The organism is Hamadaea tsunoensis DSM 44101 (assembly GCF_000428945.1).
GTDB lineage: Bacteria > Actinomycetota > Actinomycetes > Mycobacteriales > Micromonosporaceae > Hamadaea > Hamadaea tsunoensis.
Map to the genome: position 1 here is coordinate 1 of NZ_AUAX01000027.1, position 113,123 is coordinate 113,123.

Consider the following 113,123-nt stretch of genomic DNA (forward strand, 5'->3'; position numbering starts at 1 on the left):
CAACCCCCACGACCGACAACCAGACTTCATCCCACCCAAACACCTCGACCCACTCCAACGACCACGCCGCAACAACCTCCACCGGCGAACATGAGACCCAAGACCAACCGTTCCTCCCGTATCGACTGCTCGTCACCGGCAGCCGGGTCGCCAGGTCGTATCCGGCCGGTGCCGGTGCCGGTGCCGGTGCGGTGCGCTACGAATCGCGTGTCCTGTGCGAGATTGCAGACGCCGCTGCCATGGTTCCACGCTGACGCGTGGCCGGAAGGCGCTCGATCACCAACGTCCTCGTCCAGGAGTAACCATTCGCCGCTCAACCCGTCCTGCAGAGTGGCAAGCATGCCAGCGGGGGGCGCCACAGCAGCCCGGGTGAGGCCCGGGAAGCAAGCACACCCGGGCCGGCAGAGCCTTCTCACCGACGCGACCCCACCAGCGTGACCTCACCGGTGCAGCCTCATCGGCCAGACCGTTACCCCGCAACGCATGCACCAAGGAGGAGCCCCTCCCCGAACTACGCGTCGCACCTGTGCGAACTCGCCCGGATCAGCGCCTGGATGCCACCACACCCCGGCCGCCGCCGCGCAGCCACCGCCGCCACGCAGTCGCCGTCGCAACGCAGCCACCGTCGCCACGCGGCCGCCGACAGCCGCCTGCATGTCCTTGCCCCGCCAGTTCTCCATAGGTACGCGGCTGCCAGCGGCGCTCGTCGACGCTGGCCTCATGCTGGCCGCACCGTGTCGTCGTGATCGCGGCGGCGGTCGGATTCGCCCGACGCCACACGCACGTCGGCTGCCTCAGGCTCACCGAGACCGGCCGGGCGCTCGGCCGCCTGGTCCTCGCCGACCGTCATCGCTGCCGTGATCGCCCGCCTGTCATCGCTGCCGTGATCGCCCGCCTGTCATCGCTGACGTGACCGCTGCCGTCCTGGCCTCACTGCTGGTGAGGGTGCTGCGGCACGACCTCAGTGACGGCACGGCCTCACTGACCACGACCTCACCGACGGCACGGCCCCTGGTGACGGCAGAGCCCTGGTGACGGCAGGCGGCGTCCGCCATCACCCCCTTGTCGCCGGCGGCCCGGTCCGCGTCGCTGGTTACGCTGCGGCCGCGTACCCGCTGCGGCTCCGCGAGGTCACCGACGTGCTCGGCGGGCGGGTCTGCTGGTCCGGGCGAATCCGCGGGCGCGTGCGCCGCCGAGCTCTCCCACCGGCCGGCCTTACGCCGTCACCGCCAGCTCGTCCGGCTCGATGCCGTGCTGGAACGCCTCGCCGGACGCGTACCGGCGCAGTTCGTCGAGGGCCGCCCGCACCATTCGGCCGAGTTCGTTGCCCAGCGATCCGGCCACATGCGGGGTCAGCAGCACGTTCGGCAGGTCCCACAGCGGCGACTCCGGTGCCGGCGGCTCCGGGTCGGTCACGTCGAGGATCGCGTACAGGCGGCCGGTCAGGAGCTGTTCGGTCAACGCGTCGGTGTCCACAAGAGATCCCCGCGCCGTGTTGATCAGCGTCGCGCCGTCGCGCATCAGCGCCAGCCGCCGCCGGTCGAACATGTGGTAGGTCGCCGGCAGTTGCGGCGCGTGGATGCTCACGATGTCGCTCGCCGCGATCAGATCGTCGAGCTCCACCAGCTCCGCGCCGAGCGCCCGCGCGTCGTCCGGCTCCACATAAGGATCATGCAGGAGTACGCGTACCTCGAAGTGCCGCAGGAGTTCCGCCACGCGCCGGCCGACCCGGGAGGCGCCGACGAGGCCGACCACCCGTTCGTAGTTGCCCATCGCCGGGAAGGCTGCGGACACGTCGACCGACCCCCGTGCACGGCGGAACTCCTGCGCCGTCTCCAGTACGCGCTTGCCCGCGAACAGGATGGCGGCCAGGGCGTACTCGGCGACGGGGACCGCGTTGGCCTCGGCGACCGAGGTGACGACGATCCCGCGGGCGAAGACGGCGTCGGTGACGTGGCCCTTGACGGTTCCGGCGGCGTGCACGACCGCGCGCAGGGCCGGCATGCGCGCCAGCGCGGCCTCGTCGATCGGCGGGCAGCCCCAGCCGGTGAGCAGCACCTCGACGGAGGCGAGCGCGTCGGCGAGCGCGGGGTCGGCGAAGTCCGTCACGATCCGGGCCGGATCCACCTCACCGGCGTCCGCCAGCTCGGCCAGCAGCCGCTCGGTGAAGAGGATCTGCCGCGTCCGCTCCGACATGGCGAGCAGGGTGGCCGGCTTGTGCACGGCGGACGGCGAGGCAGGGGTAGACGAAACAGCAGTAGACACGGGGTCAGGCCTTCTTGTGGGTCAGGTGCGGGACCGGGCCGAGCGCGGCGCGCAGCGCGAACCGGCTGTTGGCCCAGACCACGTAGAGCAGAGGAGTGGCCGCGAGGCCCAGGGCGATCGCCGGCCGGCTGGTGAACAGCAGTTCCAGCAGCACCAGCACGCCGAACGAGACGGCCGTGAGGTACCAGTGCCGCACCGCGAGGTAGACCGAGGCCCGGGCCGCGTCGCGTACGCGTACACCCGGCTTCTCGGCGAGCACGACCAGCGCGAGCAGGGCGGTGGCCGCGGTGAGGACCATGAGGACGGCCAGGACCGGGATCGCGGCCGCGCCGATCGGCTTGCCCCAGGCGAGCCTGATGTCGACGCCGAGCACGACGAGCGCGCCGGTGGTGAGGGCGCCCGCGGTGGCGGCCCGCTTCCAGGTGGCCGCCCAGGCCCGGACGAACGTACGCGCGACCGCGGTGGACCGGGTGCCGGAGTAGTCGGCCAGGACGGCGAAGGCGGCGCAGACCGCCGGCGCGCACAGCGGCGCGACGAGCGCGAGCAGCGGCCAGGAGCGCACCGGGTCGGTCAGGACGAGCCCGGCGACCAGCGGCGAGCAGCCGACGAGCAGCAGGAGGTTCGTCATCAGGGTGAGGTAGACCAGGTCGAAGAGGGTGCCGATGGTCTGGTGCTTCAGCCCGGGAATCCGCATGGCCTATCCCTTCAGTCCGGTCGTGGCGATGCCCTCGATGAAGTACCGCTGGCCGACCAGGAAGATGAGCGCGATCGGCAGCACCGACAGCACCGAACCCGTCATGATCAGCGCGTACTCGGCGTTGTACTCGTTGATGAACGAGCGCAGGCCGATCTGGATCGTCCACAGGCTCGGATCGCGCAGGTACAGCAGCGGCCCGAGGTAGTCGTTCCAGGTGTTGACGAAGGTCAGCAGGGTGAGGCTGGCCAGCGCCGGCATCGACAGCGGCAGCATGATCCGCCGCCAGATGCCGTACTCGCTCATCCCGTCCATCCGGGCCGCCTCGGAGAGGTCGTTCGGGATGGTCTCGTAGTACTGCTTCATCAGGAACACGCCGAAGGCGCTGAACGCCTGCAGGGCGATGATCGACCACAGCGTGTTCGACAGGTGCAGCTTCGACATGAGGATGAACTGCGGGATCATGTACGACTGCCACGGCACCGCGATCGTCCCGATGTACGCCAGGAACAGCAGATCGCGACCCGGGAAGCGCACCTTCGCGAACCCGTACGCGGCGAAGCTGCCGGTGAAGACCTGCAGGGCGCTGACCGCCACCGACAGGATCAGGGTGTTCTTCAGCCACGTCACCATGTGCGACTTGCGCCAGATGTCGAGGTAGTTCTCCCAGACGACGGTCTTGGGCACCCATTGGATGGGAGTCGTGTAGACCTCGTTGTTCGTCTTCAGCGACGAGACGACCATCCAGTAGAACGGCAGCAGCAGCGCGAGCGCGGCGACGACCAGCAGGGCGTACCCGATGATCCGGCCGGTCCGGCTCAACCGCCGGCGGCGGGTCGCGCGGTGGTTCAGCAGCAGCGCGGTCTCGGCCTGCGCGGGGCGTACGGCGGTGTCCATCACGCGTTCCTCCGCTTGTTGACCAGGAACTGCACGACCGTGACGAGGAAGCAGATCGCGAACAGCACGATCGAGATCGCCGAGGCGTACCCGAACTGGTTCTCCTGGAAGCCCTTCTGGTAGATGTACTGCGACAGCACCAGCGTGGACTGGCCGGGGCCGCCGTTGGTCAGCAGCAGGATCAGGTCGAAGACCTTGAAGCTGCCGATCGTGAGCATCACGGTCACGAAGAAGGTCGTCGGCCGCAGCGACGGGACCGTCACCGTCCAGAAGCGGTGCCAGGCGTTCGCGCCGTCCATCCGGGCCGCCTCGTACAGTTCGCCGGGGATCGTCTGCAGGCCGGCCAGGAAGATCAGCATGTAGTAGCCCATCTCCCGCCAGGTGCCCACGATGATCACGGCCGGCATCGACCCGTCGGCGGAGACCGTCCAGCCGGGGTTCCCCGAGAAGCCGAAGAAGTGCAGGATGTGGTTGATCGGGCCGTACTCCGGGCTGAACAGCATGTTCCAAACCTGCGCGGTCGCCACGATCGCGGCGATGTACGGGAAGAACGCGACCGTGCGGAAGAAGGCGACGCCGCGCAGCTTCCGGTTGAGCAGCAGGGCCAGGCCGAGCGACGCGACCATCGTCAGCGGGATGTGGAACACCGTGTAGTAGAGCGTGTTGCGCAGCGCCGTCCAGAAGCTCGCGTCGTGCATCAGGCGCTGGAAGTTCGCCGGCCCCGTCCACTCGGCCAGGCCGAACACGTTCCAGTTGGTGAAGGCCAGGTAGAACAAGGCGAGCACGGGGACCAGCGTCAGCACCGCGAAGCCGACGAAGTTCGGCAGGATGAACGACCAGCCGACCGCGGTGTCGCGCCACACCGTCCGGCGGCGCCGGGCGGGGGCCGGCAGCAGGGTTGCCATGGGGGATGCCTCCTGAGGATCGGGCCCGGCCGGCGGTACGCGGCACGCGGGGGACACGCGCCGCGTACCGCCGGCCGGGCTGAAGCGGGCGCTACGAGTTGAGGACCTCGTTCTTGGCGCGCTTCTGGGCGTCGCCGATGGCGCCGTCGACGTCCTTGCTGCCCGACAGCACCGCCGAGTGCAGGTCGTTGAGAACGTTCTGCAGGCCGGCCGTGTACTTCGAGACCGGGTTCTCCGGCTTCGTGTCGTGCTTGGCGAACGCGAACTTCGACAGGTCGTCGGTCGGCATGCCCTTCAGGCCGAAGAAGTCGTCGGCCACCGCCGCGCTGGCGGCCGGGGTGATGCCGATCGCGGCCAGCGACTTCGCGCCCTGCGTCCCCGCCGCGTACGCGAGGAACGCCTTGGCCGCCGCGACCTTCTCCTTCTTGATCTTGGGGTTGATGCCGAGGCCGGTCGGGTCGCCGAAGGTCACCGGGGTGGCCGACGTGCCCGTGGTGCTGGCGTCGAACTGCGGCGCCGGGGCCAGGCCCCAGTCGAACGCGTCCGCGTCGCCCTTGGCCTGCTGGGACAGCAGCGTGGCGATGTACCAGGTGCCCATGGGCATCATGGCCGCCTGCTGCTTGCCGAACTCCGCCTGGTAGGTCAGCTTGTTCGTGGTCGCCGTGCCGTAGCTCGGCTGGGCGCCGGCCGTCTGCAGGTCGAGCGCGCGCTGGTAGTACGGCTTGAGGTAGGAGAAGTCACCGCTCTGCAGGCTGGCGCCGGGCGTCTGGGCCAGCGCGAAGCCCTGCACCGTCGACTGCCACGTGTGCTGGTAGTCGCCGGTCGCCTTGGAGCCGGCCGTCTTCAGGGCCGCGGTGAGCGACTTCGAGACCTCGGCGTACTTGTCCCAGGTCCAGGAGCCGTCCGGGTACGCGACCTTCGCCTTGTCGAACAGCGCCTTGTTGTAGAACAGGACCCACGAGTCCTGCCGGTACGGGATCGCGTACGTCTTGCCGTCGACCTGGTAGCCGGACAGGCCGCCCGGCGAGCTGGTCAGCCCCTTGGCCACGTCGGAGACGTCGAGCAGCTGACCGCCGGCCTGGTACGTGTAGAACATCTTCAGGTTCTTCTGCACGTAGACGTCCGGCGCCGACCCGGCCGCCAGGTCGGCGGTCATCTGGGTGTCGTAGTTGCTGGCGTCGTACTCCTTGAGCTCCACCGTGATGTTCGGGTTCGCGGTGTGGAAGCCGTCCGCCAGCGTCTTGAACTCCGGCGTGGTCGACAGGCTCCAGCCCGCCAACGTGATGCTGACCGGGCCGGTCGGCATCGTCTCAGGGGTGTCGGAGCTGCTGCAACCGGTCAACGCGAGAGACGCGGCCAGGCCGAGTCCGAGCACGGCCGTTATTGCGCGCTTCATCCTCTCTATCTCCTTCGGGACGGGGCCAAAGTGGGGGTGGCCCTATGGAACTACCTGGGGGATCTCCTGGGAGCACGGAGAAGTCGGTGGGTGCTGGAAAGTCCGTCCGGCCAGCGGACGGTGACGTCCGCGCCGTCGCCGTCGCCGCCGCCGTCGTCGCCGTCACCGCCGGGCCGGATCGCGATGTCGGCCGCACCGGGCGCCGTCTCGCGGGAAGGTTCGCGGGACAGCTCGATGAACACCGCCGTCCAGACGCGTACGCGCGCCGGGAAGTCGATCCACGGGACGTGCACGGGACCGCCGAGCGGGCCGCCGTCCTCGTGGACCTCGACACCGGGGGTACCTTCGGCCGAAGCCATGTGCGACAACAGATCCGCGGCGCGGACCGTGACCGAGCCGGACGTCGTGGCGACCGTTGCCGGGCCGGCGACCGGCCAGCCGCCGAACCGCAGCCGCAGATCCTGTGCCGCGACGCTCTCGTCGAGGTCGTCGACGTACGCGACGCGGACCTCCCACGCGGCGCGTACCAGGGAATAGGTCGTGAGGGTTCCGGCCGGCCGGAACCGCCCAGCGCGACCGCTCCCATGGTCACGCTGGGCGGGGCCGGGATCGACCCAGTGCGCCGCGGCCGTGGAACCCGCCACGGCGACTGGAGGCAGGCCGGGCTGGACCCCGACGGTCAGGGTGCGCATGCCGGCGCGGTGCGTCGATCGTCCGAAGTGGTCGATCAGCGTCACCGACTGGTCGGTCGGCGTGCTCCAGCCGCGCTCGTCGAGCACGGGGCACGTCGCGGTCGAGTAGCCGAGGCGCGCGTACAGCGGGGAGTCGCCGACCTCGGCACCCTCGACGGCGTGGTCGGTGCCGTGGTTGACGACCCGCACGATGCCGTCGCCGCGCGCGCTCGCGACGACCCAGCCGGGGGCCTCGACGGCGCGCAGGATGTCGGTCCGCTCGGCGGGCAGCGGCCGCACCGGGTCCGTCCACACGGGATGCTCCGGCGGCAGCGCGATGCCGAGGAATCCGAGGCTGCCCCAGTAGGGCGAGCCCGGCCCGGAGTACGCCTGGGCGAGCCGGGGCCACGCGTCGTGCCAGCCGAGGCTGAGCAGGCCGCGCTCGTCGGGGGCGCCGTGGGCGGCGAAGTGGCCGACGATCGCGCCCGCGGCGTGCCGCAGGAGACCCGGCGCCACCGACGGTACGCCGGCGAAGGCGCCGACCCAGAAGGGCGCGGCCGCGGCGAACCGGTAGATGAGGCTGCGGCCCTGCAGGAGCGGGGAGCCGTCGGCGCCGACGAGCTCGACGGCGTCCTGGAGGTAGCGGTCGAGGGCGGCGCGGTCGCGTTCCGCGCGCGGCACCGCGAGATCGGCGGCGCCGGCCATCCGCGCCCACATCGTCGGATAAAGGTGCAGCGCCCACCCGACATAGTGGTCGTACGCGCGCTCGGCCCCGTCCGACAGCCACCCGCCCCGGCGCTGGAACGTGTCGTGGGTGGCCAGGTCGGCGGCCATCTCGTCGAGCGAGAACGGGCCGCCGACCGAGCGCAGGAAGGTCTGCACCACCAGCCGGAACCACACCCAGTTGATCCGCGGATACGTGTCGTCGCCGACCGCCGGGGCCAGGTACGCGATCACCCGCTGCTGGACGGCGGCGTCCAGCCGGTCCCAGATCCACGGTCGCGTCAGGTCGAGCATCCAGGCCAGCGAGGCGGCCTCGACCTTCGCCTGCGGGTGCTCGTCGAGGCGTACCCAGCGGTCGGGCGCGGTGGGGTCGGTGCCGGTGGCGATGCCGCGGGCGTACCAGTCGATCAGATCGTCCACGCCGACACCCTGGGCGCCGGCGATGCGGAAGCCCGCGAGGAGGAAGGTGCGGGCGAAGCCCTCCAGCCCGTCCACGTCGCGGCCGTAGCCGCCCTCCGGTCCGGGCAGGACGATCCGGGCGTGGCCGGGCGACGCGTACCGCCGGGCGGCGGCGAGCAGGTCGTCGGCCGCAGCGAGCCAGGCATCCCGGTCAGCGTCGAATCGGACCGTGGAAAAGCGGCCGGTCGGCTCTGCCACGTCGCTCCTCACCGTTCGCTGGATCGCCCTGTGTCCGGGCGGCGTCGTTCTGGTTTCGGAAGTAAAAACGATCACAATGGCTCATGTCAACGCCGTTATCCAACCGATACGATCACAAACGATCGTCGTACGCCAAACCTGATCACAGAATTGGACTCCGCTGAGCGTTCCAGCTGCACACTGCGTGATCACCTCACCACTGAGGCGATGTGAGCGGGGAAAACGGGGGCAGGGAATCGGCTCTTCCACGAGTCAGAAGTGATCTGATACGTTCACAAACGCTCACGAGGGTTGCCGGCGAAACGAGGAGACGCATGTCCGCCCATGACCGCTTTGCCGGACCGCTGGCTGCGCTGCGGGCGGCGGCGTTCGAAGCGGATCCCGAGGCCGCACCCCGTTTCCGGACCGCGCCGCGGCTGCCCGTGCCGCCGGCGAGCGACCGCGCCGCATGGGCCGCGATCGATCAGGCGACCCTGCGCGCCATCGAGGTACGCGCCCTCGCCGATCTCGGCGAACCGTGGCCGACCCCGGCTCCGCACGCGTACGCCCGGTATTTCCGCGACGGCGATCGCAACACGTACGAGCAGGCGCTGTTCGCCCGGCAGCGGCGGGTCAGCCGGGCCGCGATCATGGCCGCCGTCTCCCCCGGTCCGCAGTGGATGGACGAGGTGGTCGACGGCACCACCCTGCTCTGCGAGCTGAGCAGCTGGTGCTGGCCGGCCCACGACGACGCGCTGCGCGTACACGGGTCGGTCGTCCCGGTCGTCACCGATCCGTTCCTCGACCTCGGCGCCGGGGAGATCGCCGGCCAGCTGGCCTGGCTCGACCACCTGCTCGGCGCCGAACTCGACGCGTACGCGCCGGGGCTGCGGGCCCGGATCCGGCACGAGGTGGACCGGCGGGTACTGACCCCCTTCGAGGTACGCCGCGACTGGCACTGGCTCGGCCTCGACGGCGATGTCCACAACTGGAATCCGTGGATCCACGGCAACGTCCTCGTGGCCGCCCTGCAACTCGTCGACGACCCGGCGCGGCTGGCGTCCCTTGTGGACCTCGTCCTCGAAGGTCTCGACCGTTACGTGGCCTCCCTTCCCGAGGACGGTGCGATCGACGAGGGGTACGCGTACTGGTGGAACGGGGCCGGCCGGGCGCTCGAAGCCCTGGACCTGGTGCACCACGCGACCGGTGGCGCCTTCGACCACAGTGGAGTGACGGCGCTGCGCAACACGGTCGCCTTCCCGCACCGGATGCAGCTTGGCGGGGACTGGTACGTCAACCACGCCGACGGCACCGCCCGCGTCAGCGATCCCCTGCCGTGGCACGCGTTGCACGCGGCTGCCCGGCGGTTCGGCGACGACGGGGCGCTGGCGCACGCGGCCGCGCATCGCGTACCGGGCGGACCGGTCGCGACGGAGGATCAAGGGCTCGGCAGACTGCTGCGAGCCCTCACCGATCGTGCCTGGGTCGGCGCGCGGCCCTCGGCTTCGCCCCTTCCCCGCGACGTCTGGCTGCCGTCGACCCAGGTACTCGTCGCCCGGACCGAGGCCGGCACGAGCACCGGACTGACGCTGGCGGCCAAGGGCGGGCACAACGCCGAGCACCACAACCACAATGACGTCGGCGGGTTCGTGGTCGCGCTGGGCGGCGTACCGGTGCTGGTGGACGCGGGCCGCCCGACCTACACCCGGCAGACCTTCGGCCCCGACCGGTACGCGATCTGGACGATGCAGAGCTCGTGGCACAACGTGCCGGAGATCCGGTCGACCGCTCAGGAACCCGGCCACGCGTACGCCGCCCGCGCCGTCACGGCCACCATCGGCGACCTCGGTTCCGAGTTGACGCTCGACCTGGCCGGGGCGTATCCGCGTACGGACGTGCGGCGGTGGCTGCGGACGGCCCGCCTCGACCGGGCGACCGGTGAAGTTTCGGTCACCGACGAGTGGGAGCTCACGCCCGACGACGATGCTCCCCCGACACAGATCCGCCTGCTGGCCGCCGGGGACGTCCGGGCGTACGAGGACCGGATCGAGATCACCGGACTGGACGGCAGCGGTGTCGTGGTCTCGACCTGGCTGCCCGCCGCGACCCCGTGTGCCGCGACCGTACGCGTACTCGACGACCCTATGCTCAGCGACGTGTGGGGTGAGCGGCTCACGCGGCTCGACTTCGACGTGACGGCGCTCGGACCGACGGCTGCCTTCACGCTCCGCGTAGCTGTCCTCAGTGGATCCTCAAGCAGTGGAAGGGAAGTGCGATGACCGCCGCGGACCAGCGTGGGCCCCTGCAGGTCGCCCGCCGGGCGCAGATCCTGGAGGCGCTGCAGCGCGACGGCGCGCTGCGGGTCTCCGACCTGACCGTCGCGCTCGGCGCCGCTGCCGTGACGATCCGCCGGGACATCGCCCAGCTCGCCGCCGAGGGCCTGGTGCAGCGGGTGCACGGCGGGGTCGCGCTGATCGCCGACGAGCCGCCGGCGCCCGAGGAGAGCACCACCCGCGCCGCCGACGGGCCGGCCGGCCGGACGCTCGGCATGCTCGTGCCGTCGCTCGACTACTACTGGCCCGACGTCGCCCGCGGCGCCGAGGAGGCCGCCCGCGAGCTGGACATGCGGGTGATCCTGCGCGGTTCCTCGTACGACACCGAGGACGACCGCCCCCAGCTCGAACGGCTCATCGGCCGGATGGGCGTGGACGGCCTTGTCATCGCGCCGCGGATGGACGCGCCCACCGCCGATCGCACGCTCGAATGGCTCGCGACGACCGGCGTACCGACGGTGCTGCTGGAGCGCACGGCGGTCGCCGGGCCGCACCACGCCGTCATGGAGTCGGTCGTCACCGACCACGCCCTCGGCGCCGCGATGGCCGTCCGGCACCTCACCTCGCTCGGCCACACCAAGGTCGGCCTCGTCCTCTCCCAGCTCAGCCCGACCCGGCCGCACATCCGGCGGGGCTGGCTGGAGGCGGCCGCCGAACTCGGCCTCGACGTCGAGAACACAGTGGACACCCTCGTGCCCGACCCGCGCTCGCCCGACTGGGACGCCTCGCTGGACGCCGTCCTCGCCCGCTGCCGCGCCACGGACACGACCGCGCTGCTGGTCCACGCCGACGCGCAGGCGATCGCACTCGTCCAGCTCTGCGAGGAGCGCCACATCTCCGTACCCGGGCAGCTGTCCGTGATCGCGTACGACGACGAGGTCGCGGGGCTGTTCACGCCGCCGCTCACGGCCGTGCGGCCACCCCGCCGGTCGATCGGGCGAGCGGCGGTGCGGCTGCTGGCCGACCGGTTCGCCGACGCCGACCGGCCGGCCCACCGGGTGGTCATCAGCCCAGCGCTGCGGGTTCGTGAATCAACAGCGCCACCGGCATCCTTCTAAGACCCAAATCCAAGATCATTTTTTCCCGGGTTCGTCGATCTCACCTCCGCTCCTCGCGCGGGAGACCGTTCCGGCCCTGGGGGGCCTCCACTGCCAGGTGAGTGGGGCGACGCATCATTCGCCGTCGCCCCGTCACCGAGGGAAGGGCCCGTACGGGCGGTGTCCGGTCAGACGCGCTTCCAGCGCCATTGGCCGTTCGAGTACTGGGAGCACTGGTAGCGGTTGCCGGCGGCGCTGATCCCGTACCAGCCGTGTTCGGAGGCTGGACAGTAGGCCCCGGGAACGACCGTTCCGGAGTGGGTGTGCGTCGTCGGCGGCTTCGGCGTCGGGGACGCCTTGGGGGTGGGCTTCTTCGTCGACGGCTTGGGGGCGGGCTTCGACGGGGTGGTCACCTTGGCCAGACCCGTCGTCGGGCTGGGAACCGCCGCCGGACTGGGCGATGCGGAGTCCGATGCCGACGGGGACGCCGACGCCGTCTCGCTGGTGGCCGCGCTCGCGCTGAGCGCCTTGGGCGCGGTCCCGTCGGCCGCCGGCCCGCAACCCGCCACCAGGCCGGAGAAGGTCAGCGCGGCGGCGACGGCGGCGATGAGCAGGTTGATTCGTTTCTTCGCAACGGGCATCACCGCACCGTACGGAGGGCGCCGATGATAATCATCGAGCTCCCGGCCACAGTGGTGGGAACGTATAGAGACGCCGTTCGCCATTCCAGCGCTCGCAGGTGGCTCCCCAGGGCGGCCGCACCTCCGGAAGCAGGACACCGTCCGGGTACGTGTGTCGCAGATCCGTCAGCCGGGGCCGGGAGGGCTGCTCATCCGAAGTCGACGGCTTCTCACTGGAAGTCGGCGATGTGCTCCGTGATCCACCGGGTGAAGGAGAGGGGCGGGCGGCCGAGAACGCGTACCACGGTGTCGGTCGCGGGTGAGCCGCCGGTCGCCGCGTCGGCGAGGAACTCCACCACGGCCGCCGCCTGCGCCGCGGGCATGAACCGGGCGAACGAGGCCCGCCCTTCCTCCGGGCTCAGCTCCTCGATCCGTACCGGGCGGCCGAGGGCGGCCGCGATCATCGCCACCTGCTCGCGCTGGGTCAGCAGCTCACCGCCCGTCAGCAGGTCGCTCACCGCAGCACCGGCCCGGCCGAGCAACGCCTCGGTCGCGAAGGCGGCCACGTCACGCTCGTGGACGGGCGCGGTCCTCGCTTCCGGGTACGCCATCCGGACGGCCCCGTCGTCGCGGATTCCCCAGCTCCAGCCGAGCGCGTTGTTGGCCAGGGCGAGCGGGCGGATCGGCGTACAGCGGAGTGCGGAGGCGGCGAGGACGGCCTCGACCTCGCGGTGTTCCCGCGCGATCGCGTTGTTCTGCGTCCACGGCAGCAGGACGCTCCCGGACGACATCAGCACTACGTGCTCCACACCGGCCTTCTCGGCTGCCCGCACGAAGTCTTCCGCACCGTCCGCTAGCGCGTAGACGAACACCGCCCGTACGCCGTCCAGTGCCTCCGGCAACGTCTCCGGCCTGGTCAGGTCGGCCGCCACCACCTCGGTGCCGGGCGGCAGCTCGGCGGCGGTGGCGAGGCTGCGCACCGATGCGCGTACCGGGACGGCGGCGGCGAGCAGCTGGTCGAGGACGTGGCGGCCGATGCTGCCGCGGGCGCCGATCACAAGCGTTGTCATGCCGTCCAGCCTGGACAATGCCCCGCCGAACACCACGTCGGATAGCCTGGGACGGCGGTATTCGACACGAGTGGGGATGGCCATGGCGGATTCCGACTTCGACGAGCTGGACCGGAAGCTCCTGCACGCCCTGCAGATCGACGGCCGCGCCCCGTTCAACAAGATCGCGGAAGTGCTCGGCGTCTCCGACCAGACGATCGCGCGCCGGTACGCCCGCCTGCGCTCCACGCTGCGCGTCCGGGTCGCCGGCCGCACCGATCCCGCCCTGCTCGGCGAGGTCACCTGGTTCGTACGCATCCGGTGCGTACCGAGCGTGGCGGCGTCGATCGGGGCGGCACTGGCCCGCCGGCCCGACACCTCCTGGGTGAAGCTGGCCTCCGGCGGAACCGAGATCGTCTGCGTCGTACGCGCCGCCACCGGGCAGGACGGCGACAGCCTGCTGCTGGCGAAGCTGCCGAAGACGCCCAGCGTGACCGCGGTCAGCGCCAACTGCATTCTGCACGTCTTCTACGGCGGGACTTTCTCCGGCGGCAACGAAGGCGTCGTGCACGTCCTGTCCCCCGGGCAGATCGCCCAGCTCGCCCCGCCGCCGGTCACGCCGGGCGGCCCGGTCGTCCTCGACGACGTGGACCGGCGCCTGCTGGAGTCGCTGCGGGCGGACGGGCGCGTCGCGTACACGGAAATGGCGGACGACACGGGCCTGCCGCTGACGACGGTGCGGCGCCGGATCGCGGAGCTGCGGGGGTCCGGAGTGCTGTACTTCGATCTGGACCTGGACTACCGCGCGCTGAACCTGCCGATGCAGACGATGCTGTGGCTGTCCGCGGCGCCGGACCGGCTGACGGCCGTGGGCGAGGCGCTGGCCGGGCACCCGGAAGTGGCGTTCGCCGCGGCGGTGACCGGTACGCACAACGTCTACGCCAGCGTGCTCAGCCCCGACCCCGCGACCCTCTACACCTATCTCGCGACGCGGATCGGGGGACTGCCGGGCATCCAACGGGTGGAGACCGTGCCGGTCCTGCGGACGCTCAAGCACCTCTGACGCCGCCGAACGGGGGCCGCAATGCCGCCGACTGGACAGGTTCCCCGCGTCCGCCGCGCCCTATCCTGAGTGATCATCGGAGAGGAGCGGGGCATGAGCGACGCAGCCATGCGCGAGGCCATGGTACGCATGGCCACCGACGCCGAATTCGCCCGGCGCGTACGCGACGAGGGAGCCGACGTCGCCCGGGAACGGGGTCTCACCGAGACGGAGCTGGCGACCCTGCAATCGCTCGACCGGACCGAGGCCGCCGAGGGTCCGGAGCAGATGGTGCCGCGGCTGTCCAAGTCGGGGCTGTTCGGGGCGGGCGCGCTGACGTCGGCGCTGGGCCATCTGAGCGCGGCCCCGGCACATTCCTTCGTCTGCGACGGGCACTCGTTCGTCTGCAACGGGCATGCGCTGCTGTGTGACGGGCACGCCCACGCCCACGCCCACGCGCACGGCGCCGACGGGCACCACACGACCGCGGGGATCCAGTGTGACGGCCACTCCGCCGCCGGGATCCAGTGCAACGGGCATGACGTGGCCGGGGTCGTGAAGTGCAACGCGCACGCCGCGCCGCCCGTCCTCGGCCAGCCCGGCGTCCACAGCCTGCTCGAACCGCCCGCCGGTCCCACCCATGAGGTGACCGACGCCTGAGATGAACGACGCCGATGTACGCGGCTACGCGGCCGCCCGCCAGGCCCTGGCCGGCCCGGATCTCGGTCGGGCCGCGCTGCGGACCGGCGGGGGCGCGGACGAACATGTGCTCAACATGGAAGGCGAGGACCACGCCCGGCATCGGCGCGCGGTCGACGCGGCCCTGGACACGGCGGTCTCCGCACGGCTGCCCGGGATCGTCCGCCTGATCGGTCACGTCGTCGACGACCTGCCCGCCGGGGAGCCGGTCGACGCGGCCGAGCGGCTGGCGTACCCGGTGGCGATCGGGGTGGTCGACCTCGTCGTCGGGCTCGGCGGCGAGTACGCGTACTGGGCCGCCGTGGCGCGCGCGATCGACACCGACCAAGCCGGGCTGCACAGTGGGCTGCACAGTGTGCTCGACGACGCGCTGCACCGGCTGGCAGCGGGAACGCCACCGCCCGGCACCGTCGCCGCCGAACTGGCCCGGGCGCCGGCCGGCGAAAATCCGCTCAGCCGGTCGGAGGTCGCCGCCAATCTGCTGTTCGCCGCGTCGGCCGGGTTCACCAACCTCGCCAACGCGATCGGCGGTGCGGTGCGGGCGCTGGGGCGCGACCCGGACGCGTACGCGTGGCTCGCCGCCGATCCGGCCGCCCGGTTGGCCTGCGCCACCGACGAACTGCTCCGGTATGCGGAGCCGGCCGAGCGGTCGAGCACCCGGCGGGCCGCCCAGGACACGGTGGTCGGCGGAGACGTGATCGCGGCTGGGCGTACGGTCAGGATCTGGAAGGCGGCGGCCAACCGCGACCCCGCCCGGTACGCGTACCCGGAACGCCTCGACCTGGGCCGGACCCCGAACCCGCACCTGTCGTTCGGGTATGGGCGGCACTACTGCCCGGCGGCGCAGCTGAGCCGGCTGGTCCTCGACCGCGTGCTGCTGGGCCTGACCCGGCGTTTCGCCGCCATCGAACCAATCGGGCCAGAGGGAACAGCCGGGCCACAGGGAACAGCCGGGCCAGAGGAAACAGCCGGGCCAGAGGGAACAGCCGGGCCAGGGGAAACCTCCGAATCGGGCCGTGTTTGGGACAGCTACCACGGCTCGCCGCTGATGCTGCGATTCATCGCTAAAGCGACACAACAACTTTAAATGTTTCTGATGCGGACGGCTTGGGTAGAGACCGGGCATGCCGACACTCTCCAGTGCCCTCAGCACTCACCCTGCCCGGCGATCTGCGGATCATTCGGTCGTCACGGAGACCATCGCGCTGCTGGACGAATGTGCCCAGATCTGCACGACCTGCGCGGACGCCTGCCTGTACGAGGAGGAGACGGACCGCCTGGCCACCTGCATCCGGCTCGACCTGGACTGCGCCGACATCTGTGCCACCGCGGTACGCATGCTGTGCCGGGCGCCCGCGAAAGATCTGTCCTATGTGGCCGCCATGCTGGACCTCGTACGCCTCGCCTGCCGCCGCAGCGCGGAGGAGTGCGCACAGCACGCCGACAAGTACGAGCACTGCAAGGTCTGCGCGGAAGCGGCCATCGCCTGCGAACGCGCCTGCGGAGCCTTCATCGAGTCGATGCGCATCCCCGCCGCCGCCTGACCCCAAGGGTTGCCGCCTGACCCCAAGGGTTGTTGCCTGAAGGGTCAGAGCCTAGAGGGTCAGAGCCAGCCGTTGGTTTCGGCCAGGCGGGCCGCTTCCGCCGAGGTCCGCGCCCCGGTCTTGCCGATCGCGGCCGACAGGTGGTTGCGGACGGTCCCTTCGGAGAGATGCAGGCCGCGCGCGATGTCCCGGACCGTCGCACCCTGGGCGGCGGCCACCAGGACGTCCCGTTCCCGGGCGGTGAGCGGGCTGGCCCCGGCGGCGAGCGACTCGGCGGCCAGGCCCGGGTCGACCACGCGGAGTCCTGAGTGGACTCGCTGGATGGCGTCGATCAGGTACTCCGGGGTGGCGTCCTTGACCACGAATCCCACCGCCCCGGCCGCCATCGCCCGGGCCAGGTAACCGGGCCGGCCGAAGGTCGTCAGGATGACGATCCGGGTCTCGGGCCGGGCCCGGTGCAGCGCGGCCGCCGCGGCGAGGCCGTCGAGGCCCGGCATCTGGACGTCGATGAGCGCCACGTCGGGGCGTACCGAGAGGGCGGCGGGGACCACCGCGTCACCGGTGGCCACCGAGGCCACCACTTCCAGGTCCGGCTCCAGGTCGAGCAGGGCCGCCAGGGCTCCGCGTACGAGGGCCTGGTCGTCGGCGAGCAGGATGCGGATCACGGGACGCTGGCCGTCAGCACGAATCCGGCGGGCCGGGCGGGTCCGCTGTGGACGTCGCCGCCGACCGCCGCCAGCCGCTGCCGCAGCCCGGCCAGGCCGTGCCCGTCCACCGGCTGATCGGTCGCCGTCCGGCCGTCGTCGTGGATCTCGATACCGTCCGGGCGTACGCGGATCACGCAGCGCCGGGCCGAGCTGTGCCGGATGACGTTGGTGACGCCCTCGCGTACCACGAAGGCGAAGGGTTCCCGCAGGTGGGCGGGGACGTCTTCGGGGTCACCGTCGATCTCGACCGTGATCTCGCCGGCCTCCAGCGCGGCCCGCGCCCCCGCCAGCTCGGCCGCGAGCGAGGCCGCCCGGAATCCGGCGACGGTCGCCCGCAGCTCGGTGAGCACGTCGCGGCTCTGGTGTTCCAGGACCGCGAGCTCCCGCGCGGCCCGCTCGGTCTCGCCCCGCTCCAGCAGCCTGCGGGCCAGCGAGCTGCGCAGTGCGAGCGAGGTGAGGGACTGGCCGAGCACGTCGTGCAGGTCGCGGGCGACCCGGCTGCGCTCGTCGGTCACCGCGTGCGCGGCCAGCTCGTGGCGCGCCCGTTGCAGGGCCATGTTCGAGCGGACGAGCATGCCCATCAGCATCAGGTCGAACACCACCATCAGCAGCCCGATCCACTCGCCCCACTGGTCGTCGTGCGACAGGAGCACGGCCAGCGCGTAGCCGCCGAGGAGGGCGGCACCGAGGATCACGGTCCAGCGCACGGGCCACAGCAGGGCGGCGATCGCGTACGCGTAGCCGAGGGTGGGCAGCCAGTCGAATCCGGCGACCCCGACGAAGGCGACGCCGATCAGCAGCAGCGCGACGATGAACGCGCTCTGGCGCAGCTTCGGCGCCCGCCAGACCAGCGTGGGCGTGACCATGTACAGCGCCCCGTACACGATCAGGAGGGCGACCGCGAGCGGCCGCGGCCACACGGCGACGCCGACGGGGATCAGCATGAGCGTGAAGAACGCGCCCACCCCGATCCCCCACCGACGCCCGATCACGAAGCCACCCTAGGCCCGCGCGAGGTCGGCACGGTAGCGCCGGGTCGCGACCAGCGCGGCCGCGACCGCCCACGCGCCCAGCACCGCGACGCCGGTCGCCGCGTCCCCACCGCCCACAGCGGACAGTCCGACCGCGCGCAGCCAGTAGCTCGGCGTCGCCTGCATCACGTGCAGCATCCAGGCCGGCACGATCTCCGGCGGGAACCACATCCCGCCCGCGAGGCCCAGCACCATCATCAGCGCGGCCCCCATCGTCTGCGCGCTGTCCGGGGTCGCGTACTGGCCGATGGCCACGCCCAGCAGCGCGAACGGCAGCACCGCCAGCCACACGCCCACCGTCACGGTCAGCCACTGACGAGCATCCAGGTGTACGCCGCCGACGACGGCCCCCAGCCCGCTGACGAGCCCGATCGCGGGGATGCCGACCAGCATCGCGAGCACCGCCTTGGTGATCAGGTACGTCCAGCCCGACATCGGGGTCAGCCGGAGCTGGCGCAGCCAGCCGTAACCGCGCTCGAGGGCGATGCCCATCCCCGTGTTCAGGGCGGCGCCCATCGCCCCGTAGCCGGACATGCTGACCATCAGCGCGGCGGCGGCGGGCGTACCGTCGGCGAAGCTCTGGTCGCCGAACAGGCCCAGGTAGATGAGGAACAGGACGGCGGGAAGGCCGATCGTGAAGACGAGGAAGCGGCTGTTGCGCAGCACGACCTTCGTCTCCAGCAGCAGGTAGCGGACGTTCACGGCCGGGGCTCCTCGTCTGCGGTCAGGGTCAGGAAGGCCTCTTCGAGGCCCGCCGCGGTCACCTCGACGTCGTGCGCCTGGCGGTAGCGGTCGAAGATTGCGCGCAGGGCCGCGTCGGAGTCGTGGCAGCGCAGGCTCGCCCGGTCCTCGCGTACGTCCACTGTGTCCACTCCGGGCAGCGCGGCCAGCTCGGCCGCGGTCACGCCGGGTACGGTCACGCCGACCGTACGGCCGCTCGCCGCCGCGCGGATCTCGGCGATGCCGCCGTCCGCGACGACCTTGCCGTGCCGCAGGAACACCACCCGGTCCGCGAACTCCTGCGCCTCGTCCAGGTAGTGGGTCGCGAAGATCACCGTACGCCCGCCGACCGTGTAGTCCCGCATGGACGCCCAGAACCGGCGGCGTACCTCGACGTCCATGCCGACGGTCGGCTCGTCCAGCAGCAGCAGGTCCGGCTCGCTGACCAGGGCGAGGGCGAAGCGTACGCGCTGCTTCTGGCCGCCCGACAGCTTCGAGCACTTCTGCCGGGCGAAGTCGGCCACGTCGGCCTTCGCCAGGATCTCGGCGAGCCGGCCGGACCGGTGGTGCAGGGCCGCGATCTCGCCGACCGTCTCCGCCACGGTCAGGTTGTCGCGCAGCGCACCGGACTGCAGCATCGCTCCGACCGCGCCGGCGACGACGGCCTCGCGCGGCGTACGCCCGAAGATCGTGACCTGGCCGGCGTCCGGCGTGATCAGGCCGAGCAGCAGGTCGACGGTGGTGGACTTGCCGGCGCCGTTCGGGCCGAGCAGGGCCACCACCTCACCGGGCGCGATGACCAGATCGACGCCGTCGACCGCGCGTACCGGGCCGTAGTGCTTGACCAGGCCGGCGATGTGCACGGCCGCGCCCCGCGCCACAGCCGGCGGGGCAAGGGTGTTCGTCATGCCCTGACGGTAGGAACCCCTGCGTCCCGCCGGATGCGCCGGTTGTCACGGCCTGACCGTGACAACCGTCATGGGTCAGACCATGGTGCCGGGCGGGGACTTCAGCAGCTCGGCGGCTTCGGCCGGGTAGCCGCCCCGGCCCGCGCGCCGGGCGGCGGCCGCGATCCGGACGAGGTCGATGTTCACCCCGGCGGCGCCGCTCGGGTCGTGCACCTTGAGTTTCAGGTCCAGGCTCACCGCCGTGCCGCCCCAGCCCTGGGCCTCGATGTTGAAGTACGCGACCTTGTTCGACTCCAGCTGGGGCAGGTAGCCCAGGGGTGCCATGTCGACCTTGTCCGACCCGACGGCGTTGAGTTTGGACTGCTTCTTGGTGTTGTCGTTCACGACGAGGTTGCGGAAGTCCTCGGTGCCGCCGAGGTTGACCTGATACGAGCTGACCAGCGTGAGCCCGCGCTCCTCCAGCAGCCGCAGCAGCGTGCGGTGCAGCACCGACGTGCCGAACTGGCTGGCCAGATCATCGCCCACCAGCGGTACGCCGGCCGCCGTGAACCGGTCCAGCAGCTCGGAATCCCGGGCGATCGGGTCGGAGGTGGTGTTGATGAAGGCGACGCGGGCGGCGAGGGCCGCTTCGGCGTACGCGCGGGCGGTCACGGTCCGGCCGCTGGGCGCGGAGTAGAGCAGCACGTCGGCGCCCTCGATCGCGGCGGCGATCCGGCCGACCCCGTCCGCGTCGACAAGTCCACGTCGGATGGACACCCCGGAGGGCGCGAGCTCCGGCAGCAGCCGCGGGAAGTTGTTGGGCGGCAGGAAGACCGCCTCGTGCAGGTCCTTGCCGACCTTCGCGTCCGAGAGCGCGAACGCGGTCACCACGTCGACGTCGCCGACCCCGATCCCGGCGATCTCCGGCCGGTGGATGCCGACCAGGCTGCCGGTCTCCCGGTAGTACGCGAGTCCCTGGACCAGCGCCGAAGTGTTGTTCCCGACCCCGACGACCGCCACCCGCACATTTTCGATCATGAAGGGGAGCGTACCCGGGCCGGCGGGCGGGCTGCTGCGCCAACGGCAGGGGCGCCAACGGTAGGGCCGCCGGGGTGCCGCCGGCGGCCCTGGTCCGATGGGCGTCTACTCCACTGCCTCCAGTGGGGCGCTGTCAGGTGTCACGTCGGCCGTGTGCCGGGGCCCCGTGAACCAGCGGTTCGCTCCCAGCACCCACCACAACCAGGCGCCACCGAGAACCACCGCCACCGCGACGATCGTGTAGTTGAAATTGACCGCCGTGATGGGGAAGGTCGTCGGCAGGACAAACAGTACGCAGATTCCGGCCACCCAGACCACAGCCGTCCAGCCGACGATCTTGCTCCAACGGCCGAGATTCCACGGCCCGGGGACGAAATCCGGATTGCGGAGCCGGAGGAACACCGGCGCCGCGTACGCCACGTACAGCCCGATGACCGAGATCGCGGTCGCCGCCAGGTACGCCGTGTTGTTCCACAGGGACGGCAGGACCAGCACGGTCGAGCAGGCGACGCACAGCCAGATCGAGTTGGTCGGCGTACCCGTGCGCGGGTTGACCTTCTTCCACAGCGACGAGCCCGGCAGCGCCCCGTCGCGGCTGAACGCGTACGCCATCCGGGAATTGGCGGTGACCGAGGCCATGCCGCAGAAGAACTGGGCGACCACGCAGATGAACAGCAGGAAGATGCCGGTCTTGCGGCCGGTGGCGTCGATGAAGATCTGCGCCGGCGGGAACTTCGTCGCGGAGTTGTACGCCCCGGCGTAGTCCTGGATGGCCCAGGTGACCGCGAAGAGCAGGGCGAAGCCCGCGATGAGCGAGACCACGACGGAGCTGACGATGCCGCGGGGCGCGGCGATCTGCGGGTTGTGCGTCTCCTCCGAGACGTGCGCGCTCGCGTCGTAGCCGGTGAACGTGTACTGCGCCATCAGCAGGCCGAGCATGAACGCGAGGACCGCCGCGCCGGTGCCCGACAGGCCGGTGGAGTTCGCGGTCTGCAGGAACACGTCCCGGATCGGGTAGTGCTTGTCCGGCAGCACGGCGAGCAGCACCACGATGACCCCGACGCCGGCCAGGTGCCACCAGGCGCTCACGTCGGACAGGATCTTGACCAGGTTCACGCCGAACGTGTTGAGCAGGCCGTGCAGGGCGATGATCACGAGGAACACCGCGAAGGTGCTGAACGTGGTCACCGGGAAGTCGAACGTGAGGTTCAGGAACGCGGTCGTGGTCAGCGCGGCCCCGAAGTCGATCGCGGCGGTCACCGCGACCTGCCCGAGGAAGTTGAACCAGCCGACGAACCAGGCCCAGGTGGCCTTGTTGCGCTTGGCCAGCGCGAACGCCCACCAGTACAGCGCCCCGGCGGTCGGGTAGACGGAGCAGACCTCCGCCATCGCCAGCGCCACCACTGTGACCAGGACCCCGACCAGCAGCCAGCCGATCGTGATCGCGGCCGGTCCCCCGTTGGCCATCGCGATCTGATACGAGGTGAGGCAGCCCGCCAGCACCGAGATGATGCTGAACGAGACCGCGAAGTTCGAGAAGCCGGAGAGCTTGCGGCGAAGCTCCTGGCGATAGCCCAGCCGTGCGAGGAGTTGCGCGTCCGCGTCGGCCCCGGCGGGGTTCGGCGGATCTACATCAGTGGCTGTCATGCCACTGCATGATTCGCCGATCTTTCCATACCTGTCAATAATCCGATCCGTCGCCGTTCCCGGCGATCCGTCGCCGCTCCCGGCGATCCGTCGCCGTTCCCGACGATCCGTCGCCGCTCCCGGGGACAGGGGCTCAGATGCGGCGCAGCGCGTACTTCGCGATCATCGGCCCGTAGGGCACCGACAGGTGGATCTCGAACGTCCCCGCGGCGCGGTGCGGCAGCTTGAAGATCGTCGTCCGCGGCCCCACCGCCCCATTCTGCGGCTGAGCGCACTCCACCTTCGGCGCCGTCACACCACCCGCGGGCACCATCGTCACCGTGATCGGCGGCGACGGGGCGATACAGCTCACCACCAGCTCATAGTCGCCGGCCGCGGGCAGCCGGCCGATGTCCTCGCGCTGGTTCACGTCAGCCACCACCTCCCCGCCCATGACCGCCGACCCGCCGTCCGCCGCCCACGCCGGGAAGGCGTTGCGCACGGCCATCATCCGCGGATCGGTCACCACCACGGCCGCGCCGGCGTGCCCCCGCGCCGCGTCGTCCCCCTTGATCTCCAATCGGAGTACGCCCGGCGTACCCAGCGGGACCTCGGAGGCCACCACGCCGGCACCGCAGCCGACCAGGAGATCGCCGCCGTCCCAGCTGACCTGGACGTTGCCCGGTCCCAGACAGACGGCCCGCAGCTCGTAGCGGCCCGCCGGATAGGGCTCCTGCTCGGTGCCGAGCGTGTAGGAGAACGCCTCGGTGCCCCCGTCGACCGGCCCGAACACCATGCCCTCGGTCTTGTCGCCGACGGTGTGGCCGAGCTGTTCGAGCGCGCGTACGCCGAGCGCCTGCAGATCCCCGGACGGCGCGGCGCTCGTGACCGGAGCGGGTGCGGGATCCGGTTGCGCCTCCGCCGAACACCCGGACAGCACCGAACACCCGGACAGCAACACCAGCAGCAAGGCAACCCCGTGACGACGCATGGGCACCTTGATACCAGCTCACCACAACCTGTACGGCCCCTCCCCCACCCCGACCACCCTGCGACGATCTTGCGCGAAATGTCCGGGCGTTTCCGGCATTCGTCGCGAAATTCGGGACATTCGCGCAAGATCGTCGCAACCTGGTGGGCGCGGGAGGGGGAAAGGCTAGCCGGCGGCGGCGTACTTCGAGGCGAAGGCATCGTCGCGCGGACCGGCCGACGGGGCGTAGTCCGGGTTGGCGGCGATGAGGGCGTTGACGAAGGCCGCGTGTACGCCTTCGATCTGCACCATGCCCTCCGGCGCGGCGACGGGATACTGGGGTAGCCGAGCGGGCCGGGTCACGCCGACGAGGCGACACATCAGCACATACGCACCGAGCAGCGCCACGATGGCGAACCCGAGCCAGTTGCGCTGGAGTCCCGTGATGAGTCCGGCGATGGCGAAGGGAAGAAGCGTCAGCCGGAAGAGGAACCGGCCCTGCAGACCGAACTGGAACCAGCTGAGGAAACGGAACTGCCCGGCGAACCGGAACGGAACCGGCAGCTTCACCGGCCGCGGGTAGAGGCCGAAGACGTAGGGGGCGCAGCACACCGTCAGCATGCGGGCGTCCGGCTGCCCGTCGATGATGTCGACGTCGGGCTTGACCAGCAATTTGTCGATCTTGCGGGGCCACCGTACGGTCAGCCAGCCGGCCCGGTTGTAGCCGTAGCCGATGCGCGGGTCGTCGTCGCCGTCCATGGCCATCCTCACTCGCAGCGGTCAGCGCGCAGACGGTACCAACTTCAAGATCGACGAGAAACCGGCCGTTCGCCGGACCCGCGTACGCGAAAGGGCCGGTGGGGTGTCCACCGGCCCTCGTCTCGAGATGATCGTCAGTTGAACTCGATCTTCTCCAGGTTCACGCGGTTGAACAGGTCGATGTCGACGTTCTTGACCTTGGTCGAGATGCCGTACACGTTCTGGCCGAACCGCAGCGGCAGCACCGGCATGTCCTTGGCCAGGAGATCCTCGGCCTGCTGCCAGATCTTGATCGCGTCGTCCGAGGTCTTCGCCTCGCGGCCCTGCTGGACCAGCTTGTCGAAGTCGGCGTTGCTGTAGCCGTAGTAGTTCGAGGAGCCGTTGGTCGTGTACAGCGGGCCGAGGTAGTCCTCCATCGACGGGTAGTCCATGATCCAGCCCATCCGGAACATGCCGACCGCTTCCTTCTTCTGCACCTTGGTCAGCAGGTCGGCGAACTTCGCCTCCGGCGCCCCGATGCACTCCACGCCCAGGTTGGTCTTGAGCTGGTTGCAGGTCGCGTCGACCCAGTCCTTGTGGCCGCCGTCGGCGTTGTAGCTGATCGTCAGCTTCGACGGGCCGCCGGCCTGCTGGTACAGGGTCTTGGCCGCGGCGGGGTCGAACTTGCAGTTGTCGCCGCAGGTGTTGTCCCGGTAGCCGGAGACCACCGGCGAGACGAACGAGTACGCGGCCTTCTGCGAGCCCTTGAAGACCTGCTGGACGATCTGCTCCCGGTCGATGGCCATCGAGATCGCGCGGCGTACGTCGACGTTGGCGAAGTTCTTGTCGTAGGTCGGGAACGCCAGGAACTGGAAGCTCGACGCGGGGCTCTTGAGCAGCCGGTCGCCGAGGTCGTTCGGCGCGGTCGTCAGGTTCTCCGTCGGGATCTGCTTCATGACGTCGTTGTTGTTGGCGAGCAGGTCGGCGTACTCGGCCGAGGGCTGCTGGTAGACCTTGAAGACCGCGCCGCCGACGTGCGGGGCCTGGCCCTTGTAGTCGGCGTACTTCTTGACCGCGATCTGCTGGTCGTGCTGCCAGACGCCGTCCATCTGGAACGGGCCGTCGCCGATCGGCGCTTCCTGGAAGTCCTTCTTCACGGCGCCGTCGGAGTCGAACGCCGCGGCCGGCAGCGGATAGAAGGCCGTGTAGCCGAGCATCGTCTTGAAGTCGGAGAACGGCGACGCCAGCGTGACCGTGAAGGTGGTGTCGTCGACCTTCTTGAGGCCCGACATCGTCTTCGCCGTAGGTTGCTGCTTGGTGTCGGTCGGCGCGACCGCGCTGTACCCCTCGATCTGCGAGAAGAAGTACGCGTTCTGCGAGCTGCCCTTGTACGCGGCGGCGTTCCACGCGTTGATGTAGCTGTCGGACGTGACCTTCTCACCGTTGTGGAAGGTCCAGCCGTCCTTGATCTTGATCGTCCACGTCTTGTTGTCGCTGGACGTGATCGACTCCGCCTGCACCTCGAACGGCTTGTTGTTCTCGTCGTAGTCGACGAGCGGAGCGAACAGGGCGGCCAGCACCTGCGAACCGCTCGTCTCGTTCGTATCCGCCGGGGTCAGGTACTGCGGTTCGGCGATACCGATCCGGACCGAATCATTCGACGAGCTGCTACCGCTCCCGCCACCGCCGCCGCACGCCGACAACACCAGCGCCGCGATGACGGGGAGCGCAGTCCACGCAGCGAGCCTGCGAACCTGCATCATGCCTCCTCTGTTCCGTAACACGGTAGAAGGAGAGGCGGCACTTCGGGCGAATATGGGCAAAATCGGCACGCCCGGCGCGTCAAAAAGCGCAGCGCGTTCGGAGAGCAGCGTGTTTGCGGAGCAGCGCGTTCAGGGAGCAGCGCGTTCAGGGAACTGTCAGCGGGCGTCCTTGCGGGCCTGCCGACGGACACCCTGGGCCGCGGACGACGCGCGTTCCTTGCGGGCAGCGGGCGTCGAGCCGGGCGCCTTGCGCGGCGCCTGCGACTTCATCCGGCCCGGGCCCGAGCTGCGCGTGGGGCGGGGCGGCGCCGTGTTGCGGGCCGCGGCCGCCAGCGCGATCCGTTCGCGCCGCAGTTCGGTGGCCGCCGCCCGGGCCGCCGCGGCGAGGCTGCGGCTCACCCGGGCCAGCGCGTCCTCGAACACCTCGGCCTTCATCAGGTTGCGGGTGTTCTTCGGCAGCGCCTTGCCCCGGCCGCCGTACTCGGACACCTTCGAGGCCGCCTCGCGGCGGTAGAGCTTGACGTACTTGTCCCGCGCCCGCCGGACCCGCAGGTGCAGGTCCGCGAGGCCGTCCTCGTCCAGCTCGGTGAGCTGGTCGGTCTCGGTCTCGCGGACCAGCAGCTGCTCGGTCTCGGTCAGGGAGTTCACCATGGCCCTCATGGCTCCACCGTAAGACGCCATGACCTGCCGATATGGAGGAACGTCAGATGTCATCCCATTTGAACAGGAAGGTCGCCGCGGTGGTGACGACAATGCAGAAGCCCAGCAGGATGCCGACTTCCGGCAGGACGGCCGCGGGTCCCTGACCGCGTACCATCACGTCCTGCATGCCGGAGACGAGGTGCTTGAGCGGCAGCACGTTCGACACGGCGCGGATCCAGCCGGGCGCGCTGTCCAGCGGGAAGAACGCCCCGGACAGGAACGCCATCGGCAGCACGATCAGGTTCGCGATCGCGCTCGCCGACTCCGGGGTCTTGGCGGCCGCCCCGGCGAGCAGGCCGATCGCGAGGAAGGCGAGCGTACCGGCGATCATGACGGGGATCCCGGCCCACCAGGAGCCCGACAGCTTCAGCCCGAAGTACGGCAGCAGCGCCACCCCGACGAAGATCACCGCCTGGACCAGGGCTATCACGATGCTCACCCCGACCCGGGCGCCGATCACCGACTGCAGCGGCACCGGCGACAGGCGCAGCCGCCGCAGGATCTTCTTCTGCCGCCAGGAGACCAGGGTCAGGGCCGCGCCGAAGGTCGCGCCGCTGGCGATGGCCCAGCCCAGGATGCCCGGCGTCATGTACTGGATCGGCTGCAGCGACTGGTCCTCGACCGGCTGCGCCGACATCGCCAGCGCCGGCGTGCTCACCCCGGCCGCGCGCAGGTTCGCCTGCTGCACCAGCGACTCGACGACGCTGGTCACCGTGCCCGAGCGGACCTGGTCGGCGGCCGAGAAGTGCACCACGACCTGGCCGTTCACCTGCTCGATCACCGCGGCCACGTCGCCCTTGCGGACCTTCGCCAGCGCCGCGTCGCGGTCGCCGGCCGGTTTGATGGTCAGTACCTGGTCGACGCCCGCGCGGGCGTCGGCCGGCAGTTGGTCGATCACGGGTACCGCGCCGACCTCCAGGACGTCGGTCTTCGACACCCCGGCCGACTTGAACAGGCCGCCGAAGAGCACCAGGAACATCAACGGGAACAGGATCGTGAAGAACAGTGCGGTCCGGTCGCGGAAGAAGCCCAGCGCCATCGCCCGCGAGAGGCTGACGAACCCCTTCATGCGCGGTACTCCCGTCCGGTCAGGCTGAGGAAGACGTCTTCGAGCGTGGCTCCGCGTACCGACAGGCCGCGCAGCGCGTCCCGCTCCGCGAGGGCCGCGAGCACCGGCGCCGGCGTACGCGTCGCGAACGTCAGCGAGACGCCGTCGTCGTCGACCTCGACGTCCCCGGCCAGCGTGGCGGCCTCGGCCAGCGGCAGCAGTCCGCTCTCGACGGAGATGCGGGTCGGCGAGTCGAGGCCGCGTACCAGGGCGGCGGGCGGGCCCTCCTGCAGGATCCGGCCGTGGTCCATGATGGCCACGCGGTCGCACAGCGACTCGGCCTCGTCGAGGTAGTGCGTCGTCAGCACGACCGTCCGCCCCTGCTCGTTGATGCCCCGCAACAGTTCCCAGAGGTTGCGCCGGGCCTGCGGGTCGAGGCCGGACGTCGGCTCGTCGAGGAAGACGAGATCGGGATTGTGGGCGAGCGCGCAGGCGATGGACAGCCGCTGCTGCTGGCCGCCGGACAGCTTCTCGTTGCGTACGCCGGCCATGTCCTCCAGCCCGACCAGCGCGAGCCACTCGTCGGCCTGCTTCGTCGGCACCCCGTAGAGGGAGGCGAACAGGCGCAGCTGCTCCCGGGCGGTCAGCCGCTCGAAGAAGGCGCTCGCCTGCAACTGCACGCCGATTCTCGGCAGCAGCTTCGGATTGCGGGGCCACGGCGATTCGCCGAACAGGCGTACCGTGCCGCTGTCGGGTTCGCGCAGGCCCTCCACCATCTCCAGAGTGGTCGTCTTGCCGGCACCGTTGGGGCCGAGGATGCCGAAGAATTCGCCGGGCTGGACGGAGAACGAGACGCCGTCCACGGCATGGATGTCGCCGTACCACTTGCGCAGTTCGCCGACCTCGATCGCGGGTTGCATGCGATGCACTGTAAACAGGAGATGCCAGTCCGCTCCGCGTACGCTCAAGCGATCTTGATCATGGCAATGCCCACGACGGCGAGCGCGGTGGCCGCCAGCGCGCGGACGGTGACCTTCTCGGCGAACAGCAGGCCGCCGAGGAACAGCGCGAAGAGCACGCTGGTCTCGCGCAGCGCGGAGACCAGCGCGAGCGGGCTGCGGGCCTGCGCCCACAACACGATCGCGTACGCGGCCACGGTGAGCAACCCGCCCACCACGCCGTGCCGCCACCAGCGCACGAGCCCGGCGCCGAAGCCGGGCCCGGCGGTGACGGCGCAGGCCACGACGATCAGCGGCCCCTGCAACAGGAACAGCCACAGCCCGTAGCTCAGCGGATTGCCGGACGCCCGCACCCCCAGACCATCCACAATGGAGTACGCGGCGATGGTGGCCCCGGCCCCCATGGCCAGCCCGAGACTGCGGCCTGACCCGCTCGGCGGCCGCCCGTGGGCGAACACGAGCCACACCAGCCCGGCCGAGACGACCAGGACCCCGGCAAGCTGGCCGACGCCGAGCCGGTCACCGAGCAGGACGGCCGCGAGGATCGTGATCAGCACCGGCGACGTGCCCCGCGCGACGGGGTAGACCCGCCCGAACGACCCGACCCGGTAGGCCCCCATCAGCAGCAGCATGTACGCGGTCTGCAGCACCGACGAGATCGCCAGATAGCCCCACGAGGCACGGTCCGGCGCCGCCACCATCAGTACGCCGACCCCGCCGGCCACGGTGAACGTCGCGCCGAGCAGGGTCGAGGCGACCCGGCGGTCGGGGATCGCCTTCGCCAGGGCGTTCCAGGAGGCGTGCAGGACGGCGGAGCCGAGCACGGCGAGGACGACGAACAGGGGCATGAGCAGGATGTTCCCAGGTCCGCCGGGTATTGGTCCAGCCGTCGCGGCCTATACGATGCATAGGTCATGCCTATCAACCCGATCCACCTGCGCGCCTTCCACGCCGTGGCTGCCGAAGGCAGCTTCGTCCGCGCCGCCGCCCGCCTCGGCGTCAGTCAGCCGACCCTCTCCGAACAGGTCCGCACCCTCGAACAGACGCATCAGGTGCTGCTGTTCGACCGGCGGGGACGGCGTACCGAGCTGACGGCCGTCGGCGAACGGCTGCACGAGATCACCCGGCGGATGTCCGACCTCGCCGCCGAAGCCGAACGCTGCCTGCAGGACGCCGCCGGACTCCACGTCGGCCAGCTGCACATCGCCGCCGACTCCCCCGGGTACGCGATGCCGCTGCTGGCCGCCCTCGCCGAGGCGTACCCGGGCATCCGCACCTCCCTGTCGACCGGCAACGCCGCGAAGGTGCTCGCCGACCTGTACGCGTACCGGGCCGATGTCGCGTACGTCTGCGACGTCGAACCCGATCCGCGGCTGGTGTCGTGGCCGCTGTTCCACACGAGCGTCGTCGCGGTGGTCGGCGCCGGGCACGCCTGGTCCGGGCGTACCACGATCGACGCGGCCGACCTGGTGCGGTGCCGCCTGGTGACGCGCGAACCGGGATCCATCACCCGCAAGGTCTTCCGCCGGGAACTCCAGCGCGCCGGCCTCACGGCCACCGACGTCCTCGAAGTCGACAGCCGGGAGGCGGTCATGGCGGCGGCCCGGGTGGGCGTCGGGGTGGGCCTGGTCGCGGAGGACGAACTGCCGGAGGACAGCAGCCTGACGCGGCTGCGGATCGAACCGTTCGACCTCACGATCACGGAGTACCTGGCGTGCCTGGTGGAGCGGCGGGAGTTCACGGTGATCCGAACAGCCTGCGACCTCGCCCTGCGGATCGCTTAGGGCACTCGAAAGCGTCGAAGGAAGCGGTCTATGACGAGACCGTGCTCGACACCACCGTCGGGTCCTTGGCGCCGAGGAAGAAGATCCCCGGGAAGTTCTGGAACCCGAGGCTCTTGTTCTTCCTCAGCACCGAATGGTCGATCCGCATCGTCCCGGTCCGGTCGTTGCTGACGAAGAACACCGCGCCGCCGCCCTCGTTCGCCTTGTTGTTCTCGATGCGCGTACCGGCGAGGGTCAGGGTGAACAGGTTGCCGTCGAGGTAGATCGCCCCGCCGCTGCCGCCGCCGGGCGTGTTGGCCTTGGCCGGGTTGGCGCCCCGGCCGATCGCCGAGTTGTTGGTGAACAGGCTGTTGATCACCGACCAGGAGACGCCGATGCTGCTCAGCGCCCCGCCGTTGGAGCAGATGCCGCCGTCGAAGGTGCTGCCGACGACGTAGACGGGCAGGTTGTGGTACTGGCTGAGGGCGCGTACGGCCGCGCCGCCGAGGTCGGGGCCGGTCGAGTCGCACTTGTTGCGGACGAACCGGGAGTTCACGATCTTCAGGCGGCCGCCGCGGTCGAAGATCGCGCCACCGCCGCCGCCCTCGGTCGTGTCGCCGGTCGAGTTGCCGTCGGCGAACGTCATGTTCTGCACCACGAGCTGCGGCGTCTCCTGGTCCTGGCAGTGCGACGTGGTCCAGCCCTGCTTCTCGTCGCAGGTGTTCATGTACAGGATGCGCCGCTTGCCGCCGCCGCTCAGGGTCACCAGGCCGCCACCGTCGAGGACGATCTTGGGGCCGTGCGCGTTGCGTACCTTGGCGGTGGTCTTCATGGTGATCGTGACCGGCGCGGAGCCGCACTTGAACGTGGTGATCCCGCCCGCGGCCACCGCGGCGACGACAGCTTCCGACGTGCAGCTCGCCGGGGTGCCGTCGCCGATCACATGGTTGGGGTGCGCGGTGTCGACGGCCTTGGCGTCGGCGGGGACCGCCGCGCCGCCGCCCGGGTTGCCGTTGCGGGGCGGCGGGCTCACCTTCGGCGAGGGCGACACCGGCGGCGAGGCCGAGGGCGCCGTCGTCGCCTCACCCAGCTGGGGTGCGGCGCTCGCGCTCGACGTGGGCCCCACCAGGGTGGGTTGCTCGTTCGACCCGCAGGCGGCCAGCAGGAGCAGGCACGCCGCGAGCAGGCTCAAGGTCCGCGACACCCGGCCGATTATTCACGTGTACGCCGAATGTGGCGATCCCGATCATGTCCCAGTCCCTGAACGCGGTGGGCCGGCCGGGCCGGACATGATCGACGATGGCGGTCATGTGGAGCCGTACTTTCCTGATCCTGCACGGCGTCGAGAACCGGCGACCGGCCGATCACTGGGAGCATCATCTCGCCCGGAGCCTGCGCGAGCGGGGCGAGCAGGTGTTCTACCCGCAGCTGCCCGACCCGGACCGGCCCGTCCCCGAGGACTGGTTCGAGGTGATCGCCGCCGAGCTCGCGATGATGCGGGGCGAGCGGATCGTGGTCGCGCACAGCCTCGGCGCGGTCGCCTGGCTGCACGTCGCCGCCCGGTCCGCGACGCCGCCCGCCGACCGGGTCCTGCTCGTGAGCCCGCCCGGCCCGTCGGCGTTCGGCTGGGACGCGATCGCGCCCTTCACCCCGGCGGATCTCGACCTGGGGAGTCTGCGGCTGTCGGTGGCACAGCCGCGGCTGACCTGCTCGGATAACGACCATTACTGCCCGGAGGGGGCGGACCAGGCCTACGGGGTGCCGCTCGGCGCGGACGTCGACCTGCTGCCCGGCGCCGGCCACATCACGATCGGCGACGGCTACGGGGACTGGCCCAGCGTGCTCGGCTGGTGCCTGGATCCGGCGAACCGGCTGACCCGCTAACGCGTACGCCGTTGGCGGGCGGCTTCGTACAGCGTGATCGAACCGGCCGCGGCGGCGTTGAGCGAGCTGGCGGCGCCGCCGATCGGAATGCGTACCGTCGTGTCGGCGGCCTCCCGCCAGGCGGCCGACAGCCCGGCCGTCTCGTTGCCGACGAGCAGGATCGTCGGGCCGGTCAGGTCGCAGCCGTCGACGTCCACGTCGCCGTGCTCGTCGGTGCCGACGATGCGTACCTTCGCCGGCTGGGACCGGGCCCACTCGACGATCTCCCGATGCGTCGGTACGCGTACCACCGGGACGGCGAACAGCGAACCGGTACTGGCGCGCACGGACTTCGGGTCGTAGGGGTCGGCGGCGTGGCCGGTCACGAAGACGGCGTCGGCCCCGAACGCGTCGGCGGAGCGGACGAGCGTACCGATGTTGCCGGGTGTGGTCGGGCGGTCGAACACCACGGCCAGCAGCTGATCCTTCGGCGTCACGCGGTCGAGGCCGTCGGGCGGGATGCCGACGACGGCCACCAGCTCCGGGTCCTCCTTCTCCCCCAGCTCGGCGAGCAGGTCCTCGGCCAGCTCCGCCCGCAGCGCCGGTACGCGGTCCAGCACGTCCTGCGCCCAGCGCGACCGGTGACCGCGCTGCGCGTACAGCAGGGCGTGGATGTCCCAGCCGTGCTCGACGGCGAGCGTGATCGGGCGGACGCCCTGCACGAGGAACTCGCCGGCGCGCTGGCGCTTGGCCCGGTTGGTCAGCAGGGCCTGCCACTGCTGGAAGGCGGCGTTGCGACTGGTGATCTTGATCGTCTTGATGGAGTCAGCCTACCGGTCCCTCACCTCAGCTCTCCGGGCAACGGAACCCGATCGGGTCCAAGATCACGTACCAGTCGCCCTCGGTGGCCTCGGACGAGACCGAGATGGTGACCGGATCGCCCTCGTGCAGGTCGAGGTGGGCGTCCGACAGGCACGCGCTCTGCTCGCTGAGTGAGTACCCCCAGCTCTTCAGGACGGCGGCGTCGGCGTCACCGACCCGGATAGTCAGCCGGCCGGGGCTCTGCTGATAGCCGGTGACCGCCATGGACTTCTTCCACGGGAGGGTGATGGAACGCAGGTGAGCGGGGTCGATGCGCGGCCCGTCGAACGGCAACGACTCCGGCAGCGGCTCCAGCGCGGCCGGGCGCGTCGGGAACGGATACTCGTCCCACGGCACCTCCTGCAGGACGGCGACCGCCCACTGGCCGTGCACGCTGCTGCCGGCCGGCAGTGGTTCCCTGTCTCCGAGGTAGGCGATCCTGACGTGGAACGACATGGGCACGCCGGCCTTCGGCCGCAGTCTCGGATCGCGTTCGAATCCGCCCGCCAGGCCGCCGCTGCGGTACCACTGCGGATCGGTGATCGTCAGGCCGCTCTCGCACGACTCGCCGAAGCCGCCGGCGTGGCCGGTCTGCGGGAACGACAGGTAATGCATGATCGACTTTGGCCCGAGCGGGTCTACGGACGGTCCGTTCTGGACGCACTTGATCGCGATCCAGACCGGCTGGTCGCTGTCCGGCGTCCAGGTGAAGTCGCCTTCGGGATGCGAGAGGTCCTGAACGGGGAAGGCCCGCACGAGCCGCTTGCCACCGAAGTAGGCGGCCCCGGCCCGGGAGAGGGCGGTCGCCGAGGGCGTCGGGGTCGGCTGCACGGGGTGCGGTTGCGCCCGCCGGCCCAGGCCGACGCCGAACAGCACGCCGAGCAGGAGCGACAGCACCACCGCGACCGCCGCCACCGCCGTCGCCGTACGCGTACGCCGGGCCTGCTCGATGCGCGTACGCACACCGGCGACGCGTTCCGTGCCGGGGGTCGTCGTGACCAGGTCGGGCAGCGCGAACGCGGACAGGGTCGGGTCGACGCGCAGTTTCGCGAGGGCCTTGGACGCGTAACCCTTCACCGCGCCGGGCGAGATCTCCAGCACCTGCGCGATCTGCGCCTCGGACAGGTCCTCGAAGTAGCGCAGCACCAGTACCGCCTGCTGCTGGCGGGGCAGTCTGCGGACGGCCCGCCACACCTCGTCGCGGTCGTCGTAGCGGCGCTGCGGCGGGACGTCGCCGGGCCGGTCGGGCAGCGCGTCGCTCGGCTCCTCCGTGGACGAGCGCCGCCCCCACCACGAGTTGTACGCGTTGACCAGGGACTTGCGCACGTACGGTTCGGGATCGCCCTCGATGCGGTGCCAGACCCGCCAGCACCGGGCGTACGCGGTCTGCAGCAGGTCCTCGGCGAGCGCGTGGTCGCGGGTGTACATGTACGCGAGCCGCAGCAGTCGCCCGGACCGGTCTCGGACGAACGCCTCGAAGTCGTCGCGGCCGGCCATCCCGTCTCCCCCTCGGTTCCCTCTGGTAGCCGCATCAGCCGTGCGGTCACGAGAAGGTACCGGCCGACCGCCGCGAAAGGTTGTACGCGGTTTTCCGTCAGCGGGTGGCGGTGTAGACGGTTCCGTCGGGGGCCGTCATCCATACGGAGGCGACCTGCGGGATCTCCATCGACAGCGGGAAGCCGTAGCCGGGGAAGCTCGTACCCACCCTCATCGAGGGGATGCTGTGCTTCGTCCCGGCGGTGTCGATCACGTCGAACTGGTAGACGCCGTCGGCCATCGGCTCCTGCAGCGCCGCGTATGCCCAGTTGGGGTTGCCCTGCCAGAAGAAGACGGTGCCCACCTTGTCGCCGGCCGGGGACAGCAGGGGCGCGGTGGTCAGTTTCCGTGCCTGGGTGGCGGCGGGGATCGGGAGGTGGGTCTGGGCGAGGGTCGTCACCCCGACGCCGGCGCCCGCCGCGGCGATCGCGATGAGGCAGGCGGCGAGGGCGTAGCGCCAGCGGCGGCGCGGCACGGGGCGCGCCGGCACGGGCACGGCCACGGGTGCCGGGGCGAGGCGCGCGAGGACCGCCTCGGCGAAGCCCGGCGGCGGCGCGATCGCGGGCGCGAGTCCGAGCAGCCCGTCCGCGGTACGCGCGAGCGCGTCGGCCTCGGCGGTGCAGTCGTCGCAGCCGGCGAGGTGGTCGAGGACGGCCCGGCGCTCGGCGGCCGCCAGCGTGCCGGTGGCGAACTCGGCCAGCAGCTCGCGGATCTCGGCGCAGCTCAGCTCACTCATCGCCGACCTCCAACCGGTCGCGCAGGCGGGCGAGGCCGAGCCGGATGCGGGTCTTCACGGTGCCGAGGGGCAGGTGGTCGCGCTCGGCGATCTCCCGGGCGGTCAGCCCGTAGAAGTTGTTCAGCGTGACCGCGCGGGCCTGTTCGGGGGGTAGGTGGCGCAACGCGTCGCGCAACCGGTCGGCCTCGGCGACGTCGGGTTCGGCGCTGGGCGATTCGAGCAGCCCGGCCAGGCGTTCGGGATCGATCGGCTGGTCCGTACGCGCCCGCAACGCGTCGATGGCGGCGTTGCGCGTGATGGCGAGCAGCCAGGAGATCACCGAACCGCGCCGGCCGTCGTAGGCGCCGCCGTAGCGCCAGCAGCGCACGAACGCGTCCTGCGCGACCTCCTCGGCCAGCCCGCCCGAGCCGACGATGGTCACCGCCAGGCCGAAGACCCGGCCCTGGTGGCGTCGGACGAAGACGGCGGCCGCGGCGGCATCACCCGCCGCCATGGCGGCCAATAGGTCTTCGTCACTCGCCGGCACCCCAGAATTGTGCGGGTCCGGCCCCGCCCGCGCCACCCCGGGGTGGACGATGCCCACGACCTGCCCGTCGACCGGCCCGTCCCCCGCGGCCGGGCGCGGCGCCCCCGCCATGCCGGGCGCCGCGCGGCCGCCGGACAGCAACCCCGCCGGTCGGCGGAGCCGGTTCGGCACCGCCCCCGGTGCCCACTGCCGGTACAGCTTCCTCACCCCCGGTACGTGTCCCCGACGCCCCGGATCCGGACATGCCGCGCCACCTGGCCACAGAGGCGGACACGCCCGAGCATTCCGATGATCATGTAACCTGCCGGATGCGTCATAGGTATATACCGCCGCCGGGGCCCGCCGGGATCTGCTGGCGCGCACCCGCGTGAAAGACGATGATCGCAAGTGACTGCTACGCACGGTCGACGCGACGATTCCCGGCGACCGACAACCGGAAAGCTTCCATCAGACAGGGAGATCCGCACATGACGACGGAGCCGGCCGCGCAGGCGCCGAAGGCTTCTCCGGGCGGGGCACCGGTGTTGAAGCACAGCCCGTGGCTGGTGCTCTTCACGCTGTGCCTGGGCTTTTTCATGATCTTGCTGGACACCACGATCGTGAACATCGCGATCCCGGACATGATCGACAAGCTCGACGCCTCGCTCGACCAGATCCTCTGGATCATCAATGCGTACATCCTGGTGTACGCCGTACTGCTGATCACCGCGGGCCGCCTCGGCGACCTCTACGGCCCGAGACGGCTGTTCATCATCGGCCTCGCGGTCTTCACGCTCGCCTCGGCCGCCTGCGGTCTGGCCCAGAACCCGAGCCAGCTCATCGTCTTCCGGATCATCCAGGGTGTCGGTGGCGCGCTGCTCACACCGCAGACCCTCTCGGTGATCACGGTGATCTTCCCGCCGGAGAAGCGGGGGGCCGCCTTCGGCCTCTGGGGCGCGGTCGCGGGCGTCGCGACCGTGGCCGGCCCGACCCTCGGCGGCTGGCTCGTCACCAACTGGGACTGGCGCTGGATCTTCTACGTCAACGTCCCGATCGGCATCCTCGCCCTGGTGCTGGCCGTGATCGTGATGCCGGAGCTGAAGCTCAACCGGCAGCACAAGCTGGACATCGTCGGTACGCTGCTCGCCACCGTCGGCCTGTTCCTGCTCTGCTACGGCCTGATCGAGGGCCAGTCGCACGACTGGGGCAAGGCCTGGGGCCCGATCACGATTCCGATGATCATCGGCGCCGGCGTGGTCGTCCTCGGCCTCTTCTTCTGGCAGCAGTACGCCAACCGCAACGGCGAGCCGCTCATCCCGTTCAGCATCTTCAGCGACCGCAACTTCTCGCTGATGAACTGGGTCGTCTCGGCGATCTCGTTCGGCATGCTGGGCCTGTTCCTGCCGCTGGTGATCTACCTGCAGTCGGTGCTGGGCCTGACCGCGCTGCAGGCCGGCCTCACCACCGCGCCGATGTCGCTGGTCTCCATGGTCGTCGCGCCCATCGCCGGCCGGATGGCCGACAAGCTGGGCGGCAAGTACATCCTGTTCTTCGGCCTCTGCCTGTGGGTGGTCGGCCTGAGCCTCGTGGTGTACTCCGCGCAGGTCGACTCCAACCGGGGCGACCTGATCCCGGGCCTGCTCGTCGCGGGTCTCGGCCTCGGCTGCACGTTCGCGCCGCTGCAGACGATCGCGATGCGCAACATCCAGCCGCAGGTCGCCGGGGCCGCCTCGGGTCTGATCAACACGACCCGGCAGCTGGGCGCGGTCATCGGCTCGGCCGCGGTCGGCGCGCTGCTGCAGTCGCAGCTCGCCACGCAGCTGACCGACAAGGCCACGGCCAACGCCGCCGGCCTGCCGCCCGAGGCGCAGAGCCGGTTCGTCGAGGGCTTCGCCAACGCCGCGTCCTCCGGCCTCGAGGTCGGCGCCGGCCAGAGCGGCGCCCAGCTACCGCCCGGTACGCCGCAGAACATCATCGACCTCGCACTCAAGACGTTTCACGAGGCGTTCACCGCGGCCATGCGCAACACGATGATCCTGCCGCTGACGGTCCTGGCGATCGCCGCGCTCAGCGTCCTGTTCGTCAAGCGGCGCAAGAAGAACGGTACGCAACCGGCCGGTGAGGCGGCCGCCTCGGACACCGCCACCGCCCACGCCTGATCCGTCGGGCTTGATCCCGTTTGGATCAGGGATTCGCACGTAATCTTGGACCAAGATTCGGGTGATTTCCCTGATCCAGGCGGGATCTTGGCGTCTCGGAGCGGTAGCTGTGGCCCAGTTCCCGGCCCAGCCCGAAGTAGTGCCGGAAGTTGTAGATCAGCGGATGCCAGCGGGCCGGGTCGACGTGCTGCGTACCGGGGATGACGAGGGACGGGTCGGCGTGCACGGTCAACACCCGGGCCTGCACGATGAAGAAGCCGTCGGCGGCCGCCCGGTCGATCCGCTCCGTACGCGCCTCCAGCTGCAACGGGCATTCGGCCACCCGCGGCGGGCGTACGCTCACCGACGCGATCGGCGCGAGTCCCGCCGCGCCGAACTTGTCGCGTACGTGGCGGTGGCTGGACTGCTTGCCGGCCGGAACCGGATCCGCGCCGGTCAGCGGGGCGAGGCGTTCCACCGCCGCCCACTGGCCGGCCCCGGGCAGGTTGACCACGAGGTCCGGCCTCTCCGCCAGGTTACGGGCCGTGTGGCCGTCCTCGCCGAGGCCGAGGACCAGCGTCCAGCCGAGCGCCCAGGCCGACGAGATCGGCGCCAGGTTCGCCGAACCGTCGGAGTTCTCGGTCGACAGCAGCACGACGGGCGTACCGAAGTAGAGGATGCGCGGGGTGATCATCACGACCGCGACAATAGGTTCGCGACGGTTCGGTGGCCGCCGAACCGTGGCCGCGAGAGGATCGGCGGATGAGCTCGCCCGACCTCGCCGCCTTCGCGTCCCTGCTCGCCGACCGGACCCGCGCCAGTTTCTGCCTGGCGCTGCTCGACGGCCGGGCCTGGACGGTGTCGGAGCTGGCCCGGATGGCGGCGGTCACCCCGTCGACGGCAACGGAGCACGTGCACAAACTCGTCGGCGGCGGGCTGCTGGCCGAGGAGCGCCAAGGCAGACACCGCTACGTACGCCTGCGCGACGCCGACACCGCTCAGCTCATCGAGACGCTGGCGCAGGCGGCACCGGTGTCGGCCCGCCGGGTGACCGGGCTGGCCGACGACCGGCGCCGGCACGCGCTCGCGTACGCCCGGACCTGCTACGACCACCTCGCGGGGGCGCTCGGGGTGAGCATCACGCGGGCGATGACCCGGCACGGCTTCGTGACCTGGACCGACGGGCCGGCGTTGACGCCCACGGGCAGCGCCTGGCTGGCCGAGCTGGGGGTGAAGGTGCCCGCGCCGACCCGGCGGCCGCCGCTGCGGCCGTGCCTGGACTGGACCGAGCGGCAGCCGCACCTGGCGGGGGCGGTCGGCGCGGCGCTGTGCGACCACCTGCGGGCGGCAGGCTGGGTGGTGCCGATCGGCACGGGCCGTGCCCTCGCCGTCACGGACGCGGGACGGGCCGCCCTCACCACCTGGGACGCCCTCCCCTGACGCCCGGCCCCGCGATCGATCAGACCGCATTCGAACGCAGTGGGCGGGTCAGCGTACGAGCGGGGGCAGTCCCGCCAGCCCGAACAGGTCCGGGTCCAGGTACGCCGACACCCGCGTGACCCCGCGCCGGCCGACGGTCAGCACCTGCAGCGCATGCGCCCGGAACACGTCGCCGTCGCGCAGGTACGTGGCGAACGCGGGCTGGCCGTTGGCGTACGTGGGCTGGAGACGGTGCACGCCGCGGGCGAGGATGCGGCTGCCGAGGAAGCCGACGACCGCCCGGCGGCCCGCGTACCAGGTCGGCAGCGGCGGCATCTCCCAGACCGCGTCCCGGCTGAGCAGCCGCGTCAGCTCGGCGACGTCGGCGTTCTGGAACGCGGTCGCGTACCGGTCGAGCAGCGTGCGCTGGGCCGGGTCGGTCGGCTCGGCGAGTTCGTCCGGATCGGGGGCGACCTCGTCGAGCTGGGCCCGGGCGCGCTGCAACGCGCTGTTCACGGCGGCCGTCGTCGTTCCGAGCAGGTCGGCGACCTCGTTGGCCCGCCACGCGAGCACCTCGCGCAGGATCAGCACCGCCCGCTGGCGCGCCGGCAGGTGCTGCAGCGCCGCGACGAACGCCAGCCGCATCGACGCCCGCCCCTCGGCGACCACCGCCGCGTCCGCGAACGCGCCGTCGGGCGCCGGCCCCAGCCACGACACCTCCGCGGCGGCACCCGCGGGTGGTGCCGCCGGGTCGGCCGGTGCGGCCAACCCGGACGGCGTCACCCGGCGGCCGTTGCCCGCCAGTTCCTTGAGGCACAACCGGCTCGCGATCCGGTACAGCCACGTGCGAATCGATGACCGGCCCTCGAAGCCCGCGTACGCGCGCCAGGCCTGCAGGTACGTCTCCTGCACCACGTCCTCGGCATCGTGGATCGACCCGAGCATCCGGTAGCAGTACGCCAGCAGCTCCCCCCGGTACGCCTGTGCGCGTACCGTGAACTGCTCCGCGTCGGAGGGGCGGCCGCCGGGCAGGACGGCGCTGCTCATGACGCGGGCCAGATCATGACGAGCATGGCGGCGGCCATCACCGAGTGGGCGGCGTGGGTCAACCGGTCGACCGGCCGCAGCCCGGACCGCAGGCCGAGACCGACGAAGGTCAGGCCGGCGGCGGACAGCGCGACCAGCAGCAGCCAGCGCAACGGCTCCGAGTAGATCACGGCGATCTCCGCTCAGTGGTGATGGTGGCCGTGCGCCGCCGCGGCCGTCCCGTACGTGTCGTGGTACGGGAACTGGTTGACGTAGTTCCGCCGGCCGAGCGGGGTCAGGTCGAGATAGTGGTACGTGCTCAGCAGCACCTCGGCCCCCCGTCCATAGGTCGAGTACGCGTGGAACACCTCCCCCGCATCGTCCCGGACGAAGACGCTGAGCGCCTGGGCGTCCCCGGCGACGGCGTACCCGAGGTTCTCGGCCTCCATCGTGGCCTTGTCCTTGTAGTTGTATTCCACCGGCGCGACCGATTCATCGTTGGTGACGTGGAAGTCGTAGTTGAAGCTGCTGCCCGCCGACGAGTACCACGGCACCGTCCAGCCCATCCGCGTACGCCACGCGTCCAGCTTCGCCAGCGGGGCCCGGGAGATCAGCGCGAACGTGGTGTCGCTGTAGTGCAGGTGATCGAGGCGGCCCACGTTGTCGACCGCGTACGAGCAGCTGGGGCAGCCTTCCTCCCAGTCCGGGTGGAACATGAAGTGGTAGACCAGCAGCTGGCGGCGGCCCTCGAACAGGTCCGCCAGGGTGGCCTCGCCCGCGGGTCCGGTGAAGCGGTAGTCCCGGTCGACCGGGACCATGCCCAGCGCCTGCCGGCGGGCGGTCACCGCGTCCGCGGCCCGCATGACGGCCTTCTCCTCGGCGAGCAGGTCCAGCCGGGCGGCCAGCCACTCGTCGGGGGACACGATCTGCGGAAGTGTCATCGTCTTGCCTTCCTCTCGTGGACGGCTGCGTACCGTCCACGGATATAGAGGAGGAAAGGACCGGAAACTCATCGGCGGCCCGGCCGCCGGGGGCTTCAAAAGAACTCGTCGAGCAGCCGGTAGAACTCGATCTTGACCGGATCGGCCGCCACCCCGTACGCGGCCAGCAGTTCCGCGAGCGGCACGGTGACGTCCAGTCCCCGGTCGAACGGGCAGTCCGCGACCGGCACCGCGTGCAGCCGCCGGGCGAAGCCGCCCAGCGCCCGCGCGGCCCGCACGTCGGTGCGCAGGGCCGAGGCGGGCAGGCCGGGCAGGGCCGCGGTCACCAGCCGGCCCGGCCGGCACTCGAGCACCTCGGCGGCCGGGATACCGTTGCGGCGCAACCATTCCAGGCGTACGCCCTCGATCGTGAGATCCTCGTCGGCCGACTCCTTGGTGAAGGTGGTGGCGTCGCGGGTGACGGTGGCACCGGACTTGCCGCCGAGGACGATCTCACTCATCGGCCCAGCATCCCACCCGCCCTGTACACACCTGCCCAGGTACGCCACTGCCCAGGTACGCCACTGCCCAGGTACGCCGCCCTCAGGTACGCCGCCCTCAGGTACGCCGCAGCAGCAGGACGGTGACGCCCTGGAAGTGTTCCTGCCGTTCGAGCGTGTAGTGGTTGCGCAGCTGTTCGGCGAGCTGACCGCCGCCGAGCATCGTGTGCCACTGCTTCGCGGGCGCCTCGATCCCGCTGACCACCCACAGGCGGGTCACGTTCCGCAGCGCCGCGGCGGCCGTCGCGTCGTCGTAGTCGAGGGCGTAGTAGGAGCCGTGCTGCCGCGCCGACTGGCGCATCAGCACGTCCACGGGCCGGCGCTGCGGCAGGTAGAGGCCGGTCGCCAGCCGCGAGACGTTCTGCTGGGGACCGCGGTGCAGGATCCCGTCGCCCGGCGCCTGCCCGGCCGAGATGGCCGCGAACGCGCGGCGCAGGTCGGGATTGCCGGCCAGCGTGTCCACCCGGAACGCGGCGTGCGCGGACAGTCCGAGGACGAGGGCTCCGGCGACCAGGGCCGCGCCGCTCCAGCGGCCGCCGCAGGCCCGGGCGGCGAGCAGGCACCACGCGGGCGCCGTGAACAGCAGGTAGCGCGGATGCAGCATCGGGGAGGCGTACGACACCGCGAAAAGGACAGCCGGCGGGACGAGTGCCCACGCCGCCAGCAGCGCCGTCACGCGGTCCAGCGCCGGGCGGCGGATCACCGCGACCCCGGCCAGCAGCCCGCCGAGCGCGGCCGCTCCCAGGATCTCGCCGGGCAGCAGCGGCAGCCGGGTCCAGGTGGGCGTACCGAGCCAGGCGACCTGGCCGGTCTGCCCTGAGGCGACCAGTACCAGCGGGGCCAGCGGCAGCAGGCCGACGAGTACCGCACCGCCCCACCACCACCGCCGCCGATGCCCCACCATGTACGCGAAATGCCCGGCGAGCAGCATGATCGCCATCAGGTGCGCGCCGATGAGCAGCGGGATGGTGCACGCGTACACCAGCCAGCGCTGCCGGATCCCGTCGGCCGCCCAGAGCAGGGCGAGCGTCGACACGACGGCCGCCAGGACGGCCAGACCGTAGGGCCGGGCGTCCTGGGCGTACCGGCTCACGGCCGGCAGGACGGCGAACAGCAGACCCGCGATCAGGCCGGTACGCGTGTCCACCAGCCGCCGCCCGAGCACCACGATCAGGGCCGCGGTGAGCACGGTCGCCACCAGCGTCGGTACGCGCAGCGCCAGCGGCGACGCGCCGGCCAGCCGGGTCCAGGCGTGCATGAGGAAGTAGTAGGGCGCGAAGACCGCGTCCACGTCGCGCAGCACCGGCAGCAGGTCACGGACCGGCAGCGTGGCGGCGTACCAGGTGACGACCTCGTCCTGGTCGAGCTGGCGGCCCAGCCCGGGCAGGCCGGCCGCGACGGTCGCGAGGGCGGCGGTCGCGGGCGCCGCGGCCGGGTGCGACCAGAAGCGCAGGCGCAGGGTAACCGCAGGCCGAGCCGCGATTGTGGCGATCATGGCTCGGCAGGCTACGGCATACAAGATCACCTATAGCGACCAGGTAAACAAAGTCCATTTCCCCCGCTCGCCAAGATCCGGTTTGGATCAGGGATCGCCACGTAATCTTGGCCCAAGATTCGGGTGTTTTCCCTGATCCAAACCGGATCTTGGCGCGGCAGCGCCGAGGCGCGGCAGCGCCGAGGCGCGGAGCGCGGTGGTGAGGGGAAGCGGGGGTCAGCGGAAGAGGGCGGGGACGCTGCCGGGGCAGATGATGCCGAGACGCTGGGTCGAGCGGGTCAGCGCCACGTACAGATCGCTCAGCCCGCGCGGCGACTCCTCGACGATGCCCTCCGGATCGACCACGACCACTCCGTCGAACTCCAGTCCCTTCGCCTGGTGCACGGTCAGCAGCACGATCGGGTGCTCCAGCTCGACGTCGGCGCCGACCGCCGCGTTCGGCAGCGCGTGCACCGCCTCGGCCAGCCGGCCGGCCGGCAGGATCACCCCGACCCGGCCGCCGTCGGCCTCCGCCACTTCCGCCTCGACCGCCTTCACCAGGTACGCCGACAGCGACGCCTCGTCCACATCGGACAGCCAGGGGGCGGTGCCGGCGTCGCGTACCGAGCGGGGCGGGACCATCGCGGGGTCGATCGCGGTCAGTACGCGGGCCGCCACCTCCATGACCTCGGCCGGCGTGCGGTAGTTGACGGTCAGCTCGGCGAGCCTCCAGCGGTCGGCGACGTAGGGTTCCATCATCTCGGCCCAGGAGCCGGCCCCGGCCAGCTCCGACGTCTGGGCGAGGTCGCCGACGACCGTCATCGACCGGCTGGGGCAGCGGCGCATGAGCAGCCGCCACGCCATCGGCGACAGTTCCTGGGCCTCGTCGACGATGACGTGGCCGAACGCCCAGCGCCGGTCGGCCGCCGCCCGTTCGGCCGCGGTCAGCCGCTCGGTCTCCTCGTGCCGCTCGCCGAGCCGCAGCGCCCCGATGACGTCGGCCGCGACGAGGATCTCCGGATCGATCTCGTCCTCCAGGTCGATCGACCGGGAGCCGTGCAGGATCTCCAGGGCGCCCTCCGCGTACGCGTTGCGCTGCCGCCGGCGCACCTCGGCCAGCAGCACGGCGTCGCGGTCGTCCTCGCCGAGCAGTTCCGCCGCCTCGTCGAGCAGCGGTACGTCGGCCGGGGTGAAGCCCTCGCCGCGTTCGCGCAGCAGCAGCTCGACGTCCCCGCCGGCGGCGGCGAGACGGTCGGCCGACGCGTACAGGTCGGTGAGGAGCTTCTCGGGGGTGAGCGTCGGCCAGAGCCAGTCGAGCGCGGTCTGGAACCCGGGCTCGCCGCGCAGCTCGCGGCGGAACTCGGCGAGGTCGGCCTCGTCGAGCAGGTGCGGGTCGCCGGGCGCGTCGCCGCCGCCGAGCGGGTCGTCGGCGTAGGGGTCCAGGCCCACGTCCTCGCTGTAGGCCAGCGAGAGCGCGAAGACGAGCTCGTTCTCGAAGGTCGCGCGGGCGAGGTTGTGCGGCTTGCCGGTGGCCCGCGCGCGGGCGCGCGCGTCCTCGCAGGCCGCGCGCTCCAGGCGGATCGTGTCGTGGTGCAGCGAGTCCTGGTCGATGGGGATGTCCAGGTAGGTCTCGGGCGCGCGCTGCCGGTCGCGGATCGCCGCGGTCAGCACGTCCACCATCTCCAGGCGGCCCTTCAGCGCGGCCGCCGCGGGACTCTCGGTCCGCGTCGCCGTCACTCCCGGGAACAGTCCCCCGAGCGTCCTCAGCAGTACGCCGGTCTCCGCCAGCGAGGGCAGCACGTGTCCGATGTAGCGCAGGAAGGTCTCGTTGGGACCGAGCACGAGGACGCCCCTGGTGGCCAGCTCCCGCCGGTGCGTGTAGAGCAGGTACGCCGCCCGGTGCAGCGCGACGGCCGTCTTGCCGGTGCCCGGGCCGCCCTGCACGACGAGGACGCCGTTGACGTCGGCCCGGATGATGCGGTCCTGCTCGGCCTGGATGGTCTCGACGATGTCGCGCATCCGCCCGGTACGCTTCGCGCCCAGCGCCGCCAGCAGCACGGCTTCGCCGGTCAGCCCGTCGTGCTTCGAGGCGGCGGCCTTCTGCGCGAGGGCGTCGTCGAGGTCGAGCACCTCGTCGTCGAGGTCCACCACCCGCCGGTCGCGCGTACGCAGGTGCCGCCGGCGGCGTACGCCCTCCGGAGCGGCGGCGGTCGCCAGGTAGAACGGCCGGGCCGCCGGGGCCCGCCAGTCGATGAGCAGCGGTTCGAGATCGCGCTCCTCGTCGAAGATCCCGATGCGGCCGATGTAGCGGGTCTCGTCGCCGGTGAAGTCCAGGCGCCCGAAGCACAGCCCGTCCTCGACCGCGCCGTACTGCGCGACCTGGTCGGCGTACAGGGCCACCGCCCCGTCGCGCTCGGTACGCTCGCCCGGCGTCCCGCCCGTACGGCGCAGCGCCTCGGCGAGCCCGGTCGCCGAGCGTTCCCGGAGCCGGTCGAGCTGGCCGTAGAGGGTGGTGAGGTGGGCCTGCTCGTGCTCGATCTCGTTCGTCATCTCGCCTCGGTGTGTCGCTGGGCTGGAAGTCACTGGGCCGGACCTTGACAAACCCGCCTCCGATGTGTCACTGTGGCAAGCGCGGTTGACGCTTGCCGTCTACCAGCGTGCCCTCATTCGGTTGTACCGGAATACGATACCGGCGCCCGGCACTCCTCGGCAAACCCGTCTTCGCACCTTCGCCCTCGGCGCACCGGTACGCGTACCGCACGGCCCGGTGCGCGCGGCCCGCTTCCTCTATCGTGAACCCATGGCGAGTTCCCGCGTGCTGGAAGTGGCCGGACGCGAAGTGACGATCACCCACCCGGACAAACCGATCTTCCGCTCCGCCGGCTACACGAAGCTCGATCTCGTGAACTACTACCTCGCGGTCGCCGACGGCGCCCTGCGCGGCGTGTCCGGCCGGCCGATGATCCTCAAACGCTTCGTCAAGGGCATCGAGCAGGAGGCCTTCTTCCAGAAGCGCGCCCCCGGCAACCGCCCCGACTGGCTGGAGGTCGCCGAGCTGAAGTACGCGTCCGGCACCTCCGCCGAGGAGGTCGTCGTCCGCGACCCGGCCGGCCTCGCCTGGGTGATCAACCTCGGCTGCGTCGACCTGAACCCGCACCCGGTCCACGCCGAGGACCTCGACCGCCCCGACGAGCTGCGCATCGACCTCGATCCGGTGCCCGGCGTCAGCTGGTCGCAGATCGTCGAGGTCGCCGAGGTGGCCCGCGGCGTCCTGACGGACCACGGCCTGACGGCGTGGCCGAAGACGTCCGGCTCGCGGGGCTTCCACATCTACGCCCGCGTCCGTCCCGAATGGACGTACGCGCAGCTGCGCCTGGCCGCCGAGACGGTCGCCCGCGAATGCGAGAACCGGGCGCCGGAACTGGCCACCAGCAAATGGTGGAAGGAGGACCGCGAAGGCGTCTTCGTCGACTTCAACCAGAACGCGAAGGACCGCACGGTCGCGTCCGCGTACTCGGTCCGCGCCGTCCCGGACGCCCGCGTGTCGACCCCGCTGACCTGGGACGAGGTGCCCGGCTGCGATCCGGCCGAGTTCACCGTCGGCACCGTCCTGGACCGGTACGCCGACATCGGCGACCCCTGGGCCGGCATCGGCGATAGCGCCGGCTCGCTCGACGGGCTGCTCGCCCTGGCCAAGGAGCTCGGCCCGGCGGAGAAGCCGCCCAAGGGCACCGGCCGCCGCCAGCCGACCATGCCGCTGGTCGAGATCGCCCGGTCGAAGACGCGCGACGAGGCCATGGACGCCCTCGACACCTGGTACGCCCGCCACCCGGCCGTCAAGGCCCACCTCCAGCCGGCGGACGTGCTCGTGGACGGCATGCGCGGCCGCAGCTCGATCTGGTACCGCATCCGGGTCAACCTGCAGCACGTCCCCGAAGGGGAACGGCCGGAGCAGGAGGATCTCATCATCGACTACAACCCGTGGGCCGGCATGCAGCTCCCCTGACGGGCGGCAGCATCCGAGCCGTCCGCCGCCCCACTACAGTGCACGGGTGACCTCCTTGGCCGACCTGTTCGCGGACGATGCGTACCTGGCCGCGCGGCGGGTGCTGGAACTCGCGGGAGAGCCGCTGAAGGCCGGCGCGATCAAGGACCGGCTGGTCGAGGCGGGGATCGAGCGCATCGAGGTCGCCCGCCGCTGGGAGAACATCCAGAAACGACTCAAGACCGACCCCCGCGTCGTCGCCGAGGACGGCACCTACCGCCATCAGCCCGCCCCGCCCGAGGTCTCCCCCGCCGACGCGCTCGACCGCATCCTCAACGGCCGGCTGCCCGCCGAGAAGAAGGCCGCCCTGGCCGAGATCGTGCTCGCCGCGCTGCGCCAGGCTCGCCAGACCCAGGTCGACGGCGTACGCGCACTCGGCGAACTGGCGGCCGAAGTGGAGGAACTGCTGGCCAACGAGGTCGAGCCGGCGGCCCTGCTGCGACGCGTACGCGCCCGGGTCCGGCGCAGTGGCCTCGAAGCGGTCGAGAAGGCGGGCGAACAGACCCGGTTCGACCGGAAAATTCACAGTTCCATCGGCGGTTCCATCCGCGACGGCGCACGCGTCATCGTGGTACGCCCGGGGTATGTCTGGACGGACGACGGCGCCGAACTGATAATCGGCAAAGCCGTCGTCGAGGAGTAGCGTCGTCGGAGAGCAGAGGAGTCTCGGTGACGATCGATCACCAGACCGCGGTCGGCATCGACTTCGGCACGTCCAGCACCCTCGTCGCCGCGCCCGGCGGCATCGTCCCCATTGGACAGGTCTTCGCCTGGATGCCGTCGGTCGCCGGCTACGACGACGAGGGCGGCGCGGTCGCCGGTGAGCCCGCCCTCGACCTGCCGGTCGACCAGTCCGTCCGCTCGATCAAGCGGTGGATCACCGAGGACCGTTCCCACCTGCGCGTCGACCTGCCGGCCGGCGTCCAGGAGGTGCGCGCCGACGACCTCATCGAGGCCATCCTGCGCGAAGCCGTCTGCCGGGCCGGCGAGCACGGCCAGGGTCCCGCCACGCGGCAGACGCTGCGGCTCGGCGTACCGGCGATGTGGGACGGGCGGCAGCGGCGCCGGCTGGTGGCGGCGGCCGGACGGGCCGGACTGCCCGCCACCCTGGCCAGCCTGATCGACGAGCCGGTCGCGGCCGGCATGGCGTGGCTGGCCCGCAACTCCGGCGCGTACGGCCGGATCGTGGTCTTCGACATGGGCGGCGGCACGCTCGACGTGGCGGTCCTCGAAGCCGGCCCCGCCGGGGTCTCCGTGCTCGCGGCGCTGGGCGTGCCGGAGGCGGGCGACACCCTCGACGACGCGCTCGCGATCGAGCTGGAGTACGCGCTGGCCGCCCGCGGCGTCGACGTGGACGCCCTGCCCGCCCCGAAGCGGGCCCGCGCCCGGCTGCTGTACGCGGCGCGCGAGGCGAAGATCGGCCTGACCACCGAGGACGAGTACGACATCATCCTGCCCAAGCGGCTGTTCGGCGTCGGCTCGGTGACCTACCGCCGCGATCAGCTCAACGACGCGTTCGCGCCGCAGATGGACCGCGCGGAACTGTGCGTCGCCGCCGCGCTGCGGGCCGCCCGGCTGACCGAGGGCGTCGCCGCGACCGCCGCCGACGTCCTGCGTACGCCGGTCGCCGAACTGGTCGCCGGGGTCGACGTCGTGCTGCTGTCGGGCGGCATGACCCACATCCCCTACGTCGCCGAACGCCTGCGCACCCTGTTCGCCCCCGGTACGCGTATCGAACCGGCCGCGCCGCGCTCCGAGGAGGCCGTCGCGCTCGGACTCGCCCAGGCCGGCCGGTTCGGCCAGATCAACCGCTACCGGCCCGGCTTCGACATCCTCCTCGAATGGGACTACGACTTCCGCGTGGTCTACGAGGCGTACACGCCGCTGCTCGGGGCGTGGCGGGACGGGGATCTGCGGGTCGTGCGCACCGGCCGGGAACTGGAACTGCCCGAGGAAGGCAAGGCGCGGCTGCGGATCGTGTCGCACTCGGGGGAACCGGTCCGGGCGACGCTCGGCGGCGGCGAACTGCACGCGTACGAGGTGGGGCTGAACGGGGAGAGTTTCGAGTTCTCCATCTTCCCCGACGGCCGGTTGCGCCTCACCGACGCCACCGGCACCCGCGACGGACGCATCGACCCGCGCTGAACCCTCGCGACCGCCCCGACGATCTTGCCGTCAGCGGTCTCGGAGGGTGCTCAGCGACTCGCGGAGGCGGTGCAGGTAGGTGAGGGCGACCGCGGTCGCGGCCGCGTACTCGTCGGCGCGCCAGCCCGCGTCCCCTTCACGGACGTCGGTGGGAAGATCCCGGAGCACGGCCTCGATCGCGGCCGCCTGGTTCCGGGTCGACGCGTGGATCTCGTCCACTGTCCGCAGTGCCGTATCGAACCCGTGATCCGCCGAAGACCCGTCCACCGAAGATCCCATCCCGTCAGTAGAACCACAGACGTTGATCGACTCAATCGCGTACTTGTGTCGATCGCGGGCGCCGGGCAGTCAGCAGTGGCGTCGATGTGGGGGAAGCGACCGAGAACGTAGCTCCGGGGTATGACGTGAACGCGCCGGTATGACAGGTACCGTGCAGCCAATGTCCAGTGTCGCCCGTTTCCTCGCCGCCTTCCCGGCCGCCGTCTGGGGACCCGACCCCGGCGCACGGAAACCGGTCAAACCTCGCCCGCCGCTGGTGGTCGCCGCGCTCATCCTGCTGTTCATCGGGTTCGCCGCGGTCACCGGCCAGTATCTGATGGACTCGCGCGGGATGAACGCGGGCTCGGCGTGGCTGCTGAGCCTGTTCACGATCGGCCCGATCACGCTGGCGTGGCGCAGCCCGCTGTGGGCGTGGCGGTGGACGTTCGTGGGCCTGTTCGCCGGCACCGTGTACGTTCGCGCGGCCGAAGCGTGGCAGTGGAGCCCGAGCCAGATCCTGGTCATCCTGGTCGTGCTGTTCATGGTCGCCCTGCGTGAGCCCGGCCCGGTCATCGTGTGGGCCGGCGTGCTGACCGCCGGCGCCAGCTCGTTCTACACGGTCAACGGCGGCGCCGTGATCGTCCTGGTCGCCGCGCTGATGGTGCTGGGCGAGCAGATCCAGCGCCGCCGCCGGGCCCAGTCCGACCTGGCCGCCTCGCAGGAGCGCGGCGAGCAGGCCGAGGCCGACCGGGCGCTGCTGGAGGAGCGGGCGCGCATCGCCCGCGAGCTGCACGACGTGGTCGCGCATTCGATGTCGCTGCTGGCCGTGCGCGCCGAGACCGCGCCCTACCGGCTGCCCGAACTGCCCGCCTCGGCGCACGAGGAGTTCACCGCCATCGCGGCCACCGCCCGCGACACCCTCGTCGAACTGCGGCGGGTCCTCGGCGTCCTGCGTACGGAGACCGAACCGGAGCGGGCGCCGCAACCGTCGCTCGCCGACCTTCCCGAGCTGCTGGCATCCGCGCGCGCCGCCGGGATGTCCATCGACGCCGAGGTCGCGGACGGTCCCGTGCCGCCGGCCACCGCGCTCGCCGCGTACCGCATCGTGCAGGAGGCCGTCTCCAACGCCGCGCGGCACGCTCCCGGCGCCGCGGTGCGCGTACAGGTGAAGATCGAAGATCAACTTCAGATTAGAGTACGCAATACGGCGTCCTCGAGTCCCGCGAAGCCGGGTGGCGGGGGCCACGGCCACGGCCTGCTGGGCATGCGGGAACGGGCGAACGTGCTGGGTGGGACGCTGTCGGCGGCGCCGGCGGCGGACGGGGGGTTCGAGGTGGCGGCGAGCCTGCCGCTGGAGGGCGGACGATGATCCGGGTACTGATCGTGGACGACCAGGACATGGTCCGCGAGGGCTTCGCGGCGCTGCTGGGCGCGCAGCCCGACATCGAGGTCGTGGGCCAGGCCGCGGACGGCGTGGCCGGTGTGGCCGCGGCCCGCGAGCACCGGCCGGACCTGGTCCTCATGGACGTACGCATGCCTCGCATGGACGGCCTCGCCGCGACTCCCCTGGTCGTGGCGGCCGGTTGCCGGGTCCTCGTGCTGACCACCTTCGACCTGGACGAGTACGTGTACGAGGCGCTGCGCGCCGGGGCGAGCGGATTCCTGCTCAAGGACGCCCCGGCCGCCCAGCTCGTGCACGCCGTACGCGTCGTCGCGGCCGGCGAGGCGCTGCTGGCTCCGACGATCACCCGGCGGCTGATCGAGGACTTCGCCCGGCGCCGGCGGCCCGGGCAGGCGGCACCGCCGTCGCTGAACGGGCTGACCTCCCGCGAGACGGAGGTGCTGGCCCTCATCGCCCAGGGACTGTCCAATCAGGAGATCGCGGCCGACCTGGTCGTCGCCGAGCAGACGGTGAAGACGCACGTCGGGCGGATCCTGGCCAAGCTGGGGCTGCGCGACCGGGCCCAGGCCGTGGTGGCGGCGTACGAGAGCGGCCTGATCACGCCGGGCGGCTGACCGCGCTGCGGCCCTGTGGATGCGGTAGCGGGGCCGGCCGCCGGGCCTCTTCGGGGTGATCCGCCGGCGCCCCCTCGTACCACGGAGCTACGCCGAAGACGGGTCTGCGGTCGGACGCCGGACCGCCCCGGTGACCGACAGCCTTCCTCCCGAGTGGAGGGAGGACCACCATGGCGATCACGCGCCTGGCCGCAGTACTCATCGCCGGCGGTCTCGCCGGAACCGGGGCCGCTTTCGGCGTACCGCTGCTGGCTCCGGAAAGCGCCGACCTGCCGGCCCCCGACGTACGCGGCTGGACGGCGGATCCGGTGACGGCGACGCTGGACCCGCTGACGGCCACGCCCGACCGGGTGGCGGCGTTCCTGGCCGGACTGTCCCCTGTGGAGCGGGCCGCCCTGGCCGCCCGCCACCCCGAGGTGCTGGGCGGTCTCGACGGCGCCCCGATCGCCCTGCGGTACGCGGCCAACCGGCGGCTCGGCGCGCCCGCCGGCCGGACGTTCCTGGAGTACGACCCGCGCGGGGACGGCCGGGCGGTGGAGGTGGTCGGGGACCTGGCGACGGCCGACCGGATCGCCGTGATCGTGCCGGGCGTGAACACGACGCTCGCCGACTTCGACCGGGGCCTGGGCGGGGTGGCCCGGCGCGCCCCGGCGTACCAGGCCCGCGGACTGCTCGCGGCGCTGCGGGCGGCCGACCCGGGGGCCCGTGTGGCGGCCGTCGCGTGGCTGGGCTACGACCCGCCCGAGGGCCTCGACAAGGCCGCCGTACGCGAGGACCGCGCCGTCGCCGGGGCGAAGGCCCTGTCCCGCTTCGTCGCCGGACTCACCGCGGTACGCCCGCACGCCGCCGTCACGGTCGTCGGCCACAGCTACGGGACCGTCGTCATCGGACGGTCGTCGTTCGGTCCCGCCGTCACCGACGTGGTGGCGCTGGGCAGCCCGGGGATGGGCGTACCGGCGGCGGCGACGCTGCGCACCAGCGGCCGGGTGTGGGCCGCCCGGGCGGCCGGCGACTGGATCGGCCGGGTGCCGCACGTGCAGTTCCTCGGCCTCGGGCACGGCGAGGATCCGACGTCACCGGGGTTCGGCGCCCGGATCCTGCCGACCGACGGGGTGGACGGGCACGACGGCTACTTCTCGCCGGGGTCGGCGACCCTGGCCGCGCTGGCCCGCGTCATCCTGACCGGCTCGCCGTCCTGACCGGCTCATGGGGCGTGGGTCCCTGGGTCATCCGCGGGTCCAGCTGAGGGCGGCGAGGAACACGATCGCGGCGACGACGACGCACAGCACCGCGACGCGTACGCCCCGGCGCCGGCGGGGTCCGCGGATCCCGGGGTCCGCCGGGTTGTCCGGTGCCGACATCGGGATCACGCCCCCTGCGGCGGTACGGGATCCGCGGCGGGCGGAACGGCGGGCGGGGTGCGGCGCAGGAGCCGGCCGGCCGCGGCGGCGCCGCCCCAGCCGACGACGGCGAACAGCAGCAGCGTGTAGCCGAGCTGGACCATGTTGTTGCCGACCCGGTCGCTGATCGTGCCCTGCAGCGTGAAGCCGCCGTCCTCCTCCAGCGGCCCGCTGCTGCCGATCACGGTGACCGCGAGGGTCGCGTAGACGAACAGGCCGAGGCTGGCGGTGATCGCGGCGAGCCGGGCCACGCGCTTGCCGGCGATCAGGTCCCGGGTCCACACCGTGGCGGCGGCGCCGACGAGGAACGGCACCACGATCGTCTGCACCAGGTGATGCCAGCCCGACGTGTCCGGCAGGATCTGGTCGAAGAACGTGAACCCGGTCAGGGTCAGGAAGACCAGCGCGATGACCAGCCCGCCGACGAGGCCCGGCAGGGCGGTGCCGGGGCGGCGGACGAGCGCGCCGGCACCGAGCAGGCTGCCGGCCACGAAGACGGCCAGGATCGACACCCCGATCCAGGCACCGGCGCCGAGTCCGTACTGGACGATCAGGGCCGCGTACAGGCCGACGCCACCGGCGCCGAGCGCGACGAGGGTCCACAGGCCGGCTGCGGCCCGTCCCCACGGGGGCAGCACGAGGGCCGCGCCGACACAGCCGAGTGCGAAGCGCATCCGCCGCACCCGGCCCTCGATGTAGCCGAGTTCACCGAGCATCGCCTGGCCCCACTCGGCCCGCTCCGCCGACAGCAGACCGGTCGCCCAGCGCATCAGGCGCAGCGGCGCGTCGTGCGCGGGGCCGTCCAGGAAACGTCGCGGATCGCGGCGGTACCACGCGATCAGGACGCCGATCAGAGCCAGCATCGGTGCGAAGAACAAGCCACCCATCACGCCTCATTCCAACGGCTGTTCAACTTCAGGTGCGTACGCTCGACGCGGGCGGCGGTGAGCGCGGCGACGAATTCGCGGCCGGCTTCGCTCAGCCGGTAGAGGTGGCGGCGCGGCCGGCTGCCGACGCCCGGTTCCCAGGAGGTGTCCAGCAGGCCGCGGTCGGCCAGCCGGACCAGGATCGGGTAGAGCGACCCCGACTTCAGGCCGACCTCGGTGACCAGGTCGTACCCGTAGCGCCAGCGGGCCGGGTCGGCGGCCAGCGCCCGCAGGACGTTGACGGTCTGCGGCGAGGGAGGGCGGTTGCGCTGCACGAGGCTTAACTCTACTCATATAGCGGTAACGGTCAAGGTGCCGGTCCCGATCGGCGTTCCCGGCGGCCGGCCGGGAAACGCGGGCCGCACCTCGCGGGCATCCCGCCCGGCGGCGGCTATGCTCCCGCGGATGAGCTCGGCACACTCGCGACGACGCCTGCTCCTCGGCGCCGCCGGCCTCGCCGCCACCACGGCGTTCCTGGCCGGCGACCCGCAGCCGGCCGCCACCACCGCCCACGACGCCCGCCCCGGACCGAAGGCGCCGACCCCCGGCCCGTCCCGGCCGCCGACGCTGCCGCCGGCCGCCACGCTCAGCAAGCCGGTCTTCACCCTGGCCGGCTACCGCGAGATCGTGCCGGGCCCGGCGTACGCCGCCGACGCCGTCGCGCTGACGATCGACGACGGGCCGCACCCGGTCTGGACACCGAAGATCCTCAACCTGCTGGAGCGCTACCACGTCCAGGCGACCTTCTGCCTCATCGGCAACCAGGTCCTCGGCCACGAAGGCACCGCCCGGTCCGTCGCCCGCGCCGGCCACCACCTGGCCAACCACACCTACAGCCACCCGACCAGCCTGCCGAAACTCGCCGTCCCCGCGATCCGCAAGGAGATCGAGCGGGCCCAGGACAAGATCTACTCCGCGACCGCGTACGCGCCGCGGCTGTTCCGGTCGCCCGGCGGATCGTGGTCGGCGGCGATGATGAAGCAGGTCGCGCAGTCCGGCCTCATCCCCGTCGACTGGACCGACGACCCGAACGACTGGAAGCGCCCCGGCACCGCCTCGATCACCAAGAAGCTGCTGGCCGCCCGGCCCGGCGACATCCTCCTGTGCCACGACGGCGGCGGCGACCGGTCCCAGACGTACGCCGCCCTGCAGACCGTCATCCCCGCCCTGATCGCCCGCGGCTATACGTTCGTCAGCCTCTGACCGTCGGCACCCGTCGCCGGCGGCCGCTATTCTGCGGCGGTGGACCACCTACTCGTTCTCCTGCACGGCTACGGCGACGATCCCGACGGCCTGGCCTGGCTCGCCGACGAGCTGTCGGAGCCGGGGCGGCGCGTCCTGATCCCCCCGGCTCCGTTGCCGTCGCCGGTCGGCGGGCGCGCCTGGTGGTTCTTCGACCCCGCCGACCGCCCCGCCTGGGCGTGGCCGGGACCCGTGCCGCCGGACTACACAGGACACCGCCTCGTCGGCGCGGCCCGGGCCGAGGTACTCGCCCTCATTGCCGAGCACACGGCCGAGCACGCCGGCGGCCCGGTGACGGTCGCCGGCTTCTCCCAGGGCGCGATGCTCGCGCTCGACGTGGCCGTGACGCCCGGATCGGGTGTGACGAAGGTGGCGGCGCTGTCGGGCGTCATGATCGCCGACACCCTGCCCAACCTCGGCACCGGCACCCGGCCCGCGGCGCTCGTCGCGCACGGCGTCCACGACGACCAGCTCCCGTTCGCCGCCGGCGAGGGAACGCGGGACCTGTTGGCGGAGCACGGTTTCGACGTCGAGTGGCTGCCCTTCGCAGGCGGCCACGAGATCCCCGACGAGGTGATCGCCGCCTTGCGCCGGTTCCTCGCCGGCTGACGCGCGGCCTGACGCGCGGCGAAGACCGCGGCGCCGTGGCAGGCTGGTGGCGTCGTGTCTCGTGCTGAAGGGATGACCGTGAAACTCGGTTTGCACTATTGGAACTTCTCCACCCCGGACCAGCCCGACCTCATCGCCCCGACGATCGCGCGTACCGCCCGGCTCGCCGACGAGGCCGGCTTCGCCGCGTTCACCTTCATGGACCACTACTTCCAGATGCAGACCCCGACCTCGGCCGCCGAGGAACCGATGCTGGAGGGGTACACCGGGCTCGGTTTCGTGGCCGCGCTCACCGAGCGGATGACGCTGGGCCTCATGGTCACCGGCGTCATGTACCGCCACCCGGGCGTCCTGGCCAAGACCGTCACCACGCTCGACGTGCTCTCCGGCGGCCGGGCGCGGCTCGGGATCGGCGCCTCCTGGTACGAGAAGGAGCAGGTCGGACTGGGCGTACCGGTGGTGCCGGTGGCCGAGCGGTTCGAACGGCTGGAGGAGACGCTGCGGATCTGCCTGCAGATGTGGAGCGACGACAACGGCCCCTTCGACGGGCGCCACTACCGGCTCGCGGAGACGCTGTGCGTACCGGCGCCGCTGAGCCGGCCGCACCCGCCGATCCTCATCGGCGGCGGCGGCGAGCAGAAGACCCTGCGCCTCGTCGCGCAGTACGCCGACGCGTGCAACGTCTTCGGCGCCGGACCGGACGCGGTCGCGCACAAGTTCGACGTGCTGCGCCGGCACTGCGACGCCGTCGGCCGGGACTACGACACCATCGAGAAGACCGTCCTGGTGCTCCGCCCGGTGCTGGCCGAGACCGACGCGTGGATCGCAGACGTCGAGCAGTACGCCCGCCTCGGCGCCACCGAGGTGCAGGTCATGCCCGACGGCGACCCGTACGCGTTCACCGGGCAGGTCGCCGAGAAGGTGCTCCCGAGGATCGCCGACCTCTGACGCACCGGCCGAAGACGTCACCGGGCCGAGGACGTCGTGCGGACGGCCTCGGCCCGGGACTCAGGCCGCGGGTCAGTCGAAGAGCTCCTCGAAGAACGAGGATTTCTTCTTCTTGTGCGAATATTGATGCTGATCGTATTTCGGCTGCTCGTACTTCGATTGCTCGTATCTCGGCTGCTCGTAGCGCTGCTCGTGCTGGTCACGGCGCTGGTCGTACTTCGGCTGCTCGTGGCGCGGCTGCTCGTACTGCGGCGGGCCCGCCTGGCGGTAGTGGCTGTTCTCGGCGTCCACCAGGCGTTCCAGTTCGCCGCGGTCGAGGAAGATGCCGCGGCACTCGCCGCACTGGTCGACGACGACGCCGCTGCGCTCGTAGCTGCGCATCTGGCCCAGGCACTTGGGGCAGGTCATCTGCTGCTGCATCGGTCCTACGGTACGTAGGAGTTCTGTGAAGATCCTGAGCGCGTCAGATCGGCAGCGGCTCGCAGGCGTCCAGCCACTGCGCGGGGACGCCGGCGAGACCGGTCCGCGCGGCGATGATCCCGCCGACGATCGCGCACGTCGTGTCGAGGTCGCCGCCGGGGCCGACGGTCGTCCACAGCGCCTCGGTGAGGTCGTCGAGGTGGCGGGCCGCGCACCAGACGGCGTACGGGACGGTGTCGGGGGCGGAGATCATCGCGCCGCAGCCCACCTCGTCGGCGACCCGCCCCGGTTCGGCGGCCAGGCCCAGCTCGGCGACCCTGCGCAGCCGGTCGGCGACCTCGCCGTCCGGCGTGTGCGCCACCACCTCGGCCAGCAGCCGGTCCGCGGGCGTCGCCCGCGCCGAGCAGGCGGCGGCCACCGCGACGGCGACCGCACCGGCGACCGCCTCGGGGTGCGCGTGGGTGACCTTCGCGGACAGGGCGGCCTGCTCGACGACCAGGTCGAGGTCGTCGGCGAGCCCGGCGCCGAGCGGCGCGACCCGCATCGCCGCGCCGTTGCCCCAGGAGCCCTGGCCGTCGAACTGCCGGCGGGTCACCTCCGGCCACGGTTCGCCCGCGCCGATCGCCCGCAGGACGTCGTGCATGCCGGCGCCGTAGTTCCTGTGTGGATCCTCGGCGTAGGTCTCGGCGAACCGGCGGGCCAGGTCGTCGGGGCGTACGGCGCCGTGCCGGGTCACCATGTCGAACAGGGGCAGGGCCATCGCCGTGTCGTCGGTCCAGCGCCACGGGCCTTGCGGGACAAGGCGTTCCGCCGTCATCCAGGCCACCTGTCCCGCCGGGCGGAAGAACCACGTCTCGCCGAAGCAGTCGCCCAGCGCCAGCCCGTCGAGCGACCGCCGGGCCGCCACGCGATCGATCATGCTTCCATGATCCGGCAGCCCGGCCCGGCGGTCGACCGGAAAACTACGGACGCCAGTCGCTCTGCGCGCCGGGCATCAGCCAGGTCCGCGTCCCGCTCTTGTCCAGGGCGATCCACGGTACGCCGCCGTGCCGGGCCGTGAAGAGGAACGCTCCCCCGCCCAGGTGCACCGGGATCGTGTCCCCGGCCGTCCCGACGGCCCACATCGTGTCGTTCGTGAGGTTGTACGCGACGCTGTGCACGGGCGTGGTGTTCGAGCTGCCCTCGATGTCGTTCTGCTGCGTCCAGAACAGTTTGCGCGAATCGGCGCTCCACGACGGCGTGGTCGCGAAGCCGTCGACGTCGATGCCGCCGCCGCCGAACGCGACGATCGTCTGCTCGGTGTTCGCGGCGACGTCGAGCACGGTGAGGCAGTCGTCGTAGATGCCCCAGCAGTCGCCGCCCGGGAAGGCGATCTTCTTGCCGTCCGGGGACCAGGCGACCGTGTTCGCCGCCGACAGCGGATCGAAGCTCTCCGGACGACGAGCCGTCCAGCCCGCAGCCGCCTTCAACCGCACGGTCCGGGTGCTCTCGACGGCCAGCGACGAGGAGAGGCGTACGAACGTGAGGTTGCCCGTGTGCGTGTCGCCCGTCTTGTACGCCAGGTACGTCCCGTCCGGCGACCAGGAGGCCCCGCCCGCGTCGCCGCCGTGCGTGAGCTCGTCGGAGAACGGTTCGTCGGCGATGGTGGCGATGCGGATGTTCCCCTTGTGCGTGTACGCGATCACGTAGCCGTCGGGCGACAGCCGGGGCCAGGAGTTGCCCTTGTCCTGGGTGATCCGGGTGGTCTTCCCGGCCCGGGTGAGCCAGATGTCGCCGTCGCGGACGAAGGCGATGGAGCCGCCGGGCCCGGCCGCGTGGGCCGCCGCCGGAAACGCGAGCGCGGCGGCCGGTGTGGGCGCGACCGTGGCCGCGACCGTGGCCGCCGCGAGCAGGATGGAGCGTACGCGCATGGAATGTCCCCCCGAGAAAGATGCGCCTGACCTGCACATCTTGCCCGGGGGGACGGTCTGTCAGGCGCAGGCCGCGCCGTTGACGGTGTACGCGGTGGGCGTGCCGTTCGTGCCGGAGAAGGTGGCCTGGAAGCCGAAGCTCGCCGTGCCGTTCACCGCGATCGTGCCGTTCCAGCCGGCGTCCTTCGCGGTGACCTGCGTACCGGACTGGGTGACGGTGGCGTTCCAGCCGTTGGAGATCGCCTGGTTGCCGGTGAAGGCGAACTTGAGCGTCCACCCGGCGATCGGGGCGCTGCCCCGGTTGGTGATGGTGACGGTCGCCGTGAAGCCGTTGTTCCACTGGTTGTCCACGTGGTACGCGACCGAGCAGCCGGTCCCGGCCGTCGGGCTGCTCGACGGCGACGCGCTCGGGCTCCTGCTCGGGCTGGCCGACGGGCTGCTGGACGGGCTGGCCGACGGCGAGGCGCTACGGCTGGGGGAAGCGCTCGCCGACGCGCTGGCCGACGGCGGCGGGCTCGACACCACGCCGTTGAGCGCCAGCTGGTACGCCTGGTCGGGCACGAACGTGCCGGCCGCGGCCGCGCAGCCATCGGCCTCGCCGGGCGGCTTGGCCCACACGAAGGCGTCCACGGTCGACTCGCCGGTGTTCGTGGTCGGCGCCACGCCGACGCCGCGGCCGGCCGGGTCGCACCACTCGCTGCCGTTCGGGCCCTTGCCGTTGCGGCTGACGTCGACGACCTGGTGCAGGTTCGACCCGCCGATCGACGAGAGGACGTTGCGGCCGTACGCGACCTCGTCGGCCGTGTACCGGAAGTTGGACACGTTGGTGTAGAAGCCGTCACTACCGCGTACGCCGGCCGCGACCAGGCGGTTGGCCTGGTCTCCGGCGCTGTTCCAGGCGGAGTGGCCGCCGTCCAGGTAGACCTTCGCCGACGGGTTGTGGCTCTTGATGCTGCTGACCGCGTACGACAGCGACGCGTTGCGGGCGCTGAGATCGGTGCTGGACAGGCAGGTCGTCAGCGACACCGAGTCCGGCTCGAGCAGCACCACCGCGGTACGCGTACCGAGGCCGGTGGCGAAGCTGTCGATCCAGGACTTGTACTGGTTCTGGTCGGGGGCGCCGCCGGCGCTGGCCCCGCCGCAGTCGCGGTTGGGGATCTCGTAGACGATCGCGAGCGGGATCTGCCCGGCGTTGTTGGCGCCGGAGACGTAGCCGGACACCTCGGACTGGATCGTGGACGGGTTCCAGCTGGCGAACCAGCGGCCCTGGGGCTGGCTGGCGATCCGGTCGCGGATCAGCTGCGCCCGCGAGTCGTTGGGGTTGGCGGCCAGCCACTGCAGGACCTTCGAACTCGGGTCCTTGTAGAAGGTTCCGGTGAGACTGCCGGCGTACGCGGAGTCGCCGGAGGCGAGAAGGGTGGTCGCCGAGGCGGCGAGAATGGCGGTCCCGGCGGCGGCGAACGCGGCGATGCGCGTACGCCGGGAGGGCCGGAAGCGGTGGGCGGGCATGTGTTTCTCCTTGTGCGGACCTAGTCCTCGCGGACCGTGCGGTACGCGGCCGCCGTGGAGCCGGACTCGGCCGCGTGGGAGCGCTCCCGCAACTGTAGGAGAAACATCACCGGGGCGAAAGAGCGAACACCGTCAACGTCCCGAAATCCGCGGGACATCTTCCCGCCCGGTACGCCGCCGGGCGGGAGCGCCCCGCTTCACGACGACGGCGTCGGGTCCACGTTCGTCTTCGGCACGATCGTCAGCTCGATCTGGATCTCGGCCCCGGCCGACGAGTGATCGGCCTTGCGCAGCAGCAGGTGCAGCGTGTGCTTGCCGGCCGGCGCCTTGTTGATCACGGAGTTGTCCGAGTCCACCAGAAGGTAGTTCTTCGTCTGGTCGTCGAAGTACGCGTGCACGTGATGGCGGCCGGTGGCCGGATCGCCGAGCAGGACGCTGCTCGACAGGTGCAGCGTGAAGGGCACCGAGACGATCGAACCGGCGATGGGTTCGAGGACCGTCAGGGTCTCGTGGGAGTCGGACCCCTGCCCGCACGCCGCCTGAGTCGTCGCGGCCAGCAGGGCGATCACGGCCGCGGCGGAGTACCGCCGAAGGGGCTTGCCGAAATTCATACCGAAAGGTACGACGAACGGGGCCCGCGGAGATCTCCCCGTCCGGACAGTTTTCGACCCCGACCCGCGCCGCCCGTCGGCCTGCCAGTCACTGCGCGGCAGGTGCGCAGGTACCGGCGAACCCCGGACCGGGGATCGCGCGTACCTCGGTCGGATCCTCGACAACGCCGCACGTCTCGCAGACCGTCTGCGAGGTGAGCGAACCGCCGCAGGAGTGCCGGTACAGGATCGGCGGCTCGGCCCCGGCCCCCCACCGGTCGCCCCACTCGGTGAGCGCGACCAGCGCGTGCACCAGGTCCCGGCCCTTCTCGGTCAGCCGGTACTCGAACAGCTCCGGCTGCTCCGAGTACCGGTGCCGGAACATGATCCCGGCCTCGACGAAGCCGTCCAGCCGGGCCTTGAGGATGTTGGTCGCGATGCCCAGGCCGCGCTGGAAGTCGGTGAACCGGGTCGCACCCGTGAACAACGCGTCGCGCACGATCAGCAGACTCCAGCGCTCGCCGACCACCTCGAGGGTACGGGCGATCGAGCACACCTGGGCGTCATAGGTCTTGCCGAGCATGCGTACCAGTGTAGCGACGCGCTTGCATGACGCACCCGGCTCCGCGGACGATGCCTTCAAGATCACGTGCCGGGCGGCGGCACCCCGGCCGCCGGGGACCCATCAGCGCAACAGCCGGCGGAACAGCATCCCACCCAGGCCCACGACCACCAGCAGCAGCCCGACCGCGCCCGCGCCGAACAGCACCCGGTCGACCGGCCGGCTCACCGCCGTCCCCGGACCCGCCGCGGCCCCCTCGGCCGAGACCGACGGCGACGGCGACGGGCGGGCCGCCGGGACATAGGCGCGCAGCGCGCTGGCCTGACCGAACGGCTCGTCGCACGCCGTCACGAAACCCGCACCATCCAACGTGTACGCGATGCCCTCCCCCTGCGGCTCGTCCGGCAACGGCGTCACCCGCGGATCCGTACCCGACGTCAGCGCCCCGAGCACACCCCCGTCACCGACATCCCACTCCAGGGCATCGGCATAGGTACGCAGCACCACATGCCGGCCGTCGGGCGACACCGCACCCCCGGTCACCAGACGCCGGCCGATCCCGCCCAGGAAGTTCGACGTCTGCGACTCCGGCAGCCGCAGCGACCCGACCTTCGTCAGCGGCACACCCTCGGCCGTGTTCGCCCGCAACGGCTGCGCCGGCACATAGATCTCCGACACCGCCGACAGATCCTTCGTCACGATGATCGGCGTACCGTCGGAGTCCAGCAGCAGCGCCTCCGCGTCGTGCGGGCCGTCCGGGTAGGTCAGCCGATGGATCACCGGCGTCTTCCCGCCCGGGGCCAGCGTCCACAACGCGATCGTCGAACGGCGTACCTTCGCGTCGAAGTTGTCGCCGATGTCGGCCACCCACAACGTCCCGTCCCGGGCCAGCGCCACGTCCTCCGGATCCCGCGCCGCGGTGGGATACCTGACCGTACGCGTCAGCTTGCACTTCCTGTCGAAGTAGAAGATCCGGATCGCCGACGGGTCGAAGTTGGAATCGTCGATCGAGATGTAGCCCGTCGCGGTGACCACCAGCCCGGACAACTCGCCCGCCCGCTCGTCGTGCACCTCGCACAACACCTTCCCCGGCTCGGCCGCGGGCCTCGCCGCCGCCGGAGCGCCCGGCAGGAGGAGAGCGAACGCCGCCACGGGCCCCAGCACACGCAGGACGGGACGAAGACGATGGGAGGTCAGCCGCACCCGACCAGTGTCGCAGCCGGGCCGGGTGCGGCGGCACCGAAGGGTGACCGGCGCGTCAGCCCGGGACCGGATCGTCGGCCCGGCGTACCTGCGCGCGGGCCAGCGCCGAGATCGCCAGCGCCAGCACCAGCAGGCCGGTGCCGAGCAGGAACGGCAGCGACAGCGCCGGCTGGCCCAGCCACTCCCACAGCGGATGCCAGCTGTAATGCCACTCGCTCAGATGGTGCTCGACCATCTGCGGGAACGCCAGGACGATCGGCGCCCACCAGAAGAACAGCCCGAACCCCAGCAGCAGCTTCACGAACACCGACCGCGTACGCCGGCTCGCCCAGCCGAACAGCAGGAAGCCGCCGACCGCCCCGGCGAGAAAGCCCAGCACCCCGCCGACCGTCGCGAGCGCCGGAGCCGGGCGGTCCATCCCCAGCGAGATGTAGCTGGCACCGTAGTTGTACTCGTAGAACGTGATGTCCAGCTGCTGATCCCCGCGGCCCGCGTACACCTCGTGGCCGTAGTCCGGGCGCACGTACTCGCGGAACTCCCAACCGCCCCGGCGCAGGTTCTCCCGCAACGTGGCCAGGTCGCGCTCGGGATGGTCGGCCGGGCCGTTCGACCCCGCGCCCACCCCGCTCTGGCCGTACTCGCCGCCGTCGCCGAGCAGCAGATCACGCACCGAATACCAGCCGAGCGGCTGGCCGTAGATGACGAACTTCGCCGGCGGCTCGTCCGTGTCCACCTTCAGGTTCTGGGTCGGCAGCAGCTCGGCCGCGACCTGGGCCGCCTCCGACTCGTGCAAAGGGCGGATCGTCTGCCAGCCCACCCAGCTGCCGAACGCGGCCGCGAACAGTCCACACGCGACGGTGAACAGCGCCGCCCAGACCACGACCGTCCGGCTGGCCGGCCGCCCCAGCCGCGTACGCAGCCCGTGCCGGATCAGGTTCACGGCCAGCCGGGTCCGGCTCGTCCCCGCGTACTCCTGAAGGGTTTCGAGGATCTCGGGACCGCGGTCCCGGCGGTAGGCGCGCGGGTAGAAGAAGAGCAGGCGGCGCATTCAGACGCTCCTCGGCCGCAGGGTCCGCAGCCGGGCGTCGGCGGCGGTGCTGAGCTGGCGCAGGCGCGCGGACTCGGCGGCGAGCGCCGTGCGGCCGTGCTCGGCGAGCCGGTAGTAGCGGCGCAGCCGGCCCTCGACGACCTCCTCGCGGTCCCGCTCGACCAGGCCCTGCGCCGCGAGCCGGTCGAGCGCGGCGTACAGGGTGCCCGGCAGCAGCGCCACGCGGCCCTCGGAGAGCGCGGACACCTCCTGGACGATGCCGTAGCCGTGCCGGACCTCGTCGGCGAGCGCAGTCAGGATGAGGAACGTCGCCTCACGCATCTCACTCATCACGGCAACATATATTGCCGTGCGATGTATGACAAGATTCAGAGTCCGGTGCTGGGATCGGGCACCGTGACCTTCGCCGGAACGACCTGCCCGAAGATCGTCGCGATCACGTCGCTCACCGCGTGTACGCCGTCGTCGATCGTCTTGCCCGCCGGCAGGTCGTACATGGCCGCGATCGCGTACCGGGCGCCGGGACCGGCGAACCCGACCGTGTTGGCGACCCAGTGCTTCTGCCCGCCGTCCGGCTCGATCGACCAGCCGTTCTTGACCCCGGGCTGCTGCGACGGTCCGGCCGCCCAGGCACCCCACTGCTGGATGGCGCCGACGTGCCGCATCCGGTCGAGGAGGAACTCCCGGTCCTGCGGGTTCACCTTCTCCAGCACGTACGCCATCAGCCGCATCAGGTCCTCGGCGGTGCACTTCATATGCCCCCAGAACCTGGGGAACCCGTCGACGAAGGTGAGCCCGGTCATCCCGTACGCCTGCCGGAACCGGGGAACGAGCTTGTCCTTGCCGCACTTGTTCCACAGCCGGGTGGCCGCGTTGTCGTCCGACACGTCCAGGACCGCGGCGACATCCTGATGATCGGCGCCCGACAGAGTGATCTTGTGCGTACGCGCCTGTTCGAGCAGGCTCGTCACGATCGCCAGCTTGACCGTCGAGGCGGTCCAGGTCGGATGGGCGGTGTCGCCCTCCCGCCAGAACGTGTTCGACTGCCGGTCCCACACGATGATCCCCATCGTCCCCGGCCGCCCGGCCAGCACGCCGGCGGCCTCGGCGTACCGCAGGGCCCGGGGTGACGCCGACGGCTTCCCCGAGACGATCGTCAACGGCTGCTCGGTCTGGGCGGCGCAGGCGGTGGTCGCCAGCGGAAGGAGGACCCCGAGCTTGATCATGGTTCGGCGTAGCACCCGTGGAATCTACCGTGCGCCGCACACCCGCTAAGGCATCCTAGGAAGATAGGATCTCTGCTCTGGGGATCTTCTAAAGTCAAGATCTTTTGATCACGAGCTTTGTCCCGGGTTCGTCGATTCAGTGGGGCGAAGCATCCTTCACCGTCGTCTGGCATGCGCGCACCGGCCATGATCATGTAGCGCATATATGTCGCAGCGACCCGGCTTTCGACGTATATGCGCTACATGATCATGGATAAGCGGTCTACCTCGACATATATGCGCGACATGATCAGGGTCGGCTGACGGTCCGGCGGACGATCGGGTTCGTCGATCGCACCTCCGCTCCTCGCACGGGAGACCGGTTCCGGCTCGCGGCGATCTTGCGCGAATGCCCCGAGTCTAGCAACGAATGCCCGAAAAGCCCGGACATTCGCGCAAGATCGCCGCAGAGGGACCAGGCCGCCGATCGATCTTGAACAGAAACTGTCGCCCCAGCAACAGAAACTGCACCAGATCCACTCCACCCTCACCGTCACATCGGACAGTCGCGACAAAGCGCAGGGCAGCCACCCCACCCACTCGACACCCCGGCGCCGCCCCACTCGGACGGCCTCCATACCGGACAGTCGCGACAAAGCTGGGTCTGGTCCAGGCTCTCTGCGGGGGTCCGACGCGACGGATCGCCACGCCCGCATCAGGTACCGGTCAACGACCAGGCCGGCGTCGCTCGTCGCGCCCTCGATCCGGACAATCGCCGCACGAGCCCCACCCACACCTGCGACCGGAGCGCCCCATCACTCCATTCGGGACAGTACGCTCAGCGGCGTACGCGAGGCAGTTTGTCGAAGGCTCGGGCCAGCCGGGCCGCCTGGTCGAACGCCGCCGCCGGCCGCGCCGCGTCCCCGTCGAGATGCGTCAGTGTCTGCATCCCCAGGTAGTACGCGACCGCCGCGCGGGCCACCACCGGCACCTGGACCAGCCGCGCCAGCGGCTTGCCGCGCAGCAGCCCGCGCAGGATCTGCTCGGCGAGCGCCTCCCATTCCCTGGTCGCGTCGTTCAGCGCGGCGGCCAGCGGCGTACCGGGGCGGGCGGCGGAGATCAGTTCCTGGATCGTCTCGATGTGGCCGGACGCGAGGTCGTCGGCGTACAGGTCGCGGAGGCGGTGGACGAGATCGGCCGCCCGTTCGACCCCGACCAGCGACCGGTAGCGCTCCTCCCGCAGCCCGCTCGTGTACGCCGCCGTCGCCACCAGCACGTCGTCCAGGTCGGCGAAGTGGTAGTAGAGGACACCGGGCGCGAAGCCGCCGAGCGCCGCGATCGACCGGGCGGTCGTCTTCGCGTACCCGTGCCGGCACAGGGAGGCGATCGCGGCGTCGAGGATGCGTTCGCGCGTACTCACGGCACGGCCACCGGCCGCACGCCCGCGCGGGCCAGGACGGGGTCCAGGCGGCGGGCCAGCTCAGGCAGGTTGTGGCTGGGGACCTGCGGGTACAGATGGTGCTCCAGGTGGTAGGTCAGCTCGAGGAAGACCGCCGGAATGATCTTCCCCCGCAGCGTACGCGTCTGCCGCAGCGGCTCGTCGCCGTACCCGTGGTGCGGGAGGTAGACGGTGAGCAGCGGGTAGACCCAGCTGCCGGCGATGGCGAGGACCGCGTAGACCAGCAGCGGCCGGAAGTACAGCCCGCCGACGACCGCGGACACGGGCGCCGCGGCCTCGGCGAGCAGCCAGAGCCGGTCGCGCAACCGGGCCCGGGCGAACGACCAGGCCCACAGCCGGAAGAGGAACACCGGTCCATAGAGGACGGCGCCGAGCAGGCTGAGGTCCGCCGGATACCCCTCCGGATCGTCCACGCTCGGGAAGATCCGGTGGTGCTGCCGGTGCGTGATCCGGTACGCGTGCCCGCTCTCCAGGAGCACGAGTCCGAGCCAGAACAGCCAGCGGTCGGTCTGCCGCTCGGAGAGGCCGAGCGTTCGGTGCACGACGTCGTGCGTGACGGTGACGACGGCGACGAAGATCCCGAAGACGACCAGCGGGGTCAGCCACCACCAGCCGAGCCACGCCACCGCGGCGAAGCAGAGCACACCGGCGAACGGCCGGGCCAGGGCCAGCCGCCGCTGGCGGGGGGTGGTGACGAGGAGGTCGGTCCCGAGTTCCTGCAAGGACGGCAGAGCAGTCACGGCTTCTCCCTGGTCACGGCTTCTCCTTGAGGATGCCCTCGGCGACGATGCGGCTGCCCAGGACGCAGGCGACGGTGCCGAGGCCGGGCCAGGTCGAGTCGCCGACCAGCCAGATCCCGCGGCCGCCGAGATCGTGCGGGATCGCGAACTGGTTGGTGTTGCGCAGCGTCTGATGGGGACCGCCGACCGCTCCCCCGGGCCGGAAACCGAACCGTTCATAGGTACGCGGCGTACCGGTGGCCGATACGACGGCCCGCTCGCCGAGCCGGGGGTAGACCCGGCGGGCCTGCGTCACCAGATGCTCGGTGATCTCCTTCTTGCGCTGCCGGTACGCGTCCTCCGGCAGCCGCCACCCGGCCAGCGAGGTGTGCGTCGAGATCATCACCGCCCGGTGCCCCGATGGCGCGGAGATCTCGTCGCCGGGCGCGGAGACGGAGACGAACATGTTGTTCCCGTCCCCCATCGGCTTCTCGTAGCTCTCCAGCAGCTGATGATGGGTGAACGACGATCCCGCCACCTCGTCGGCGGGTACGCCGAGGAAGACGAGCACCGCACCGCCCATCTCACCGGCGTCGCGGCGCAGGTAGCGGTCGAGCCGCCGGCCGAGCCCGTCGTGCAGGCGGGCCGCGGTCGGGGCGGGCACGGCGAACACCACCCGGCGGGCACGGACCGGTCCACGTCCCGTCTCGACGGTGAACCCGCCCGCGGATCCGTCCACCCGGGACACCCGCGTTCCGGCCAGCACCACACCGCCGAGACTCCGGTAACGACCGGCGAGCGTACGCCAGAACCCGTGCATCCCACCGGTCGCCCGGGTCAGCCCGGCACCCCGGATCGTGACGCCCAGCGCAGCGTTGATCAGCGGCGCCCGGTCGACGGTGCTGTGCACGGTGTCCTCGACGAGCATGCCGAGCAGCGCGCGCAGGGCCCGGTCCTCGGCCAGGCCGCAGTCCCGCAGCGCTCCGCCCAGCGTACGGCCGAGGTGGCGGACCTGAGGGAGGTCGGCGCCGAGGATGCGGACGTCGCGCACCAGGTCGGCGGCGGAGCGGACGGGAAGGCGGACGCCGCGGCGGCTCGCGGCCCAGAAGGTCGTGGCGAGCTGGTCGAGGAGCGCCCAGAAGCGGCGGTGCGCGCGATCGTCGCCGAAGGCGCGCAACCGCTCGGCGTGCCAGGCGGCCTGGTCGCGGTGCAGGCTCACGCGACGGTCGGGCAGCCAGGCCTCGTAGCCGGGCAGCGCCTCGCCGGCGAGCGGCGGCACGCCGGTCGAGGCGAGCAGTTCCGCGCCCACCCCGCCCGGTTCGAAGTCGACGAGGGTGGTGGCACCGACGTCGAAGGAGAAACCCTTGTGCCGCCAGTAGCCGGCACACCCGCCGAGATGACCGTGGGCCTCGACGACCACGGTGGACAGCCCGGCGGCCTGCAGGCGCAGCGCGGTGGCCACGCCGGCCAGGCCGCCGCCGATCACGGCGACCTCAGCGCATGCGACTTCGGTGTTCTGAACGCTTGTTCTGAACATGTGTTCAGAATCCTGATGAGATCCATTGATGTCAAGGCCCCGGATGAACCGCTCCCCCTCGGCTGTCGAGCCGACCTCCGCCGGGTTCGTCCGATTCATCACCGTCCAGTCACGATCTACGCCGCGCCCGGCCCGGGTGGCACCCGGGCCACCGCGACTGTGTACACGCGACTCGGCGTATGGCCACCTCCATGCAAGACCACCGGTGTACGCCTGGCGAAAAGCGCTATCGAATCATCACGAATACCCGAACACTCGCCCTATGGCGTCGCCCGTGCCGACTCGGCGAGTGTTTCGTTGTCACTGCTCAACAACGCCGAGAGGCATCGCGAAACATGGAACTCACAGAACTCATAGCGGATGTACGCGAGAGCCTGACACGAGCCGCAAAGGCAGCTCCGACGACAGGAGTGCGCTTTGAGGTCGGCCCGGTCGAAATCGAATGCGAGGTTTCGATAGAAAGGTCGTCGGGCGTCGATGGCAAGGTTCGGATAGTCATCGTCGAGGCCGGAGCGAACGCTCGGGGATCGACCTCGAGCTCGCAGCGGGTGAAGCTGACTCTGAGGCCCGTGGGTGGGCACGGGAGCGACCGGATTCTCGTGCAGGGCGGCGCCGCGGGCGAGTCCGAGCAGTGACCTCCGTCGAGGTCGAGCGAACTCGCGTGGTCCAGGTCGTAGCACGCAGTTCACCGGAGCACAGGTACTTCGGCTCGGGATACCTGGTCACCGATTCCCTCGCGCTGACCGCGAGTCATGTCGTCGCAGGGGCCCGCTCCGTCACCGTACGGACGTTTCTTGGCGATGCGGTGGTCGACCAGCATGCCGAAGTCCTGGACTTCCTGCCGGAGATCGACGTCGCCCTCCTACACCTTGCCATTCCTGCTCGCGGCGTCGTCGGCGGCCGGATTCCGTTCGGGCGGCTCGGCGAGAGCGCCGACCCGGTCGCTTGCCGGATCGTCGGCTTCCCACGCTTCAAGCTCCGAACCGAGCAGGCCCTCGGCGACATCATGTACCGGGACTCGCACGATGCCCGGGGAAGGATCGCGGCTCTCAGCAATCTGCGCGAAGGGACGATCGAAGTCCTCGTCCCGCCACCGGCAGCTCGCACGGATGTCGACCACTCACCGTGGGAAGGTTTCTCCGGCGCGTCGGTACTGGTCGAAGGCCACGTCGTCGGTGTCGTACGCCAGCACGAGCCGAATGCGCCCCTCGCCTGCCTGACCGCGGTCCCCGTCACCCGCTGGTACGCGAGCCTCGGCGGAGCAGCCAGGTTCGACCAGTTGCGAACTCGTCTCGGCTTGCCGTGGCGGGCTGCCGACCTCCCCGACCTCCGGCAGGCGTATTCGGTGACGAGAGTGCTCCGGTCCCTGGACCACCGCGAGTACGAGGAAGTCATCAGTGCCCTGAGCCAGGCGGTAGGGCGGTCTGGGGCAGCACGCGAGCACTACCTTCTCGCCCTGGCATTGCTGCGCGGTGTCGCTCCGCGGCGGCACCGCTCGACGAGAGAGATCGTCGATCACCTGCGGCTGGCCTCGACGCTACCGGAGGCGCGCGCCCTCCATCTCCTCATCGACGAGGACGCGGGGATGGCGAGCGGCCGCGCGGACGGGCTGCCCCGGAGTCTGCTCCACGAAGTGGTCGCCGCCGTGCCACGGCCGGAGGCGGCCCGGATCTGCGCGCAGTTCTCGGCACCCAGCAGTTCCGTGTGGGCCGCATTGCACAGGCGTTCTGAAGGAGGAAACACATGACCATGTCCTTGGCGGACCGAGAGGCCGCCGTCAACCGGTTCTTCACACCAGTTCCCCTGAAACCCAGCTACACCAACGAAATCCTTCTACTGTCGCTGGGCGGCGCCGCCGTCATCGTCACAATCCTTCTGATGGGCATCGGCGCCACTCAGAGCGGCGGCGGGCTCGCAGGCGGCCTCTGCTGCTCCATCCCATTTCTGATCGGCGGAGCGGTCGCCGGCATCGCCGGTCTCGCCAAGTACTCCGCCAAGGCCGGCGAGTACAAGCGGCGGCTCAGCCTCGCTGTGCCGAAACCGCCGGCCGAGTGGATCATCAGTCTCGTCACCATGGAGGTAAACCGGATCAGCGCCAGAGCCATGGCCGAACTCCGACTCGTACCCGAGGATTTGGAACTGGAGACCGACTGGGACCGCGAGCAGCGCCAGTACGCGCTTGCCCACGGGCTGCCCGCACCCCAGGAAGGCAGCCGCCAGCCGATGATGCTGCTTGGCCCGGCTGCCCCGACGTCCATCGTGCTCGTCACCGGCGGTATGACGGAGCTGCTGTTCTCCCGGTGCCGGGTGACCGCCATCTGCCCGACCAGCTGGCAGTTCGGCATCTACGAATGCGAGCTCGACCTCGCCACCGGCCGGTTGAGCCGCGAGCGTGCCCGCAACTACCCCTACACGCAGGTCTCTGCGGTGACCACCCGCACCTACGCGATCGCCTGGCAGCCGGGTACGCCCGCTCCCGTCTCGAACGCGAACGTGGAGAACGTCGAGCTGGCGAACGCGGCATTCGAGTTCAAGGACCTCGAGGTGCTGGTCGCGGGCGGCGAGCGGGCGACGATCGCGCTCGGACTGGTCGACCAGCGGACCTCAAAGGAGTACAAGAACGTGACCATGCTCAGTGCGAACTCCGTCATCGACCAGGTCAAGGCGAACCTCCGCCGTCGCGACGGAGAATCCCGCCACCCGCAGTCCTAGGAGCCGGCCCGGGGCGCGCGGGGCAGTGCCTCGGGCCAAGAAACGTCCCACAGATGTGTCAGCCCAGGTCGCCGCGGTCCTGCGTCCTGCCGTCGTCCACCTTGGTGTCGTCACGGAGCTCCAGATAGGGCTCCTCGTCCGCGGGCGCTCCCGCCCGGATCGCGCGCTGCCGCTGCAGCTCCGCGTCGAACTCCGCGCCGAGCAGGATCGCGAGGTTGGTGAGCCACAGCCAGACCAGGAACACGATGATCCCGCCGAGCGCCCCGTATGTGCGGTTGTAGCTGCCGAAATGCCCGGCGTAGAAGCCGAAGCCGGCCGAGATCGCGATCCACAGCACGACCGCCAGCAGGCCGCCCGGGCTGATCCAGCGGAATCCGCCCTGCCGCGCGTTGGGCGAGGCCCAGTACAGGATCGCCAGCATGACCGCCACCAGCACCACCAGCAGCGGCCACTTGAGGACCTTCCAGACCGTCACCGCCTGCTCCGACAGGCCCACGAGCGCGCCGAGCCGTTCGGCGACGCCGCCGCTGAGCACCACCGTGAACAGGCTGATCACCAGCAGTACGCCGATCACGACGGTCACGCCCAGCCGCAGCGGCAGCCGTTTCCAGATCGGCCGCCCCTCGGGGACGTCGTAGATCGCGTTCGAGGCCTGCATGAACGCGTTGACGTACCCCGACGCCGACCAGAGCGCGAGGACGAGACCGATGACGACGGCCAGCCACGTCTTGCCGTGGTTGTCCTGCACGTTGCCGAGCGCCGCGTTGAGGATGTCCTGCACCGAACCGGGGATGATCGGCGCGAGCTGGTCCAGCGTCCGGCGTACGGCGGTGTCGTCGAGGAGGCCGACGACCGCCACGAGTACCAGGATTCCGGGGAACAGCGAGAGCATCCCGTAGTAGGTGAGCGCGGCGGCCCACACCGACAACTTGTCGGCCTGGAATTCCTTCCCCGTACGCACCAGGGCCGAGCGCCACTCGGTGCCCCGCAACTGCCAGGGACTCGCGGGCTTCGGGGTCTTTTCGGCCATGGCGTCCATGTTCCCGCAGGCCGAAAGCGTAAACCGGAGAATGCCGATCACGCCTAGGCTGAACGCATGCGACTCACCGTACTCGGCGGCTGCGGCGCGTGGCCGGAACCGGGCCAGGCGTGCAGTGGTTTCCTCGTCGAACAAGACGGCTTCCGGCTCCTGGTGGACGCCGGCTACGCCACGCTGCCCCGGCTGCTGACGCACATCGCCGCCGACGAGCTCGACGCCGTCTACATCACGCACGGCCACCCCGACCACTGCGCCGACCTCAACCCGCTGCTGCGGGCCCGGGCACTGCCCGACAAGCCCGCCCCACCCCTGCCCGTGTACGCGCTTCCCGGCGCGCTCGACGCCGTCCTGGCCCTCGACCGGCCGGGGATGCTCGACCCGGCGATCATGCTCACGCCGTTCGAGGCCGGGGACACCTTCGAGATCGGGCCGTTCACGGCGCGTACGGCGCTGCTGCCGCACTTCGTGCCGAACGCCGGCGTCCGCCTGACCGCCAACGACCGGGCGATCGTCTACACGGGCGACGCCGGACCCGGCCCCGCGACGGTCGAGCTGGCCCGGGACGCGGATCTGCTCGTCGCCGAGGCCACCCATGCCGAAGAGGTGCCCGAGAGCGCCCGGGGCATGCTCAGCAGCGCGCGGGACGCCGCCGACCAGGCGACCGCGGCGGGCGTACGCAGCCTGCTGCTGACCCACCTCTGGCCGGGCACGGACCCCTACACCGCCCGCGCCGCGGCCAGAGCCGGTTACGCGGGCGGCATCGGCGTCGCGACGCCCGGCCTCTCGTTCGACCTGCCCTGATCCTCAGCCGCCCTGACTACTCGCGGGCCTTCTTGGCGCGCTCCTCGCGACGCGTACGCACCGAGATGTCGATCGGGCTGCCCTCGAAGCCGAACTCCTCCCGGAGCTTGCGTTCGAGGAACCGGACGTACCCCGCGTCCAGCGGTCCGGTCGTGAAGACGACGAACCGCGGCGGGCAGACCCCGGCCTGGGTGGCGAACAGCACCCGAGGGGCCTTCCCGCCGCGTACCGGGTGGGGGGTGGCCTGGACGAGGGCCGTGAGCCACTGGTTGAGGCGGCCGGTCGGGATGCGCCGCTCCCAGCTCGCCAGCGCGGTACGCAGAACCGGCGCGAGCTTCTCGACGGCGCGCCCGGTCTTGGCCGAGATGTTGACCCGGGACGCCCACGGGATGCGCTTGAGCTCGCGCTCGATCTCCTTGTCGAGGTACCAGCGGCGGTCGGCGTCGACGAGGTCCCACTTGTTGAACGCGATGACCACCGCCCGGCCGGACTCGGCGACCAGGCTGAGCAGGCGCTGGTCCTGCTCGCTGATCACTTCGCTGGAGTCGAGCAGCACCACGGCCACCTCGGCGGCCTCGATCGCCGCCTGCGTACGCAGACTCGCGAAGTACTCGGTGCCGCTGGCCTGTCCGGCGCGCTTGCGCAGGCCGGCGGTGTCGACGAACTGCCAGATCTCGCCGCCGACGGAGACGAGCGAGTCGACCGGGTCGACGGTGGTCCCGGCGACGGAGTCCACAACGGACCGCTCCTCGCCGGACAGCTTGTTGAGCAGGCTGGACTTGCCGACGTTGGGGCGGCCGACGAGGGCGACGCGGCGCGGGCCGCGCGGGCGCTCCTCGACGATCGGCGGCGCGGTCGGCAGCTTGTCCAGGATCGCGTCGAGCAGGTCGCCCGCGCCCCGGCCGTGCAGGGCCGAGATCGGGAACGGCTCGCCGAGCCCGAGCGACCACAGCCGGGTCGCCTCCAGCTCGATCGTGCCGTTGTCGGCCTTGTTGGCGATCAGGATGACCGGCTTCTTGCTCGCCCGCAGCATCTTCACGGCGGCCGCGTCGACGTCGGTCGGGCCGACCATGGTGTCCACGACGAACAGCACGACGTCGGCCGTGTTGACGGCGATCTCGGCCTGCCGGGCGATCGCGGCCGCGCGGTCCTTCGCGTCGGGTTCCCAGCCGCCGGTGTCCACCACGGTGAACTGGCGGCCGTTCCACTGCGCGTCGTACGCGATCCGGTCGCGGGTCACGCCCGGCTTGTCCTCCACGACCGCCTGGCGGCGGCCGATGATGCGGTTGACCAGCGTCGACTTGCCCACGTTGGGGCGGCCGACGACGGCGACCACCGGCTGGGCCGGCAGCACTTCATCGTCGGTGAGATCCGTGCTGTAGTCGACGTCTTCCACCCACTCGGTCACCGGGCCGCCCTCTTCTCCAGCAGGAGCAGCAGCTCCCGCACGACCTCGTCGATGCCGAGGCCGGTGCTGTCGAGCACCACGGCGTCGTCCGCCTGGCGCAGCGGGTCGGTCGCCCGCGTCGAGTCGAGGTGGTCGCGGCGGGCCAGGTCGGCCTCGGTCGCGGCGTGGTCGGACTGCACCTCGGCGCTGCGGCGGGCGGCCCGCGCGGCGGCCGAGGCGGTCAGGTAGACCTTCAGGTCGGCGTCGGGCGCGACCACGGTGCCGATGTCGCGGCCCTCGACGACGATCCGGCCCGCCTCGATGATGATCTTCTGCTGGAGCTCGACGAGCAGCCGGCGCACGGCGGGCACGGCGGCGACGGCCGAGACGGCCTGGGTCACCTCGGTGCCGCGGATCGGCCCGTCGACGTTCACGCCGTCGACGCTGATGCCCGGGGCGGCCGGGTCGGTCGTGATGTCCAGCTGCGCGGCACTCACGATCTTGTAGATGCCGTCCGGGTCGGTCAGCTCGGCGTCGGCCGCGAGCACCGCCCAGGTCGCGGCTCGATACATCGCCCCGGTGTCGAGGTAACGCGCTTGCAACGCGGTCGCCAACCGCCGCGACACCGTCGACTTCCCCGAACCCGACGGTCCGTCGACCGCTACGACAACACGCTGTGCCACGTGAACCTCCCTGGACTCCACCGTCCCATTCTGCCCGGTCCGGGCGACGCGTACCGCTTCAGGCCCGCCGGACGTGCCCGACGTCTCCCCCGATCGCCGCCCGGCGCCCCGCCACCAGCGTGAACGCCCCGGCGGCCAGGCCGACCGCGCCGGCCACCGGCCAGACCGCGGCCGGCGCCACGGCGTACAGGGCGGTGCCGAGGGCCGGGCTCAGCATCGTCCCGCAGATCGAGGCCGCGCCGTACAGGCTCTGGTACCGCCCGGCGAGCCCCGGCGGTGCGGCATCGGCCACGTGCGCGGTCGCCGTCGGCTTGTAGAGCATCTCCCCCGCGGTCACCACGACCATCATGCCGACGGCCGCGGCCAGGCCGAACGGTGCACTCAGGACGAGATAGCCGAGGCCGACCAGCACGAAGCCGGCGCCGATCACGAGCAGCGCGGGCCGGTGCCGCAGCCGCACGGCGATGATCGCCTCGCCGGCCACGATGATCACGCAGTTCATCGAGATCAGCAGCCCGTAGGCGACGGTCGGCGCCCCCTGGTCCCGCAGCCACAGCGGCACCACCGAGTACTGCAGGCGGTACACGGTGTCGATCACCACGATCCCGGCCAGCAACCCCAGCACCGACGGACTCACCCTCAGCCTCGTCCGCGCGGCCCTGACCTGCTCCACCGCCGTCCGCGGCACCCGAGCCCTGATCACCGCCCACAGCACCGCGCTGGTCAAGGCGTCGACCACGAAGATCAGATTGAACGAGTACGCGGACAGCAGCGCTCCGATCGGCGGCCCCAGAATGGTTCCGGCGTTGCTGACCGCCCGCCACAGCGCGATCCCCGGCCGCCGGAGTTCCCCGGGCAGGCAGCTCGTGACCAGCGCCCCCATGATCGGCCGCGTCATCCCGCCGACCAGCCCGGCCACCGCCACCGCGGCCGCCAGCAGCACCGTCGGCACGAACGGGACCGCGACGCAGGCGAGCACCCACCCGCCGATCGTGATGAGCAGGCCCTTGCGCAGCCCGAGATGATCGCCGAGCCAGCCGCCGGTGAGATTGCCGGTGATGGTGCCGATCCCGTACAGCGCCACGACCAGGCCCGCCCGCGAGGTCGCCAGCCCACGGTCCTCGACCAGGTAGAGCGTCATGTACAGCCACGCGAGCCCGCCGACCGCGCTGACGAACTGCCCGACCAGCAGCACCCGCAACCAGACCGGCAGCCGCCGCAGGGTGCCCAGGACGTCGCGCATCGCCCACTCCCCAGGTTAGTTTCTTTTGGAAACTCACCTTAGGCAGTTTTCTCAGATCCCTCAAGTCAAGATCTTTTGTCCCAACCTCCATCGGCCTTTGTCGCGACTGTCCGTATGTGCGCGGGGGCGCATCGGCGACGGGGTGATCATTCGCGGCTGAGGTGTAGAAATCGCCGCTATTGCATGATCATTTACGGTTCCAGAGCGCGTTGACCGGCTCCGGCTACACCTGACGCGTCATCGATCATGCAGATCGGGCCGAATTCACACCTCAGCCGTAAACGATCGTCCCGTCGGCGACCCCGGTCCCACTGGACGGAAGATCGTTCCCGCATCACGGGCGCCGGCCGGAGGCCGGACGGCTCGGGCGTGATCCACAGCGGTACTGATGCCAAACAAGCCCCACGCCCATGATCCAAAACGGTCCAGCTGCAGGAAACCGGCCCCAGTGACATCTCGGCCGCGATGGATCAAGGGAGCGGCCCCGAAACTACATCCCCACCGCAAACGATCACCAGCAGCCCGACCCGGCGCCGCCATACCGGCCAGGCAGTCGACGATCTTGCGCGAATGTCCGGGCGTTTAGGGCACACCGGACGAAATTCGGGGCATTCGCGCAAGATCGTCGGGGGCGGGCCGTACCCCCGCGCACAAGTCGGACAGTCGCGACAAAGGCCAGGGGGGTGAAGGGCGAAACGGTGACCGGACCGCGGTGATGGATGCGTCGCCCCACTCAGGTGGCAGTGGAGGCGCCCCGCGCCGGAACGGTCTCCCGCGCGAGGAGCGGAGGTGAGATCGACGAACCCGGGACAAAGATCTTAAAAAGATCTTGCTCGTGATCTGGATTTGACCTTGTATGCAATCCTCTGAGGCTGACCCCCACCCCCTCACCCCGGGAAAGACTGATGGGCGCTTTTGTTTTCCTGATCGTTCTCATGATCATCGCGATCGGCGGCATCGTGCTGTCGTTCCGCCTCGCCCTGCCGTCGGTGAAGGGCAAGCCGGCCCCGAACCGTGCCGCCCGCCTCGCGCTGCGGGCGGGGTCGACCCTCGTCCTGCTGATCGCGGTGGCCTCGCTGTTCGCGACGTCGGCGCAGATCGTGCCGACCCGGACGGTGGCCGTCGAGACGAGCTTCGGCAAGCCGGTCGGTACGCTGCGCAACGGCTTCCATTTCGTGCCGCCGTGGGCGGGGGTCGAGCAGTTCGACGCCACGATCCAGACGTTGAAGCTCTCCGGCGAGCAGGGTGATCATCCCGGCGTGCTGGTACGCCTCGCGAACGCCGCGACGGCCCGCGTGGACGTCACCGTGCAGTGGCAGATCGACCCGAACGCCAACATCGTCGAGCTGTACAGCGATTACCGCAACTTCGACAACATCCAGGACAACGTGGTGAAGCGGCAGCTGGCGAGCGCCCTGAACGGGGTGTTCGAGCGGTACGACCCGCTCGTCTCGCTGACCAAGGTCGGCGGCGAGCAGACGCCGCTGTCCTCGCTGGCCGACGGGACGCGCCAGCAGCTGGCCGCGGCGATGCCGCCCGGCGTCGTCATCCGCAGCGTGACCATCCCGTCCGTACGCTTCGACGACAACATCCAGGCGAAGATCAACCAGTACCTGGCGGCGGTGGCCGAGACGCAGATCGCCGAGCAGCGGCAGAAGACGGCCGAGGCGCAGAAGAAGGCCAACGATCTGCTGGCCGCGGCGAACAACACGACCGGTGTGCTGTACCAGAACTGCCTCGACATGGTCGAACGGATGGTGAAGGACGGCCGCGAGCTGCCGGCCGGATTCAGCTGCGGTACGCCGCCCACCACAGTGGTGCCCGTGAAGTAGCTCAGGACGGCCCGAAGGGCGGCGTGCCGATCCGGCGCGTCGCCCCTTTTTCGTTGCCTTGGAACCCTTTCCGGAGCCGAACAGGCATTGACATATCCGCCTGTTTGCGTATCTTCGGAATCCGAGACAACGTTGTCACGCGCTGTCGAGCACACCCTCCCACGAAAAGGTGCGCCATGGCTACCTCACCCCTCCGGCGTCTGTCCACACTGGCGTCCGCCCTGGCGGCGGGCCTGTGGCTGACCGTCGCCGGGCTACCGTCCCCAGCTCAGGCGGCCGTCGCCGATCCGGCATCCGTCGTCAACCCGTTCCTCGGCACCAGCAACGGCGGCAACACGTTCCCCGGCGCGGACGTGCCGTTCGGCATGGTCCAGTGGAGCCCCGACACCAACTCGCGTCCGGACGGCGGCGGATACGCGTACGCGGATTCGACCATCACCGGCTTCTCCCTGACGCACATGAGCGGCCCCGGCTGCAACGGCGGCGCCAGCGACATCCCGATCATGCCGACGACCGGTGCCGTCAGCAGCACGGCGACCTCCTCGTTCAGCCACGCCAACGAGTCGGCGAACGCCGGCTACTACAAGGTCGCGCTCGGCAACGGGGTCACCACCGAACTGACCGCCACGCAGCGCAGCGGCATGGGCAGGTTCACGTTCCCGTCGACCACCCAGGCGAACCTGGTCTTCAAGCTGTCCAGCGGGGACAACACCGGTGCGACCTCGTTCACCGTGGTGAACAGCACGGAGGTCAGCGGGACCGTCGTGGGTGGACACTTCTGCGGCGCGTCGGCGACCTACACGCTCTACTTCGACGTCCTGTTCGACCGGGCGTTCGCCAGCAGCGGCACCTTCACCGGCGGCGGTTCGGTCACCTTCAACACCACCTCCAGCCCGGTCGTGCAGGCCAAGGTCGGCCTGTCGTACGTGTCGACGGCCAACGCCGCGGCGAACCGGACGGCGGAGAACCCGAACTGGAACTTCGCCTCGACCCAGTCGGCCGCCCACACCGCCTGGAACAACCAGCTCGGCAAGATCCAGATCAGCGGCGGTACGACCAACCAGCAGGTCGTCTTCTACACCTCGCTCTACCACGCGCTGCTGCACCCGAACGTGGAGAGCGACAGCAACGGCCAGTACCTCGGTTTCGACAACCAGGTCCACACCCTGGCCGCCGGGCAGCAGGCCCAGTACGCGAACTACTCCGGCTGGGACATCTACCGCGCTCAGGCGCAGCTGATGGCCCTGGTGGCACCGCAGCAGGCCAGCGACTCGGCGCAGTCGATGATCAACGACTACGCGCAGAGCGGCACGATTCCGAAGTGGACGCAGAACAACGGCGAGACCTACGTGATGGTGGGCGACCCCGGCTCGGCCATCATCGCCGACTACTACGCGTTCGGCGCCCGCGCGTTCGACACCGCCGCCGCGAAGGCCGCGATGATCCACTCCGGCACGGTCGCCAACAACACCCGGCCCGGCCTGGACTACCTGTCCAACAGCGGCTACCTGCCCTCGGACGGCGCGTACGGCTGCTGCAACTTCTACGGCTCGGTCTCGACGGCCCTGGAGTACAACACGGCCGACTTCGCCGTGTCCGCGTACGCGGGGGCACTCGGGGACACCACGACGCAGTCCCAGTTCCGCAACCGGGCCCAGGCCTGGCGCAACATGTTCAACAGCGGCAGCGGCTTCATGCAGCCGAAGCTCGCCGGCGGCGCCTGGAAGGGCGGCTTCAGCGCGACGAGCGGCACGGACTTCGTCGAGGGCACCTCGTGGCAGTACACCGGCATGGTGCCGTTCAACGTGGCCGGGCTGGCCGCCGCGAAGGGCGGCAACGCGGCGTACCAGACGTATCTGAACAACGTGCTGGCCGACTTCCACGGCTCCGGCGGCTCGCACGCGGACCTCGGCAACGAGCCGTCGGTCGAGCTGCCCTGGCAGTACGACTACGTCGGCCAGCCGTGGAAGACGCAGCAGGTCGTCCGCCAGGTCCAGGACCAGCTCTGGCCGAACAGCCCGGCCAACTGGGGGGTCGGCAACGACGACCTGGGCACCATGAGCGCCTGGTACGTCTTCTCGGCGCTGGGCTTCTTCCCGGAGACCCCCGGCACCGCCGACCTCGCGCTCGGCAGCCCGATGTTCACCTCGATCTCCATCGCCCTCGGCGGGGGCGGCACCATCTCCATCAGCGCGCCGCAGGCCGCCGACAACGCCCCCTACGTCCAGAGCGCGACGCTCAACGGGGCGGCGTGGAACAACGCGTACCTGCCGCCGTCGTTCGTCACCGGTGGCGGGACGCTGGCCTTCACGCTCGGCACGACGGCCAACACCGGCTGGGCGACGGGCGCCTCGGCGGCCCCGCCCTCGTACGACGGTGACGGCGGTGCCCAGCCCCCGTACGGCGGCGAGGGCCCGACCGGCGCGCTGAAGTCCGGGATCGCCGGCTACTGCCTGGACGTCGCCAACAGCAGCACCGCCGACGGCGCCAAGGTCCAGGTCTACAGCTGCAACGGCACCAACGCCCAGCGGGTCACCGTACCCGGCGACGGGAGTCTCCAGGTGCTCGGCAAGTGCCTCGACGTCGACCACAGCGGCACGGCCAACAACACGCTCGTGCAGCTGTGGACCTGCAACGGCTCCGGCGCCCAGAAGTTCACCTACAGCGCCACCACCAAGGCGCTGACCAACCCGCAGTCAGGCCGCTGCCTGGACGACCCGGGCGGCTCGACCAGCGGCGCCCAGCTGGTCATCTACGACTGCAACGGCGGCACGAACCAGCAGTGGACGATCCCGGCCCCCGGACCCATCGCCTCGGGCCTCGCCGGCAAGTGCGTCGACGACGACCACAGCGGCACCGCCAACGGCAACAAGATCCAGATCTGGACGTGCAACGGCACGGTCGCCCAGGCCTGGACCGTCACCGCCGGCGGCACGCTGCAGGTCTTCGGCAAGTGCATGGACGTCACCGGCAGCGGCACGGCCAACGGGACCAAGGTGCAGCTGTACCAGTGCAACGGCTCCGGCGCCCAGAAGTGGACCTACAACGCCACGACCAAGGCGCTGACCAACCCGCAGTCAGGCCGCTGCCTCGACGACCCGGGCAGCTCCACGACGGACGGCACGCAGCTGCAGATCTACGACTGCAACGGCACGACCGCCCAGCAGTGGACCATACCCAGCTAGCGCATCTTCCCTGGATACGCCCCATCTCGGGGTGTATCCAGGGCACTCGGGCACGCCTCTGACCCGGTGTACCGGTCGTCCGGCCGGTGCACCGGTCCGACCACGGAGGGGCCCATGACGAGCGCAGCGCAGTCCGACCACTACGACGGCAACAGCCAGGAGGACCAGGTCCGTGTCCGCCGCGACGTCTGGGGGCTCATGCCCGGCGCGGACTGGGACCCGACCGTCCTCGCGTACGCGAAGGCCGTGCAGGTCATGCAGGCACGGCCGGCGACCGACCCGCGGAGCTGGAGCTACCAGGGCGCGATCCACTCCGCCTTCGTGACCGGTCCCCTGATGAACCAGTGCCAGCACGGAACGTGGTTCTTCCTGGCGTGGCACCGGATGTACCTGTACTTCTTCGAGCGGATCGTCCGTGCGAACGTCGACGCCCACGGCGGACCGGCCGACTTCGCGCTGCCGTACTGGAACTACGACCAGCCGGCGCCGGCGAACACGCTGCCGCTCGCGTTCCGTACGCCGGCCCTGCCCGACGGTTCGGCGAACCCGCTCATGCTGGCGCCCGGCGGCCGGTCGGCCGGTATCGCCGGCGGTGCCCAGCTGCGCCCGCAGGACACGTCCAGCGCCGCGGCGATGCTCACGACGGCGTTCGTCGGCCGCGGACCGCTCTCGTTCGGCGGGGACGTGTCGCTTCCCGTCCGGTTCGCCCGCTCGGCCGGGCAGCTGGAGCAGCAGCCGCACAACATCATCCACACCGTCGTCGGCGGGCCGCGGCCACGCGGGGCGACGGACTGCCGCATCGGCCTGATGACCGACCCGCGGTGCGCCGCGCTCGACCCGATCTTCTGGCTGCACCACGCGAACATCGACCGGCTCTGGGTGACGTGGCTGGCCCAGGGCGGCGGGCGCAGCGACCCGACCGACGCGCGGTGGCTGAACCAGAGGTTCACCTTCGTTGACGAGCACGGCGCGCTCGTCAACCTGACCGTCGCCGACATCCTCGACACCGTGAGCCAGCTGAACTACCGCTACGACGACCAGACTCCGGCCGCCGTCACCGCACCGGCGCCTAGAGTGATGCGCATGGCGCCGGACGAGGAACTGGTGGCCGCGACCGATCAGCCGGTCACCCTGGCCGGCCCGGTCACCGCCGCACTGGTCGTGCCGGGCAGCACGCGTACGCGGGTCCAGCGGCTCGCCGACCCGATCAGCGCGGCGTACCTGGCGGTCGACGACATCGAGGCCGCGCAGAATCCCGGTGTCGTCTACGACCTGCTGCTCAACGACGCGTACGTGGGGACGTTCAGCCTGTTCGGCATCGAGCTGATGAACGACCCCGACCGCGATCACGAGGGCGTGCCCGGGCTACGGCACACGTTCGACGTGTCGGCGATCGTCACCACGCTGGAGGCCGACGGCCGGTGGGATCCCGACGAGCTGACCGTCACGGTCGTCCCCGTGGCGCCGGCCCCGGTGCCCGGCGCGCGGGCGGCCGGCCTGGAGGAGCTCGGCCTCGAACCGATCACGCTGGGCCGGATCAGCCTGTTCGCCGTCGAGAGCGAGACCGCCGCCTGACCGGCGGCGGTTCACGGGAGGCCGAGATGATCCAGCGGTATCCACAGTGGTGGATCGCCGGAGGTGTCGTGGCGGCGTGGGCCGGGCTCGCCGCCACGACCCTCGGCCATGCCCTCGGCCCTGTCCACCACCACGGCTTCGATCCGGTGCACTGGACCCTGATGTGCGTCGCCATGGCCGTCCCGCCGAACCTGCCGGCCGTCCGCCACGTGTACGCGAACAGCATCCGGGTACGCCGCCAGTGGGCCAGCGGCGTCTACCTGGCCGCGTACCTGGCCGTGTGGCTGGGGCTGGGCGGGATCGCGTACCTCGTGGGGCTGGTGACCGCGGACGTGCCGGAGCGGACGGTCGCGGTCGCCGGGCTCGGTGTCGCCGCCGCCTGGCAGGTGACCCGGGCGAAGCGGCGGGCGGTGCTGGCGTGCGCGCGTACCGTGCCGCTGCCGCCGGCGGGCCGCCGGGCCGACGCCGCCTGCGTACGCTTCGGCCTGCGGCAGGGCCGCCGGTGCGTCGTGTCCTGCTGGCCGCTCATGCTGCTGATGGGGATCGTCGCCGTGCCGCTGGCCGCCATGGCCGCCGCCGCCGTGCTCATGTACGCCGAGGAGCGGACGACGGCCGGCCGCCGGCTGGTGGGCTCGGCTGTCGTACTGTTCAGCGCGGCCGCCACCGCGATCGCCGTCTTCGGGTGAGTCCGGACTTGTGACGAATACCGCGTTTCGCGTACACCGGCCCCGGGTAGGCGGACCGGCGATCGGAGCGAGGTGAGGAGGAGGCGTGCCCGGCGTGGATTTCGAGCCTGACACGCGGCCGGACCAGCTGGTCGTGACGGGGGTTTTCGCCCGTGACGGCCTGACCGTGCTGCGGGCCCGGCTGGCGGAGCAGGCACAGGAGTGGAACCTGTCACCGCGGGTGACGACGGTGCTGGCGCTGGTGGCGACGGAGCTGGTGGCGAACGTGATCGTGCACGCCGGCGGCGAAGGCCGGGTACGCGTGAGCCTGCGCGACGGGCGCCTGTTCTGTCAGGTGTCCGACCATGGCGGGGGCATGCCGAACCCGTACCGGGCGGGGTGGGCGCCGCCGAACGCCACCGACCCGCACGGACGCGGCCTGTGGGTGGTCCGCGTGTTCAGCGATCGCCTGACCATCGACTCGAGCCCGCTCGGCACGACGGTGACGGCGGTCATCGACGCGGCGCCCGCGGGTGTTTAACCTGCGAACGGGGTCGGGTAGAAGATCTTCCCGCCGGTCGCAGAGGGGGTTGGCATGCTCACCGTCGAGGTGTCCCGCGAGCCTGATCGCGCCCGCATCATCCTCACCGGGGAGCTGGACCTGGGCGCGGACGACGATCTGCGCGCGGCGGTCGCGGCGGCCCTGCCCGCCCAGCGGGTCGAGGTCGACCTCGCCGACCTGGCCTACTGCGACTCCTCGGGCGTCAACGCCCTCATCGAGGCCCGCCTGAGGCTGCGGGAGCAGGGGGTCCCCCTGTACATCGTGCATCCGCGCGGCCTGGTCGAGAGCGTCCTGCGGGTCTGCGGCGTGCTCACCGAGCTCAGCGATCCGGACCTCTAGCCGGCCCGCCCCTCAGACCAGGAGCGCCTCGGCGCCGACCGGCTCGTAGCCCGCCGCCAGGAAGGCGCGCACCGAGGCCGCGTTCCCGGGCGCGATCTGCGCCCACAGCGGCCGCTCCTCGGGCACCAGATGCCGTGCGACCAGCGCCAGGGTACGCCCGAGGCCGCGGCCCTGGGCGTGCGGCGCGACCTCGACGGCGATCTCCCACCGGCCGGCGAGCCCGCGGCCCAGCACGAGTACGCCGGTCTCCGCGGCCGTCCGCCAGACCCGGACGTCGTCGCGGTACTGATGGGCCCGGCGTACGCGCGGGTGATCGGAGCCGGTGACCTCGACGAGGTGCAGCGGCGGCGGTCCGGGCTGGTACTCGGCCAGCAGCACGAGGTCGACGTTGTTGACCCGCAGACCCAGCCGCTGCTCCAGCTCGCCGAGGAACGGCGGGTTGAGCGGCGCGGACAGGTCGTCGCCCGGCAGCCGCGCGGCCACCCAGTCCGGGTCGACGTCGGCCGCGATCACGTTGACGCCGGTGAAGGCGGTGACCGCCGGGTGCCGCCCCGCCTGCGCCACCACCTGGTACGCCGACCCGGCCGGTACGCGTTCGCCGCGCTCGACCGCGGAGATCACGGCTGAGAGATCCATCTGCGCACGATAGCGCGGCGGCCGGCGGGGCATGGATCGCGGAGTGTCACCCAACGGCCGGTTCCGTCCCGCCCTCGCACACGGTGTGCGACATCGCGGGCGCGGACGGCTGCTAGAAACCTCATGCCGAGGTTCACGCCTGTGGATCTCTTCTGAGAGTCCCGTATGTACCCGTGGGGTACCCGAAGCCCCTGCGAGCTGAGCGGATGTCATGACCGGTCGTCCCGCACGTCTGCGTACCAAGATCATTGCCGTGCTCGTGTCGCTCATCGCCCTGTGGACGTTCGCGGCGTACGTGACCATCGGGCAGGGGCTGCGCGTGGTCCTGTTCGCCACGCTGGAGAACCAGGTCGCGAAGCCCACCGAGGCGGCGCTGAACGCGCTGCAGAACGAGCGCCGCGCGTCGGCCGCGTACATCGCCCTGGCCGGCGCCTCCGCGCCCGAGACCGCGGCCGGCGCCGCCGCGCTGGCGGCCCAGAAGGACCAGCTCGGCGCGGCCCGGCGCGACACCGACCAGAAGGCCGCCGAACTGCGGGCCGTGGTGGTGGACCGGCTCAACCGGCTGGCCGAGACGGCCGAGGGCCAGGCCCGCCTGGGCGACCTGCTGCGCGGCTTCGAGAGCCTGCCGGCCGAGCGCTTCGCCGTGGACGCCGGCCGGGTCGGGCGCGCCGAGGCCACCGGATACTTCACGGACCTGCTGCGGATCGGCTGGTCGGTCTACGACACCTTCACGCTCTGGGACGACAACGACGTCATCTTCCAGACCTCGACGATCCAGCTGATCACCCAGAGCCAGGAGATGATCTCGCAGGAGGACGCCCTCCTCGCGGCCGTGCTCGGCAGCCGGCGGCTGACCGCCGCCGATCGCGCGGAGTTCACCCGGCTGGTGGGCGCCCAGCGTAACCTGGCCGGCACGGCCTCCGACCGGATGAACGCCGAGCAGCGCGCCCGGTACGCCGCCGTCCTCACCGGACAGTCCATGACGGACCTGGTGACGATCGAGGAACTCGTGATGCGGGCGGAGCCCGGACCGGCCCCGCAGGTGACCGCCGACGCGTGGCGCGACACGACCCGGCGGGCGATCGAGGCGCACCGGCAGCTCGCGTACGGGCTGGGCGACCTGCTCGTCGGGCAGCTCGCGCCGAAGGCGATCTGGGTCCTGGTACGCCTCGCGCTCGCCGCCGGCCTCGGCCTGGTGGCGGTGATCTTCTCGATCCGGTTCACCATCCGGGCGCTGCGCTCGCTGCAGGACCAGCTGTCGGCGCTGCGGGTGGCCGCCCTCGACCTCGCCCACGAGCGGCTGCCGAAGGTGGTGGACCGGCTGCGGCTGGGCGAGCAGGTCGACGTGGACAGCGCCGCGCCCCGCATCGCGTTCGGGGCCGACGACATCGGCGAGGTGGCCGCCGCGTTCGACGCTGTACGCCAGACCGCCATCCAGGCCACCGTCGACCAGGCCGAACTGCGCCGGGGCGTCCGGGACATCTTCCTCAACCTGGCCCACCGGATCCAGGGACTCGTCCACCGGCAGCTGAAGATCATCGACGCGATGGAGCGGCGGGCCGCCACCGACGAGGAGCTGGCCGACCTCTACCGGATCGACCACCTGGCGACCCGGATGCGGCGCAACGCCGAGAACCTGATCGTGCTGTCGGGCGCGTCGGCCGGCCGCGGATGGCGTACGGCCGTGCCGATGGTGGACGTCATCCGGGCCGCGCTGGCCGAGGTCGAGGACTATCCCCGCATCCAGCTGCACGCGATCGAACCGGCCGCGCTGAGCGGCCGGGCGGTCGGCGACCTCACCCACCTGATCGCCGAACTGCTGGAGAACGCGGTCAGCTTCTCCCCGCCGCGTACGCCGGTCGTGGTCATCGGCACTCCCCTGCGCACCGGCTACCTCGTGCAGATCGAGGACCGGGGCCTGGGGATGACCGACGAGGCGCTGGCCGACGCCAACCGGCAGATCGCCGACCCGCCGGAGCTCAACCTGTCGAGCACCACCCGGCTCGGGTTCTACGTCGTCGGCCGGCTCGCCCGGCGGCACGACGTGAGGGTCCGGCTGCAGGGCTCGGCGTACCAGGGGGTCACGGCGAGCGTGCTGGTGCCGCTCGAGCTGCTGACGGCACCGGCCGACCCCGACGAGCCGACGCTGCCCGAGCTGCCGGCCAGCCCCTGGCCGGCCGAGGCCGAACCGGTCGCGATCGGGTCCGGCCCGATCGCCGCCGAGCCGGCCGCGTACACGCCGGGCGGCCTGCCCATGCGCGTACGCCGGAACGTGCCCGCACCGCGGTTGTCCGCCGAACCGGAACCCGAGGACGCGCGTACGCCCGACGATGTGGCGCGGCTGCTGTCCGCGTACCTGTCCGCCGCACATTCCGGCCGCGCTCACGCCGAGCAGGCCGGCCCGAGTACCGAGGGACCAGCATGACCGAGAACAGCATGGCCGTCATCGACCTCGCCTGGCTCATGGACGACCTGGTACGCCGGGTCGCCGATGCCCGCCACGCCATCGTCCTGTCCGCCGACGGGCTGCTGCTCGCCTCGTCCGACGGGCTGGACCGGGACGAGGCCGAGCACCTGGCGGCCGCGGCGGCGGGCATGAACAGCCTCGCCCGGGGCGCCGGACGGCACTTCGCCGGCAGCACCGTACGCCGGACCATGATCGAGTTCGGCAGCGGCTTCCTGTTCATCACGGCGGCCGGCAACGGTGCCTGCCTCGCCGTGGTGTGCTCCAGCGCGATCGACATCGGCGTGGCCGCGTACGAGATCGAGATGCTCGTGGTCCGGGTCGGCCAGTACCTCACCACCCCGGCCCGGCTGTCGCACGCCTGACGGGGAAGACATGACTGACCTGGGGCGCGACGCCTGGCTGGACGGTGAGGCCGGGCCCGTCGTGCGACCGTACGCGATGATCTCCGGCCGGACCCGGCCCACCCACGCCGAGCTGGACCTGATCTCGATCGTGATCGCGACCGGTTCCGGTACGCGCGCCGCCGAGCGGGCCGGCCCGGAGCTCAACCCCGAAGCGGTACGCATCCTGCGGTTCTGCCACGACCCGATGTCGGTCGCCGAGATCTCGGCGCATCTGGACCTGCCGGCCGGCACGGTCAAGGTGCTGCTGTCCGACCTGATCGATCAGAATTTCATCGCCAGCCGGTCGCCGGCCCTCGACGCCCGCCCGGCCCACCAGATACTCGAGGCGGTCATGCATGGGCTCCAAGCGCTCTGACCCCGTCCTGCCGACGGCAGTCAAGATCCTCATCGCCGGGCACTTCGGGGTCGGCAAGACGACCCTGGTCGGCGCGGTCAGCGAGATCGGGCCGCTGCGTACCGAGGAGATCCTGACCGACGCCGGGGTCGGCGTCGACGATCTGTCCGGTGTGGAGTCGAAGACCACCACCACGGTCGCGATGGACTTCGGCCGCATCACGATCCGCGAGGATCTCGTCCTCTACCTGTTCGGCACGCCCGGCCAGGAACGGTTCTCGTTCCTCTGGGACGAGCTGGCCGTCGGGGCGCTCGGCGCGGTGGTCATGGCCGACACGCGCCGGCTCGGCGACTCGTTCACCGTCATCGACTACTTCGAGGCCCGGCGTACGCCCTTCGTCGTGGCCGTCAACTGCTTCCACGACGGCAAGATCTACGAACCCGAGGAGGTACGCCTCGCGCTCGGCCTCGACGCGGGGATACCGGTCCTGCTGTGCGACGCGCGCCGGCGGGAGTCGAGCAAGGCGGTGCTCATCACCTTGGTCCGGCACGTGCTGCTGCAGAGTCAGCCGACCGGGCGGCCGGCCTGATACACCGCCACGACCTCGCGCAGCGCCCGGATGTCCGCACCCGGGTCGCCCGCCACCACCAGCAGATCGGCGTCGTAGCCCGGCGCGATCCGCCCCTTGCGGTCGCCGATCCGGCAGGCGTCCGCGGGCAGCGACGTGATCGCCCGCAGCACCTCCAGCTCCGGGAAACCGTTGAGCTCCACCATCATCTGCGCGCTGTACGGCAGCAGGTCGTGCGGCTTGTTGGCGTTGATCCCCGCGTCGCTGCTGCACACGATCGGCACCCCGGCCGCCCGCAGCCGCCGGAACACCTCCACCACCTGCGGATACAGCTCGGCCGCGCGCGGACCCGGCTCGCTGACCACCCCGAGCGTCCCCGACACCACCATGCCGGCGTCCAGCAGCGCCGCGATCACGTCGTCGTCGGACTCCGCGCCGCCGTCGGCCGTCATGAACGTGCAGTGCTCGACCATGTCGAACCCCGCCGCCGCCAGCCGCCGGATCCCCTCCGTCCCGTGCGCGTGACCGGTGATCGGCAACCCCGCGGCCCGCGCCTCCTCGACCGCCGCCCGCAACTCGGGCAGTCCGTACGACGGGTTCGCGCCGTGCGTACCGGCGGTCAGCTCGCCGCCCGTGGCCATCACCTTGATCACGTCGACGCCCCGCTCCGCGTGCGCCCGCACGGCCGCGCGTACCCCCTCGACGCCGTCGGCCTCACCGCCCAGATACCAGCAGTGCCCCCGGGTCACCGTGATCGGCGGTCCGGCCGCGAGGATCTCAGGCCCGTCCGGGAGTACGCCTTTCAGCCGCACGGCCAGGTACGACCGGTCGCCGAGGTCCCGCACGACGGTGATGCCGGCCCGCAGCGCGCGCCGCGCCGCCGCCTTCATGCTCTCGAGGAGTTCGTCGTCGTCCACCTGGGACAGCCGGCCGACCGGATCGTCGCTCGCGTCGAAGGCCAGATGGACGTGCGCGTCGATCAGGCCGGGCAGGATCGTCACGTCGCCCAGGTCGACCGCGTCCCCGGGGGCCGGCGTCGTGCCCGTTTCGGTGATCGTCCCGCCGTCGAACCTGACCCACGCGTCCGGGCCGGACGACATCGACAGACCGTCGAAGAGGCGCGTACCACGGAGAACGGGCATGAATTCAGCGTAGTGGCTGGAGTACCGTGAGCCCATGACGCAGATCGCGGAGACAGCAGAGATCACCGATCCCGCCGACTTGCGTGCGCTTCTCGGGCCGGTGATGCCCCGAGCCGCCGCCAAGGAACGACCCGCCCTCCACGAGCGCGACCGCGAGTGGATCGGTGCCAGCCCCTTCATCGTGATCGCCACCTCGGACGCGGACGGCAACTGCGACGCCTCACCCAAGGGCGATCCGGCCGGGTTCACGTACGTCATCGACGAGCACACGATCGCCATCCCCGAGCGCCCCGGCAACCGCCGCGCGGACGGCTACTTCAACGTGCTGTCGAACCCGCACGTCGGCGTACTCTTCTTCGTGCCCGGCCGCAACGAGACGCTGCGCGTCAACGGCCGCGGCCGCCTCGTCCGGGACGCGCCCTACTTCGACGCGATGGTCGTCAAGGGACACCGGCCGATCCTCGCGCTCGAGGTCGCCATCGAGACCATCTTCTTCCACTGCGGCAAGGCGTTCCTGCGCTCGCAGATGTGGCAGCCGGAATCGTGGCACCCCGACGCGCTGCCGTCGCACGCCTGCATCACGAACGACGTGCAGCCGACCGGCATGAGCCTCGCCGAGCTGGAGACCTACTACAGCGCCGAGGTCTACAACAAGAAGCTCTACGCCGCCTAACCCTTCCCCCGCCCTCCGCTCCCCTCCCCTCCCCACTCTTTCCGACGATCTTGCACGAATGTTCGGGCCTATCCGGCGAACCGGACGAAATTCGAGACATTCGCGCAAGATCGTCGCAGAGCTTCGGGGCGGCGAGGACGGTGGGGGCGGCGGGAAGACGGTGGGGTGCGTCAGCGGGTGCGGGCGCGGTCGATCGCGTGGCGGGCGACGCGATCCGTGTCGGTACCGAGCGGCGACGGCAACCCGTCCAGCGTGAACCAGCCCAGCGCGTGGGATTCCTCGCTGACGGACTCGGCCGCACCGGGCGGCGCGTACACGGCGAAGATGACGTCGTGGTGCAGGCAGGCGCGGCCGGCGCAGGTGACCTGGTGGATGTCGAGGTCGACCGGGTCGGGGTCGATGGTGAGCCCGGCGATGCCGCTCTCCTCCGTCGCCTCGCGCAGCGCGGCCGCCGCGAGCGTGGCGTCGCCGGGTTCGCAGTGACCGCCCACCTGGACCCACACGTTGAACTTGCCGTGCAGGCACAGCAGTACGCGACGCCGGTCCGGCGCGACGATCACGGCGCTCGCGGTGACGTGACCGCCGTCGTGCGCGCGCCACATCACGTCCGGGCCCGCGGCCAGGAGTTTCAGCGTCGCGCGCCAGTCGTCGGCGGCCTGCGCCGGGGGCTGCCAATCGCGCAGCAGCGCCACAGCGTCGTCATGAAGGCTCACGTCGTCATGAAGGCTCACGTCGTCATGAAGGCTCACGTCGTCGTGAAGACTCACACCGTCACTGCGGCTCACGCGGCCCCCGATCCGTGATCTTGAACAGGGCGGCGATCTCGCCCGCGTTCAGTCGGCGGTGCCGGCCGGTACGCAGATCGCCGAGCTTGATCGGGCCGATCGCGGTGCGGATCAGGCGCGAGACGGGGAAGCCGACTTCCTCGAACATCCGCCGGACGATGTGCTTGCGCCCCTCGTGCAGGACGACCTCGACCAGCGCCGTGTTGCCGATCGCGTCCACCAGCCGGAACGAGTCCAGCCGCGCCGGTCCGTCCTCCAGGTCGATCCCCGCGCGCAGGGTCCGGCCGACCGTACGCGGCAACGGCCCGGCGACCTCCGCGAGATACGTCTTCGGGACCTCGTACGAGGGGTGCATCAGTTTGTGCGCCAGGGATCCGTCGTTCATGAGCAGGATCAGGCCCTCGGAGTCCTGGTCCAGCCGGCCGACGTGATAGACGCGTACGCCGAGGTTGCCGACGTAGTCGGCCAGGGCCTCCCGGTCTCGCTCGTCGGACATCGTCGAGACCACGCCGCGGGGCTTGTTCATCGCGAGGTAGACGAGGCGGTTGTTGACCACCACCCGCTGACCGTCCACATAGATCTCGGCGGTCTCGGCGTCGACCTTGTCCCCGAGGCGGGCGACCTTGCCGTCGACGCGTACGCGGCGGGCGTCGATCAGCTCCTCGCACTTGCGGCGGGATCCGACACCCGCCGCCGCCAACACCTTCTGCAGGCGTTCCTCGGGGCCGGTCTCGGTCTCAGCGCTCGGCATCGGCGATCTCCTCGACGTTGTCGGGCAGGAAGGGCGCGAGCGGCGGCAGCTGATCGATCCCCTCCAGCCCCAGTTTTTCCAAGAAAAGGGCGGTCGTTCGGTACAGGTGGGCGCCGGACTCCGGCTCCGCGCCACACTCTTCGATCAAACCCCGGCTGATCAGCGTACGCACGACGCCGTCGCAGTTGACACCGCGGATGGCCGAGATGCGCGACCGTGTCACCGGCTGCTTGTACGCGACCACGGCCAGCGTCTCCAGCGCGGCCTGGGTCAGCCGGACGGACTGGCCGTCGAGGACGAATCGTTCCACATAGGATGCGTACGCTTCCCTGGTGTAGAAGCGCCATCCGCCGGCCGCCCGGCGCAGTTCGAAGCCGCGCCGCTCCGCGGTGTAGGCGGCGGAAAGGGCCAGCAGGGCGTCGACCACCTGCTCGGCCGGCTGTTCGAGCACCTGGGCGAGGAGGATCTCGCTGACCGGCTCGTCGACGACCATGAGGATGGCTTCGAGCGCGGAGCGCAGCTCGTCCGGGTCGAGCATGACCGACTCGGCGGACTCGGCCTCCTCCCGCGTGGCCGACCGGGTCCGCCGGGTCTCCTGCGCGGGGGCGGCGGCCTGCACGGGAATGGGCAGCCCGTCGATGGCAGGCTGCTCGGCGACGGACTGCTCGGCAACAGGCTGCTCTGTAACAGGCTGCTCTGTAACAGGCTGCTCGATGACAGGCTGCTCGGCGGCGGGCTGCTCCACAGGGTCGGCCGACTGGTCGGCCTCGGCCTCGACGTCCACCGCTTCAACGTCCACCGGTTCGACGTCCGCCGGTTCGACGTCCGCCGGTTCGACGTCGTCAGGCTCGACGGCCGCGGGCTCATCCACCTCGACGACTTCGGCTTCGACGGCCTCGGCTTCGGCGACTGCCACTTCGGCGACTGCCACCTCGGCGACATCAACCTCGGCGGCAACCGGCTCCGGCTCCGCGGTCACCGCGGAGTCGGCGTCCTCGACAACCTCGACAACCTCGACAGCCTCGGGCTCATCGACGGCCGCAAGCTCTTCGACGGCCGCGGGCTCATCGACCGCTTCGGGCTCTTCGGCTACCTCTTCAGCGACGACTTCCGCTCCAGCAACGGCCTCCGCCTCGGCTACAGCCTCCAGCTCGACAACGGCTTCCGGCTCGACAACGGCTTCCGGCTCGGCTACAGCCTCCGGCTCGGCAGCGGCCGCTGGGGCGGTCTCGGGCTCCTGCTCGGATGCGACCGGCTCCGCCCCCCACGGCACCCAGTCCGACTCGTCGACCGGCTCGGCAGGGTCGGCTGGGGCCGCACCCTCGCGCTGCCATGGCGGAACCCAGCTCGCCGCCTGGTCGGCGAGCGAGTCTCGGTGAGGACCGGCATCCTGTGTCACTGCGGCAGCCTATCAGTCACGAACTGGACGAAATCACAGCGTACGAACGCTTAATCAATCAAGCTTTCGGCATCCTCGACCGGCTCACCGTCGGGGTCCTCGCCCGGTTCCGGGGGATCCGCCGGGTCCGGTACGCCACTCCCGGCGTACTCGTCGAAGTCGAGGACGACCTCCGCGCCGTCGGCGGCGATCCAGCGGACCGTGAGCTCGCCGAGTGCTTCGACCTGGTCGAAGCTGATGGCCCCCTCGCGGTAGAGCTCCAGGAGGGCGAGGAAGCGGGCGACCACCTCGAGGGTCGACTGGCAGTCGGAGACCAGCGAGCGGAACGTGGCCGTGCCCAGCGTACGCAGACGGTCGCGCAGCGTCTCGGCGTGCTCGCGGACGCTGACTTTGACGTCGTGGATGTGCGCGATCGACACGGTGGGCGGGCCGGGCTTGGGGCTGAACGCCTTGTGCGCGAGCTTCGCGAGCCGGTCGGGGCCGATGCCGAGGACCAGGTCGGGCAGGGCGTCGGCGTAGCGCTGTTCCAGGCCGACGGCGCGCGGCCAGCGGCGCTGGCCGATCTCGGCGAGCTGGGCGAGGTGCGCGGCGGCCTGCTTGAACGCGCGGTATTGCAGGAGGCGGGCGAAGAGCAGGTCGCGGGCCTCCAGCAGGGCGAGGTCCTCCTCGTCCTCGACCGCGGCGGCCGGGAGCAGCCGGGCGGCCTTGAGGTCGAGCAGCGTGGCCGCGATGACCAGGAACTCGCTGGCCTCGTCGAGGTCCCAGGCGTCGCCCATGCCCCGGATGTGGGCGATGAACTCGTCGGTGACCCGGTGCAGGGCGACCTCGGTGACATCCAGCTTGTGCTTGCCGATCAGCTGCAGGAGCAGGTCGAACGGCCCCTCGAAATTGACCAGCTTGACACTGAACCGGCCCGAGGCGGGCGGCTCCGGCGCGGCGTCGAGCGGCGCGGAGTCGGTCTCGGGCGTGGTCATACCTGGAAAGCTAGCAGTCGCGACGCGGGTCAGTCGCGGGCGGCCTGCGCCGCGATGACCTCGCGGGCGAGCTGCCGGTAGTTGCGCGCCCCGGACGAGGCCGGGTCGAGCGAGGTGATAGGCGCCCCGGCCACGGTGGACTCGGGGAACTTCACCGTCTTCGTGATCACCGTCTGGTAGACCTTGTCGCCGAACGCCTCGACCACGCGCTGCAGCACCTGGCGGCAGTGGGTCGTCCGCGAGTCGTACATGGTCGCGAGGATGCCTTCGAGTTCGAGGTCGAAGTTGAGGCGCTCGCGGACCTTGTCGATGGTGTCCAGCAGCAGGGCGACGCCGCGCAGGCTGAAGAACTCGCACTCCAGCGGCACGAGGACGCCGTGGCTGACGGTCAGCGCGTTGATCGCGAGCAGGCCCAGCGACGGCTGGCAGTCGATCAGGATGAAGTCGTACTCCTTGCGCACGTTGCGCAGGATCCGGGTGAGGGCCATCTCCCGGGCGACCTCGCTGACCAGCTGGATCTCGGCGGCCGACAGGTCGATGTTGGCCGGCAGCAGGTGCAGGTTGGCGACGTCGGTCTTGATCAGCACGTCGTCGATCGACACGTCGTCCTGCATGAGCAGGTTGTAGATCGACAGGTCGAGGTTGTGCGGGTTGACGCCGAGGCCGACCGAGAGGGCGCCCTGCGGGTCGAAGTCGACGAGCAGGACCTTGCGGCCGTACTCGGCGAGCGCGGCGCCCAGGTTGATGGTGGTCGTCGTCTTGCCGACGCCGCCCTTCTGGTTCGCCATGGAGATGATGCGCGCCGGGCCGTGGCGGTCCGTCGGCATCGGCTCCGGGATGTCTTTCCTCGTCGTGTACGCCGAGGGATCCGCCGGACCCAGTTCAGCACCGAGGTCCAAAACGGACGGCTCGGCCCGCAACGTCGAGGACCACGCCTCGGAACGCTCGTTGCCAGCCATATCCCGCCCTTCCCCGAACGGCCATCCGCGGTGTCACGAACACGCGCCGTCGCTTGACTGTACGCCACGCGGACGCATACCAGCGGCTTGCTCCGACGGCGTGTTGTGCCATGCAGAGCCGTGGGGACTCCACCATGGCCCGAACGCACAGATTAACGGGGCCCGGTCGTTGCCGGTGCCGGGCCCCCGTCGCCGGTGTCAGGCGGGCAGCAGGAGATCGCGCGCGCGGATCGCCTTCAGTGACAGCGTCCGATAGCCGACCTCGTCGAACAGCACCGTGACGCGGTCGTCCTCCTCCCGCATGACGATGCCCGGCCCCCACTGCCGATGGCGTACGCGGGACTGGACGGCGAAGCCGGTGTCGATCCCCGAACGCTCCTCGGCGGTGCCCGCCGCGCACGTGTCGCACGAGCCGCAGGTGTCGCCCAGATCCTCGCCGAAGTAGCCGAGCAGGAAGCCGCGGCGGCAGTCCTCGGTCTCGGCGTACCCGCGCATCATCTCGACCCGGGTCAGCTCGATGGTGCGCGTCTGCTCGGCCTCGGCGGCGGCCGCCTCGACCGCGCCGGGGACGGGCCCGTCGAACGTCCACTCCAGACCGTCCGCCCCCGAGACCAGGGCGTCGGCCTGCTGGAACAGGTTGGCCGCGCGGGTCACCCGGGCCCGGCTGAGGTCGAGCTCCTCGACGAGCTCGTCGATGCGTACCGGGCGGCCGGCGGCGGAGAGGAGGGTGCCGATCCTGGTCAGCAGCTCCTCGTCGACCGTGCCGGAGGAGAAGAACCGGGGCAGCCGCAGATCCTCGGGCCGGAAGTAGAGCACCGCCGTCGCCGGCTGCCCGTCCCGGCCGGCCCGCCCGATCTGCTGGTAGTACGAGTCCAGCGACTCGGCCGGCTCGGCGTGCAGGACGAAGCGCACGCCCGGCTTGTCGATGCCCATCCCGAACGCCGAGGTCGCCACGACGATCACGTCGTCGGAGGTCAGGAAGGTGTCGTGGACCTGCGAGCGCTCCGCCGCCGACAGCCCGGCGTGGTACGCGAGCGCGTTCTCGCCGGCTTTGCGCAGCGCCTCGGCGTACTCCTCGGTCTCGGCGCGGGTCTGCACGTAGACCAGCCCGGGCGGGTCCAGCGCGACCACGCGCTCGACGATCTCCCGCCGCTTCTCCCGTTCGGTGATCTCCCGGGACACCTCCAGCCGGATGTTCGGCCGGTCGAACCCCTTGACCACCTGGACCGCGTCCCGCATGCCGAGCCGCTCGACGATGTCCGCGCGGACGGGCGGGGAGGCGGTCGCCGTCAGAGCGACCACGGTCGGGTGGCCGAGCCGCGCCACGACCTCGCCGAGCCGCAGGTAGTCCGGCCGGAAGTCGTGCCCCCAGCTCGACACGCAGTGCGCCTCGTCCACGACGAACAGCGACGGCTTCGCCTCCACCAGCTCCGCGATGACCTCTTCCTTGGCCAGCTGCTCGGGCGCGAGGAACAGGAACTCCGTCGAACCGGACTGAACGGACTCGAACGCCTCGCTGTTGGCCGTCTTCGACCGGCTGGAGTTGACCACCTCGGCGCCGTGCTCCAGGAGGTTGCGCACCTGGTCGCGCTGCAGGGCGATGAGCGGGGAGACCACAATGGTCGGTCCGCCGATCATCAGGGCCGGCACCTGGTAGATCGCGGACTTGCCCGAGCCCGTCGGCGAGACCACCAGCGTGTCCCGGCCCGCCAGCACGTGCTCGATCGCTTCCCGCTGCGCCGGCCGCAGGCCGTCCCACCCGAACATCTTCCGGGCCACATCGTCGAGTTCAGTCACCCGAGGAGGGTAGATCAAGGTCAAGATCAAGAGCCATTTCCCGGCGTACGCGGATGGCGGGCCATGCGTCGGCACAGCCCGCCACCGCAGGCATCAGCGCCGGGATCAGCGCCAGGATCAGCGCCGGGATCAGCGCGAGGATCGGCTCGAAGATCAGACGGAGTAGTCCACGATGACCGACCCGGGATCGGTGCCGAGGGGGCACGGGCCCGCCGTGGACGGTCCGACGGTCACCGTCTTCCCGTAGACGTACTTGACGAGGGTGTCGTTGGAGAGCTTGTAGCAGGGCACCTTGGCCCGGGCGTTGTCGGTGTTGTTGATGTAGCAGTAGATGCTGTAGGTACCGTTCGGCGAGCAGGCCTGGGCGGCCATCGCGGGCGAGGCCGTGACGACCACCGCTCCGGCCGCGGCGAGGCCGCTGACCAGCGCGAGCCGGACGAGCTGCGACTTTCCGATCATGGGGATCTTCCTCCCGTATCCCCCGTTCTCGACGGGATACCGGAACCGTAGGCGCCGCCGCTTTCAGTCGGCTTTCACTGTGGACGGCATGACCGGATCCGCCGCGAGCTCGGCGAGCAGCTGCGTCATCTCCTCGGCGTCGGCATCGTCCATGAGCACGTACAGCCGCCGCGCCTGCTCCATGTTGGAGCGGGCCAGATCCCGGTCGCCGAGCGCGAGGTGCGCCTTGCCGACCCAGGCGTACGAGTTGGCGGCGAGCCGCTGGTCGCCCGAGTTCTGCGCGGCTTCGAGGGCCGCCGACCAGTGGTGCAGCCACCGCACGGGGTCGCCGGCCTCCGAGTGGATCTGACCGAGGTTGCCCTCGGCGAAGGAGAGCGTCTGATGGTTGCCGGTCTCGCGGGCGATCACCGCGGCCTGCTCGAAGCACTCGACCGCGTCACCGGTACGCCCGGCGATGTAGTGCGCCCAGCCGAGATTGTTCAGGGCCAGCGCCAGGGTGGGCCGGGCGTCCGGGATCTCGCCGAGGATGTCGATGCCGCAGCGGATGTGCGCGATGCCGTCGGCGTCCTCGCCGTTCTGGGTCTGGGCGGTGCCGAGGTGCACCAGGGACAGCCCCAGCGGTTTGGGATCGCCGATCCGGCGCCGGACGTTCACGATCTCGCTGAACATGGCGACCGCCTCGCCGAATTCGCCCAGCCGGGCCAGGCAGACCGCCAGCGACTGGCGCATCGCGGCTTCACCCAGCAGGTCGGCGTCCGCCCGCGCCGCGCGTACGCCGATGACGCAGACCTCCCGCCACGTGCTCCGGTCGCGGCGGCGTTCCAGCCACTCGGCCAGGAACGCGGCGAGCCGCCAGCACGCGCCGGGATGGGTGGTCTCCGTCGCCGTGACGGCCGCCAGCAGGTTCGGCCCCTCGGCGTCGAACCACGCCAGCGCCCCGGCTTCGGTCAGAGCGTCCTGGCCCGATGCGTCCGCCGCGGCGAACGGCATCACCCGGTACGGCCGCAGGGCGAGGTCGGCCCGGTCCGCGCCCGCGATGTACCAGGCCATGAGCCGCCCCGTCGCCTGCTCGGCCGGATCCTGTCCGTCCGCGGCCGGCTCGTCCGCGGTCAGGCTGCCGGCATACTCCTTGACGAGGTCGTGCATACCGTACCGGTCCTGTTCCTGCTCCACGACCAGGTGGGCGTGGACGAGGTCGTCGAGCAGCCGGCGGCACTCCGGCTCGCTCAGCCCGGCCGTCGCCGCCGCGGCCGGCAGGGTGACCGACGGCCCGGGAACGAGGCCGAGCAGCCGGAACAGCCGCGCGGCGACCGGGCTGAGCAACCTGCGCGAGCTGTCGAAGACGGCCCGGACGGAGTTGTCGCCGTCCCCGTCGACGACCAGCGAGTCGACCCGTCCCGCCGCGGTGATGCCCGCGAGATAGTCGGTCACCGCGTACTCGGGGTGGTCGACGAGCGTCGCCCCCGCGATGCGCAGCGCCAGCGGCAGATGGCCGAGCGCGTCGGCCAGTGCCCGCAGGGCCGGCGCCTCCCGCCGGGCGCGGTCGGCGCCGAGGACCGCCGCCAGCAGCTGCCGGGACTCGTCGGCGGCCAGCACGCCGAGGTCCAGGCGGCGGGCGCCGTCGCGGGACAGGAGACCGCCGAGGCGGTCCCGGCTCGTGACGACCACGACGTTGCGCCGGCCGCCGGGCAGCAGCGGCCGGATCTGGTCCACGGAACCGGCGTTGTCCAGCAGGACCAGGATGCGCAGCTCGGCGAGCGTCGACCGGTACAGGTCCGCGGCCGCGTCCACATCGGACGGAATCCGGTCCGCCGGAATCCCGAGCGCCCGCAGCACGCGTACCAGCGCCTCCAGCGGCTCCACCGGCCGGCGGCGGTCGTAGCCGCGCAGGTCGAGGTAGATCTGGCCGTCCGGGAAACGGCCGGACCGCCGGTGCGCCCAGTGGACGGCGAGGGCGGTCTTGCCGACCCCGCCGAGACCGGAGATCGCGCTGATGACCACCGTCGCCGCGCCCTCGCCGCCGGTGGTCGTGTCGAGCCAGGCCAGCTGAGCCGTACGCCCGGCGAAATCGGGCACGTCCCACGGCAGCAGCCGCACCCCGGGCGCGGACCCGGCCCCGGGCGGATACAGCGCCGGGTCGTCGTTGAGCATCCCCAGATGCAGCTCACGCAGCGCCGGCGACGGATCCAGCCCCTGGCTCTCGGCGAGCCGGCGGCGCAGTTCGTGGTACGCGTCCAGCGCGTCCTCACGCCGCCCGAGCCGGTGCAGCGTACGGATCAGCAGTTCGGCGAGGCGCTCGCGGGCCGGGTACGCGTGCGCCAGCTCGGTCAGCTCGCCGATCATCTCGGTCTGCAGGCCGACGTGCAGCTGCGCCTCCAACCGGCTCTCCACGGCCGCGAGCCGCTCCTCCTCGACGCCCGCGTACACCTGGGACCGCAGGTCGTCGCCGAAGGTGCCGGCCAGCAGCGGGCCGCGCCACAGCCGTTCGGCGGTACGCAGAGTGCTCAGCCGCTCCAGGCCGGTACGCCGCCTGCCGAGGCCGACGAGCTCCCGGAAGGCGTACAGGTCCACCGTCGCGGGGTCGACGTCGATCCGGTAGCCCTCGCCCACCGTCCCGATCGGAGCGACGTCGCCGAGGACCGCCCGGAGCCGGGAGACCGACACCTGGACGCCGTTGCGCGCGGTACGCGGAGCCACGTCCCCGTACCACGCCAGCGTGATCAGCCGGTCGAGGTGCACGGGCCGGCCGGCGTGCAGCAGCAGCATCCCGAGAATCGCCCGGCCGCGGCGCGGTCCGAGGTCCACGGGGCACCCGCCGCGGCGTACCTCCATGGGGCCGAGCAGCCGGAACTCGATGGGCTTCATGGTCTCCCCCGATACCACAGACGCTGTGAGCGGACTCCAAGCCTGCATCACACCGTAGGTGCCTGGTCAATGGGCGGCGCAGGGCCCGGGCACAGGGACGCCGCGGCGGTCCGGGGGGAGCCGGGGCCGCCGCGGCGCTTGAGTGGACGAAACCGTCCAGAGTGGATGTTCTACGAGGGCTACTCCGCGAGGACCGTCGCCAGCGGCAGGGTCGCCTGGCCGTGGGCGTCGGCGACCGGGCCGTAGACGATCTGGCCGTCGTAGGTGTTGAGCCCCAGGGCCAGCGCCTTGTCCCGGCGCAGCGCCTCGCGCCAGCCGTGGTTGGCCAGCTCGATCGCGTACGGCAGGGTGACGTTGGTCAGCGCGTGCGTGCTGGTGTGCGGGACGGCGCCCGGCATGTTCGCCACGCAGTAGAAGATCGAGTTGTGGACCTGGTAGACCGGGTCGGCGTGCGTGGTCGGGCGCGAGTCCTCGAAGCAGCCGCCCTGGTCGATCGAGATGTCGACCAGTACGCTGCCGGGCTTCATGCGGGAGACCAGCTCGTTGGTGATGAGCGTCGGGGCCTTGGCACCGGGGACGAGGACCGCGCCGACGACCAGGTCCGCGCCGAGCACCTCGCGCTCCAGCTCGTACGCGCTGGACATGTCGGTGTGGACGCGGCCGTGGAACTGGGCGTCGACGGCCCGCAGCCGGTTGATGTTCTTGTCGAGGATGGTGACCTCGAAGCCGAGCCCGTTGGCGATGGTGGCCGCGTTGACGCCGGAGACGCCCGCGCCGATGACGACCGCCTTGGCCGGGCGTACGCCGGGGACGCCGCCGGGCAGGACACCGCGGCCGCCCTGGGCGCGCAGCAGGTAGTGCGAGCCGACCTGCGGGGCGAGCCGGCCGGCCACCTCGGACATCGGGGCGAGCAGCGGCAGCTGGCCGTTGTCGAGTTCGACGGTCTCGTACGCGATGCCGGTCACCTTCTGCGTGACCAGGGCGTCGGTGCACTCCTTGGAGGCGGCGAGGTGCAGGTAGGTGAAGAGCACCTGGCCCGGGCGCATCCGGTGGTACTCCTGCTCGATCGGCTCCTTGACCTTGAGGATCATGTCCCCGGCGGCCCAGGTGTCGTCGGCGGTCGGCAGGATCTTGGCGCCGGCGGCGGCGTACTCCTCGTCGGTGATCGAGGAGCCGACACCCGCCTGGGTCTCGATGAACACCTCGTGGCCGTTGCGGACGAACTCGTGCACGCCGGCCGGGGTGATCGCCACCCGGTACTCGTGGTTTTTCACTTCGCGGGGGATTGCGACCTTCACCGTGATACCTCTCGTCGGGGCGCACCACGCTGTGCGCGTCACTCCTATACCCCCAGCTTAAGATCACAATCGGTCCGGCAGGCCGGACGTGATGTAACGTGCCCGACGTCCGGATTTACAGAGTGTCACCATGACCCCGCACCATCGAACGAGGTCATGTCGGGTGTGTAACCGAGTGTGACGCGCGCGGCGGTCAGATCGAGGGTGCGCTCGACGGCCAGGTGGCCCGCGGCGTACCGGGTGAGGCGGGGGCGGCGGGAGACCGTCTCGGCGAGCGCCGCCAGGGGCCACGCGAGGCGCAGCGGAAGGTAGACCGGGCGCGCCGCGATCCCCCGCGCCGCCAGGATCGCCCGCAGCGCGTCGTCGAGCACGACCGGCTCGGCGTCCGTCACGTTGAACACTCCCGTGGACACCGGCCCCGCCACGCTCAGGAGGATCGCGCGTACCAGGTTGGCGACGGAGGTCAGGCTGATCAGCTGGCGGCCCGTGCCGACCGCGGGCAGCCAGGGTCCGCGTACCGCCGCCAGGACGCGTGGGAGCAGCGTCGGGTCGCCCGGGCCGTAGATCGCGTGCGGCCGCAGGATGATCCCCCGTCCGCTCACGGCCCGCTCCGCCTCGGCCTTGCTGCGCCCGTACGCGTTGACGTACCGCTCCACCGGCGCCTGGTCCTCGGTCGCGCGTACCGTCGGGCGGAGCGGGTCGTAGACGCTGGCCGTGCTGACGTGCACGAACCGGGCCGCCGGGAAGGTCTGGAGCACGTTGACCGTGCCGGCCGCGTTGACCGCGAAGAACTCCGCGGCCGGTCCCCAGTCGGAGACGGTTCCGGCGCAGTGCACGACCGCGTCCACGTCCGGCGGGTCGGCGAGCGGTCCGGCGGCGATGTCCCAGCGCCGGTAGCGCGGCAGGTCGTCCGGCGGTGCGGGAAGGGCGCGGCGGCCGAAGGCGTACACGGTGTGGGACCGGGCCGCCAGCTCCCGGACGACCGCCCCGCCGACGAACCCCGTGGCTCCCGTGACGGCGACCCTCATCGGCGGACCAGCTCCCGCAGGGCGGCCCGGTCCAGCTTGTGCGTACGCCCGCCGCGCGGCAGATCCGCCAGCGCGACGATCCGGTCGGGCAGGGCGTCGTGGTCGATCACGTGCGGCAGCCGCGCGCGGAGTCGTTCGACCACGGTGGACGGATCGGCGGCGGCCGCCGGATCGACGACGACGCAGAGGACCACTTCCTCGTCCCCGTGCCCCGGATCCGCCAGGCCGACGAAGGCCGCCTCGCGGACGCCGGGAAGCGCGCCGACCGCCGGCTCGTACAGCCCCGGGTAGAGGTTGAACTTGCCCCGGATGATCATGTCCTTCTTCCGGCCGAGCAGGACGATCCCGTCCGGGTCCAGCCGGGCCAGGTCACCCGTGGGCAGCTCGTTGTGGGGCGGCAGGCCCAGGTATCCGGTGCACAGATTGGGCCCCGACAGCAGCAGTTCGCCGTCGCCGGCCAGGCGGGCGGCGACGCCCGGCAGCGGCGCGCCGACGAAGTCCCCGTCGTGCGCCAGCTTCTCCGCGGCCGACACGACCGCCACCGGCAGGATCTCGGTCATCCCGTAGATGCTGAGCACCTCGGCCCCGGGCGCGGCCGCCGCGGCGCGCCGCAGCAACTGCGCCGGTGCCGGCGCCGACCCCGTCAGCACGTACCGCAGGCTCGCCGGGAGCGGCCCGGCGGCCAGCATCTCGGCCAGGCGTACGGGAATGGCGAACAGGTGCGTGGCGTCGGCCGGTACGCCGCCCGGACCGGGCAGGACCCACTGCGCACCACCGGCCAGCGCGGGCAGCCCGAGCATCAGCTGATCGGTGTAGACGGCGTCGCCGGGCCCGAGCCGTACGCGTGACCCGAGCACGGTACGCGCCGCGCCGAGCGAGCCGCCCGAATGCACCACGGCGCGGGGAGCCGAGGTCGTGCCCGAGGTGAAGATGACGGCCGCGGGGGCGTCCGGGTCGCCCGTCACGTCGGCGGAAGGCGCCGGGCCGGAGAGCATCGCGTCGAACGACAGTGCGCCGCGCGGCACCCCGGGCAGCCACCGTCCGGTGTAGACATGCCGCTCGACGTCCAGCGCGGACAGGTCGGGAAGGAGCAGGCCGCCCCGGCGCGCGTACCACCGGATCGGCGCGAGCCTGGAGCCCGCGTAGAGGATGCTCTCCGCGGCGCTGAAGCGGGGGCGCGCGAGGCGCAGGCGGGCCGCGAACATCTCGGGGCCGGCGCCCGGGTCGGCGAAGACCACGACGCCGCCGGCCGCGACGATCGCGAGCGCGAGCACCAGGGACCGCGCGGAGGGGCGGACGGAGAAGAGCACGCCGTCGCCGGGCCGCAGGCCCTGGGTGATCAGGCCGTGCCGCACGGCGAGCACCTGCCGCCGCAGCTCCCCGAAGGACATTCCCGCGAAGGCCGGAGCGGCGGGGTTCTGCGACAGGACATCCGCGACCAGGGTCACGTGCGCACCACCAGACGTCGATACGTGGGGATGAGGACGCCGCGCGCGGCGGACCGCTCGACCACCCGCAGGCCCGGCGCGGCGAGCAGGGCCGACGCGACCGCCCGGATCTCGGCGTGGGCGAGCGGGAACCCGATGCAGAAGTGCGGTCCGGCACCGAACCACAGCCGCTTCAGCTCGGGCGGCTGCGGCCGGTCCGGATCGAACGGCCCGTACGCCCGGCAGCAGTTGATCGTCGCGATGAGCACCCGGTCGCCCGGCCGGACGCGCACCTCGCCGATCGCCGCCGCGGCGTGGACGCTGCGCAGCATGACCGGCGTGGGGACGGTCGCCCGCATCGCCTCGTCGATCGCCGGGTCGAGCAGCCGCTCGTCGGCGGCGACGTCGGCCAGGCGCCCGTGGTCGTGCAGGAGGGCGATCAGGCGTGGCACGAGCGTCGCGACGGTCTCGGTGCCGGTGAGGAAGAAGGCCGCCGCCGCGCCGCGGGCCTCCGCCTCGGACAGTCCGAGGCCGCGCATCCGGCCGAGCACGGTCGTCTCGTCCCCCGCCCGGTACGCGGCCGCGGCGGTCTCGCCGATCGGGCCGAGCACGGACTGGGCGACGGCCTTCTGCCGGTCGGAGAGCGTACGCGTGCGCAGCGTGACCATGCCGACGATGCGCTCGCCCGCCTCGAACAGGTGCCGGTGGTCGTCCCGGGTTCCGCCGGACAGGCCGATGACCTCGCCGATGACCGTCGCGGCCAGGACCCGCATCTCGTCGACGAGGTCGACCCCCTCCGGCAACCGCGCGACCAGGTCGCGGAGCGGTTCGGCGAGCACGCGTACGCACAGCCGGGCGGTGTAGTCCGGGGTGAACAGCTCCTGCAGGCGGCGGCGCAGCGCCCGGTGGGCCTCGCCTTCCATGTTGAGCAGCACGGACGGGCCGAGGATCGGGGTCCACAGGTCGCCGGAGGAGCCCGGGCCGTCCTTGCGGAACGTCTCGCCGTCCATGAGCACCCGGCGGGCCAGCGCGGCGTCGCTGACGACCACGCCGAGGCCGGGCACCCGCACGACCGGCCGGCGGCCGAGGGCGCGGACGAACGGGTAGGCGAGCGGGTGGGCGGCCAGGTTCAGCCGGGTCTCCCAGTTCGGCGTCTTCTCCCTCGCCGGCGTCTTCGCTCTCGCCGGCTTCGTCTCCCTCGCCGGCGTCTTCGCTCTCGCCGGCGTCATCGGATGTCCACGATCGAGGGACGGTTGCGGTGGTCGGCGTACCAGGCGAGGGTGCCGGCCAGGCCGTAGGCGCGCAGCCGCCGCACGGATCCGTGCACGACGACGTCCCGCCGCAGGCCGTAGTCCTTCGTGATCCGGCGGACCCGGTTGACCAGCTCGCGGTCCTCGTGCACGTCCTCGATCCGCGTACGCGGGAACCCGCCGGCCGCCTCGTACAGCTCGGCCGTGAAGGCGACGTTGCAGCCGGGCATCATGACGTACGGCCCGAGGTACGCGGCGTCCCGATTGCCCGGCCGGAAGCGCCCGAACGCGGCGGCGGCGCCGACGACCGAGGGCAGCAGCCGGCGTTCCCACCAGCGCAGCCGGAACTCGTCGGTACGCGGCCGCAGCGGGCCGCTCACCATCCGCAGCCCGCCGCCGCCTGGGCCGTCCAGCGCCCGCCGCACCGCCGCAGTCCATTGTGGAGCGGGCAGGCAGTCGGCGTCCGTACGCGCGATCAGCTCGGCACCGTGCTCGATGGCGTACCGGACGCCGGTGTCGGCCGCCGCGCCGGTGCCCTTCTCGGGCTCGCGGACCACCCTCAGATCGAGGCGGCGGGCCGCCCCGCGGGCCGCCGCGACCGTCCGGTCGGTGCTCGCGTTGTCGACGAGGACGACCGTGAACTCCTTGTCCCGCTGGCGTTCCAGGGCCGCCATCGTCGAGCCGACCAGCGTCTGCTCGTTGTACGCCGGAATCACCACCCACAGCCGGGACCCCATCACAGCTCCGCCAATCCGAGCCCGAGACTCACCCCGCCGGCGAGGCCGATGAGGGCGATCTTGTCACCGGGCCGGCAGCGCCCCTCCTCCAGGGCGTACGCCAGCTGCAGGGCGAGCGTCACGCTGGCGAGGTTGCCGTGCTCGGGCAGGGTCACCACGAGCCGGTCCGCCGGGATGCCGAGCCCCCGGCGCAGCACCTCCAGGTAGGGCACCGCCACCTGGTGCACGCCGACGAAGGCGAAGTCCGTCCAGGACAGCCCGGTCTCGGCGAGCGCCGACTGGAACAGCCCGGGTCCCATGCGCAGGAAGACGTCGCGCAGCTTGCGGCCGTCCCCGCTGAAGTAGCTGTACTCGGGATCGCGGGGGTGCATCGTGCCGCCGGCCGGCAGCGTACCGATCTCCCACGCGGTCGAGTCGGCGGCGAAGCTCCAGTGGAAGAAGCCGGTGGCGGCCGCCTCGACGAGGACCGCCGCTCCCCCGTCGGACAGCGTGTACCCGGCGAACGCGTCGGCGAACTGGTCGCGGTCGCGTACGCGCCACCGGACGGCCCGGCTCGGCACCTCGCCCGAGCAGACCAGCACCCGCCGGGCCTGCCCGGTCCGGATCAGCGCGTCGGCCAGGTGCAGCCCGTTGAGCAGGCTGTTGCACGCGTTCTTCACGTCGAACACCGGACACGTCGCGCCGAGCTTGGCCGCGACGATGTGCGCGGTGGCCGGCTCGATCATGTCCTGCGAGGCCGATCCGAAGATCAGCAGGTCCAGGTCGGCGGGGCCGATCCCCCGGTTCGCCAGCAGCTTGCCCGCGGCCGCGACGGCCAGATCGGACGCCTGCTGCCCGGGCGCGGCCACGTGCCGGTTCCGGATTCCGGTCAGCCGCTCGACGATGCCGGCGTACGGGGTGAAGCCCTCGCTGGACCGCGCGATCCGAGCCTCCACATCGGCGCTCGGTACGCGCAGCGGCGGCAGGTACGCGGCCGCTCCGGTGATCTTGCCATGCATCTCGGTCACGTGTTCCAGCATCCGGCAAGGCCCGCGGGCCGGGCAGGGCGCGTCTACTCAGCGACACTGAGGCGGCATACTCAACCGGGAACGGGTCCGAGCGCGCAGGAGGTTCCGGGCATGGCACTGCTGCTGGGCAACGGCAAGGCGGGCCGGCAGGAGGCCAGGCTGCTGTGGACGGCCAACCCCGCCCTGTTCACCCTCCTCATGGGAGCCCGGCTGGCCGGTGCCGTGCGCCGCGTACCGAAGCTCGGGTGGGTGGTCACCGATCCCGTGGTGGCCCGCCGGATCCTCAACGACTCCGACCACTTCAGCATGCTGGGCGAGGGCGGCGTCGGCGATCTGTGGACCCAGCTGTTCGGGCCGGAGATGGGCGGGTTCTTCGCCGGGGCCCGGCACGGGGAACTGCGTACCGCCGCCCGCGACCTGTTCACCGAGGACAGCGCGCAGCGGCTGGTCGGCCGCGTGCAGGGGCCGCACCACGCCCGGCTGCGGGAACGGCTCGCGGGCGGCGAGGCCGTCGACGTCGCCGACCTCGCCCGGGTGGTCGCCGGGCGTACCGTCGGCGACCTGCTGGGACTCGACGTCCCCGACGACGCGGCGGCCCGGCGCCTGTTCGCGGCCGGGGAGAAGCTCGCGTCGCTGGCCCTCGGCACCGAGGCGTCCACCCGGCTGGCCCCGGAACGGGTCGAGGCCGCCCGGGCCCTGGTCGACGAGATCACCGTCGGGGCCCGGGAGGCGTACGCGACCGCCGGCGCCGACAAGGTCCTCGGCCGCTGCCGGGAGATGGGCCTGGGCTGGGAACTCGCCCGCGGGCTGACGACGTTGATGGCGATCGCGGGTACCGAGACGGGCGCGTCCTCGCTCGGCCGCACGGTCGCCCTGCTGCACAACACTGGTCAGCAGCATGCCCTGCTCGCCGACCCCGGCCTGCTCCCCGGCGCGGTACGCGAGGGCCTCCGCGTCAGCACGCCCGCCCCGGTCATCGGCCGGCACGTCGCCCAGGACGCCGACGTCGCCGGGCACACGCTGCGCGCCGGCGACCGGGTGATGATGCTGACCTACCTCGCCGACAACCTGGCCGGGCCGTTCGACATCCGGCGCGCGTACGTGCCGCAGACGCGGCAGCTGTGGTTCGGCGCGGGCCGCCACCTGTGCCTCGGCGCGGCCATCGCCCGCGTGCAGCTGGCCGAGCTGCTGGCGGGCATCACCGCGGCCGGGCGGCCGTTCCGGGTGGTGTCCCGCCAGGCGGCGCGGCGCGTCCTCGTCCCGGCGTACGCGAGCCTGACGATCCGGCTATCCGCGTAGCCGCTCCACCGCCGCCAGGAGCCCGGCGACCGCGGGACCGTTCGTGATCTGCCCGTTGAAGATCATCTTGACGGCGTCGGCGAGCGGGACCCGGCGTACCTCCAGGTCCTGCTCTTCGTCGTGGCGCTCGAAGGCGGGGACCTCGCGCAGCTCGGTGGCGAGGAAGAGCCGGATCATCTCGGACGAGCAGCCCGGCGTGGTGTGCAGGTCGACCAGGTGATCGAGGCGGCCGGCCGTCAGGTCGGCCTCCTCGGCGAGCTCGCGCAGCCCGGTGGCGGCGGCGTCCTCGCCGGTGACGTCCACGAGGCCGGCGGGCAGCTCCCACAGGTACGCGCGGACCGGATGGCGGTACTGCCGCACCAGCACCACGCGCCCCTCGTCGTCGATCGCGACGACCCCGACCGCGCCGATGTGGCGCATGTAGTCACGCGGCGCGGTGCCACCGCCGGGCATCTCCACCTCATCGGTGACTATGTCGAAGATTCGGCCGTGGAACCGCTCGGTCGTCGCCACCACGCGATACTCATGGGTCACGCGCAACAGGCTACGCGATCGGCGTCGCGGGTGGACGGCGCGCTTTCCCCGACACCGCACCGCTTCCCCCGATACGATCACCACATCGACATCACAGCAGCCACCGTGGAAGCGGCCGGCGCGACGCTGGGCGTCGAGGAGGAGTTCCACGTCCTTTCCGGCCCCGACGGTCGCCTGAGCCCCGGCTCCCGGCGGCTGCTGGCGCTGACAGAGGGCGAGGAGGCCGTCGAGCGCGAGTTCCAGGACTCGATGATCGAGACTGCCACGCCGGTCTGCCACGACCTGCCCGGCCTGCGTACCGCCCTGCTGGGCACGCGCCGGACCCTCGTCGAGGCGGCCGACAAGGCCGGTCTCTGGCTCGCGGCCTCCGGCACCGTGCCGGCCTCCGGCACGCCCATGGGCTCCACCTTCGCCGACGAGCGTTACCGCCGCATCTCGGACGAGTACCGCCGGCTCGCGGACGAGCAGCAGGTCTGCGCGTGCCAGGTGCAGGTCGGCGTACCCGACCGCGACCTCGCCGTGCAGGTCATCGCCCGTCTGCGCGGCTGGCTGCCCACCCTGCTCGCGCTGAGCGCCAGCTCGCCCTTCTTCCAGCAGACCGATTCCGGGTACGCGTCGTACCGCGCGATCGTCCTGTCCCGCTGGCCCACCAACGGCCCGCCGCCGATCCATCCGGACTACGCGAGCCACCTGCGCTCGGTCGAGACGCTGATCCGCGCGGGCGTGATCAGCGACCACGGCATGGTCTACTACGACGCCCGGCCGTCGTACAAGTACCCGACGATCGAGCTGCGGATCGCCGACGCCTGCCCCGAGCTCGACGACGTCCTGGTCGTGGCGGCCCTGTGCCGGGCCCTCGTGATCACCGGCGCGGCCGCCGAGTTCGCCGGGGAACGGCCGTCCTACGTGCCGGACGACCTGCTGCGCGGGGCGACCTGGCGGGCGGCCCGGTCCGGCCTGCGCGGCCAGCTCATCGACCCGTACGCCGCCGAACCCGTACGCGCACCGGTGCTGGTCGGCCGCCTGCTCGCCCACCTGCGCCCGGCACTGGAGTTCACCGGGGACTGGGAACTCGTCAGCGACGGGGTGGCGGCGATCCTGCGCCGGGGCACCTCGGCCGAGGACCAGCGCCGCATCCTCGGCAGCGGCGAAGGGCTCCCCGGCATCGCCCGCGCCCTGGTAGCCCGCACCCGAGCCGCCCTCTGACGCACAAAAGATCCCGTTTGGATCAGGGATTCGCACGTAATCTTGGTCCAAGATTCGGGTGATTTCCCTGATCCAAACGGGATCTTGGCAGCGTGGGGGTTACTCGTCGATGGGGAGGCGGTCTCCGGCCGCGTAGGACAGCGACGCCTTGACGAAGCCGGCGAAGAGCGGGTGCGGGCGCGTCGGGCGGCTCTTGAGCTCCGGGTGCGCCTGCGTCGCCACGAAGTACGGGTGGATCTCCCGGTCGAGCTCGACGAACTCGACGAGGCGGCCGTCCGGCGACGTGCCGGAGACGCGCAGCCCGGCCTCCTCCAGCTTGCCCCGGTACGCGTTGTTGACCTCGTACCGGTGGCGGTGGCGCTCGGAGACGCTGGTGACGCCGTAGACCTCGGCCACGATCGACCCGGGCTTGAGCTCCGCCGGGTACGCGCCGAGCCGCATCGTGCCGCCCATGTCCCCGAGGCCGGCGACGATGTCCTCCTGGTCGGCCATGGTGGAGATGATCGGCTCGGGGGCGCGCTCGTCGAATTCGAGCGAGTTGGCGTGGGCGAGGCCGGCCAGGTTGCGGGCGACCTCGATGGTCATGCACTGCAGGCCGAGGCACAGGCCGAGGGTCGGGATGCGGTTCTCGCGGGCGTGCCGGATCGCGCCGATCTTGCCTTCGATGCCGCGGACGCCGAAGCCGCCCGGGATCACGATGCCGTCGACGCCGTTGAGCGCCTTGGCCGCGCCCTCGGCGGTCTCGCAGTCGTCGCTGCCGACCCAGCGGAGCTTGATCTTGGCCCGGTGGGCGAAGCCGCCCGCCCGGATGGCCTCCGACACCGACAGGTACGCGTCCGGCAGGTCGATGTACTTGCCGACCAGGGCGATCGTCAGCTCCGCCTTCGGGCTGTGGACGCGCTCGAGCAGGTCGTCCCAGCGCGACCAGTCCACGTCGCGGAACGGCAGGCCGAGCCGGCGTACGACGTAGACGTCGAGGCCCTCGCGGTGCAGGACCTTGGGGATGTCGTAGATGCTGGGCGCGTCCGCGGCCGAGATGACGGCCTCGGCGTCGACGTCGCAGTAGAGCGCGAGCTTGCGCTTCATGCCGTCGGGGATCTCGCGGTCCGACCGGCAGACCAGCGCGTCGGGCTGGATGCCGATGTTGCGCAGGGCGGCGACCGAGTGCTGGGTCGGCTTGGTCTTCAGCTCGCCGGACGGGGCGAGGAACGGCACCAGCGAGACGTGCAGGTAGAACACGTTCTCCCGGCCGACGTCGTGGCGGATCTGGCGGATGGCCTCCAGGAACGGCAGGCTCTCGATGTCGCCGACGGTCCCGCCGACCTCGGTGATGACGACGTCGGGGCGGCGGCCCTCCTCGTCGGCGTCGGCCATCGCCCGGATGCGCATCTTGATCTCGTTGGTGATGTGCGGGATGACCTGGACGGTGTCGCCGAGGTACTCGCCGCGCCGCTCCTTGGCGATGACCGCCGAGTAGATCTGGCCGGTCGTGACGTTCGCCTTGCCCGACAGGTCCCGGTCGAGGAAGCGCTCGTAGTGCCCGACGTCGAGGTCGGTCTCGGCGCCGTCGTCGGTGACGAACACCTCGCCGTGCTGGAACGGGTTCATCGTCCCGGGGTCGACGTTGAGGTAGGGGTCCAGCTTCTGCATGACGACGCGCAGTCCCCGCGCGGTGAGCAGATTGCCGAGGCTGGAGGCGGTGAGGCCCTTGCCGAGCGAGGAGGCGACACCCCCGGTGACGAAGATGTGCCGAGTCGGAGTGGTCCTGGCCGAAGGGCTCACTGCATTGCTCCCGTGGTTAGTTGAAGGTTCACCTCGGTGTGCTGAGCTGTTTGCGCAGGCAGTCTTG

General features: G+C 71.4%; 110 protein-coding genes. 38 read left to right on the top strand and 72 right to left on the bottom strand.

The genetic code is table 11. The annotated features are described in order from the left end of the window. Both G401_RS57280 and G401_RS56285 read left to right on the top strand, forming a co-directional pair. Positions 1-254 (top strand): hypothetical protein (locus tag G401_RS57280; protein WP_211240891.1); only part of this gene is annotated, 254 nt, incomplete at its 5' end. Between the two features lie 488 nt (positions 255-742). Further along, positions 743-913, top strand: coding sequence for a hypothetical protein (locus G401_RS56285; RefSeq protein WP_157546607.1), 171 nt, complete (start codon positions 743-745; stop codon positions 911-913). A 302-nt stretch (positions 914-1,215) separates the two neighbouring features. Here G401_RS56285 and G401_RS0131050 read toward each other — a convergent pair whose 3' ends face one another. The 6 genes from G401_RS0131050 to G401_RS49620 form a co-directional block, all read right to left on the bottom strand. Then, positions 1,216-2,196: a hydroxyacid dehydrogenase gene (locus G401_RS0131050; protein WP_051367418.1), complete on the bottom strand. Its 981-nt coding sequence runs from the start codon at positions 2,194-2,196 to the stop codon at positions 1,216-1,218. Between the two features lie 73 nt (positions 2,197-2,269). Continuing rightward, positions 2,270-2,959: a DUF624 domain-containing protein gene (locus tag G401_RS49615; protein ID WP_051367392.1), complete on the bottom strand. Its 690-nt coding sequence runs from the start codon at positions 2,957-2,959 to the stop codon at positions 2,270-2,272. A 3-nt stretch (positions 2,960-2,962) separates the two neighbouring features. Beyond that, positions 2,963-3,856 carry a carbohydrate ABC transporter permease gene (locus G401_RS0131060; RefSeq protein WP_084557820.1) on the bottom strand — a complete coding sequence of 298 codons (894 nt, stop codon included), beginning with the start codon at positions 3,854-3,856 and terminating at the stop codon, positions 2,963-2,965. After that, the gene (locus G401_RS0131065) at positions 3,856-4,761 is read right to left on the bottom strand and encodes a carbohydrate ABC transporter permease (protein WP_027345559.1); all 906 of its coding nucleotides are present in this window, start codon (positions 4,759-4,761) and stop codon (positions 3,856-3,858) included. Before G401_RS0131065 ends, G401_RS0131060 begins: the two co-directional genes overlap by 1 nt. Before the next feature lie 91 nt (positions 4,762-4,852). Next, complete coding sequence (locus G401_RS0131070) at positions 4,853-6,157, bottom strand: ABC transporter substrate-binding protein (RefSeq protein WP_027345560.1); 1,305 nt, start codon at positions 6,155-6,157, stop codon at positions 4,853-4,855. Between the two features lie 50 nt (positions 6,158-6,207). Further along, positions 6,208-8,208 (bottom strand): DUF2264 domain-containing protein, encoded by a 2,001-nt coding sequence (locus tag G401_RS49620; protein WP_051367393.1) that lies wholly within the window; start codon positions 8,206-8,208, stop codon positions 6,208-6,210. A 314-nt stretch (positions 8,209-8,522) separates the two neighbouring features. Here G401_RS49620 and G401_RS49625 point away from each other — a divergent pair, with 314 nt between their 5' ends. Then, on the top strand, positions 8,523-10,466 hold the full coding sequence (locus tag G401_RS49625) for a heparinase II/III domain-containing protein (protein ID WP_084557822.1): 1,944 nt from the start codon (positions 8,523-8,525) through the stop codon (positions 10,464-10,466). Beyond that, positions 10,463-11,578: a substrate-binding domain-containing protein gene (locus G401_RS0131085; protein ID WP_027345561.1), complete on the top strand. Its 1,116-nt coding sequence runs from the start codon at positions 10,463-10,465 to the stop codon at positions 11,576-11,578. The genes G401_RS49625 and G401_RS0131085 overlap by 4 nt, the downstream gene beginning before the upstream one ends. Positions 11,579-11,745: 167 nt before the next feature. Here G401_RS0131085 and G401_RS0131090 read toward each other — a convergent pair whose 3' ends face one another. Together G401_RS0131090 and G401_RS0131095 are read right to left on the bottom strand one after the other, a co-directional pair. After that, a complete protein-coding gene (locus G401_RS0131090; RefSeq protein WP_027345562.1) occupies positions 11,746-12,198 on the bottom strand; it encodes a hypothetical protein in 453 nt (150 codons plus the stop codon). Between the two features lie 209 nt (positions 12,199-12,407). Continuing rightward, positions 12,408-13,247, bottom strand: coding sequence for an NAD(P)H-binding protein (locus G401_RS0131095; RefSeq protein WP_027345563.1), 840 nt, complete (start codon positions 13,245-13,247; stop codon positions 12,408-12,410). A gap of 82 nt (positions 13,248-13,329) precedes the next feature. Between G401_RS0131095 and G401_RS0131100 the strand changes: the two genes are divergently transcribed. From G401_RS0131100 to G401_RS0131115, 4 genes are all read left to right on the top strand, one after another. Further along, positions 13,330-14,289: an Lrp/AsnC family transcriptional regulator gene (locus G401_RS0131100; protein WP_027345564.1), complete on the top strand. Its 960-nt coding sequence runs from the start codon at positions 13,330-13,332 to the stop codon at positions 14,287-14,289. A 93-nt stretch (positions 14,290-14,382) separates the two neighbouring features. Then, positions 14,383-14,928, top strand: coding sequence for a hypothetical protein (locus G401_RS0131105; protein WP_027345565.1), 546 nt, complete (start codon positions 14,383-14,385; stop codon positions 14,926-14,928). Between the two features lies 1 nt (position 14,929). Then, entirely contained in the window at positions 14,930-16,054 is a 1,125-nt protein-coding gene (locus tag G401_RS53560; RefSeq protein ID WP_027345566.1) for a cytochrome P450, read from the top strand. Positions 16,055-16,091: 37 nt separating this feature from the next. Continuing rightward, on the top strand, positions 16,092-16,511 hold the full coding sequence (locus G401_RS0131115; RefSeq protein ID WP_027345567.1) for a four-helix bundle copper-binding protein: 420 nt from the start codon (positions 16,092-16,094) through the stop codon (positions 16,509-16,511). A gap of 59 nt (positions 16,512-16,570) precedes the next feature. Here G401_RS0131115 and G401_RS0131120 read toward each other — a convergent pair whose 3' ends face one another. The 13 genes from G401_RS0131120 to G401_RS0131180 all read right to left on the bottom strand — a co-directional run bounded on the left by G401_RS0131120 (position 16,571) and on the right by G401_RS0131180 (position 29,548). After that, positions 16,571-17,176, bottom strand: coding sequence for a response regulator transcription factor (locus tag G401_RS0131120; protein WP_027345568.1), 606 nt, complete (start codon positions 17,174-17,176; stop codon positions 16,571-16,573). Beyond that, complete coding sequence (locus G401_RS49635; RefSeq protein ID WP_157546609.1) at positions 17,173-18,210, bottom strand: sensor histidine kinase; 1,038 nt, start codon at positions 18,208-18,210, stop codon at positions 17,173-17,175. The genes G401_RS0131120 and G401_RS49635 overlap by 4 nt, the downstream gene beginning before the upstream one ends. A 9-nt stretch (positions 18,211-18,219) precedes the next feature. Further along, entirely contained in the window at positions 18,220-18,951 is a 732-nt protein-coding gene (locus G401_RS0131130; protein WP_027345569.1) for an ABC transporter permease, read from the bottom strand. After that, a complete protein-coding gene (locus tag G401_RS0131135) occupies positions 18,948-19,877 on the bottom strand; it encodes an ABC transporter ATP-binding protein (RefSeq protein ID WP_084557824.1) in 930 nt (309 codons plus the stop codon). Before G401_RS0131135 ends, G401_RS0131130 begins: the two co-directional genes overlap by 4 nt. 75 nt (positions 19,878-19,952) lie before the next feature. Then, positions 19,953-20,894: an inositol-3-phosphate synthase gene (locus G401_RS0131140; protein WP_027345571.1), complete on the bottom strand. Its 942-nt coding sequence runs from the start codon at positions 20,892-20,894 to the stop codon at positions 19,953-19,955. Positions 20,895-20,999: 105 nt separating this feature from the next. Then, positions 21,000-22,541, bottom strand: a complete 1,542-nt coding sequence (locus tag G401_RS49640) for an amino acid permease (protein WP_051367396.1) — start codon at positions 22,539-22,541, stop codon at positions 21,000-21,002. Positions 22,542-22,674: 133 nt separating this feature from the next. Further along, positions 22,675-23,511, bottom strand: coding sequence for a YdgH/BhsA/McbA family protein (locus G401_RS0131150; protein WP_157546611.1), 837 nt, complete (start codon positions 23,509-23,511; stop codon positions 22,675-22,677). A gap of 165 nt (positions 23,512-23,676) precedes the next feature. Continuing rightward, on the bottom strand, positions 23,677-24,249 hold the full coding sequence (locus G401_RS0131155; protein WP_027345573.1) for a hypothetical protein: 573 nt from the start codon (positions 24,247-24,249) through the stop codon (positions 23,677-23,679). A 134-nt stretch (positions 24,250-24,383) separates the two neighbouring features. Next, a complete protein-coding gene (locus tag G401_RS0131160) occupies positions 24,384-25,988 on the bottom strand; it encodes a peptide ABC transporter substrate-binding protein (protein WP_027345574.1) in 1,605 nt (534 codons plus the stop codon). A gap of 159 nt (positions 25,989-26,147) precedes the next feature. Beyond that, on the bottom strand, positions 26,148-26,651 hold the full coding sequence (locus G401_RS0131165; protein WP_027345575.1) for a hypothetical protein: 504 nt from the start codon (positions 26,649-26,651) through the stop codon (positions 26,148-26,150). Between the two features lie 43 nt (positions 26,652-26,694). Next, the gene (locus tag G401_RS0131170; RefSeq protein ID WP_027345576.1) at positions 26,695-27,762 is read right to left on the bottom strand and encodes an ABC transporter permease; all 1,068 of its coding nucleotides are present in this window, start codon (positions 27,760-27,762) and stop codon (positions 26,695-26,697) included. Continuing rightward, positions 27,759-28,661 (bottom strand): ABC transporter ATP-binding protein, encoded by a 903-nt coding sequence (locus G401_RS0131175; protein ID WP_027345577.1) that lies wholly within the window; start codon positions 28,659-28,661, stop codon positions 27,759-27,761. Before G401_RS0131175 ends, G401_RS0131170 begins: the two co-directional genes overlap by 4 nt. A 44-nt stretch (positions 28,662-28,705) precedes the next feature. Then, positions 28,706-29,548 carry a DMT family transporter gene (locus G401_RS0131180; RefSeq protein ID WP_027345578.1) on the bottom strand — a complete coding sequence of 281 codons (843 nt, stop codon included), beginning with the start codon at positions 29,546-29,548 and terminating at the stop codon, positions 28,706-28,708. 66 nt (positions 29,549-29,614) lie between these two features. Between G401_RS0131180 and G401_RS0131185 the strand changes: the two genes are divergently transcribed. Then, the gene (locus tag G401_RS0131185) at positions 29,615-30,484 is read left to right on the top strand and encodes a LysR substrate-binding domain-containing protein (RefSeq protein WP_027345579.1); all 870 of its coding nucleotides are present in this window, start codon (positions 29,615-29,617) and stop codon (positions 30,482-30,484) included. Between the two features lie 28 nt (positions 30,485-30,512). On the opposite strand, the gene G401_RS0131190 is transcribed toward G401_RS0131185, so the two are convergent. Further along, complete coding sequence (locus G401_RS0131190) at positions 30,513-31,667, bottom strand: hypothetical protein (protein ID WP_157546613.1); 1,155 nt, start codon at positions 31,665-31,667, stop codon at positions 30,513-30,515. A 104-nt stretch (positions 31,668-31,771) separates the two neighbouring features. Here G401_RS0131190 and G401_RS0131195 point away from each other — a divergent pair, with 104 nt between their 5' ends. Next, positions 31,772-32,347, top strand: coding sequence for an RBBP9/YdeN family alpha/beta hydrolase (locus G401_RS0131195; protein ID WP_027345581.1), 576 nt, complete (start codon positions 31,772-31,774; stop codon positions 32,345-32,347). Here the strand turns inward: G401_RS0131195 and G401_RS0131200 are convergent. The 4 genes from G401_RS0131200 to G401_RS0131215 all read right to left on the bottom strand — a co-directional run bounded on the left by G401_RS0131200 (position 32,344) and on the right by G401_RS0131215 (position 36,192). Then, positions 32,344-33,147 (bottom strand): TrmH family RNA methyltransferase, encoded by an 804-nt coding sequence (locus G401_RS0131200; protein WP_027345582.1) that lies wholly within the window; start codon positions 33,145-33,147, stop codon positions 32,344-32,346. The genes G401_RS0131195 and G401_RS0131200 overlap by 4 nt on opposite strands. 25 nt (positions 33,148-33,172) lie before the next feature. Beyond that, a complete protein-coding gene (locus tag G401_RS56290) occupies positions 33,173-34,684 on the bottom strand; it encodes a SigE family RNA polymerase sigma factor (RefSeq protein ID WP_064741896.1) in 1,512 nt (503 codons plus the stop codon). A gap of 97 nt (positions 34,685-34,781) precedes the next feature. Beyond that, positions 34,782-35,459, bottom strand: coding sequence for a zf-HC2 domain-containing protein (locus G401_RS53565; protein WP_027345583.1), 678 nt, complete (start codon positions 35,457-35,459; stop codon positions 34,782-34,784). After that, the gene (locus G401_RS0131215) at positions 35,452-36,192 is read right to left on the bottom strand and encodes an RNA polymerase sigma factor (protein ID WP_211240892.1); all 741 of its coding nucleotides are present in this window, start codon (positions 36,190-36,192) and stop codon (positions 35,452-35,454) included. Before G401_RS0131215 ends, G401_RS53565 begins: the two co-directional genes overlap by 8 nt. A 260-nt stretch (positions 36,193-36,452) precedes the next feature. Here G401_RS0131215 and G401_RS49655 point away from each other — a divergent pair, with 260 nt between their 5' ends. Next, a complete protein-coding gene (locus tag G401_RS49655; protein WP_051367398.1) occupies positions 36,453-38,123 on the top strand; it encodes a DHA2 family efflux MFS transporter permease subunit in 1,671 nt (556 codons plus the stop codon). 25 nt (positions 38,124-38,148) lie between these two features. On the opposite strand, the gene G401_RS49660 is transcribed toward G401_RS49655, so the two are convergent. Continuing rightward, complete coding sequence (locus G401_RS49660; protein WP_051367399.1) at positions 38,149-38,796, bottom strand: flavin reductase family protein; 648 nt, start codon at positions 38,794-38,796, stop codon at positions 38,149-38,151. 68 nt (positions 38,797-38,864) lie between these two features. Here G401_RS49660 and G401_RS0131230 point away from each other — a divergent pair, with 68 nt between their 5' ends. Further along, a complete protein-coding gene (locus G401_RS0131230; protein WP_027345585.1) occupies positions 38,865-39,542 on the top strand; it encodes an ArsR/SmtB family transcription factor in 678 nt (225 codons plus the stop codon). Positions 39,543-39,590: 48 nt separating this feature from the next. Here G401_RS0131230 and G401_RS0131235 read toward each other — a convergent pair whose 3' ends face one another. The 6 genes from G401_RS0131235 to G401_RS0131260 all read right to left on the bottom strand — a co-directional run bounded on the left by G401_RS0131235 (position 39,591) and on the right by G401_RS0131260 (position 46,051). Then, positions 39,591-40,568 (bottom strand): sigma-70 family RNA polymerase sigma factor, encoded by a 978-nt coding sequence (locus G401_RS0131235; RefSeq protein ID WP_034593698.1) that lies wholly within the window; start codon positions 40,566-40,568, stop codon positions 39,591-39,593. Further along, a complete protein-coding gene (locus G401_RS56295) occupies positions 40,565-40,738 on the bottom strand; it encodes a hypothetical protein (RefSeq protein WP_157546615.1) in 174 nt (57 codons plus the stop codon). Before G401_RS56295 ends, G401_RS0131235 begins: the two co-directional genes overlap by 4 nt. Positions 40,739-40,750: 12 nt before the next feature. Continuing rightward, entirely contained in the window at positions 40,751-41,488 is a 738-nt protein-coding gene (locus G401_RS0131245; protein ID WP_027345587.1) for a DUF899 domain-containing protein, read from the bottom strand. Positions 41,489-41,583: 95 nt separating this feature from the next. Continuing rightward, a complete protein-coding gene (locus G401_RS49665; RefSeq protein WP_051367400.1) occupies positions 41,584-41,988 on the bottom strand; it encodes a phosphotransferase in 405 nt (134 codons plus the stop codon). 97 nt (positions 41,989-42,085) lie between these two features. Continuing rightward, complete coding sequence (locus tag G401_RS0131255; protein WP_027345588.1) at positions 42,086-43,522, bottom strand: glycosyltransferase family 39 protein; 1,437 nt, start codon at positions 43,520-43,522, stop codon at positions 42,086-42,088. A gap of 216 nt (positions 43,523-43,738) precedes the next feature. Next, positions 43,739-46,051, bottom strand: a complete 2,313-nt coding sequence (locus G401_RS0131260; protein ID WP_027345589.1) for a HelD family protein — start codon at positions 46,049-46,051, stop codon at positions 43,739-43,741. Between the two features lie 250 nt (positions 46,052-46,301). Between G401_RS0131260 and ligD the strand changes: the two genes are divergently transcribed. Genes ligD through G401_RS0131275 form a run of 3 tightly spaced genes read left to right on the top strand, consistent with a single transcriptional unit; the run spans position 46,302 to position 49,691 of the window. Beyond that, positions 46,302-47,507, top strand: coding sequence for a non-homologous end-joining DNA ligase (gene ligD, locus G401_RS0131265; RefSeq protein ID WP_027345590.1), 1,206 nt, complete (start codon positions 46,302-46,304; stop codon positions 47,505-47,507). 46 nt (positions 47,508-47,553) lie between these two features. Next, positions 47,554-48,189: a hypothetical protein gene (locus G401_RS0131270; RefSeq protein WP_157546617.1), complete on the top strand. Its 636-nt coding sequence runs from the start codon at positions 47,554-47,556 to the stop codon at positions 48,187-48,189. Between the two features lie 26 nt (positions 48,190-48,215). Next, positions 48,216-49,691 carry an Hsp70 family protein gene (locus tag G401_RS0131275; RefSeq protein WP_027345592.1) on the top strand — a complete coding sequence of 492 codons (1,476 nt, stop codon included), beginning with the start codon at positions 48,216-48,218 and terminating at the stop codon, positions 49,689-49,691. Positions 49,692-49,721: 30 nt separating this feature from the next. Here G401_RS0131275 and G401_RS0131280 read toward each other — a convergent pair whose 3' ends face one another. Further along, on the bottom strand, positions 49,722-49,910 hold the full coding sequence (locus G401_RS0131280) for a hypothetical protein (protein ID WP_027345593.1): 189 nt from the start codon (positions 49,908-49,910) through the stop codon (positions 49,722-49,724). Between the two features lie 220 nt (positions 49,911-50,130). On the opposite strand from G401_RS0131280, the gene G401_RS0131285 reads away from it, so the two are divergent. From G401_RS0131285 to G401_RS0131295, 3 genes are all read left to right on the top strand, one after another. After that, positions 50,131-51,318, top strand: coding sequence for a sensor histidine kinase (locus G401_RS0131285; RefSeq protein ID WP_027345594.1), 1,188 nt, complete (start codon positions 50,131-50,133; stop codon positions 51,316-51,318). Then, positions 51,315-51,965 carry a response regulator gene (locus G401_RS0131290; RefSeq protein WP_027345595.1) on the top strand — a complete coding sequence of 217 codons (651 nt, stop codon included), beginning with the start codon at positions 51,315-51,317 and terminating at the stop codon, positions 51,963-51,965. The genes G401_RS0131285 and G401_RS0131290 overlap by 4 nt, the downstream gene beginning before the upstream one ends. Positions 51,966-52,135: 170 nt before the next feature. Then, positions 52,136-53,164 carry an alpha/beta hydrolase gene (locus G401_RS0131295; protein WP_027345596.1) on the top strand — a complete coding sequence of 343 codons (1,029 nt, stop codon included), beginning with the start codon at positions 52,136-52,138 and terminating at the stop codon, positions 53,162-53,164. A gap of 27 nt (positions 53,165-53,191) precedes the next feature. Here the strand turns inward: G401_RS0131295 and G401_RS58450 are convergent, their stop codons facing one another. The 3 genes from G401_RS58450 to G401_RS49670 are packed head-to-tail and all read right to left on the bottom strand — an operon-like array spanning position 53,192 to position 54,566. Next, positions 53,192-53,326 carry a hypothetical protein gene (locus tag G401_RS58450; RefSeq protein WP_281174217.1) on the bottom strand — a complete coding sequence of 45 codons (135 nt, stop codon included), beginning with the start codon at positions 53,324-53,326 and terminating at the stop codon, positions 53,192-53,194. A 5-nt stretch (positions 53,327-53,331) separates the two neighbouring features. Next, positions 53,332-54,252 carry a hypothetical protein gene (locus G401_RS0131305; protein ID WP_027345597.1) on the bottom strand — a complete coding sequence of 307 codons (921 nt, stop codon included), beginning with the start codon at positions 54,250-54,252 and terminating at the stop codon, positions 53,332-53,334. Then, positions 54,252-54,566, bottom strand: a complete 315-nt coding sequence (locus tag G401_RS49670; RefSeq protein ID WP_051367401.1) for a PadR family transcriptional regulator — start codon at positions 54,564-54,566, stop codon at positions 54,252-54,254. Before G401_RS49670 ends, G401_RS0131305 begins: the two co-directional genes overlap by 1 nt. 130 nt (positions 54,567-54,696) lie before the next feature. Between G401_RS49670 and G401_RS0131315 the strand changes: the two genes are divergently transcribed. From G401_RS0131315 to G401_RS0131325, 3 genes are all read left to right on the top strand, one after another. Further along, positions 54,697-55,494, top strand: coding sequence for a polysaccharide deacetylase family protein (locus G401_RS0131315; protein ID WP_064741899.1), 798 nt, complete (start codon positions 54,697-54,699; stop codon positions 55,492-55,494). A gap of 39 nt (positions 55,495-55,533) precedes the next feature. Continuing rightward, complete coding sequence (locus G401_RS53570) at positions 55,534-56,142, top strand: alpha/beta hydrolase (RefSeq protein ID WP_051367402.1); 609 nt, start codon at positions 55,534-55,536, stop codon at positions 56,140-56,142. Positions 56,143-56,214: 72 nt separating this feature from the next. Then, positions 56,215-57,090, top strand: coding sequence for an LLM class F420-dependent oxidoreductase (locus G401_RS0131325; protein WP_084557827.1), 876 nt, complete (start codon positions 56,215-56,217; stop codon positions 57,088-57,090). 72 nt (positions 57,091-57,162) lie between these two features. Here G401_RS0131325 and G401_RS0131330 read toward each other — a convergent pair whose 3' ends face one another. The 13 genes from G401_RS0131330 to G401_RS0131395 form a co-directional block, all read right to left on the bottom strand. Continuing rightward, positions 57,163-57,510, bottom strand: coding sequence for a TFIIB-type zinc ribbon-containing protein (locus tag G401_RS0131330; protein WP_034593699.1), 348 nt, complete (start codon positions 57,508-57,510; stop codon positions 57,163-57,165). A 43-nt stretch (positions 57,511-57,553) separates the two neighbouring features. Continuing rightward, positions 57,554-58,429, bottom strand: coding sequence for an ADP-ribosylglycohydrolase family protein (locus G401_RS0131335; protein WP_027345601.1), 876 nt, complete (start codon positions 58,427-58,429; stop codon positions 57,554-57,556). Positions 58,430-58,472: 43 nt separating this feature from the next. Then, entirely contained in the window at positions 58,473-59,420 is a 948-nt protein-coding gene (locus G401_RS0131340) for a TolB-like translocation protein (protein WP_027345602.1), read from the bottom strand. A gap of 60 nt (positions 59,421-59,480) precedes the next feature. Beyond that, positions 59,481-60,929 (bottom strand): glycoside hydrolase family 6 protein, encoded by a 1,449-nt coding sequence (locus tag G401_RS0131345; protein ID WP_034593700.1) that lies wholly within the window; start codon positions 60,927-60,929, stop codon positions 59,481-59,483. 197 nt (positions 60,930-61,126) lie between these two features. Then, a complete protein-coding gene (locus G401_RS0131355; RefSeq protein WP_027345604.1) occupies positions 61,127-61,540 on the bottom strand; it encodes a hypothetical protein in 414 nt (137 codons plus the stop codon). An 88-nt stretch (positions 61,541-61,628) separates the two neighbouring features. Then, positions 61,629-62,102, bottom strand: a complete 474-nt coding sequence (locus G401_RS0131360; RefSeq protein ID WP_027345605.1) for a winged helix-turn-helix transcriptional regulator — start codon at positions 62,100-62,102, stop codon at positions 61,629-61,631. Between the two features lie 102 nt (positions 62,103-62,204). Further along, complete coding sequence (locus G401_RS49680; protein WP_034593738.1) at positions 62,205-63,233, bottom strand: NHL repeat-containing protein; 1,029 nt, start codon at positions 63,231-63,233, stop codon at positions 62,205-62,207. A gap of 106 nt (positions 63,234-63,339) precedes the next feature. Beyond that, on the bottom strand, positions 63,340-64,332 hold the full coding sequence (locus tag G401_RS49685) for a hypothetical protein (RefSeq protein WP_051367404.1): 993 nt from the start codon (positions 64,330-64,332) through the stop codon (positions 63,340-63,342). Continuing rightward, positions 64,333-64,653, bottom strand: a complete 321-nt coding sequence (locus G401_RS0131375; protein WP_027345606.1) for a PadR family transcriptional regulator — start codon at positions 64,651-64,653, stop codon at positions 64,333-64,335. Between the two features lie 47 nt (positions 64,654-64,700). Next, on the bottom strand, positions 64,701-65,573 hold the full coding sequence (locus G401_RS49690; protein ID WP_157546619.1) for a serine hydrolase: 873 nt from the start codon (positions 65,571-65,573) through the stop codon (positions 64,701-64,703). An 802-nt stretch (positions 65,574-66,375) separates the two neighbouring features. Next, complete coding sequence (locus G401_RS0131385) at positions 66,376-66,957, bottom strand: TetR/AcrR family transcriptional regulator (protein WP_027345607.1); 582 nt, start codon at positions 66,955-66,957, stop codon at positions 66,376-66,378. Continuing rightward, on the bottom strand, positions 66,954-67,736 hold the full coding sequence (locus G401_RS55155) for a fatty acid desaturase (protein ID WP_051367406.1): 783 nt from the start codon (positions 67,734-67,736) through the stop codon (positions 66,954-66,956). The genes G401_RS0131385 and G401_RS55155 overlap by 4 nt, the downstream gene beginning before the upstream one ends. A 13-nt stretch (positions 67,737-67,749) precedes the next feature. Next, positions 67,750-69,252, bottom strand: coding sequence for a phytoene desaturase family protein (locus G401_RS0131395; protein WP_027345609.1), 1,503 nt, complete (start codon positions 69,250-69,252; stop codon positions 67,750-67,752). Positions 69,253-69,587: 335 nt separating this feature from the next. On the opposite strand from G401_RS0131395, the gene G401_RS58690 reads away from it, so the two are divergent. The 3 genes from G401_RS58690 to G401_RS0131410 are packed head-to-tail and all read left to right on the top strand — an operon-like array spanning position 69,588 to position 71,964. Next, positions 69,588-69,887, top strand: coding sequence for a trypco2 family protein (locus tag G401_RS58690; RefSeq protein WP_027345610.1), 300 nt, complete (start codon positions 69,588-69,590; stop codon positions 69,885-69,887). Continuing rightward, entirely contained in the window at positions 69,884-70,999 is a 1,116-nt protein-coding gene (locus G401_RS0131405) for a S1 family peptidase (protein ID WP_027345611.1), read from the top strand. Before G401_RS58690 ends, G401_RS0131405 begins: the two co-directional genes overlap by 4 nt. Then, positions 70,996-71,964 (top strand): hypothetical protein, encoded by a 969-nt coding sequence (locus G401_RS0131410; RefSeq protein WP_027345612.1) that lies wholly within the window; start codon positions 70,996-70,998, stop codon positions 71,962-71,964. Before G401_RS0131405 ends, G401_RS0131410 begins: the two co-directional genes overlap by 4 nt. A gap of 58 nt (positions 71,965-72,022) precedes the next feature. Here the strand turns inward: G401_RS0131410 and G401_RS49700 are convergent, their stop codons facing one another. Continuing rightward, positions 72,023-72,994 (bottom strand): YihY/virulence factor BrkB family protein, encoded by a 972-nt coding sequence (locus G401_RS49700; protein WP_245601899.1) that lies wholly within the window; start codon positions 72,992-72,994, stop codon positions 72,023-72,025. A 66-nt stretch (positions 72,995-73,060) separates the two neighbouring features. On the opposite strand from G401_RS49700, the gene G401_RS0131420 reads away from it, so the two are divergent. Further along, complete coding sequence (locus tag G401_RS0131420) at positions 73,061-73,804, top strand: MBL fold metallo-hydrolase (RefSeq protein WP_027345613.1); 744 nt, start codon at positions 73,061-73,063, stop codon at positions 73,802-73,804. A 16-nt stretch (positions 73,805-73,820) separates the two neighbouring features. Here the strand turns inward: G401_RS0131420 and der are convergent, their stop codons facing one another. The 3 genes from der to G401_RS0131435 are packed head-to-tail and all read right to left on the bottom strand — an operon-like array spanning position 73,821 to position 77,117. Continuing rightward, a complete protein-coding gene (gene der / locus G401_RS0131425) occupies positions 73,821-75,200 on the bottom strand; it encodes a ribosome biogenesis GTPase Der (protein WP_051367421.1) in 1,380 nt (459 codons plus the stop codon). Between the two features lie 8 nt (positions 75,201-75,208). Beyond that, positions 75,209-75,874, bottom strand: a complete 666-nt coding sequence (gene cmk, locus G401_RS0131430) for a (d)CMP kinase (protein WP_027345615.1) — start codon at positions 75,872-75,874, stop codon at positions 75,209-75,211. A 58-nt stretch (positions 75,875-75,932) separates the two neighbouring features. Then, on the bottom strand, positions 75,933-77,117 hold the full coding sequence (locus G401_RS0131435; RefSeq protein WP_051367408.1) for an MFS transporter: 1,185 nt from the start codon (positions 77,115-77,117) through the stop codon (positions 75,933-75,935). 905 nt (positions 77,118-78,022) lie between these two features. Here G401_RS0131435 and G401_RS0131440 point away from each other — a divergent pair. From G401_RS0131440 to G401_RS0131465, 6 genes are all read left to right on the top strand, one after another. Then, positions 78,023-78,949, top strand: coding sequence for an SPFH domain-containing protein (locus G401_RS0131440; RefSeq protein ID WP_084557830.1), 927 nt, complete (start codon positions 78,023-78,025; stop codon positions 78,947-78,949). A 176-nt stretch (positions 78,950-79,125) separates the two neighbouring features. Beyond that, positions 79,126-82,134, top strand: a complete 3,009-nt coding sequence (locus G401_RS49705) for a lectin (protein WP_064741897.1) — start codon at positions 79,126-79,128, stop codon at positions 82,132-82,134. Positions 82,135-82,248: 114 nt separating this feature from the next. Next, the gene (locus G401_RS53580) at positions 82,249-83,709 is read left to right on the top strand and encodes a tyrosinase family protein (RefSeq protein ID WP_051367409.1); all 1,461 of its coding nucleotides are present in this window, start codon (positions 82,249-82,251) and stop codon (positions 83,707-83,709) included. Between the two features lie 26 nt (positions 83,710-83,735). Continuing rightward, entirely contained in the window at positions 83,736-84,395 is a 660-nt protein-coding gene (locus G401_RS0131455) for a copper chaperone (protein ID WP_027345618.1), read from the top strand. A gap of 85 nt (positions 84,396-84,480) precedes the next feature. Continuing rightward, complete coding sequence (locus tag G401_RS53585) at positions 84,481-84,915, top strand: ATP-binding protein (protein ID WP_051367410.1); 435 nt, start codon at positions 84,481-84,483, stop codon at positions 84,913-84,915. 54 nt (positions 84,916-84,969) lie between these two features. Continuing rightward, entirely contained in the window at positions 84,970-85,275 is a 306-nt protein-coding gene (locus G401_RS0131465) for an STAS domain-containing protein (RefSeq protein WP_034593709.1), read from the top strand. 12 nt (positions 85,276-85,287) lie between these two features. Here G401_RS0131465 and G401_RS0131470 read toward each other — a convergent pair whose 3' ends face one another. Beyond that, the gene (locus G401_RS0131470; protein WP_027345620.1) at positions 85,288-85,911 is read right to left on the bottom strand and encodes a GNAT family N-acetyltransferase; all 624 of its coding nucleotides are present in this window, start codon (positions 85,909-85,911) and stop codon (positions 85,288-85,290) included. A 211-nt stretch (positions 85,912-86,122) separates the two neighbouring features. Between G401_RS0131470 and G401_RS49720 the strand changes: the two genes are divergently transcribed. Genes G401_RS49720 through G401_RS0131490 form a run of 4 tightly spaced genes read left to right on the top strand, consistent with a single transcriptional unit; the run spans position 86,123 to position 89,705 of the window. After that, positions 86,123-88,336, top strand: coding sequence for a sensor histidine kinase (locus G401_RS49720; protein WP_034593710.1), 2,214 nt, complete (start codon positions 86,123-86,125; stop codon positions 88,334-88,336). Continuing rightward, on the top strand, positions 88,333-88,740 hold the full coding sequence (locus G401_RS0131480) for a roadblock/LC7 domain-containing protein (protein ID WP_027345621.1): 408 nt from the start codon (positions 88,333-88,335) through the stop codon (positions 88,738-88,740). Before G401_RS49720 ends, G401_RS0131480 begins: the two co-directional genes overlap by 4 nt. Before the next feature lie 10 nt (positions 88,741-88,750). Then, positions 88,751-89,137 (top strand): DUF742 domain-containing protein, encoded by a 387-nt coding sequence (locus tag G401_RS0131485; protein WP_027345622.1) that lies wholly within the window; start codon positions 88,751-88,753, stop codon positions 89,135-89,137. Further along, entirely contained in the window at positions 89,118-89,705 is a 588-nt protein-coding gene (locus G401_RS0131490) for a GTP-binding protein (protein WP_027345623.1), read from the top strand. Before G401_RS0131485 ends, G401_RS0131490 begins: the two co-directional genes overlap by 20 nt. Here the strand turns inward: G401_RS0131490 and G401_RS0131495 are convergent. Then, positions 89,681-90,826 (bottom strand): amidohydrolase family protein, encoded by a 1,146-nt coding sequence (locus G401_RS0131495; protein ID WP_027345624.1) that lies wholly within the window; start codon positions 90,824-90,826, stop codon positions 89,681-89,683. The genes G401_RS0131490 and G401_RS0131495 overlap by 25 nt on opposite strands. Positions 90,827-90,860: 34 nt before the next feature. Here G401_RS0131495 and G401_RS0131500 point away from each other — a divergent pair, with 34 nt between their 5' ends. Then, positions 90,861-91,499: a pyridoxamine 5'-phosphate oxidase family protein gene (locus G401_RS0131500; RefSeq protein ID WP_034593711.1), complete on the top strand. Its 639-nt coding sequence runs from the start codon at positions 90,861-90,863 to the stop codon at positions 91,497-91,499. A 170-nt stretch (positions 91,500-91,669) separates the two neighbouring features. Here the strand turns inward: G401_RS0131500 and G401_RS0131505 are convergent, their stop codons facing one another. From G401_RS0131505 to G401_RS0131570, 14 genes are all read right to left on the bottom strand, one after another. Further along, entirely contained in the window at positions 91,670-92,212 is a 543-nt protein-coding gene (locus G401_RS0131505) for an NUDIX hydrolase (protein ID WP_245601900.1), read from the bottom strand. A gap of 58 nt (positions 92,213-92,270) precedes the next feature. Continuing rightward, complete coding sequence (locus G401_RS0131510) at positions 92,271-93,035, bottom strand: pseudouridine synthase (RefSeq protein ID WP_027345627.1); 765 nt, start codon at positions 93,033-93,035, stop codon at positions 92,271-92,273. Then, the gene (gene scpB / locus G401_RS58695; RefSeq protein ID WP_034593712.1) at positions 93,022-94,434 is read right to left on the bottom strand and encodes an SMC-Scp complex subunit ScpB; all 1,413 of its coding nucleotides are present in this window, start codon (positions 94,432-94,434) and stop codon (positions 93,022-93,024) included. The genes G401_RS0131510 and scpB overlap by 14 nt, the downstream gene beginning before the upstream one ends. 50 nt (positions 94,435-94,484) lie before the next feature. Next, positions 94,485-95,408 carry a segregation and condensation protein A gene (locus G401_RS49730; RefSeq protein WP_051367412.1) on the bottom strand — a complete coding sequence of 308 codons (924 nt, stop codon included), beginning with the start codon at positions 95,406-95,408 and terminating at the stop codon, positions 94,485-94,487. A 29-nt stretch (positions 95,409-95,437) separates the two neighbouring features. Further along, positions 95,438-96,367 (bottom strand): ParA family protein, encoded by a 930-nt coding sequence (locus G401_RS0131525; RefSeq protein ID WP_027345628.1) that lies wholly within the window; start codon positions 96,365-96,367, stop codon positions 95,438-95,440. Positions 96,368-96,565: 198 nt separating this feature from the next. Then, complete coding sequence (locus tag G401_RS0131530; RefSeq protein WP_211240893.1) at positions 96,566-98,164, bottom strand: RecQ family ATP-dependent DNA helicase; 1,599 nt, start codon at positions 98,162-98,164, stop codon at positions 96,566-96,568. Positions 98,165-98,317: 153 nt separating this feature from the next. Further along, positions 98,318-98,623, bottom strand: a complete 306-nt coding sequence (locus G401_RS0131535) for a hypothetical protein (RefSeq protein WP_027345630.1) — start codon at positions 98,621-98,623, stop codon at positions 98,318-98,320. A 63-nt stretch (positions 98,624-98,686) separates the two neighbouring features. Continuing rightward, positions 98,687-101,488, bottom strand: coding sequence for an AfsR/SARP family transcriptional regulator (locus G401_RS49735; RefSeq protein ID WP_051367414.1), 2,802 nt, complete (start codon positions 101,486-101,488; stop codon positions 98,687-98,689). Positions 101,489-101,667: 179 nt separating this feature from the next. Next, positions 101,668-102,786: an alanine dehydrogenase gene (gene ald, locus G401_RS0131545; protein WP_027345631.1), complete on the bottom strand. Its 1,119-nt coding sequence runs from the start codon at positions 102,784-102,786 to the stop codon at positions 101,668-101,670. Between the two features lie 125 nt (positions 102,787-102,911). Then, entirely contained in the window at positions 102,912-103,814 is a 903-nt protein-coding gene (locus G401_RS0131550) for an NAD-dependent epimerase/dehydratase family protein (protein ID WP_027345632.1), read from the bottom strand. Further along, positions 103,811-105,262, bottom strand: a complete 1,452-nt coding sequence (locus tag G401_RS49740) for a class I adenylate-forming enzyme family protein (RefSeq protein WP_034593713.1) — start codon at positions 105,260-105,262, stop codon at positions 103,811-103,813. Before G401_RS49740 ends, G401_RS0131550 begins: the two co-directional genes overlap by 4 nt. Beyond that, positions 105,259-106,470 (bottom strand): cytochrome P450, encoded by a 1,212-nt coding sequence (locus tag G401_RS0131560; protein WP_157546622.1) that lies wholly within the window; start codon positions 106,468-106,470, stop codon positions 105,259-105,261. The genes G401_RS49740 and G401_RS0131560 overlap by 4 nt, the downstream gene beginning before the upstream one ends. Beyond that, positions 106,467-107,228: a glycosyltransferase gene (locus G401_RS0131565; RefSeq protein WP_034593714.1), complete on the bottom strand. Its 762-nt coding sequence runs from the start codon at positions 107,226-107,228 to the stop codon at positions 106,467-106,469. The genes G401_RS0131560 and G401_RS0131565 overlap by 4 nt, the downstream gene beginning before the upstream one ends. Continuing rightward, positions 107,228-108,226, bottom strand: a complete 999-nt coding sequence (locus G401_RS0131570; protein WP_027345635.1) for a 3-oxoacyl-ACP synthase III family protein — start codon at positions 108,224-108,226, stop codon at positions 107,228-107,230. The genes G401_RS0131565 and G401_RS0131570 overlap by 1 nt, the downstream gene beginning before the upstream one ends. Before the next feature lie 120 nt (positions 108,227-108,346). Between G401_RS0131570 and G401_RS0131575 the strand changes: the two genes are divergently transcribed. Further along, positions 108,347-109,534, top strand: a complete 1,188-nt coding sequence (locus G401_RS0131575) for a cytochrome P450 (protein ID WP_027345636.1) — start codon at positions 108,347-108,349, stop codon at positions 109,532-109,534. Here the strand turns inward: G401_RS0131575 and G401_RS49745 are convergent. Beyond that, positions 109,523-110,077, bottom strand: coding sequence for an NUDIX domain-containing protein (locus tag G401_RS49745; protein ID WP_051367423.1), 555 nt, complete (start codon positions 110,075-110,077; stop codon positions 109,523-109,525). The genes G401_RS0131575 and G401_RS49745 overlap by 12 nt on opposite strands. 96 nt (positions 110,078-110,173) lie before the next feature. On the opposite strand from G401_RS49745, the gene G401_RS0131585 reads away from it, so the two are divergent. Continuing rightward, positions 110,174-111,274 carry a carboxylate-amine ligase gene (locus G401_RS0131585; protein ID WP_027345637.1) on the top strand — a complete coding sequence of 367 codons (1,101 nt, stop codon included), beginning with the start codon at positions 110,174-110,176 and terminating at the stop codon, positions 111,272-111,274. 99 nt (positions 111,275-111,373) lie between these two features. Here G401_RS0131585 and G401_RS0131590 read toward each other — a convergent pair whose 3' ends face one another. Next, on the bottom strand, positions 111,374-113,056 hold the full coding sequence (locus G401_RS0131590; protein ID WP_027345638.1) for a CTP synthase: 1,683 nt from the start codon (positions 113,054-113,056) through the stop codon (positions 111,374-111,376). Positions 113,057-113,123 lie beyond the last annotated feature (67 nt).

Coding starts and splice junctions, on each gene's coding strand:
- G401_RS0131500 (WP_034593711.1), top strand. CDS start 90,861: ATGACGCAGATCGCGGAGACAGCAGAGATCACCGATCCCGCCGACTTG.
- G401_RS49685 (WP_051367404.1), bottom strand. CDS start 64,332: ATGCGCCGCCTGCTCTTCTTCTACCCGCGCGCCTACCGCCGGGACCGC.
- G401_RS0131070 (WP_027345560.1), bottom strand. CDS start 6,157: ATGAAGCGCGCAATAACGGCCGTGCTCGGACTCGGCCTGGCCGCGTCT.
- G401_RS0131115 (WP_027345567.1), top strand. CDS start 16,092: ATGCCGACACTCTCCAGTGCCCTCAGCACTCACCCTGCCCGGCGATCT.
- G401_RS0131105 (WP_027345565.1), top strand. CDS start 14,383: ATGAGCGACGCAGCCATGCGCGAGGCCATGGTACGCATGGCCACCGAC.
- G401_RS49615 (WP_051367392.1), bottom strand. CDS start 2,959: ATGCGGATTCCCGGGCTGAAGCACCAGACCATCGGCACCCTCTTCGAC.
- G401_RS56290 (WP_064741896.1), bottom strand. CDS start 34,684: ATGGCCGGCCGCGACGACTTCGAGGCGTTCGTCCGAGACCGGTCCGGG.
- G401_RS0131235 (WP_034593698.1), bottom strand. CDS start 40,568: ATGAGCAGCGCCGTCCTGCCCGGCGGCCGCCCCTCCGACGCGGAGCAG.
- G401_RS0131490 (WP_027345623.1), top strand. CDS start 89,118: ATGGGCTCCAAGCGCTCTGACCCCGTCCTGCCGACGGCAGTCAAGATC.
- G401_RS0131360 (WP_027345605.1), bottom strand. CDS start 62,102: ATGCTCGGCAAGACCTATGACGCCCAGGTGTGCTCGATCGCCCGTACC.
- G401_RS0131440 (WP_084557830.1), top strand. CDS start 78,023: ATGGGCGCTTTTGTTTTCCTGATCGTTCTCATGATCATCGCGATCGGC.
- G401_RS0131060 (WP_084557820.1), bottom strand. CDS start 3,856: ATGGACACCGCCGTACGCCCCGCGCAGGCCGAGACCGCGCTGCTGCTG.
- G401_RS0131195 (WP_027345581.1), top strand. CDS start 31,772: ATGTGGAGCCGTACTTTCCTGATCCTGCACGGCGTCGAGAACCGGCGA.
- G401_RS0131085 (WP_027345561.1), top strand. CDS start 10,463: ATGACCGCCGCGGACCAGCGTGGGCCCCTGCAGGTCGCCCGCCGGGCG.
- G401_RS0131570 (WP_027345635.1), bottom strand. CDS start 108,226: ATGCATGGCAAGATCACCGGAGCGGCCGCGTACCTGCCGCCGCTGCGC.
- G401_RS0131090 (WP_027345562.1), bottom strand. CDS start 12,198: ATGCCCGTTGCGAAGAAACGAATCAACCTGCTCATCGCCGCCGTCGCC.
- G401_RS0131330 (WP_034593699.1), bottom strand. CDS start 57,510: ATGCAGCAGCAGATGACCTGCCCCAAGTGCCTGGGCCAGATGCGCAGC.
- G401_RS49640 (WP_051367396.1), bottom strand. CDS start 22,541: ATGACAGCCACTGATGTAGATCCGCCGAACCCCGCCGGGGCCGACGCG.
- G401_RS58450 (WP_281174217.1), bottom strand. CDS start 53,326: ATGTCGGCACCGGACAACCCGGCGGACCCCGGGATCCGCGGACCCCGC.
- G401_RS0131185 (WP_027345579.1), top strand. CDS start 29,615: ATGCCTATCAACCCGATCCACCTGCGCGCCTTCCACGCCGTGGCTGCC.
- G401_RS49730 (WP_051367412.1), bottom strand. CDS start 95,408: ATGACCACGCCCGAGACCGACTCCGCGCCGCTCGACGCCGCGCCGGAG.
- G401_RS0131305 (WP_027345597.1), bottom strand. CDS start 54,252: ATGGGTGGCTTGTTCTTCGCACCGATGCTGGCTCTGATCGGCGTCCTG.
- G401_RS0131480 (WP_027345621.1), top strand. CDS start 88,333: ATGACCGAGAACAGCATGGCCGTCATCGACCTCGCCTGGCTCATGGAC.
- G401_RS0131170 (WP_027345576.1), bottom strand. CDS start 27,762: ATGAAGGGGTTCGTCAGCCTCTCGCGGGCGATGGCGCTGGGCTTCTTC.
- G401_RS0131180 (WP_027345578.1), bottom strand. CDS start 29,548: ATGCCCCTGTTCGTCGTCCTCGCCGTGCTCGGCTCCGCCGTCCTGCAC.
- G401_RS49625 (WP_084557822.1), top strand. CDS start 8,523: ATGTCCGCCCATGACCGCTTTGCCGGACCGCTGGCTGCGCTGCGGGCG.
- G401_RS0131100 (WP_027345564.1), top strand. CDS start 13,330: ATGGCGGATTCCGACTTCGACGAGCTGGACCGGAAGCTCCTGCACGCC.
- G401_RS49705 (WP_064741897.1), top strand. CDS start 79,126: ATGGCTACCTCACCCCTCCGGCGTCTGTCCACACTGGCGTCCGCCCTG.
- G401_RS0131470 (WP_027345620.1), bottom strand. CDS start 85,911: ATGGATCTCTCAGCCGTGATCTCCGCGGTCGAGCGCGGCGAACGCGTA.
- G401_RS58690 (WP_027345610.1), top strand. CDS start 69,588: ATGGAACTCACAGAACTCATAGCGGATGTACGCGAGAGCCTGACACGA.
- G401_RS0131565 (WP_034593714.1), bottom strand. CDS start 107,228: ATGGGGTCCCGGCTGTGGGTGGTGATTCCGGCGTACAACGAGCAGACG.
- G401_RS0131410 (WP_027345612.1), top strand. CDS start 70,996: ATGACCATGTCCTTGGCGGACCGAGAGGCCGCCGTCAACCGGTTCTTC.
- G401_RS0131575 (WP_027345636.1), top strand. CDS start 108,347: ATGGCACTGCTGCTGGGCAACGGCAAGGCGGGCCGGCAGGAGGCCAGG.
- G401_RS0131340 (WP_027345602.1), bottom strand. CDS start 59,420: ATGCGCGTACGCTCCATCCTGCTCGCGGCGGCCACGGTCGCGGCCACG.
- G401_RS0131485 (WP_027345622.1), top strand. CDS start 88,751: ATGACTGACCTGGGGCGCGACGCCTGGCTGGACGGTGAGGCCGGGCCC.
- G401_RS0131260 (WP_027345589.1), bottom strand. CDS start 46,051: ATGACGAACGAGATCGAGCACGAGCAGGCCCACCTCACCACCCTCTAC.
- G401_RS0131355 (WP_027345604.1), bottom strand. CDS start 61,540: ATGAATTTCGGCAAGCCCCTTCGGCGGTACTCCGCCGCGGCCGTGATC.
- ligD (WP_027345590.1), top strand. CDS start 46,302: ATGGCGAGTTCCCGCGTGCTGGAAGTGGCCGGACGCGAAGTGACGATC.
- G401_RS0131550 (WP_027345632.1), bottom strand. CDS start 103,814: ATGAGGGTCGCCGTCACGGGAGCCACGGGGTTCGTCGGCGGGGCGGTC.
- G401_RS0131295 (WP_027345596.1), top strand. CDS start 52,136: ATGGCGATCACGCGCCTGGCCGCAGTACTCATCGCCGGCGGTCTCGCC.
- G401_RS0131315 (WP_064741899.1), top strand. CDS start 54,697: ATGAGCTCGGCACACTCGCGACGACGCCTGCTCCTCGGCGCCGCCGGC.
- G401_RS0131135 (WP_084557824.1), bottom strand. CDS start 19,877: ATGACGAACACCCTTGCCCCGCCGGCTGTGGCGCGGGGCGCGGCCGTG.
- G401_RS0131325 (WP_084557827.1), top strand. CDS start 56,215: ATGACCGTGAAACTCGGTTTGCACTATTGGAACTTCTCCACCCCGGAC.
- G401_RS0131395 (WP_027345609.1), bottom strand. CDS start 69,252: ATGTTCAGAACAAGCGTTCAGAACACCGAAGTCGCATGCGCTGAGGTC.
- G401_RS0131140 (WP_027345571.1), bottom strand. CDS start 20,894: ATGATCGAAAATGTGCGGGTGGCGGTCGTCGGGGTCGGGAACAACACT.
- G401_RS0131160 (WP_027345574.1), bottom strand. CDS start 25,988: ATGCAGGTTCGCAGGCTCGCTGCGTGGACTGCGCTCCCCGTCATCGCG.
- G401_RS49720 (WP_034593710.1), top strand. CDS start 86,123: ATGACCGGTCGTCCCGCACGTCTGCGTACCAAGATCATTGCCGTGCTC.
- G401_RS0131065 (WP_027345559.1), bottom strand. CDS start 4,761: ATGGCAACCCTGCTGCCGGCCCCCGCCCGGCGCCGCCGGACGGTGTGG.
- G401_RS49655 (WP_051367398.1), top strand. CDS start 36,453: ATGACGACGGAGCCGGCCGCGCAGGCGCCGAAGGCTTCTCCGGGCGGG.
- G401_RS49735 (WP_051367414.1), bottom strand. CDS start 101,488: ATGAAGCCCATCGAGTTCCGGCTGCTCGGCCCCATGGAGGTACGCCGC.
- G401_RS0131525 (WP_027345628.1), bottom strand. CDS start 96,367: ATGGCTGGCAACGAGCGTTCCGAGGCGTGGTCCTCGACGTTGCGGGCC.
- G401_RS53560 (WP_027345566.1), top strand. CDS start 14,930: ATGAACGACGCCGATGTACGCGGCTACGCGGCCGCCCGCCAGGCCCTG.
- G401_RS0131165 (WP_027345575.1), bottom strand. CDS start 26,651: ATGAGGGCCATGGTGAACTCCCTGACCGAGACCGAGCAGCTGCTGGTC.
- G401_RS49665 (WP_051367400.1), bottom strand. CDS start 41,988: ATGAGTGAGATCGTCCTCGGCGGCAAGTCCGGTGCCACCGTCACCCGC.
- G401_RS0131435 (WP_051367408.1), bottom strand. CDS start 77,117: ATGCGCGACGTCCTGGGCACCCTGCGGCGGCTGCCGGTCTGGTTGCGG.
- G401_RS0131455 (WP_027345618.1), top strand. CDS start 83,736: ATGATCCAGCGGTATCCACAGTGGTGGATCGCCGGAGGTGTCGTGGCG.
- G401_RS0131560 (WP_157546622.1), bottom strand. CDS start 106,470: ATGACGCCGGCGAGAGCGAAGACGCCGGCGAGGGAGACGAAGCCGGCG.
- G401_RS0131495 (WP_027345624.1), bottom strand. CDS start 90,826: ATGCCCGTTCTCCGTGGTACGCGCCTCTTCGACGGTCTGTCGATGTCG.
- G401_RS0131255 (WP_027345588.1), bottom strand. CDS start 43,522: ATGATCGCCACAATCGCGGCTCGGCCTGCGGTTACCCTGCGCCTGCGC.
- G401_RS0131285 (WP_027345594.1), top strand. CDS start 50,131: ATGTCCAGTGTCGCCCGTTTCCTCGCCGCCTTCCCGGCCGCCGTCTGG.
- G401_RS0131535 (WP_027345630.1), bottom strand. CDS start 98,623: ATGATCGGAAAGTCGCAGCTCGTCCGGCTCGCGCTGGTCAGCGGCCTC.
- G401_RS53580 (WP_051367409.1), top strand. CDS start 82,249: ATGACGAGCGCAGCGCAGTCCGACCACTACGACGGCAACAGCCAGGAG.
- G401_RS0131510 (WP_027345627.1), bottom strand. CDS start 93,035: ATGCCGAGCGCTGAGACCGAGACCGGCCCCGAGGAACGCCTGCAGAAG.
- G401_RS0131155 (WP_027345573.1), bottom strand. CDS start 24,249: ATGGACGGCGACGACGACCCGCGCATCGGCTACGGCTACAACCGGGCC.
- G401_RS0131230 (WP_027345585.1), top strand. CDS start 38,865: ATGAGCTCGCCCGACCTCGCCGCCTTCGCGTCCCTGCTCGCCGACCGG.
- G401_RS0131345 (WP_034593700.1), bottom strand. CDS start 60,929: ATGCCCGCCCACCGCTTCCGGCCCTCCCGGCGTACGCGCATCGCCGCG.
- G401_RS0131050 (WP_051367418.1), bottom strand. CDS start 2,196: ATGTCGGAGCGGACGCGGCAGATCCTCTTCACCGAGCGGCTGCTGGCC.
- G401_RS49660 (WP_051367399.1), bottom strand. CDS start 38,796: ATGATCACCCCGCGCATCCTCTACTTCGGTACGCCCGTCGTGCTGCTG.
- G401_RS53565 (WP_027345583.1), bottom strand. CDS start 35,459: ATGAGTGAGCTGAGCTGCGCCGAGATCCGCGAGCTGCTGGCCGAGTTC.
- G401_RS0131150 (WP_157546611.1), bottom strand. CDS start 23,511: ATGCGTCGTCACGGGGTTGCCTTGCTGCTGGTGTTGCTGTCCGGGTGT.
- G401_RS0131335 (WP_027345601.1), bottom strand. CDS start 58,429: ATGATCGATCGCGTGGCGGCCCGGCGGTCGCTCGACGGGCTGGCGCTG.
- G401_RS0131175 (WP_027345577.1), bottom strand. CDS start 28,661: ATGCAACCCGCGATCGAGGTCGGCGAACTGCGCAAGTGGTACGGCGAC.
- G401_RS0131095 (WP_027345563.1), bottom strand. CDS start 13,247: ATGACAACGCTTGTGATCGGCGCCCGCGGCAGCATCGGCCGCCACGTC.
- G401_RS0131290 (WP_027345595.1), top strand. CDS start 51,315: ATGATCCGGGTACTGATCGTGGACGACCAGGACATGGTCCGCGAGGGC.
- G401_RS0131245 (WP_027345587.1), bottom strand. CDS start 41,488: ATGACACTTCCGCAGATCGTGTCCCCCGACGAGTGGCTGGCCGCCCGG.
- G401_RS0131420 (WP_027345613.1), top strand. CDS start 73,061: ATGCGACTCACCGTACTCGGCGGCTGCGGCGCGTGGCCGGAACCGGGC.
- G401_RS0131375 (WP_027345606.1), bottom strand. CDS start 64,653: ATGCGTGAGGCGACGTTCCTCATCCTGACTGCGCTCGCCGACGAGGTC.
- G401_RS49700 (WP_245601899.1), bottom strand. CDS start 72,994: ATGGCCGAAAAGACCCCGAAGCCCGCGAGTCCCTGGCAGTTGCGGGGC.
- G401_RS0131465 (WP_034593709.1), top strand. CDS start 84,970: ATGCTCACCGTCGAGGTGTCCCGCGAGCCTGATCGCGCCCGCATCATC.